The 115,343-nt window shown below is 38.7% G+C and carries 110 protein-coding genes, 3 tRNA genes, 1 pseudogene and 1 CRISPR repeat array (1 of these 115 running past the window's edge); of the genes and pseudogenes, 48 read left to right on the top strand and 66 right to left on the bottom strand.

Features of this window, described 5'->3' with window-relative positions:
- A protein-coding gene (gene metK / locus MMP72_RS09920; RefSeq protein ID WP_241316846.1) for a methionine adenosyltransferase crosses the window boundary here: on the top strand, positions 1-710 show its 3' portion. Its footprint begins 457 nt before the window's first position; the window shows 710 of its 1,167 coding nt (coding positions 458-1,167); its start codon lies beyond the left edge, outside the window; its stop codon occupies positions 708-710.
- Positions 711-786: 76 nt separating this feature from the next.
- Here metK and MMP72_RS09915 read toward each other — a convergent pair whose 3' ends face one another.
- Positions 787-1,041: a hypothetical protein gene (locus MMP72_RS09915; RefSeq protein ID WP_241316910.1), complete on the bottom strand. Its 255-nt coding sequence runs from the start codon at positions 1,039-1,041 to the stop codon at positions 787-789.
- A gap of 244 nt (positions 1,042-1,285) precedes the next feature.
- Here MMP72_RS09915 and MMP72_RS09910 point away from each other — a divergent pair, with 244 nt between their 5' ends.
- Positions 1,286-1,465, top strand: a complete 180-nt coding sequence (locus MMP72_RS09910; protein WP_241316844.1) for a hypothetical protein — start codon at positions 1,286-1,288, stop codon at positions 1,463-1,465.
- 47 nt (positions 1,466-1,512) lie between these two features.
- Here MMP72_RS09910 and MMP72_RS09905 read toward each other — a convergent pair whose 3' ends face one another.
- From MMP72_RS09905 to MMP72_RS09870, 8 genes and pseudogenes are all read right to left on the bottom strand, one after another.
- Positions 1,513-2,073, bottom strand: coding sequence for an FxsA family protein (locus MMP72_RS09905; RefSeq protein WP_241316842.1), 561 nt, complete (start codon positions 2,071-2,073; stop codon positions 1,513-1,515).
- Positions 2,074-2,276: 203 nt separating this feature from the next.
- Entirely contained in the window at positions 2,277-2,711 is a 435-nt protein-coding gene (locus MMP72_RS09900) for an I78 family peptidase inhibitor (RefSeq protein WP_241316840.1), read from the bottom strand.
- A 439-nt stretch (positions 2,712-3,150) separates the two neighbouring features.
- Positions 3,151-3,363, bottom strand: coding sequence for a cold-shock protein (locus tag MMP72_RS09895; RefSeq protein ID WP_241316838.1), 213 nt, complete (start codon positions 3,361-3,363; stop codon positions 3,151-3,153).
- A gap of 415 nt (positions 3,364-3,778) precedes the next feature.
- Positions 3,779-3,988: a cold-shock protein gene (locus tag MMP72_RS09890; protein WP_004670776.1), complete on the bottom strand. Its 210-nt coding sequence runs from the start codon at positions 3,986-3,988 to the stop codon at positions 3,779-3,781.
- Positions 3,989-4,103: 115 nt separating this feature from the next.
- A pseudogene (locus MMP72_RS09885) lies at positions 4,104-4,217 on the bottom strand (transposase); the annotation flags it as partial.
- A gap of 352 nt (positions 4,218-4,569) precedes the next feature.
- Positions 4,570-4,779, bottom strand: coding sequence for a cold-shock protein (locus MMP72_RS09880; RefSeq protein ID WP_241316836.1), 210 nt, complete (start codon positions 4,777-4,779; stop codon positions 4,570-4,572).
- A 107-nt stretch (positions 4,780-4,886) separates the two neighbouring features.
- Entirely contained in the window at positions 4,887-5,120 is a 234-nt protein-coding gene (locus MMP72_RS09875) for a transposase (protein ID WP_241316834.1), read from the bottom strand.
- A gap of 186 nt (positions 5,121-5,306) precedes the next feature.
- Positions 5,307-5,383: transfer RNA gene (locus MMP72_RS09870), tRNA-Met, on the bottom strand.
- Between the two features lie 468 nt (positions 5,384-5,851).
- On the opposite strand from MMP72_RS09870, the gene ruvC reads away from it, so the two are divergent.
- Positions 5,852-6,397: a crossover junction endodeoxyribonuclease RuvC gene (gene ruvC, locus MMP72_RS09865; protein ID WP_004670772.1), complete on the top strand. Its 546-nt coding sequence runs from the start codon at positions 5,852-5,854 to the stop codon at positions 6,395-6,397.
- Here the strand turns inward: ruvC and MMP72_RS09860 are convergent.
- A complete protein-coding gene (locus MMP72_RS09860; RefSeq protein ID WP_241316832.1) occupies positions 6,394-7,896 on the bottom strand; it encodes an NAD(P)H-hydrate dehydratase in 1,503 nt (500 codons plus the stop codon). The genes ruvC and MMP72_RS09860 overlap by 4 nt on opposite strands.
- A gap of 23 nt (positions 7,897-7,919) precedes the next feature.
- On the opposite strand from MMP72_RS09860, the gene queG reads away from it, so the two are divergent.
- Complete coding sequence (gene queG / locus MMP72_RS09855; RefSeq protein ID WP_241316830.1) at positions 7,920-9,047, top strand: tRNA epoxyqueuosine(34) reductase QueG; 1,128 nt, start codon at positions 7,920-7,922, stop codon at positions 9,045-9,047.
- A 79-nt stretch (positions 9,048-9,126) separates the two neighbouring features.
- Positions 9,127-10,116 carry a biotin synthase BioB gene (bioB, locus tag MMP72_RS09850; RefSeq protein WP_241316828.1) on the top strand — a complete coding sequence of 330 codons (990 nt, stop codon included), beginning with the start codon at positions 9,127-9,129 and terminating at the stop codon, positions 10,114-10,116.
- 56 nt (positions 10,117-10,172) lie between these two features.
- On the opposite strand, the gene MMP72_RS09845 is transcribed toward bioB, so the two are convergent.
- Both MMP72_RS09845 and MMP72_RS09840 read right to left on the bottom strand, forming a co-directional pair.
- Positions 10,173-10,385: a hypothetical protein gene (locus tag MMP72_RS09845; protein WP_241316826.1), complete on the bottom strand. Its 213-nt coding sequence runs from the start codon at positions 10,383-10,385 to the stop codon at positions 10,173-10,175.
- A 133-nt stretch (positions 10,386-10,518) separates the two neighbouring features.
- A complete protein-coding gene (locus MMP72_RS09840) occupies positions 10,519-10,866 on the bottom strand; it encodes a hypothetical protein (protein ID WP_241316825.1) in 348 nt (115 codons plus the stop codon).
- Between the two features lie 473 nt (positions 10,867-11,339).
- On the opposite strand from MMP72_RS09840, the gene MMP72_RS09835 reads away from it, so the two are divergent.
- The 6 genes from MMP72_RS09835 (at position 11,340) to MMP72_RS09810 (ending at position 18,053) form a co-directional block, all read left to right on the top strand.
- Positions 11,340-11,873 carry a fimbrial protein gene (locus MMP72_RS09835; protein ID WP_241316823.1) on the top strand — a complete coding sequence of 178 codons (534 nt, stop codon included), beginning with the start codon at positions 11,340-11,342 and terminating at the stop codon, positions 11,871-11,873.
- An 85-nt stretch (positions 11,874-11,958) separates the two neighbouring features.
- Positions 11,959-12,690, top strand: a complete 732-nt coding sequence (locus MMP72_RS09830; RefSeq protein ID WP_241316822.1) for a fimbria/pilus periplasmic chaperone — start codon at positions 11,959-11,961, stop codon at positions 12,688-12,690.
- A 61-nt stretch (positions 12,691-12,751) separates the two neighbouring features.
- Positions 12,752-15,304 carry a fimbria/pilus outer membrane usher protein gene (locus MMP72_RS09825; RefSeq protein ID WP_241316820.1) on the top strand — a complete coding sequence of 851 codons (2,553 nt, stop codon included), beginning with the start codon at positions 12,752-12,754 and terminating at the stop codon, positions 15,302-15,304.
- Complete coding sequence (locus MMP72_RS09820; protein ID WP_241316818.1) at positions 15,301-16,314, top strand: fimbrial protein; 1,014 nt, start codon at positions 15,301-15,303, stop codon at positions 16,312-16,314. The genes MMP72_RS09825 and MMP72_RS09820 overlap by 4 nt, the downstream gene beginning before the upstream one ends.
- A gap of 164 nt (positions 16,315-16,478) precedes the next feature.
- Complete coding sequence (locus MMP72_RS09815; protein ID WP_241316816.1) at positions 16,479-17,459, top strand: DUF4882 family protein; 981 nt, start codon at positions 16,479-16,481, stop codon at positions 17,457-17,459.
- Between the two features lie 300 nt (positions 17,460-17,759).
- On the top strand, positions 17,760-18,053 hold the full coding sequence (locus MMP72_RS09810; RefSeq protein WP_241316813.1) for a type 1 fimbrial protein: 294 nt from the start codon (positions 17,760-17,762) through the stop codon (positions 18,051-18,053).
- Between the two features lie 203 nt (positions 18,054-18,256).
- Here the strand turns inward: MMP72_RS09810 and MMP72_RS09805 are convergent, their stop codons facing one another.
- Positions 18,257-18,577, bottom strand: a complete 321-nt coding sequence (locus MMP72_RS09805; RefSeq protein WP_130161338.1) for a hypothetical protein — start codon at positions 18,575-18,577, stop codon at positions 18,257-18,259.
- 330 nt (positions 18,578-18,907) lie between these two features.
- Between MMP72_RS09805 and MMP72_RS09800 the strand changes: the two genes are divergently transcribed.
- From MMP72_RS09800 to MMP72_RS09790, 3 genes are all read left to right on the top strand, one after another.
- Positions 18,908-18,984: transfer RNA gene (locus MMP72_RS09800), tRNA-Ile, on the top strand.
- A gap of 155 nt (positions 18,985-19,139) precedes the next feature.
- Entirely contained in the window at positions 19,140-19,697 is a 558-nt protein-coding gene (locus MMP72_RS09795; protein ID WP_241316811.1) for a 1-acyl-sn-glycerol-3-phosphate acyltransferase, read from the top strand.
- 140 nt (positions 19,698-19,837) lie between these two features.
- Positions 19,838-20,587, top strand: a complete 750-nt coding sequence (locus MMP72_RS09790; protein ID WP_241316810.1) for a YebC/PmpR family DNA-binding transcriptional regulator — start codon at positions 19,838-19,840, stop codon at positions 20,585-20,587.
- Between the two features lie 43 nt (positions 20,588-20,630).
- Here MMP72_RS09790 and MMP72_RS09785 read toward each other — a convergent pair whose 3' ends face one another.
- The 3 genes from MMP72_RS09785 to pheA form a co-directional block, all read right to left on the bottom strand.
- Complete coding sequence (locus MMP72_RS09785; protein WP_130161335.1) at positions 20,631-21,101, bottom strand: Lrp/AsnC family transcriptional regulator; 471 nt, start codon at positions 21,099-21,101, stop codon at positions 20,631-20,633.
- A 343-nt stretch (positions 21,102-21,444) separates the two neighbouring features.
- A complete protein-coding gene (locus tag MMP72_RS09780) occupies positions 21,445-23,709 on the bottom strand; it encodes a bifunctional prephenate dehydrogenase/3-phosphoshikimate 1-carboxyvinyltransferase (RefSeq protein ID WP_241316807.1) in 2,265 nt (754 codons plus the stop codon).
- A 75-nt stretch (positions 23,710-23,784) separates the two neighbouring features.
- Positions 23,785-24,894, bottom strand: coding sequence for a prephenate dehydratase (pheA, locus tag MMP72_RS09775; protein ID WP_241316805.1), 1,110 nt, complete (start codon positions 24,892-24,894; stop codon positions 23,785-23,787).
- A gap of 192 nt (positions 24,895-25,086) precedes the next feature.
- Here pheA and MMP72_RS09770 point away from each other — a divergent pair, with 192 nt between their 5' ends.
- Complete coding sequence (locus tag MMP72_RS09770) at positions 25,087-26,025, top strand: alpha/beta hydrolase-fold protein (protein WP_241316804.1); 939 nt, start codon at positions 25,087-25,089, stop codon at positions 26,023-26,025.
- 62 nt (positions 26,026-26,087) lie between these two features.
- Here MMP72_RS09770 and MMP72_RS09765 read toward each other — a convergent pair whose 3' ends face one another.
- The gene (locus MMP72_RS09765) at positions 26,088-27,233 is read right to left on the bottom strand and encodes an acyl-CoA dehydrogenase family protein (RefSeq protein WP_241316802.1); all 1,146 of its coding nucleotides are present in this window, start codon (positions 27,231-27,233) and stop codon (positions 26,088-26,090) included.
- Positions 27,234-27,479: 246 nt separating this feature from the next.
- Here MMP72_RS09765 and MMP72_RS09760 point away from each other — a divergent pair, with 246 nt between their 5' ends.
- Positions 27,480-28,478 (top strand): glycosyl transferase family protein, encoded by a 999-nt coding sequence (locus MMP72_RS09760; protein ID WP_241316801.1) that lies wholly within the window; start codon positions 27,480-27,482, stop codon positions 28,476-28,478.
- A gap of 20 nt (positions 28,479-28,498) precedes the next feature.
- Here the strand turns inward: MMP72_RS09760 and MMP72_RS09755 are convergent, their stop codons facing one another.
- The 6 genes from MMP72_RS09755 to MMP72_RS09730 form a co-directional block, all read right to left on the bottom strand.
- On the bottom strand, positions 28,499-29,080 hold the full coding sequence (locus MMP72_RS09755) for a hypothetical protein (protein ID WP_241316799.1): 582 nt from the start codon (positions 29,078-29,080) through the stop codon (positions 28,499-28,501).
- Positions 29,081-29,168: 88 nt separating this feature from the next.
- Positions 29,169-30,116 (bottom strand): hypothetical protein, encoded by a 948-nt coding sequence (locus tag MMP72_RS09750; RefSeq protein ID WP_241316797.1) that lies wholly within the window; start codon positions 30,114-30,116, stop codon positions 29,169-29,171.
- Between the two features lie 35 nt (positions 30,117-30,151).
- Positions 30,152-31,669, bottom strand: coding sequence for a hypothetical protein (locus tag MMP72_RS09745; RefSeq protein WP_241316795.1), 1,518 nt, complete (start codon positions 31,667-31,669; stop codon positions 30,152-30,154).
- Positions 31,669-34,482, bottom strand: a complete 2,814-nt coding sequence (locus MMP72_RS09740) for a type VI secretion system Vgr family protein (RefSeq protein ID WP_241316793.1) — start codon at positions 34,480-34,482, stop codon at positions 31,669-31,671. Before MMP72_RS09740 ends, MMP72_RS09745 begins: the two co-directional genes overlap by 1 nt.
- A gap of 229 nt (positions 34,483-34,711) precedes the next feature.
- The gene (locus MMP72_RS09735; protein WP_241316791.1) at positions 34,712-34,984 is read right to left on the bottom strand and encodes a DUF1315 family protein; all 273 of its coding nucleotides are present in this window, start codon (positions 34,982-34,984) and stop codon (positions 34,712-34,714) included.
- Positions 34,981-35,889 carry an NAD(+) kinase gene (locus MMP72_RS09730; protein ID WP_241316788.1) on the bottom strand — a complete coding sequence of 303 codons (909 nt, stop codon included), beginning with the start codon at positions 35,887-35,889 and terminating at the stop codon, positions 34,981-34,983. Before MMP72_RS09730 ends, MMP72_RS09735 begins: the two co-directional genes overlap by 4 nt.
- Positions 35,890-36,121: 232 nt before the next feature.
- On the opposite strand from MMP72_RS09730, the gene mrcB reads away from it, so the two are divergent.
- Together mrcB and MMP72_RS09720 are read left to right on the top strand one after the other, a co-directional pair.
- Positions 36,122-38,521 carry a penicillin-binding protein 1B gene (gene mrcB / locus MMP72_RS09725; RefSeq protein ID WP_241316787.1) on the top strand — a complete coding sequence of 800 codons (2,400 nt, stop codon included), beginning with the start codon at positions 36,122-36,124 and terminating at the stop codon, positions 38,519-38,521.
- A 19-nt stretch (positions 38,522-38,540) separates the two neighbouring features.
- Positions 38,541-39,098 carry a tetratricopeptide repeat protein gene (locus MMP72_RS09720; RefSeq protein ID WP_241316786.1) on the top strand — a complete coding sequence of 186 codons (558 nt, stop codon included), beginning with the start codon at positions 38,541-38,543 and terminating at the stop codon, positions 39,096-39,098.
- Between the two features lie 4 nt (positions 39,099-39,102).
- Here the strand turns inward: MMP72_RS09720 and MMP72_RS09715 are convergent, their stop codons facing one another.
- A complete protein-coding gene (locus MMP72_RS09715; protein ID WP_241316785.1) occupies positions 39,103-40,014 on the bottom strand; it encodes a thiamine phosphate synthase in 912 nt (303 codons plus the stop codon).
- A 176-nt stretch (positions 40,015-40,190) separates the two neighbouring features.
- Between MMP72_RS09715 and MMP72_RS09710 the strand changes: the two genes are divergently transcribed.
- A complete protein-coding gene (locus MMP72_RS09710; RefSeq protein WP_241316784.1) occupies positions 40,191-40,361 on the top strand; it encodes a hemin uptake protein HemP in 171 nt (56 codons plus the stop codon).
- A gap of 85 nt (positions 40,362-40,446) precedes the next feature.
- Here MMP72_RS09710 and MMP72_RS09705 read toward each other — a convergent pair whose 3' ends face one another.
- From MMP72_RS09705 to tsaA, 5 genes are all read right to left on the bottom strand, one after another.
- Positions 40,447-41,778, bottom strand: coding sequence for a HAMP domain-containing sensor histidine kinase (locus MMP72_RS09705; protein WP_241316783.1), 1,332 nt, complete (start codon positions 41,776-41,778; stop codon positions 40,447-40,449).
- A gap of 4 nt (positions 41,779-41,782) precedes the next feature.
- A complete protein-coding gene (locus MMP72_RS09700) occupies positions 41,783-42,442 on the bottom strand; it encodes a response regulator transcription factor (protein WP_241316782.1) in 660 nt (219 codons plus the stop codon).
- Positions 42,443-42,541: 99 nt separating this feature from the next.
- Positions 42,542-42,907: a NirD/YgiW/YdeI family stress tolerance protein gene (locus tag MMP72_RS09695; protein WP_241316780.1), complete on the bottom strand. Its 366-nt coding sequence runs from the start codon at positions 42,905-42,907 to the stop codon at positions 42,542-42,544.
- An 87-nt stretch (positions 42,908-42,994) separates the two neighbouring features.
- Entirely contained in the window at positions 42,995-44,773 is a 1,779-nt protein-coding gene (locus tag MMP72_RS09690; RefSeq protein WP_241316778.1) for a GspE/PulE family protein, read from the bottom strand.
- 49 nt (positions 44,774-44,822) lie between these two features.
- Entirely contained in the window at positions 44,823-45,557 is a 735-nt protein-coding gene (gene tsaA / locus MMP72_RS09685) for a tRNA (N6-threonylcarbamoyladenosine(37)-N6)-methyltransferase TrmO (protein ID WP_241316776.1), read from the bottom strand.
- A 100-nt stretch (positions 45,558-45,657) separates the two neighbouring features.
- Here tsaA and MMP72_RS09680 point away from each other — a divergent pair, with 100 nt between their 5' ends.
- Positions 45,658-46,437 carry a ferredoxin--NADP reductase gene (locus tag MMP72_RS09680; RefSeq protein ID WP_241316774.1) on the top strand — a complete coding sequence of 260 codons (780 nt, stop codon included), beginning with the start codon at positions 45,658-45,660 and terminating at the stop codon, positions 46,435-46,437.
- 86 nt (positions 46,438-46,523) lie between these two features.
- On the opposite strand, the gene MMP72_RS09675 is transcribed toward MMP72_RS09680, so the two are convergent.
- Complete coding sequence (locus MMP72_RS09675; protein WP_241316772.1) at positions 46,524-47,084, bottom strand: TetR/AcrR family transcriptional regulator; 561 nt, start codon at positions 47,082-47,084, stop codon at positions 46,524-46,526.
- A gap of 451 nt (positions 47,085-47,535) precedes the next feature.
- Here MMP72_RS09675 and MMP72_RS09670 point away from each other — a divergent pair, with 451 nt between their 5' ends.
- On the top strand, positions 47,536-48,396 hold the full coding sequence (locus MMP72_RS09670; RefSeq protein WP_241316769.1) for an iron-containing redox enzyme family protein: 861 nt from the start codon (positions 47,536-47,538) through the stop codon (positions 48,394-48,396).
- Between the two features lie 62 nt (positions 48,397-48,458).
- Here the strand turns inward: MMP72_RS09670 and MMP72_RS09665 are convergent, their stop codons facing one another.
- Positions 48,459-49,337: an NAD(P)/FAD-dependent oxidoreductase gene (locus MMP72_RS09665; RefSeq protein WP_241316767.1), complete on the bottom strand. Its 879-nt coding sequence runs from the start codon at positions 49,335-49,337 to the stop codon at positions 48,459-48,461.
- A gap of 106 nt (positions 49,338-49,443) precedes the next feature.
- Here MMP72_RS09665 and MMP72_RS09660 point away from each other — a divergent pair, with 106 nt between their 5' ends.
- Together MMP72_RS09660 and MMP72_RS09655 are read left to right on the top strand one after the other, a co-directional pair.
- Positions 49,444-49,884, top strand: a complete 441-nt coding sequence (locus MMP72_RS09660; RefSeq protein WP_241316765.1) for an Rrf2 family transcriptional regulator — start codon at positions 49,444-49,446, stop codon at positions 49,882-49,884.
- Positions 49,885-50,000: 116 nt separating this feature from the next.
- Positions 50,001-50,456, top strand: a complete 456-nt coding sequence (locus tag MMP72_RS09655) for a DUF441 domain-containing protein (RefSeq protein WP_241316763.1) — start codon at positions 50,001-50,003, stop codon at positions 50,454-50,456.
- A 99-nt stretch (positions 50,457-50,555) separates the two neighbouring features.
- Here the strand turns inward: MMP72_RS09655 and MMP72_RS09650 are convergent, their stop codons facing one another.
- Positions 50,556-51,476 carry a LysR family transcriptional regulator gene (locus tag MMP72_RS09650; protein WP_241316760.1) on the bottom strand — a complete coding sequence of 307 codons (921 nt, stop codon included), beginning with the start codon at positions 51,474-51,476 and terminating at the stop codon, positions 50,556-50,558.
- 354 nt (positions 51,477-51,830) lie between these two features.
- On the opposite strand from MMP72_RS09650, the gene MMP72_RS09645 reads away from it, so the two are divergent.
- The gene (locus MMP72_RS09645) at positions 51,831-52,496 is read left to right on the top strand and encodes an epoxyqueuosine reductase QueH (RefSeq protein ID WP_241316758.1); all 666 of its coding nucleotides are present in this window, start codon (positions 51,831-51,833) and stop codon (positions 52,494-52,496) included.
- Between the two features lie 83 nt (positions 52,497-52,579).
- Here the strand turns inward: MMP72_RS09645 and MMP72_RS09640 are convergent, their stop codons facing one another.
- On the bottom strand, positions 52,580-53,371 hold the full coding sequence (locus MMP72_RS09640) for a DUF4198 domain-containing protein (protein WP_241316756.1): 792 nt from the start codon (positions 53,369-53,371) through the stop codon (positions 52,580-52,582).
- Positions 53,372-53,604: 233 nt separating this feature from the next.
- Here MMP72_RS09640 and MMP72_RS09635 point away from each other — a divergent pair, with 233 nt between their 5' ends.
- Complete coding sequence (locus MMP72_RS09635; RefSeq protein ID WP_241316755.1) at positions 53,605-54,825, top strand: MFS transporter; 1,221 nt, start codon at positions 53,605-53,607, stop codon at positions 54,823-54,825.
- Positions 54,826-54,929: 104 nt separating this feature from the next.
- On the opposite strand, the gene MMP72_RS09630 is transcribed toward MMP72_RS09635, so the two are convergent.
- The 6 genes from MMP72_RS09630 to MMP72_RS09605 form a co-directional block, all read right to left on the bottom strand.
- Positions 54,930-55,547, bottom strand: coding sequence for a LysE family translocator (locus tag MMP72_RS09630; protein ID WP_241316753.1), 618 nt, complete (start codon positions 55,545-55,547; stop codon positions 54,930-54,932).
- 205 nt (positions 55,548-55,752) lie between these two features.
- Positions 55,753-56,343 carry a hypothetical protein gene (locus MMP72_RS09625; RefSeq protein ID WP_241316751.1) on the bottom strand — a complete coding sequence of 197 codons (591 nt, stop codon included), beginning with the start codon at positions 56,341-56,343 and terminating at the stop codon, positions 55,753-55,755.
- A 55-nt stretch (positions 56,344-56,398) separates the two neighbouring features.
- Complete coding sequence (locus MMP72_RS09620) at positions 56,399-59,038, bottom strand: bifunctional aconitate hydratase 2/2-methylisocitrate dehydratase (protein WP_241316749.1); 2,640 nt, start codon at positions 59,036-59,038, stop codon at positions 56,399-56,401.
- 252 nt (positions 59,039-59,290) lie between these two features.
- Positions 59,291-59,650: a hypothetical protein gene (locus MMP72_RS09615; RefSeq protein ID WP_241316908.1), complete on the bottom strand. Its 360-nt coding sequence runs from the start codon at positions 59,648-59,650 to the stop codon at positions 59,291-59,293.
- Between the two features lie 250 nt (positions 59,651-59,900).
- Entirely contained in the window at positions 59,901-64,406 is a 4,506-nt protein-coding gene (locus MMP72_RS09610) for a translocation/assembly module TamB domain-containing protein (protein ID WP_241316747.1), read from the bottom strand.
- Positions 64,407-64,452: 46 nt separating this feature from the next.
- Positions 64,453-67,158 (bottom strand): BamA/TamA family outer membrane protein, encoded by a 2,706-nt coding sequence (locus tag MMP72_RS09605; protein ID WP_241316745.1) that lies wholly within the window; start codon positions 67,156-67,158, stop codon positions 64,453-64,455.
- 163 nt (positions 67,159-67,321) lie between these two features.
- Between MMP72_RS09605 and MMP72_RS09600 the strand changes: the two genes are divergently transcribed.
- Positions 67,322-68,644, top strand: coding sequence for an MFS transporter (locus tag MMP72_RS09600; protein WP_241316743.1), 1,323 nt, complete (start codon positions 67,322-67,324; stop codon positions 68,642-68,644).
- 3 nt (positions 68,645-68,647) lie between these two features.
- Positions 68,648-69,283, top strand: coding sequence for a 2-polyprenyl-3-methyl-6-methoxy-1,4-benzoquinone monooxygenase (gene coq7 / locus MMP72_RS09595; protein ID WP_241316741.1), 636 nt, complete (start codon positions 68,648-68,650; stop codon positions 69,281-69,283).
- Positions 69,284-69,325: 42 nt separating this feature from the next.
- Here the strand turns inward: coq7 and MMP72_RS09590 are convergent, their stop codons facing one another.
- The 9 genes from MMP72_RS09590 to MMP72_RS09550 all read right to left on the bottom strand — a co-directional run bounded on the left by MMP72_RS09590 (position 69,326) and on the right by MMP72_RS09550 (position 77,548).
- Positions 69,326-69,877 carry a DUF2799 domain-containing protein gene (locus tag MMP72_RS09590; protein ID WP_241316739.1) on the bottom strand — a complete coding sequence of 184 codons (552 nt, stop codon included), beginning with the start codon at positions 69,875-69,877 and terminating at the stop codon, positions 69,326-69,328.
- A 38-nt stretch (positions 69,878-69,915) separates the two neighbouring features.
- The gene (locus MMP72_RS09585; RefSeq protein ID WP_241316737.1) at positions 69,916-70,350 is read right to left on the bottom strand and encodes a 2-amino-4-hydroxy-6-hydroxymethyldihydropteridine diphosphokinase; all 435 of its coding nucleotides are present in this window, start codon (positions 70,348-70,350) and stop codon (positions 69,916-69,918) included.
- Entirely contained in the window at positions 70,307-70,687 is a 381-nt protein-coding gene (gene folB / locus MMP72_RS09580) for a dihydroneopterin aldolase (protein WP_241316735.1), read from the bottom strand. Before folB ends, MMP72_RS09585 begins: the two co-directional genes overlap by 44 nt.
- 102 nt (positions 70,688-70,789) lie before the next feature.
- The gene (locus MMP72_RS09575) at positions 70,790-72,088 is read right to left on the bottom strand and encodes an AarF/UbiB family protein (protein WP_241316733.1); all 1,299 of its coding nucleotides are present in this window, start codon (positions 72,086-72,088) and stop codon (positions 70,790-70,792) included.
- Between the two features lie 57 nt (positions 72,089-72,145).
- A complete protein-coding gene (locus tag MMP72_RS09570; protein ID WP_241316731.1) occupies positions 72,146-72,919 on the bottom strand; it encodes a HesA/MoeB/ThiF family protein in 774 nt (257 codons plus the stop codon).
- Between the two features lie 246 nt (positions 72,920-73,165).
- Positions 73,166-73,554: direct repeats of the CRISPR family, unit length 28 nt; unit sequence GTTCACTGCCGCATAGGCAGCTTAGAAA.
- A 71-nt stretch (positions 73,555-73,625) separates the two neighbouring features.
- Positions 73,626-74,321, bottom strand: a complete 696-nt coding sequence (locus tag MMP72_RS09565) for a hypothetical protein (RefSeq protein ID WP_241316729.1) — start codon at positions 74,319-74,321, stop codon at positions 73,626-73,628.
- Positions 74,318-75,184 carry a PAAR domain-containing protein gene (locus MMP72_RS09560; RefSeq protein ID WP_241316727.1) on the bottom strand — a complete coding sequence of 289 codons (867 nt, stop codon included), beginning with the start codon at positions 75,182-75,184 and terminating at the stop codon, positions 74,318-74,320. Before MMP72_RS09560 ends, MMP72_RS09565 begins: the two co-directional genes overlap by 4 nt.
- Before the next feature lie 227 nt (positions 75,185-75,411).
- Positions 75,412-76,446, bottom strand: coding sequence for a lipase secretion chaperone (locus MMP72_RS09555; RefSeq protein ID WP_241316725.1), 1,035 nt, complete (start codon positions 76,444-76,446; stop codon positions 75,412-75,414).
- Positions 76,447-76,528: 82 nt separating this feature from the next.
- Positions 76,529-77,548: a triacylglycerol lipase gene (locus MMP72_RS09550; protein WP_241316723.1), complete on the bottom strand. Its 1,020-nt coding sequence runs from the start codon at positions 77,546-77,548 to the stop codon at positions 76,529-76,531.
- 278 nt (positions 77,549-77,826) lie between these two features.
- Here MMP72_RS09550 and MMP72_RS09545 point away from each other — a divergent pair, with 278 nt between their 5' ends.
- Both MMP72_RS09545 and MMP72_RS09540 read left to right on the top strand, forming a co-directional pair.
- On the top strand, positions 77,827-78,846 hold the full coding sequence (locus MMP72_RS09545; protein WP_241316721.1) for an AraC family transcriptional regulator: 1,020 nt from the start codon (positions 77,827-77,829) through the stop codon (positions 78,844-78,846).
- 56 nt (positions 78,847-78,902) lie between these two features.
- On the top strand, positions 78,903-79,481 hold the full coding sequence (locus MMP72_RS09540; RefSeq protein WP_241316719.1) for a flavin reductase family protein: 579 nt from the start codon (positions 78,903-78,905) through the stop codon (positions 79,479-79,481).
- A gap of 111 nt (positions 79,482-79,592) precedes the next feature.
- Here the strand turns inward: MMP72_RS09540 and MMP72_RS09535 are convergent, their stop codons facing one another.
- Positions 79,593-80,276 carry a superoxide dismutase gene (locus MMP72_RS09535; RefSeq protein WP_277606364.1) on the bottom strand — a complete coding sequence of 228 codons (684 nt, stop codon included), beginning with the start codon at positions 80,274-80,276 and terminating at the stop codon, positions 79,593-79,595.
- A 146-nt stretch (positions 80,277-80,422) separates the two neighbouring features.
- Complete coding sequence (locus tag MMP72_RS09530; protein WP_241316715.1) at positions 80,423-81,193, bottom strand: 3-hydroxyacyl-CoA dehydrogenase; 771 nt, start codon at positions 81,191-81,193, stop codon at positions 80,423-80,425.
- A gap of 144 nt (positions 81,194-81,337) precedes the next feature.
- On the opposite strand from MMP72_RS09530, the gene MMP72_RS09525 reads away from it, so the two are divergent.
- Complete coding sequence (locus MMP72_RS09525) at positions 81,338-82,396, top strand: AraC family transcriptional regulator (protein ID WP_241316714.1); 1,059 nt, start codon at positions 81,338-81,340, stop codon at positions 82,394-82,396.
- Between the two features lie 16 nt (positions 82,397-82,412).
- Positions 82,413-83,045: an FMN-binding negative transcriptional regulator gene (locus MMP72_RS09520; RefSeq protein ID WP_241316713.1), complete on the top strand. Its 633-nt coding sequence runs from the start codon at positions 82,413-82,415 to the stop codon at positions 83,043-83,045.
- A gap of 64 nt (positions 83,046-83,109) precedes the next feature.
- Here MMP72_RS09520 and MMP72_RS09515 read toward each other — a convergent pair whose 3' ends face one another.
- Positions 83,110-83,745, bottom strand: coding sequence for a TetR/AcrR family transcriptional regulator C-terminal domain-containing protein (locus tag MMP72_RS09515; RefSeq protein ID WP_241316712.1), 636 nt, complete (start codon positions 83,743-83,745; stop codon positions 83,110-83,112).
- 57 nt (positions 83,746-83,802) lie between these two features.
- Between MMP72_RS09515 and MMP72_RS09510 the strand changes: the two genes are divergently transcribed.
- Positions 83,803-84,678 (top strand): alpha/beta hydrolase, encoded by an 876-nt coding sequence (locus MMP72_RS09510; protein WP_241316710.1) that lies wholly within the window; start codon positions 83,803-83,805, stop codon positions 84,676-84,678.
- Here the strand turns inward: MMP72_RS09510 and prmC are convergent.
- Positions 84,669-85,487, bottom strand: a complete 819-nt coding sequence (gene prmC, locus MMP72_RS09505; protein WP_241316708.1) for a peptide chain release factor N(5)-glutamine methyltransferase — start codon at positions 85,485-85,487, stop codon at positions 84,669-84,671. The two genes, MMP72_RS09510 and prmC, sit on opposite strands and share 10 nt — an antisense overlap.
- Positions 85,487-86,575, bottom strand: coding sequence for a peptide chain release factor 1 (gene prfA / locus MMP72_RS09500; protein ID WP_241316706.1), 1,089 nt, complete (start codon positions 86,573-86,575; stop codon positions 85,487-85,489). The genes prmC and prfA overlap by 1 nt, the downstream gene beginning before the upstream one ends.
- A 251-nt stretch (positions 86,576-86,826) precedes the next feature.
- Between prfA and yiaA the strand changes: the two genes are divergently transcribed.
- Both yiaA and MMP72_RS09490 read left to right on the top strand, forming a co-directional pair.
- The gene (gene yiaA / locus MMP72_RS09495; RefSeq protein ID WP_241316704.1) at positions 86,827-87,294 is read left to right on the top strand and encodes an inner membrane protein YiaA; all 468 of its coding nucleotides are present in this window, start codon (positions 86,827-86,829) and stop codon (positions 87,292-87,294) included.
- Positions 87,295-87,527: 233 nt separating this feature from the next.
- Complete coding sequence (locus MMP72_RS09490) at positions 87,528-87,959, top strand: hypothetical protein (RefSeq protein WP_241316702.1); 432 nt, start codon at positions 87,528-87,530, stop codon at positions 87,957-87,959.
- Positions 87,960-88,176: 217 nt separating this feature from the next.
- Here MMP72_RS09490 and glyA read toward each other — a convergent pair whose 3' ends face one another.
- Positions 88,177-89,430, bottom strand: a complete 1,254-nt coding sequence (gene glyA, locus MMP72_RS09485; RefSeq protein WP_241316700.1) for a serine hydroxymethyltransferase — start codon at positions 89,428-89,430, stop codon at positions 88,177-88,179.
- A gap of 397 nt (positions 89,431-89,827) precedes the next feature.
- Positions 89,828-91,057 (bottom strand): alpha/beta fold hydrolase, encoded by a 1,230-nt coding sequence (locus MMP72_RS09480; protein WP_241316698.1) that lies wholly within the window; start codon positions 91,055-91,057, stop codon positions 89,828-89,830.
- A 252-nt stretch (positions 91,058-91,309) separates the two neighbouring features.
- Here MMP72_RS09480 and MMP72_RS09475 point away from each other — a divergent pair, with 252 nt between their 5' ends.
- Both MMP72_RS09475 and MMP72_RS09470 read left to right on the top strand, forming a co-directional pair.
- Positions 91,310-92,002: a DUF3820 family protein gene (locus tag MMP72_RS09475; protein ID WP_241316696.1), complete on the top strand. Its 693-nt coding sequence runs from the start codon at positions 91,310-91,312 to the stop codon at positions 92,000-92,002.
- 96 nt (positions 92,003-92,098) lie between these two features.
- A complete protein-coding gene (locus MMP72_RS09470; RefSeq protein ID WP_241316694.1) occupies positions 92,099-92,680 on the top strand; it encodes a hypothetical protein in 582 nt (193 codons plus the stop codon).
- 69 nt (positions 92,681-92,749) lie between these two features.
- Here MMP72_RS09470 and MMP72_RS09465 read toward each other — a convergent pair.
- A tRNA-Arg gene (locus MMP72_RS09465) sits at positions 92,750-92,825 on the bottom strand.
- Between the two features lie 275 nt (positions 92,826-93,100).
- Here MMP72_RS09465 and MMP72_RS09460 point away from each other — a divergent pair.
- The 8 genes from MMP72_RS09460 to MMP72_RS09425 all read left to right on the top strand — a co-directional run bounded on the left by MMP72_RS09460 (position 93,101) and on the right by MMP72_RS09425 (position 100,178).
- On the top strand, positions 93,101-94,036 hold the full coding sequence (locus MMP72_RS09460) for an ABC transporter ATP-binding protein (protein WP_241316692.1): 936 nt from the start codon (positions 93,101-93,103) through the stop codon (positions 94,034-94,036).
- Complete coding sequence (locus tag MMP72_RS09455) at positions 94,033-94,806, top strand: ABC transporter permease (protein WP_241316690.1); 774 nt, start codon at positions 94,033-94,035, stop codon at positions 94,804-94,806. The genes MMP72_RS09460 and MMP72_RS09455 overlap by 4 nt, the downstream gene beginning before the upstream one ends.
- Complete coding sequence (gene queF, locus MMP72_RS09450; protein ID WP_241316688.1) at positions 94,803-95,618, top strand: NADPH-dependent 7-cyano-7-deazaguanine reductase QueF; 816 nt, start codon at positions 94,803-94,805, stop codon at positions 95,616-95,618. The genes MMP72_RS09455 and queF overlap by 4 nt, the downstream gene beginning before the upstream one ends.
- Before the next feature lie 33 nt (positions 95,619-95,651).
- On the top strand, positions 95,652-96,311 hold the full coding sequence (locus MMP72_RS09445) for a hypothetical protein (RefSeq protein ID WP_241316686.1): 660 nt from the start codon (positions 95,652-95,654) through the stop codon (positions 96,309-96,311).
- Positions 96,312-96,463: 152 nt separating this feature from the next.
- On the top strand, positions 96,464-97,606 hold the full coding sequence (gene rodA, locus MMP72_RS09440; protein ID WP_241316684.1) for a rod shape-determining protein RodA: 1,143 nt from the start codon (positions 96,464-96,466) through the stop codon (positions 97,604-97,606).
- Between the two features lie 19 nt (positions 97,607-97,625).
- The gene (mltB, locus tag MMP72_RS09435; protein WP_241316682.1) at positions 97,626-98,627 is read left to right on the top strand and encodes a lytic murein transglycosylase B; all 1,002 of its coding nucleotides are present in this window, start codon (positions 97,626-97,628) and stop codon (positions 98,625-98,627) included.
- A 331-nt stretch (positions 98,628-98,958) separates the two neighbouring features.
- Complete coding sequence (locus MMP72_RS09430) at positions 98,959-99,570, top strand: septal ring lytic transglycosylase RlpA family protein (protein WP_241316680.1); 612 nt, start codon at positions 98,959-98,961, stop codon at positions 99,568-99,570.
- Positions 99,571-99,725: 155 nt separating this feature from the next.
- Entirely contained in the window at positions 99,726-100,178 is a 453-nt protein-coding gene (locus tag MMP72_RS09425) for an Mpo1-like protein (protein WP_241316678.1), read from the top strand.
- Positions 100,179-100,218: 40 nt separating this feature from the next.
- On the opposite strand, the gene MMP72_RS09420 is transcribed toward MMP72_RS09425, so the two are convergent.
- Positions 100,219-100,689, bottom strand: a complete 471-nt coding sequence (locus MMP72_RS09420; protein ID WP_241316676.1) for a DUF3465 domain-containing protein — start codon at positions 100,687-100,689, stop codon at positions 100,219-100,221.
- Between the two features lie 81 nt (positions 100,690-100,770).
- A complete protein-coding gene (gene sthA, locus MMP72_RS09415) occupies positions 100,771-102,186 on the bottom strand; it encodes a Si-specific NAD(P)(+) transhydrogenase (RefSeq protein ID WP_241316674.1) in 1,416 nt (471 codons plus the stop codon).
- A gap of 187 nt (positions 102,187-102,373) precedes the next feature.
- Here sthA and lipA point away from each other — a divergent pair, with 187 nt between their 5' ends.
- Positions 102,374-103,387, top strand: coding sequence for a lipoyl synthase (gene lipA, locus MMP72_RS09410; RefSeq protein ID WP_241316672.1), 1,014 nt, complete (start codon positions 102,374-102,376; stop codon positions 103,385-103,387).
- A 43-nt stretch (positions 103,388-103,430) separates the two neighbouring features.
- Here the strand turns inward: lipA and MMP72_RS09405 are convergent, their stop codons facing one another.
- The 5 genes from MMP72_RS09405 to MMP72_RS09385 all read right to left on the bottom strand — a co-directional run bounded on the left by MMP72_RS09405 (position 103,431) and on the right by MMP72_RS09385 (position 110,433).
- Complete coding sequence (locus tag MMP72_RS09405; RefSeq protein ID WP_241316670.1) at positions 103,431-103,814, bottom strand: type II toxin-antitoxin system VapC family toxin; 384 nt, start codon at positions 103,812-103,814, stop codon at positions 103,431-103,433.
- Complete coding sequence (locus MMP72_RS09400) at positions 103,811-104,035, bottom strand: DUF2281 domain-containing protein (RefSeq protein ID WP_241316668.1); 225 nt, start codon at positions 104,033-104,035, stop codon at positions 103,811-103,813. Before MMP72_RS09400 ends, MMP72_RS09405 begins: the two co-directional genes overlap by 4 nt.
- 87 nt (positions 104,036-104,122) lie before the next feature.
- Complete coding sequence (locus MMP72_RS09395) at positions 104,123-105,229, bottom strand: beta-ketoacyl-ACP synthase III (protein WP_241316666.1); 1,107 nt, start codon at positions 105,227-105,229, stop codon at positions 104,123-104,125.
- A 46-nt stretch (positions 105,230-105,275) separates the two neighbouring features.
- A complete protein-coding gene (gene hrpA, locus MMP72_RS09390; RefSeq protein ID WP_241316664.1) occupies positions 105,276-109,160 on the bottom strand; it encodes an ATP-dependent RNA helicase HrpA in 3,885 nt (1,294 codons plus the stop codon).
- A gap of 112 nt (positions 109,161-109,272) precedes the next feature.
- On the bottom strand, positions 109,273-110,433 hold the full coding sequence (locus MMP72_RS09385) for a sterol desaturase family protein (protein ID WP_241316906.1): 1,161 nt from the start codon (positions 110,431-110,433) through the stop codon (positions 109,273-109,275).
- Positions 110,434-110,780: 347 nt separating this feature from the next.
- Here MMP72_RS09385 and ahpC point away from each other — a divergent pair, with 347 nt between their 5' ends.
- Positions 110,781-111,344, top strand: coding sequence for an alkyl hydroperoxide reductase subunit C (gene ahpC / locus MMP72_RS09380; RefSeq protein ID WP_004670665.1), 564 nt, complete (start codon positions 110,781-110,783; stop codon positions 111,342-111,344).
- Positions 111,345-111,595: 251 nt separating this feature from the next.
- The gene (locus MMP72_RS09375; RefSeq protein WP_241316662.1) at positions 111,596-111,811 is read left to right on the top strand and encodes a KTSC domain-containing protein; all 216 of its coding nucleotides are present in this window, start codon (positions 111,596-111,598) and stop codon (positions 111,809-111,811) included.
- 41 nt (positions 111,812-111,852) lie between these two features.
- Here MMP72_RS09375 and MMP72_RS09370 read toward each other — a convergent pair whose 3' ends face one another.
- A complete protein-coding gene (locus MMP72_RS09370) occupies positions 111,853-113,046 on the bottom strand; it encodes an alkane 1-monooxygenase (RefSeq protein WP_241316660.1) in 1,194 nt (397 codons plus the stop codon).
- Positions 113,047-113,168: 122 nt separating this feature from the next.
- On the opposite strand from MMP72_RS09370, the gene MMP72_RS09365 reads away from it, so the two are divergent.
- Positions 113,169-114,218: an AraC family transcriptional regulator gene (locus MMP72_RS09365; RefSeq protein ID WP_241316658.1), complete on the top strand. Its 1,050-nt coding sequence runs from the start codon at positions 113,169-113,171 to the stop codon at positions 114,216-114,218.
- Here MMP72_RS09365 and MMP72_RS09360 read toward each other — a convergent pair.
- The gene (locus tag MMP72_RS09360; protein ID WP_241316656.1) at positions 114,195-114,782 is read right to left on the bottom strand and encodes a class I SAM-dependent methyltransferase; all 588 of its coding nucleotides are present in this window, start codon (positions 114,780-114,782) and stop codon (positions 114,195-114,197) included. The two genes, MMP72_RS09365 and MMP72_RS09360, sit on opposite strands and share 24 nt — an antisense overlap.
- A gap of 43 nt (positions 114,783-114,825) precedes the next feature.
- Complete coding sequence (locus MMP72_RS09355; RefSeq protein ID WP_241316654.1) at positions 114,826-115,044, bottom strand: DUF1653 domain-containing protein; 219 nt, start codon at positions 115,042-115,044, stop codon at positions 114,826-114,828.
- Between the last annotated feature and the right edge of the window lie 299 nt (positions 115,045-115,343).

The following is a 115,343-nucleotide window of genomic DNA, read 5'->3' as shown; positions in this document are numbered from 1 at the left end:
TGCGTCGTTCAGGTGCTTTGCCTTGGTTACGTCCAGATGCGAAAAGCCAAGTTACCTTTGCTTATGAAAACGGTATGCCAGTTCGCCTAGATGCTGTGGTATTGTCGACCCAACATGATCCTGAAATATCTCAAATCCAGTTAAAAGAAGCGATCATTGAAGAAATCGTAAAACCGATCATCCCTGCTGAAATGTTCCATGCTGGCACTAAATTCCACATCAATCCAACTGGAATGTTTGTGATTGGTGGTCCAGTGGGTGATTGCGGTTTAACAGGTCGTAAGATTATTGTAGATACTTATGGCGGTATGGCTCGTCATGGTGGCGGTGCTTTCTCTGGTAAAGATCCATCTAAAGTTGACCGCTCTGCTGCTTATGCAGGTCGTTATGTTGCGAAAAATATCGTTGCTGCTGGCTTGGCGGATAAATGTGAAATCCAAGTGAGTTATGCCATCGGGGTTGCTGAACCGACTTCGATTTCGATCAATACATTTAATACGGCCAAAGTATCAGAAGAGTTGATTATTCAACTTGTTCGTGAGCACTTTGACTTACGCCCATATGGCATCACACGTATGTTGAACTTGATTCAACCAATGTATAAGCAAACTGCCGCTTACGGACATTTTGGTCGTGAAGGTTCGGATTCTGCATTTACTTGGGAAAAAACCGATAAGGTTGAAATCTTGAAGGATGCTGCTGGGTTATAATCCCCACGACAACTTCATAGTAAAAGCTCACAGCAACAAAACTGTGGGCTTTTTTTATTTCTACAACGACTTTCTATTATTTTTTAGGATTTATACTCTCATGCTTAAATATCTCAAATAATGAGTTTTTTTGCATCGCTTGATCCTCATGATGTTGCTGTAAATAAATATGCACACCCTTTACAATCACCACAACCACAAAACAGGCTGCAACACAGAGCATCCATAAACCATAAGGGCTACGGATATGTTGAGAGCCACAATAAGGACACGCCTTATCTGTTGATGCAACAACCTTGTCACAACATGCACAATGATATTGAGATAACATCATTTACTCCTCCCACTTATTATTTTTTATTTTCTTCTCACAACAACTTTGTCGTTACAGTTTTATCCTATGAGAAAAAAATCAAGAATACAATCTTGTTTTAGAACCGATACTTTAAAAGTAACACAATTATATGACAGCTAAATGCATTTCTTAGAACAGCTCAGTCACCCCAATAACATGACAATTTTGATCTTTTATAGAATTTGTTAGAATATGATTTTAAAACTACGGAAATATCATCATGACTCAATTGATCAACAAAGGTGGATTCCGTGAACGCGCCAACCGCAGTCGCAAATATAAACACTCAGAAAATGAGATAACAACACTCACTCCTAGTGAATACCAACCTCAAAACAAAGAAAAAGATAAACCGGCTCAAGTTGACCAAAAACATGACCACCCTAAACATGACGCATAAAAAAACACGCTTTTAAAAAGCGTGTTTCTTGATTCATTCTGTCGTGATTAATTTACATCTTTAAATTCAATTTTCTTCTGATCAGGCTTAACTTCACGTGCTTCGCCATCGATAATCGTAGAATCACGATATTGACCACCGCTCTGCTGATTTTGCATTTCCTGCATTTGACGCATCATATCTGCAAAAGGATTCTGCCCAGCAGCACCGCCGCCCATACCACCCATCATTTTTTCCATCATCGCTTGCTGACGTTTTGCCATGGTTTTCATCAAGGCATTACGAAACGCAGTTTGTACAGCGGGGATCAGCACTAAGATTGCAAGAACATCTGAGATCAAACCTGGAATCATCAATAGAAAACCAGACATTGCAAGCGCCAGCTTTTTAGTTACGGCTGGATCACCACCGAGCTGTCCAGTCATTTGCATCTGTTGCAACTGTGGCATGATACTGGATGTACTTGAACGAACTAGATTGAGACCAATAAAAAACGCGAAAATGAACCAAAAGAATACGTACCACATACTCCCTACAAGGTCACCCACGCCGATCCATACTAAAACTTCAGCAATTGTGCCAAATACCACGATAAGAAGTAGATTCATGTCAGAGCTTCGTCTATCTCAGAAAATTGAAAAAATGTGCAGCACAGAGTGTATAAAAGTAAAGCTGGCACAGCAAATAAAAAATCATCGTAAATAAAATGATGGGTGCTTTTTTTGAATTATCAAGGCTGACAGAGCAAGTTATATAAAAAAGCGTTCAATTAAATCCTGTTTAATTGAACGCTACAGCTTCTATTTAGTGATTAACCGCAAGTCGCATGGCTAATCTTTTTAGATTTTGGATCAATTGTTACCGTCACTCGATTTTCACGATAATCCATGGTTACAGGTTGATTCGGTCCAATACTACGAACGATTTCAGATTTCGTTTTTTGCTTGATTTCATCTTCACTCAGTCCAGATTGACCAATTAATTTCTGCGCTTCTTCAGCTAAACACTTAGGCTGGCTTGAGCGAAATAACTCCCATTCTTCGACAACTTGACCATTAGGCAACTTACAATATCCCACCTGACCATTTGCTTCATTTCGGATTTCTAATTGTCCACCCTGTTCAATACAGAATTTACTAGCAGGGTTTGCCATGCCAATTTTTGGTGGCGTAAGTTCTTGATTTGGCATTGATGAACATGCTGCGAGTGATGTCAGGATTAAACCTAAAAATAAAAAGTTTTTCATACGTTTATATTCTTGCAAAAGAATAAAGATAGCAAAAAAAGTGCAATCTTATGTCTATGATTTGAAACACAACTATATTTGTATTGCTGAAAATTTTCTTCAATAAAAAAGCATCCGAAGATGCTTTTCTTTTGCTTATAGACTCGTTGCGATCAAGACCACGAAGCTCACTAATAATGTACCTAAAGAACGTTTACAATTCACATGAACTTCTTTCTCAAACCCTTGAGTATACGGCTCTAAGTTTTCCATAACTTTAATGCTCACAAAATGTACTACGCTTATTAATTTGCCTGCAAAACTTATAAATTGAAATTAGCAAAAAGTCGTAGATCAATTTAGAGCAATATTTTGACCAAATAGTTAATTTATGACAAAAATGAGTACATCATAAAAAAAGCTCACTAACGTGAGCTTTTTTCAAATCATACGACTTGTATTAAGCAACGACAGTAATACCCGTCGCTTGAGGGCCTTTTTTACCGTCAGCAATGGTAAAAGACACGCGTTGACCTTCATGAAGAACTTTAAAACCATCACTTTGGATTTCGCTAAAATGAGCGAAAACGTCTTGTCCAGAATCAGCATGAATGAAACCAAAACCTTTAGTTTCGTTGAACCACTTAACCGTACCAGTCACAGTATTAGACATATCTTTAACCTATTTTTTCAGAAATATTTTAGATGCTTAATAGCAATTAACTTGAAATAATAAACGATGAAACTAAATCTGATAAAACGAAAGGTTTGATTAAACTACGAAATGAAAAGATTTGTTGAATCAACAGTGTTATTCTTCTAGTTGCCTTTAACTATACACCATTTTACTTTTTCTGTGCAACACATCCCCTCTAAACATATCAAAATTATAGATTTTTCAAACCCATATATTTTCCTAGTAAAAACCTATTTCTTTTCAAAAGCTTAAAAGTATTCACTTTAATCATACTTCTTTCAAATATCATCAGACCAAATTTTCATATATTTTTCTAGAATAATACTGTACCTATTTTTAAGACGTAAAAAAGCCCACTTGTGTGAGCTTCTTTTTTACCGAATGACTTCTGTTAGATAACGGTAATGTTTGTAGCTTGTGGTCCTTTTTTACCTTGACCAAGCTCAAACTTAACGCGTTGACCTTCGTGTAAAACTTTAAAACCGCTGCTTTGGATTTCGCTAAAATGAGCAAAAACGTCTTGCCCTGAGTCAGCTTGAATAAAACCAAAACCTTTAGTTTCGTTGAACCACTTTACAGTTCCGTTAACAGTTTCAGACATAAAACCTAAACCTTTAAAATCTTTTGTTAAAAAAAAAGTCAAATTAGAAACACAACTGCTTCTGATTTTAACTCTATCTATTTTGCATAAACAGATACTACAAGCATACCAAATTTTAGGTCAAGCGATATAGCTTATTAACCAAAGTATAGAAACTTTTTCCGTCTTGGTTAAATTCAATTTCTTGATCAGACTTCAAAAACATCTTTTTACCTGCTTTTAGCCATTTGTTGGATAACATTACCGCGTACTTTTATTAACATGATCTATCAGAAAGTACACATGCGCTTTTTTTAGAATGTTATTGGCTACAGCCACGCTTTTAAATTATTCAACATGGGATAATAAGTGAATTCGTGTAGCGAATTCTATAGGTCCAAGCAAACGTGCTATCCTCAGAACAACAGTGTATTCTGGACTTAGAGAAAGGAGTTAAACAACTCAGTGTAGAGTTCTCTTAACTGTTGTTTTCATTACACTCTCCAAATTCCAAGTTAGAAAGTGCCAATCTTATTTAGAATGGAACAAAGTCACAAAAAAAGCCCACGATCGCGGGCTTCTTTTTTAACTAAATATCTGAGTTAGATTACAGAGATACTAGTAGCTTGTGGTCCTTTTTTACCTTGACCAAGGACAAATGAAACGCGTTGGCCTTCGTGTAAAACTTTGAAACCACTGCTTTGGATTTCGCTAAAATGAGCAAAAACATCTTGCCCTGAGTCAGCTTGAATGAAACCAAAACCTTTAGTTTCGTTAAACCACTTCACTGTACCTGTAACTGTATCAGTCATACTTCTAAACCTTGTTCATGTTAATTTATGAGTTCAATCAAAATATTTATATTATGATTGAACTCAATCTATTTGTATTAAATAGATATTTCAAGTGCAAAAAACTACTATGTTAATCGATATAACTGATTAACATCGGTATAAAAGCTTTTACCATCTAAGTTAAAGTCAATTTCTTGACCAGACGGTAATAGTACTTTCTTACCTACTTCCACCCATTTAAAGCCATTCAACGTATTTTGTTGGCGTTTTAAAGGGATGATTTTCACACAAATCTCTTTGCCATTTATAGCTTTGGCTACACGCCATTCATTGATAATTTTTAACACAATATCACTCATTCCTGAGCTCAAATGATCGATTTTGTTTACTACAACGCTAGATAAATGAGAGAGGATAACTACATTTCTAGAATCTAATAATTTTTAGCTTTACTTAGGGTTATTTAAGCTAACTATATTGCTGTCTTTACTTATTCAACAGCAATTTTAAATACATCACAGAGCTAAATTCAATTAACTTTTAATTGGTAGCGGGAGCTGGATTTGAACCAACGACCTTTGGGTTATGAGCCCAACGAGCTACCAGACTGCTCCATCCCGCATCAACATTTGATCTACATATAAGATCAATGAAGTGCTTTATACGCGCTTATATTTCAATAAGCAAGTTAATTACCAATAAAGCTGGATAATACATATTTTATGTTCATTTATTGCACTAATTGTTCAAAACACACACTAATTAATAAAGACACATGAAAGCCATACACAACCGTCATTAATTGATTCAATAAATTCAATTTTTTCACGAACTAAGATTTTGGTTTTTGTATCTAGCCGCAATTTTCCTTTCCGCGATTTGATATTGATAACTATCCGAAGTTATGAATAGATTCATTGAAAGCTGCTGAACTTTTTTATTAAAGACGACAATATCTTAGTCAACGAAATATAAGCCTTGTTCAATAAAACAACTATATCCTTATAATTCAAAATACTACAAAATTATCATGCAGCTAAAAGCGCGTTATGTAACAATATCAATCATCTTTTATTTTTTATAGTGCTTCATGTCACTCATTATTGGTATTGACCCTGGTTCACGTTTAACAGGTTACGGAATTATCGAAAAAGATGGCAACAAGTTACGTTTTGTTGACGCAGGGACTATTCGTACTGAAACACAGGAAATGCCTGAACGCTTAAAACGCATTTTTGCAGGTGTTGAACGTATTGTTAAATTTCATGGACCAACAGAAGCTGCTGTAGAACAAGTCTTTATGGCGCAAAACCCAGACTCAGCTCTAAAGCTTGGTCAAGCGCGTGGTGCAGCGATTGCCGCACTGGTCAATTTAGATTTAAAAGTTGCAGAATATACCGCACGCCAAATTAAACAATCCGTTGTCGGCTATGGTGCTGCGGAAAAAGAACAAGTACAAATGATGGTCATGCGCCTACTCAATTTAAGTATTCAGCCTCAAGCTGATGCTGCTGATGCTCTTGCTGCTGCGATTTGTCATGCACACGCTTCAGGAAGTATGACTAAACTGGCAGTGTTAAATGCTTTAGGTGGTATGGCACGTGGACGGAGTCGTTCAAGCAGTAGACGGCGTTAACCATTCACCACTTTATAAATCATTTTCCCCATTTCATGTGCTTGTAAACCACGCATACCGCTTTCCGCTAAAAGATCACCTGCTTGCGCGTGTAGGCTGACGATTTCATGCAATTTAACATGCTGATGAAACTGTGCTTTTAAGCTGGCAATCATCCCTGCCAAGACATCGCCCATTCCGCCTGTACCCATGCCCGCATTACCTTGGGTACAGATAAATAAGTCATCTTCTAAAATCAAACTACCTGCACCTTTCAGCACCCATTGCCCTGCATATTTTTGTTGTAACTGCTGAATAGCCGCGATTCGATCTTGTTCAATTTCCGCAGCCGTACAGTCCAATAATGTTGCCGCTTCGCCTGAATGCGGTGTGGCATAAATATGAGCATTTAACTGTTGTGGGCACTTTGCCAAAAACCAAAGCCCATCGGCATCGAATACCACTTCTAATTGCGAATTTTGATTAAGTAGATCAAACCATTGCTCAAATATATGTTCGGCCCATTGATCTCGCCCTAAGCCCATACCAAAACAAACAGCATCGACTTGGTTTAATAAGTGCTGAATGGTCTTTTGATCCAGAACATTAATATCTCGAACCATAATATTCGGTGAACGCGACAAAATCGCTTGATGATGTCTGGCATGACACACCACACTGACTTTTCCCGCGCCCGCAGAAAAAGCAGCTTCGGCAGCCATAATAACGGCTCCGCCCATATCTGCATGACCGCCGACCACCAGCACATGCCCATAACTGCCTTTATGACCAAAAGCTTGGCGTTTCGGCAAATTAATTTTCTCAGGTGATAAATACGCGACTGGCTTTAGTTCTTCATCAGTTGGAATCAGACTGACTAACTGCAATTGCCCAACATATTCTTTACCCTGTCCTGTAAACAGTCCTGTCTTATATCCCAGTATGGTAAAAGTCTGATTGGCTTGAATCGCACAAGGTAAAGCCTGCCCTGTATTGGCATGTAGACCGCTAGGAATATCAATTGAGATTTTTACGCCTGTTTGTGCATTAAACAGTTGAATAGTATTTTGCCAGCTTTGATTTAACTCACGATTTAAGCCAATGCCAAATAAAGCATCAATATGGCAATCAAAAATTGGTAAATTTGAATTAACGTCATGTTCAGCTAATAAATAATGAATGGTTTCAATTTCCACCTGATGGGATTGAGCATATTCATAGGCGTATTTTAAATCAACAGATTCGCCTAGATCTGATGAAAACACGGTAACGCTAAAACCCTGTTGCTTTAGAAAAGCAGCAATATAATAACCATCACCTGCGTTGTTGCCTTGACCACACCAAATCGCAATTCTTTGAATGTGATTTTGTAGAAACTGTTTAAGAAGTTGTTGTGTTATTGCCCAAGCAGCTTGTTGCATAAGACCAAGTGAAGAATTTTGCTGAGCAAACCAACGTTGCTCCCATGCTTGAATACTTTGGCTATCATAAACTGGGCTATGGTAAACTGGGCGTTGCATGTTTATACCCCTATTATTGGTTTATGGCTTCTTCCACTGCATCGTCTCAAAAACTGTCTCATAAGATTGGGCTACAACAGTTTGATCCTCAAGAACTTAAAGCATGGATAAAAGCACAAGCTTTGGACTTGGGCTTTGCTGATTGTGTCATTGCTAAACCAGATGCTCAAGATCAAATGCCACGTTTCGAAGAATATTTAAAACGTGGCTATCATGCTGACATGCACTATTTAGAAGAAAACTTAGAAAAACGTGCGAATCCAACCTTACTTGTCCCTGGCACAAAAAGCATTATTTGTGTGCGAATGAACTATCTTGTGGCATCACCAAAGTCCCGTTATGTACCATTTGAACCAAATTCAGCCATCATTGCGCGTTATGCACGTGGACGTGATTACCATAAGATCATGCGTGGACGACTTAAAACCCTAGCAACTCGTATTAAAGAGAAAGTGGGCGATTTTGAGTCACGTCCTTTCGCAGACTCAGCTCCAATTTTTGAAAAATCTTTAGCTGAAAGTGCAGGCATGGGATGGACAGGGAAACATACATTACTAATCCACAAAAAATCAGGTTCTTTCTTTGTCTTAGGTGAGCTATTTACTTCACTTGATCTCCCCTTTGATCAACCTGCCACCGCGCATTGTGGTTCATGTACTGCCTGTATTGATATATGCCCAACGCAAGCCATTGTTGAGCCTTATATGCTCGATGCAAGAAAATGTATTGCTTATTTGACCATTGAATATAAAGGTATTATCCCCGAAGACTTGCGTCAAGGTATTGGTAATCGTATTTTTGGTTGTGATGATTGCCAACTGATTTGTCCGTGGAATAGTTTTGCCAAGATGGCTTCGATTCCAGACTTCGATCCTCGGCATGGTTTAGACAACATCAGCCTACTCGAAATATGGCAATGGGATGAAACAACATTTTTAGCCAATACAGAAGGCAGCCCAATCCGCCGTACGGGCTATCAATCCTTTAAGCGTAATATTGCAATCGGTTTAGGAAATGCGCCATACTCAGCTGAAATCGTAGCCAAATTGCATGAAGCAAAAATATGGCACGATGAGATTGTAAATGTACATATTGATTGGGCAATTCAACAACAATCGCGCCAAGCAATTGTGCATCAAATAGAAAAATGATGTTTTTTGCCCTTTGGCTTTGGCATGATTTCTGTATGATTAATCTCAACAAACGTAATCTATCATCATGGATATAACAATGACTGTACGTAATGACTGGACTCGTGATGAAATCCAAGCCCTATATGATCAACCATTTTTAGACTTAGTATTCGAAGCGCAAGGTGTTCATCGTCAACATTTCCAAGCCAATACGATTCAAGTCAGTACCCTGCTTTCTATTAAAACAGGCAAATGCCCAGAAGACTGTAAGTACTGCTCACAATCAGCTCGTTATGATTCTAAATTAGAAGCTGAAAAGCGTATCGCGGTCGATAAAGTCATTCGTGAAGCACTATCAGCAAAAGAGTCTGGTTCATCTCGTTTCTGTATGGGTGCAGCTTGGCGTAATCCGCATGAGCGTGATATGCCGTATGTATTGGAAATGGTACGTGAAGTCAAAGCACTTGGTTTAGAAACCTGTATGACATTAGGGATGCTCAATCAATCTCAAGCAGAACGCCTAAAAGATGCAGGTTTAGATTATTACAACCACAACCTTGATACATCACGCGAATATTATTCACATATTATTAGTACTCGTACTTTTGATGATCGCCTTGATACCCTTGATCATGTACGTCAAGCAGGCATGAAAGTATGCAGCGGTGGTATTGTTGGTTTAGGTGAAAGCCGCAATGACCGTATTGGTTTATTGCATGAACTTGCAACTATGCCTGTCCATCCTGAGTCCGTGCCAATTAACATGCTGGTACCAATCGAAGGCACACCACTTGCCGATGTTGAAAAACTGGATGTTACCGAATGGATACGCACAATCGCTGTTGCACGTATCATCATGCCACATAGTTATATTCGTTTATCTGCTGGTCGTGAGTCTTTAAGTGATTCTGATCAAGCACTGGCATTTATGGCTGGCGCGAATTCGTTATTCTCTGGTGAAAAGCTCTTAACCACACCAAACGCGGGTGAAGGTAAAGACCAAGTTTTATTTGCCAAACTCGGTTTAACCGCTGAAAAACCGAAGCCAACGGTTGTAGAACTCTCTGTCGATGCCATGAGCGCATAAACAAAAAAAGCCTTGTCACTCGACAAGGCTTTTTTCTAAACAAAATATAAATAGCGTTAAATTGATGTGACCAATATGCCGTATTTGGCATTTAAAAACATGCCTATTCGGATGATATCCACACCTGCTGCATGGGTAACAGACAACTCTTGCGTATGTACATCAAAATGAAATGAGTCAAAGATCTCTTGATGATGCATCAACCATAAAAGAGTATCGCCAATACTTTCATCTACGGTATAGGTTTCTGAGTTAAAGTCTTTATCCATAGCACATTCTGATCACTTGATTAGATGGATGTATAATAACCAATAACGGACTTTAAATCAGCTTGATAAAAACACTGAGTTAAATGATCCAGAACTCAGTGTATCAAAGATGAATTTACTCTTACCTATAAGATTAAGCCGCTTGTGGGCTGACAATAATTTGCCCCCCTTTCAAACTGGCAACAGCTTTTGGATTAAATTCTAGACTCAGTACGTGATTATCTAAATGCACATGGTAAGCACGAATCAATGCTTGCTGTCCTTCATCAGTTTCAAGTACATATTCATCTGCAATATTCAAAATACCTTCCAAATTTGTTGTACTGGAAGCTCGATCATGACCAAATAGATCATAAATCGTTTGTAAATTAAAACTGGTACGCTGCTCTGTAGAATGACTTTTTAGATAGCCTTCTAAAAACAGGACAAATTTATGAGCAAAGAAATAGTAATTTGGTTTATGGGTATAAAGCATGTTCATCGAAATCTCCTTATTGGTGTTTTTACCATCAGACCATGCTTAAAAACTAAGCTCCCAATCTTAAGAAATTCTTAAAACCAATTAAGCATTTTTGTTAATGCCGAACTTTTTTGACTCAAAATTCAAAAAACTGTCTCAACACTTAATATTTGTCATAAAAAATTCATATAAAAAAAGCTTAATTTTGAACAAAAAATAAACATTTACTCAATTTTTACTTAAAAAAATTAATGGTTTTTTGCATGATTTTTCACAAAACTAACAAATAAGATTAATTTTTCTAATAAAAAGATAAAAATAAACAGGGACTTACTTAGGAATTGTATAATATATGATTAATAAATTTATTTTTGTGACGGAGTTTGCATTTTTTTTAATAACTGGTATATTTCGCTCATTACTTGTTCGGCGCAAAAATAACCTGAAAAAGTAATCTAATTCAATTTTTTAGCTGATGTATTCGAGATATTATTATGAAAAAACTTGCTTTGATCGCTACACTTTCAGTTGTAGGTATTGCTAATGCACAAGCTGCTGATGGTACTATTACAATCAATGGTTTAGTTACTGACAAAACTTGTAACATCGTTACTCCAGCGGGTAAAGATTTTATCGTTACTCTTCCAACAGTTTCTAGACAGACTCTAGCAAATGCTGGCGATGTTGCAGGTCGTACTCCTTTCCAAATCAACTTAGAAGATTGTTCAGAAGGTAAAGTTGCTACTTACTTCGAGCCAGGCGCAACTGTTGATTTCAATACAGGTCGTTTAATCAACCAAGCTGCAGCTGGTGCACAAAACGTTGATATCCAATTATTAGGTAACAACAACCAAGTAATTCCAGTGCTCGCTGCTGGCGCTACAGGTGCTCAAACTAACTCTCAGTGGGTTGATGTTGTTGAAGGCGGTAGCGCTGATTTGAACTACTATGCTGAATACTACGCTACTGGCGCATCTACTGCTGGTGAAGTAACAACTTCAGTACAATACACAATTATTTATCAATAATTTTTGATATCAGGGTTTCTATGTTTTAGAGCATAGAAACTCTTTTCACTTTTAAATTCATCTGTCTTTTTTGAGAATGTTGCACATGTCATTTAGCGGTTGTAAATTTTTGTCTGGTTTAGCACTTTGTTCTGTGATGGCAACTGCCGCACACGCAGAAATGATCATTCATGGCACACGGGTTATTTACCCTTCTGATGCTCGTGAAGTAACCTTACAACTTAGCAATAATGGCGCTAAACCTGCACTTGTCCAAGCGTGGATTGATGAAGGTGATCCGAAAAGTACACCTGACCAATCAAAAGTACCTTTCATGATCACGCCTCCGATTTCGCGTGTGGAAGCATCGAAAAGCCAAACGCTTCGTATCACAGCGTTGCCTAGTGCTTCGCAGTTAAATCAACAACAAGAAACTGTACTTTGGTTAAATGTTTTAGATATCCCACCTAGTCCAACAGGTAAAGGGAATGAAGCTGTTCCAGATAATTTCTTGCAACTTGCAATTCGTTCACGAATTAAGTTTTTTTATCGACCAGCAAGTATTAAAGAAGATGCCAACTTAGCGGCTGATAAACTGCAATGGCAAAAATCTGGTCAAAGCCTTGTCATTAAAAATCCGACTCCCTTCCACATTACTATGACTTCAATTTTCCAAGTCAATGGTGATAAAAAAGTCGATTTATTACCTCAGGGTCTCATGTTAAAGCCTTTTTCTGAAGATCGCGTTCAACTGAAAAACACGAATACTGAGAAGATGAGTTTTATCAATGTAAATGATTATGGCGGACGTGTCGAAAGGCCAATCAAATTCCAATAATCATTCTTCACTTAAATAACCAATAATTTTAAGTACCTATACCATATAGGCGATTTTTATCATGTCTAAACAGCACGCACCACATAGATTATTAAAGCGTCATATTTGTTTTTACCTTGCATCTGGCATGGTCAGTATGACTGTGCCTGTTATGGTCTATGCAGACGAACCCGCACACAAAAATGCGATGGAAGCTGAGTTTAACTCTTCTTTTTTAATCGGTGATGCGCAAAAGATTGATATTTCGCGTTTTAAATATGGTAACCCCGTTTTAGCTGGTGAATATAACGTCGATGTATATATCAATGGCCAATGGTTCGGAAAACGCCGAATGGTGTTTAAAGCAGTTGATCCAAAACAAAATGCGATCACATGCTTTAACTCAGGTGCCCTACTTGAATACGGTGTAAAACAAGATATTCTTGCTCAGCAACAATCCGCTTTGTCACAAAATAGTTGTCTAAAAATAGATGAATGGATTGAGGATGCCTATTATGATTTTGATACTTCAAAATTACGTGTAGATATTTCTATTCCCCAAGTTGCATTACAAAAAAATGCGCAAGGATATGTCGATCCAAGTATTTGGGATCGTGGTATCAATGCCGGTTTCTTATCTTATAGCGGTACTGCTTATAAGACATTCAATCGTAGCAATGACAATAAAGAAACAACCAATGCATTCATGGCCTTGACTGCTGGAGCCAATATAGCAGGTTGGCAATTACGCCATAATGGTCAATGGCAATGGAAAGACCGACCAAATGAAGATGAAAAGAAATCAAATTATCAAACCACAAGTACCTATTTACAGCGAGCTTTCCCACAATATCGAAGCGTTTTAACACTGGGCGATAGTTTTACCAATGGTGAAATTTTTGATTCATTTGGGTATCGTGGTGTCGATTTTTCTAGTGATGACCGTATGTTACCAAATAGTATGTTGGGCTATGCACCACGTATTCGTGGTAATGCTAAAACCAATGCTAAGGTAGAGGTTCGTCAACAAGGTCAATTAATCTATCAAACCACTGTATCACCAGGAAGTTTTGAAATTAATGATCTTTATCCAACAGGCTTTGGTGGTGAACTCGAAGTTTCGGTCATTGAATCTAGCGGTGAAATACAAAGATTTGCAATTCCATATGCTTCAGTCGTACAAATGCTACGTCCAGGCATGAGCAGATATTCAGTCACTGCAGGTGAATTCCGTGATCGAGATATTGATTTAGACCCTTGGGTTGTACAAGGTAAATATCAACGCGGTATCAACAACTACCTAACGGGCTATACGGGTTTTCAAGCAACTGAAAAATACGCTTCAGCATTAGTCGGTACTGCTTTTGCAACACCGATTGGTGCGATTTCACTTGATGTAACGCATTCTGAAGCTGATTTTGAAAACAAAGAATCGCAATCAGGTCAAAGTTATCGTCTCAGTTATAGTAAGTTAATTGCACCAACAAGTACTAACCTAACCTTAGCAGCCTATCGCTACTCGACCGAAAATTACTATAAATTACGTGATGCGCTATTAATTCGCGATTTAGAACAAAAAGGTATGAACAGCTTCGCCGTTGGTAAACAACGTAGTGAATTCCAAATTACCTTGAATCAGGGGCTACCTGATGGTTGGGGTAACTTCTACATGGTCGGTTCATGGGTGGATTATTGGAATCGCAAGGAAAGTGGCGAGCAATATCAAATTGGTTATAGCAATAATTACCACGGTTTGACTTATGGTTTATCTGCAACCAATCGTCAAATTGACTATGGTTCAAATAATCAAACACGTGATACCGAATATTTGATGACACTTTCATTCCCATTGAGCTTTAAAAAGCATTCAATGAATGTCAATGCAAACGCATCACAAAACAACCGTACTGTTGGTGTCAGTGGCACAGTAGGAGATCGCTTTAGTTATGGTTCATCTATGTCCCACCAAGACTATAACAGCCCTACTCTAAACGTGAATGCACGATACCGTACCAATTATACAACCGTCGGTGGTTCATACAGTATTGCTGATGCATATCAACAAGCAATGGTTAGCCTCACAGGTAATATTGTCGCACATCGTGATGGTGTTTTATTTGGCCCTGAACAAGGTCAAACCATGGTACTTGTTTATGCGCCTGATGCTGCTGGTGCAAAAGTGAATAATACAACTGGTTTAACAGTAAATAAGGATGGCTATGCTGTTATTCCTTACGTTACTCCATATCGTTTAAATGATATCACTTTAGATCCGCAAGAAATGTCGACTCATGTTGAGTTAGAAGAAACCAGTCAGCGTATTGCTCCGTTTGCAGGTGCAATCACAAAAGTCGATTTTTCTACCAAAACAGGTTATGCCATTTATATCGCTGCAAAAACTGCAACAGGTGAAAGTCTTCCATTTGCGGCACAAGTGTTTGATCAAAACAATGAAGCAGTTGGTATCGTCGCTCAAGGCAGCATGGTTTATTTGCGTACACCTAAAGCACAAGATCACCTATATGTAAAATGGGGTGAAGATAGCGCTGAACAATGTGAAATTACCTATGATGTAACAGCACAACTTGCGCAAGATCAACAAAGTTTAATAATGACTGAGGCGGTTTGTAAATGAAAAAATTACTCTTAAACAGTGTTTTGCTTACCGCAGGTCTTGGTTTGTATGGTGAGGCAAATGCAGCTTGTTCAACGAGCCCAGGCTTTACCACTATTGATGTCTCTATGCAAGTTGGGCGTGTTGTTGTTCGACCAAGTGACCCCGTTGGAAAAGTCTTGGTTAAATCACTTTTCGAGATTCGCCCAAACGACAGAACGACATATACTTGCAGTCGTAGTGATATGATGGTTGCACGATTATTACAAAATTATGCAATTAGCCCACTTGGTAATAATATTTATTCTACTAATATCCCGGGGATCGGAATTCGCCTTTATCGAGAAGCTTTTAATGCAACGAACTTCTCGGGATATTATCCGTATACAGCCCCTGTACCAGGTACGAATATTAGACTTGCTGAAGGCTATTTTGTTGTTGAAATTGTTAAAACAGCAGAAAATACTGGGTCTGGAACATTAGTCCCTGGTGTTTATAGTACATACTACGCAGGAAATCGAAGTGATCGTCCTTTCTTAACAAGTACAGTTTATGGAAATGCAATCACCATTGCATCTTCTTCTTGCGAATGGCGGGGTAATATTAATAAAGCTGTCACACTGCCAACTGTAACAAAATCAGGCTTTACTGGTGTGGGATCAACACAAGGAGAACAAAGCTTCGATTTAAATATTCTTTGTAATGGTGGTGAAAATCAAACTGGTTACGAGGAAAAGAATTTAATCAGTTTAAGTTTTGATTATCAGCAAGAAGGTACTAACACAAAGGTTTTGAAAAACCTTGAGCCAAATGCAACCAAAGCAAATGGTGTGGGCGTTCAACTTGTATGGAATTATCAGAATAAAAATCAAGTTATTGGGCTTGGCGACAAACTAGAATTAGGAACAGTGAAATCTAATCAAACTATTGAATACAATGTTCCACTTACTGCTCGCTATTACCAAACAAATACCAATGTAACAGCTGGTAAAGTTCGTGCGATGGCAACAGTGACTATTGAATACGACTAATTTTTCAAGAGACCTCCTTTAAAACAGGAGGTCTTTTTTTATAAAAATTAAACTAAAGATCTTGAAATTTTCATTTTGTAAAAAATTCAAACTCATTAAGAAGTATGAACTTTTAAGTTTTATTTTAAAAAATTTTTAAACCACTTAACTTATAGGAACCATCAATGAAAAAAATTGGCATATTGACGCTTAGCTTAGCCCTGCTTGGCTGTGGTGAAAATCAAAATAACTCACAAAGCGACACGACTCCCCAATCTAGAGGTGCAACATCAACAAGCTTAAGTTTACGCAGTCTAAACCAGAGCCAGACATGTCAATATAACTTTGATGCCACACAAGAAGATTATGATAATTTATGGAACAATCAAAATTCAGATTATCTGATGGGTATATTTCCAAACATCAATGGGCAGAAGTTTAGCTTAACTGTTGCTCCTCCATATTTTTCAATTAATGACCCTGAGTATGGTACTTTTAATTATTTACAATACTTAGCTACCAGTAAAGCAAGGTTTTATTCGGCAATAAATTCTCCATATTTTCCATACTTGCAAGATGGTTTAGGTGATTTCAACTTACCAGCAACAGGGATTCTTGCACTGGAAATGCAGCTCGATATCCCTGGTGCTCCTCTTAATGGTGGTTACTATGGAAAGCCAGGTTCATCTTATTTCTCAGATATTAATTTTAATGGAATCACAGAGAATGGGTATGTTGTAAGGTCAGGATATAGCTTCATGGCAGGTAGCGCTGATCCTGATTTTGGAGAAAACCCACCATCTGTATTATTTATGCTGAGTTACCCAAATAGCGATGATACTGAGTATACTTCAGTTGCCTATTACTACAATAAAATGACCGACTATCAAAGCAAATATCATCGTTTAGGTATCTATATCAACCAAAATACTAAACAGGTCGGTTTTATTATCAATGGTGTTGATCAGGGGTATCAAGGAACACTCCCTGCTCCATTGAAAAATATAGGTTTTGATATTCGTAGCTCGGTTGGTTCTGATAAAGATGGTACATTCTCAGACAAACTTGCAGGGTTAGAGTTTTCATCCGAGCTGATCACTGACCGCAATGCCCTACAGTTCACTTACCCCCAAGGTACGACTGACATCTGTGGTAATAATATTTAAGTCATAAAAACTTAAACCCAATCTTAAGATTGGGTTTTTTACATTAATCTTAAGCGTTATATTTCATTATTTTTATAACTATCAATTAAAACCCCTTATAAAACCAAAAATTCACAATAAAAATAGAATTTGTGATGTAGTTATCACAACAAAAAAATAGACTAAACTATCAATAAAAAGATAAAACCAAAACCACATCACATTTAAAAAATTAATTTAATCAATATTTTATTTCGATATTGCCTTCATAATAATTTCCATGTTAATTAATAATATATACATAGATAAAAGGAAATAATCATGTATAAAAAATCATATAAACTATTATTAGTATTCTCATTGATATCAATTTCGACAATCAGCTTTGCAACGGGAACCATTCACATTAACGGCAATATTGTTGAAGATACATGTACAACCCATCACCACAACCCTGATTGTGAGCGAATTAACGAATTATTTAAGAAAATAAATAACCAATCAACATCTTTGGATGATTTAAATAATCAATCACAGAAAAACAGTATAACTGAAATCAAAGTAGAGCCCCTACCCGATGAAAGGAGTGCAGTGATTATCGCGAGTTATTACTAAAGCAGAGGTTTAAATCATTATTTAAAATTGACATGTGCTATTAAAAATAACATCTTAGCTTGATTTAATAGCACATCAATCAAATCATAAATATTTTCTGTTATTCATATAATCTTCAAAAGGCTAAAATTTAATAAAAAGCTTATGTGAATACTATAAGTCAGATGTTCAAACTCAAAATTTTGTTTAAAAATAAAATTTGATCAATCAAAATCGAAACCGACCAATTGAGATTTTTTCCAATGTTCATTCAGCCGTTCTAAAATTTTTACTTTTGATAAGCCCTCTTCTACATAAAACAGACGAGTCTCTTTATCTTTCTTTAACAGCATTAAATTGTAATTGATCAGGCTCTTCTTCATGGTCAAAGTGAAATCCCTGTTTGAGTGGTCAACCAAGTCCTGCTCTGCCTTTCTCACATCATCATGCTGAATCACCCAATTTAACTGCACAGGATCATTTAATTCGGCTGGCAGTACAAGAACCTCACCATCTTTAAACCCACCTAGATATGCTATTTTCATATTTTTCTCTTTTTGTTTTGTTGTTCATATATTTATTAAATCATAAAACCATTCAACAGCAAATCAAAGATAGATAAGCGATAAACATTGAACCGTCCTGACCGAATCGGATCAATGTCCCAAGATAAAATGAAATTTGGATGGCTTGAAAATGATCAAAACTGCACAATATTATCTTTACTCAACACATGAACATCAGATAGAATCAGCTCAGTTTTGATTTTACACACTATTTTTAGTGGTTTGATAAAATCATCTGCTTGTAATTTAAGTTAAATTTGACTAAGATCAGGCAACAATAAATCATAGAAAATATGATTTAATTTTATAGGGCCTATAGCTCAGTTGGTTAGAGCAGCGGACTCATAATCCGTTGGTCCCGTGTTCAAGTCACGGTGGGCCCACCAAATATTAAACCCTCTAAGCCATGCGTTTAGAGGGTTTTTCTATTTTATCTCCTGCCTATTATTGGATTTCATTAGCCAATTACATCAACAAATCCTAAATATTCGGATATATATTTTCTTCCAAACTCATATTACACTGCTGACACGAAACTGTAATGATGATAACCATGAGAAAAATTTTAGGAAAATCTATATTTAAAGCAACAGGTTGGGAATACAACGTTGATCCAACAATTTTAGAAAAGAAGCAAGTTATCATTGGCTTTGAACACTCCTCCAACCTAGACACTATCCTATCTCTTGCTTTATTTGAAATTTTAGAACTAAAAATCCATACTTTAATCAAAAAAGAACTCTTTAAAGGTCCTTTAAAACCAGTCTTGAAACGTCTCGGTGGGATTGCCGTCGATCGTAAAGCCAGCAAAGATATCGTGACGCAAATGGTTGATCTTTTTAACCAGAACGACAGCTTCAATCTTGTGATCGCACCAGAAGCCACGCGTGCTAAAAGCAGCCAAGAACGCAAACCCATTCGTACGGGCTTTTGGCACATTGCAAAAGCAGCCAATGTACCGATTATTTTGATGTATGCTAACCCTCGTACCAAGCAAGGTGGAATTTTAGGCAAAATTTATCCAACCGACCTACAACAAGATTTAGAACAGATTAAAGCACTTTATGCTGAATATGGAATAGACGTAAAAACTAGCTAAGTAAAAGCACTTATTTGATCAATCTTTGAAGGTTGAGCAAGATTTTCAATTTGAATATAGGGTCCGAGAGTTTTCAACAAAACCTTCGCTATGCTAATATTCCCCACACTTTTTGAGTTTTAATTTTTGGAGTTATTTCCATGGCAGGTCATTCTAAATGGGCGAACACAAAGCATCGTAAAGCAAAACAAGATGCCAGCCGTGCTAAAGTTTTTACTAAATATATTCGTGAAATTGTGACCGCAGCGAAACTGGGCGGTGGTGATGCAGCCAGTAACCCCCGTCTGCGTGCTGTAGTCGAAAAAGCACTTTCGGTGAATATGACACGCGATGCCATCAATCGTGCCGTTCAGCGCGGTGCAGGCGGTGAAGATAATGAAGACTTAAATGAAGTCACTTATGAAGGCTATGGTGTCGGTGGTGTTGCTGTTTTGGTTGAAACCATGACCGACAACCTAAACCGTACTGTACCAGACGTTCGTCATTGCTTCTCAAAAACAAATGGTAACTTGGGTACTTCTGGCTCAGTGGCGTATTTGTTTACTAAGCGTGGTGAAATTAGCTTTGAAGACCTTTCTTTAGAAGACAAGATCATGGATGTGGCTTTAGAGGCAGGTGCTGAAGACATCGAAGTATCTGAAGATGGCATTTTAGTCATCACAACACCTGAAAGTTTTGGTGATGTACAAGATGCCTTAAATGCTGCTGGTTTAAAATCAGACAATGCAGAAGTTGTAATGAGCCCATCAACCAAAGCTGAAATCACAGATATTGACCAAGCTAAGCTCATTATGAAAATGATTGATATGTTTGAAGATCTAGATGATGTTCAAAACGTTTATACCAATGTTGAATTCTCTGATGATGTATTAGCACAACTTGATGCTTAATCTTCTCAGATCTATAAAAAATGCATCTTCTTAGATGCATTTTTTATAATTTATTTAAAAGTTTATAGCAGTTAAATACGTTATATTCTTTGATCACAAAACTTGAATGTAGTGCAACCACACTATCAATCTTACCGATACGGCGTAACAAGATTTCACTATAGTCATCCATATTACGTGCAACAAGTTCCAAAATAAAATCTGCACTCTGCCCTGTGACCAAAAAGGCATTGGTTACTTCTGGAATATCCTCAATTTCGGCTAAGAACTTATCAAAGGTTTCACTATCATGCTTACTCAATGAAACTTGCAATAAAATATGCAAGCTAAAACCGAGCTTATTAAAGTTAATTTCTCGTTTAAGCTGTCCCATCACCTGTGATTCAATCAGATTTTTGATACGACGATGGACCGAACTAACTGATAAATTAATACGTTCTGACAATTCATTTAGATTTACATCCTCATGAGTCAAAACTTCAAGAATTTGTTTATCAAAACGATCTAGTTCCATTTCACACCCTTTTTATACTTTGAAACATAAGAAAATATAGCGCCTCTAATATTATTGCGCTCTTTTAATTTTTTAAAAAGAAGATTTGGTAAAAAATTCCAATCATTCCTATTTTAAATCAAGTTTTTGTTGCCAACTACTCATATCACCCAAAAATTTCTCACTTTTTGGCTGTTTCCATCAAGATTTTTTCACTTGATATCCTGTGTTTAAATACTCATATTTAAGTGTAGTTTTATGCAGTTCAATTTAAAGGCTAAACGATAAAAAGTGAAAAACCGAGCTAATCGCTTAACTCGGTTTTCGTTCAAGTGCTATCAATTTTAGCACTAGGCAAAATGTGTTATGGATTCACAACCTGTAAATCTAAACCTGCTGTATTTGCAAGTTCAGTAAATGTTGGGAAACTGGTCGCCACTGTTTCTGTACCCTGAATAGTGATTTCACCAGAGGTACGTAAACCAGCCATACTAAAGCTCATGGCAATACGATGATCATGGTGTGATTCAATTTCACCACCATTAAATATTGCTGACCAATCACCAGATTTACCTTTACCTTCGATGATGATGCCATCTTCAGTTGGTGTGCAATCAATCCCCATGATTTTTAAACCATCTGCCATCACCTGAATACGGTCTGATTCTTTAACGCGAAGTTCTGCTGCACCTGTAAGAACCGTTTGCCCCTCTGCACAAGCAGCGGCAATGAATAAAGCAGGAAATTCATCAATTGCTAAAGGCACTTGATCTTCAGGCATATGAATCCCTTTTAATGTTCTGGACCCTTTAATATGAATATCTGCAATTGGTTCACCGCCTGCAATACGTTCATTTTCTACGGTTAGATCAGCACCCATTTGCTTAAGAATTTCGATCACACCAGTCCGTGTTGGGTTAATTCCTACAGCCTCAAGAACAACATCTGCACCTTCAGTAATTGCAGCACCCACCATAAAGAATGCAGCAGATGAAATATCAGAAGGCACTTGAATATCTGTGCCGACGAGTTTACCACCACCAACAAGCGAGATTTTATTACCTTCGGTTTTAACGTCATAGCCAAAAGCACGTAACATACGTTCGGTATGATCGCGTGTTGGTTCTGGTTCAGTCACAGAGGTTTCACCTTCCGCCCATAAACCAGCCAATAAAATACCTGATTTCACTTGTGCAGAAGCCATTGGTAAATCGTATTGAATGCCTTTTAATGCTTGGCTACCTGTAATGCTGACAGGTGGTGTACCTCTTTCACCTGTGGTCTGGATTTGTGCCCCCATTTCACGAAGTGGCTTTGCAATACGTTCCATTGGACGTTTAGATAGCGATGCATCACCTGTCATTACAGAGTCAAATTTTTGCGCTGAAAGCATGCCAGATAACAAACGCATACTGGTACCTGAATTGCCCATATACAATGCGCTTGCAGGTGCTTTTAAGCCTTGCATACCCACACCATGAATGATGACTTCACCATTTTTTGGGCCTTCAATACTCACACCCATATCACGGAATGCTTGTAAAGTTGCTAAGGCATCTTCACCTTCCAAGAAGCCTGTCACGTGCGTTGTACCTTCAGCAATCGCACCAAACATAATGGAACGATGTGACACAGATTTGTCACCTGGTACAGTGAATTTACCTGCGAATGTTTTCTTTCCCGGTAAAATGGTAAATTGCTGTGTCACCTTGTTTTTCTCCATCAAAGGTTTGTTGGCTAACATATGGTTAAAATGTTGACGTGCGGCTTGTGCATGTCCAAGCAAGCCCATCAAGGCTTGAGAATCTTCCTGTTCAATCAACTTTTTCAAAACTGACAATTGCTGTTCAAAGCCATCAACTGCTTTCAAAATTGCAGTTTTATTGGCAAAGAAAATGTCATGCCACATCTGTGGATCACTGGCAGCAATACGCGAGAAATCTCTAAAACCTCCAGCAGCATAACGGAAAATATCTAAATTATCCTCACGATTTGCAAGTTGCTCAACCAAATTAAACGCCATCAAATGCGGTAGATGGCTGGTATGTGCTAACACCTCATCGTGCTTAGTCACATCCATACAAATCACTTCTGCTTTTGCCGCAGACCAAAGCTGAATCAACTTTTCAACCGCCCACTCCGCACTGGTCGGAAGCGGGGTTAAAATCACTTTATGATTGACAAATAAATCAACTTTTCCTGCATGAACGCCCGTATGTTCTGCACCTGCAATCGGGTGTCCGGGGACAAAGCCAGCAGGTAAGTTTTCACCAAAGACTGCTTTAGCTGCATCGACTACATTGCCTTTGGTACTCCCCACATCGGTGATGATGACATTCTCAGCAAGATAAGGCTTGATCTGCTCAAGAACCTTCTGCGTGGCGCGAACAGGGAGTGCTAAAACAATTAAATCTGCATCTTGAACAGCGTCTTCAGGATTTGCATAACCCTGTTGAATCAAACCCAATGCTTGTGCATCTGCCAATGTTTTCTTTGAGCGAGTTGAAGCTACAATTTCAGACGCAAGCTGCTCTGCCACAATCACACGCGCAAGACTCGAACCAATCAGCCCAAGCCCAATAAATGCAACTTTTTTAAACAATACTTTAGAAACAGGTGGTTGAGACATAAAAGATGTTTGCCTAATGAAACGACTTAAATCTGGATAGATGTCTCATCCATCTATCCATACGATGACACAAAGTTATAAAACAGCAATTGGATAAGAGCCAAGCACACGCAGCTCTTTCACCATTGGGCGGATTTCATCCAATGCCGCAGCAACATTTGCTTGATCAATATGCCCTTCCAAGTCGATAAAGAATACATAAGCCCATTTCTCAGGCAATGCTGGACGGGTTTCAATACTGGTCAAACTGATTTGATGTTTTGCAAATGGTGCAAGGATTTCTAATAAAGCCCCTGCACGATCATGTGCAGAAATTAATAATGACGTTTTATCATTACCACTTTGAGGAATTTTCTCACGACCAATCACAAGGAAGCGTGTTGTATTTTCTGGGTTATCTTCAATATTGCTATGTAAAATTTCAAGATTGTACATGCTTGCTGCAATATCAGAAGCGATCGCAGCCGAGTGCCATTCGTTACGGATACGACGCGCTGCTTCTGCATTTGAGTTTAAAGCAACACGCTCTACACCTGGATAATGTGCATCTAACCATTTACGGCATTGCGCCAAGGTTTGTTGATGTGCATAAATCTGCTTAATACTGTCTTTACGGGTATTTTCAGAAACAAGGAATTGATGATGAATACGCAGTTCTACTTCGCCGATCACATTTAAGTTGGATGCTTTAAAACAATCCAGCGTATGGTTCACAATTCCTTCCGATGAGTTCTCTACAGGAACAACACCATAATGCGCACTACCTGCTTCTACTTCACGGAACACTTCATCAATGGTCGGTAAAGGACGTACAATCGCATCTTGACCAAAGTGTTTGAGAACTGCCGACTGAGTAAATGTCCCTTCAGGCCCTAAAAAAGCAATACTTTGTGGTGCTTCAAGTGCCAAACATGCAGACATGATTTCACGAAATAAGCGCGCCATGGTTGCATCAGATAATGGACCTTGATTACGCTGCATCACTTTTCTTAATACCTGAGCTTCACGTTCTGGACGATAAAACAAAGGATTATCTTCGGCTGCGAACTTCGCTTTAGCGACTGTTTCTGCCAGCGTAGCGCGACGATTGAGTAATTCTTGGATTTGTTGATCAACACTATCAATATCGTTACGAATTTGTTCTAAATTAAGTGAAGTCGATGTGTTCTGTCCATCGTTTACCATTGAATGCAGCCTCAGCAAAATCATCTATAAGAATGGATTACAATTCATCTGTGAATTGATTATCTAAGCTAGTATAACAAGACTTTAATGCATTAAACACGCTGAGTCTTAACTCTTTTTATGATTCAACTTTATCGATAATGATTTTCATTATATATTACCAAGCAAACGTTCAACGCTAGTGAATAAGTTATGTTTAAGCATCTTGGTATTTTGGCTTTTTCTTTACTGATCAGCACTCAAATCAGCTTTGCTCAATCAGCGCCAACCAATAACAATAACGCTCTGGTAAAGACAACTAGCCAAACTCAACAAGATTTTATCTTGAAGTCAAAATATACATCACATGAATATTTGATTCAGATTTCTGTTCCAAATAGTGAACTTCCAACGGAAGGTTTCCCTGTACTGTATGTACTGGATGGTAATGCAGCTTTTGACAGTGCAGCCAACATTGCCAAAGCAATCGGTGCTGGAGCAAATAGGTTGGGATTAAGTCCTGTCGCCATCGTTGCGATTGGCTATCCCAATCAAAATACCTTCGATGTACAGAAACGGGCTTTAGACTACACCCCAAAAGCTTCTGCTGAATTTCAGAAACAGGCCAAGTACAGCTATGGTGGTGCAGACCAATTTATTCAATTTATCGAGAAAGAACTCAAACCTGCAATCAATTCGCGTATCAAAATCAATCCGCAACAACAAAGTTTGTTTGGACATTCATTTGGTGGTTTATTGGTATTACATACCTTCTTCTCCCAACCACAAAGCTTCCAACGTTATATCGCAGCCAGTCCTTCGTTATGGTTTGACAACTATGCGCTACTTAATCGACAAGCGGATTGGCTAAGTAAAAAACAGTATAAAAACCAAAATCTCATGTTGATGACAACAGTGGGTACTCACGAACACGGTAAAAGCCCAACCCCTGATCTTGAGTCATTGCAAAAGCAGAATCGCTTTTATCAGAACTTTAGCAAACAACGTTCGGATCAATTTTTATATTGGGACTATAAACATCCCGCAGAACAGCATCTCACCAATATGTATGCAAGTTTACCCAAAGCGATTATGTTAGCGGGCTGTCAGCCGCAAAGTTGCTCAGCTTTATTTGACGAGCCGACCAAATAATCATTTGAAAAAAATCAGCCTGCATATAGCAGGCTGAACGATATTTTCAAAAATACTTTTCTTTAAGCTTTACCAATCAATCCACGCGCAACAATTTCTTTCATGATCTCGTTCGTACCACCATAAATACGCTGGATACGAGCATCTGTGAAGAAACGTGAGATTGGATATTCAGTCATATAACCATAACCACCAAACAACTGAAGTAGGTTATCAGCAACTTTCATCTGCATGTCTGTACTAAAACTCTTAAGCGCTGCCGCAGTTTCAACATCCAACTTACCTTCATTATATAAAGCCACATTCTGGTTGTAGAAAGCAGCCGTTGCTAACTCATCAATTTTCGCTTGAGCCAGTACAAAACGGGTATTTTGGAACTGGGCAATTGCCTGACCAAATGCTTGGCGTTCTTTCACATAGGCTGTTGCCAAATCAATCGCACCACGAATTGCACCAAGAGCTGTCGATGCAATCGCTGTACGTTCACGTGGTAACTCTTGCATTAAGTAAGCAAAGCCTGAACCAGCATTACCGAGTAATTGATCTTTCGGAACTTTTACATTATCAAAGAATAACTCTGAGGTATCTTGAGAATGTAGACCAATTTTGTCTAGGTTAGTGCCTTTCTTAAAACCATCCAAATGCGTATCGACCAGCATTAAAGATACGCCTTTGGCGCGTGCTTGAGGATCAGTTTTAACCGCCAAAACCACGACATCAGCATGCTGACCATTTGAAATAAATGTTTTAGAACCATTGAGTAGATAATGATCATCTTGCAAAATTGCACTGGTACGCATTGCTTGTAAATCAGAACCAGCACCCGGCTCAGTCATACCAATTGCACCAACAGCCTCACCTGACACCATTTTTGGTAGCCAATATTTTTTCTGCTCTTCTGAACCAATATGTTGAACATAAGGTGCTGCAATCTCAGAATGACACGAAATACCAGTCGATAATGCGCAATAGCCTGCACGAGCAGATTCTTCAACCAACATCAATGAATAATGTGTTGGAACACCATAACCACCATATTCTTCTGGCACATCTACACACAAGAAGCCATTTTCACCCAATAATGTCCAAACAGAACGCGGCATAAGACCTTCACGTTCCCATTGCTCATAATGAGGCGCAATATGCTCACTCATAAAACGTTTAAAATTATCGCGGAAGAGTTCCAAATCTGCATCGTAAGCTAACATCATTATTTCCTTTCGATTTCATTTTTCTTAAAAAAATACTTCGCAGCCATGCTAATGATTTTTACGCCTACTGTCATGTCCCTTTTACATCAAATCACTAGACTGATTCGGTCAATATTTTTTTCGTAAATGCCAATATCAAACAACAATTGTCTAATCATTAAACAGCTCTATTCATTTTTTACGCTCAACCAGCCACTTTTATGTCATATTAATTTCATTCTTAGCGACGACTTCAATACGACCATGAATACGAAACGAAATATCTATCAAACAGCAGAACATCCATTCGCTCAGTATGTTCGTATTTTAGGTAAAGGAAAAACAGGCTCTCGCTCGCTAAGCTATGAAGAAGCCTATCAAGCCTTTAGCATGATTTTAAAAGGTGAAGTTCTTGACGTTCAACTCGGGGCTTTTCTCATGCTATTACGCGTCAAAGAAGAATCTGTGGATGAACTGGCAGGTTTTGTACAAGCCACGCGTGATCAACTGAATTTTCAACCGCTTGATATAGACTTAGATTGGTCATCTTATGCAGGTAAGCGTAAGCATTATCCGTGGTTTTTATTAGCAGCACTCACCCTAGCTCATCATGGTTATAAAATTGTGATGCATGGTGCTTCAGGTCATACCATTAACCGTGTTTATACCGAACAAGTTTTACAATACTTAGGCTATTCAATTTGCCAAAATGAGCAAGATGTTAAAGTACAACTCGAAAAACATAATTTTTCATTTTTACCGCTGGAAGTGATCTCACCTATTTTAAGTGAACTGATTTCACTACGAAATGTAATGGGTTTACGTTCTCCGATTCATACACTTGCACGCCTGATTAATCCGTTTAATGCCAAAGCGACCTTACAAGCCATTTTCCATCCAGCTTATCGGACGTCACATCAACAAACCGCTTTCCGTTTAGGCTATCAAAATAGCGCTGTGATTAAAGGTGAAGGTGGGGAGTTTGAGCGTAATCCTGATGCCAAAACTTTAATTTGCGGCATTAAAAATGGTGAACTTTACGAACATGAACTACCAAAGTTAACGCCTGATCGTAGTCCTACTGAGGAGGAACTTGACCTTGCTGTATTTAAAGCTGTGTGGTTAGGTGAACAAACGCATGAATATGGGGAAATGGCAATCATAGAGACGATGGGCATCGCCTTATATACCATGGGTGCAGTCAATAATTATGATGAAGCAATGGCAAAAGCGAAAGAGCTTTGGAATAGCCGTTTAAAATAGAAATGAATGGGGGCGATTTCTCAGTGATTAGTGAAATTGCCTTCAATCACTGAAATGTTGGTACAGATCTCATTTTTGGTCATCACTTCTATCTTGAGCTTCTCGGTATACCAAACATGATAACTTATGCCAAAGTCAAAACTCCCAAACTGATTACAGATTCCAGCATTATGTTGTTTTTCAATTTCATTTATAGAAGTCCCAATAAGCCGCTCTGGATGACTAAAAAATGCTTCAACCTGCTGTTCATTTTGGATTCTTTTAAACTTTTCATCCTCAAAAAAAACAATAGGATTCAGCGAGTAATTCTTTTTAAATAATTCTTCATAAATAATAGTTAGAATAACAGCAATAATTGGTAGCAGCAGAAACAGATGATAATTTTTACTTATCCAGAAATAAATACTTAGCCGTAAAAGCAATCCTATTACTAGACCTCCATAGATATAAGAGAAACAAGCCTGAATTTTTCTGAATTTAAAATTATGGCAAAACCGATATAAAATTAATGCAATAAAAATAAAAGATAATAATATTAGTGAGTTAAAACAAAGGAAACTAAACACTCCCAATAAGAAGCACATAAAACTAATTATGGGCACAACTTAATCTCCTTCATATCCCCAATATCCCTCAAAAGTCTATAATGCAATTCAATAGATTTTTGAGGACAGATTTCAAATTGAGGTATTATTTTTTATTCGTCACTTCCAAATACCAAATTGTTTCTCCCCAACTATTATTTTTAATCTCAGGAAAGACTTCTCCTTGTTCAAAATAACGGGATTGTAATTGATTTGCGGGACTCCACCAATTACCTGATTGTTGGCAAACTTGCCCTGCGAAGCCTTTTAAATTTTCGACTTGGATGGTCTCCGCTGAACCACCTTCATCTGCAATCCGCTCAACTAAGGTCCAAGTACAATCACCATAAAAGGTCTCAAATGTATCAGGATCCATACCAGTAGCTATAACACTACCTACTCCTCTATCCTCTTCCTCACTTGCTGCCATAAACTCAATTCTTTTTCTGTCTTCTTCACAAATATAAATACCTGTTTTTCCAACTTTCTCATTAGATTTAACTATTATTTCTGGATTTACCCTATAAATTGGATAAGAATCAGGTAAAACTAAATTTATTTCATGAAATATATCAGCTTCAGGATAATCAATAATAAGCTCATCCATATCCCAATAGGTTGGATAAGTATTTTCAATAACCGAAGCATACCGTCTGACAATGGAGTAATAATCCCAACATTGTTTTACTTTATCTGTAGGTAAATCATCCATCCAATGTGGAGAAAATTCACTTAAACCTTTATCATTAGAGCGTATTTCCCCAGTACAACGCAAATAAGTTAAATCACCTGATTTTATTTTTGCGTATGCATAATCTATACGATCCATAGTACTTCTTAAATTGGGAAAAACTGTCCCACCCCATTGAATATCTACTTGCTCAGGATAGGGTAAACTTCGTAAATTATACGGTAAATTATGCATATAGATTTCAAATAGTTCTTCTAAACTATCTAGAAAAAGACGGTAGTTATTTCGCATAGTTTCAAAAAATGCTAACGAGCTAAATTGTTCTAACAAATATGCAGCTTTGGGATTTACTTCGTAATTCATGACTTTCTCTATCTTGTTTATCTCGGTTTATGTTCTTATTTGCTAGCTAAACTATAATCCCCTATTTTAGTTTGCAAGGTTGGAACCCCCACCATTGAAAAATCACCAATTTCTGTGTCCGTACCATAGCCCCAACCTGTCAATTTACGCTTGCTTAATCCAGAAGCAACCAAGTCATTGGGATCTAGTACGATCTGGATTCCACCACCTTTTAAATAAAACTCACCAAGCTCTTGTGAGGCAGCAGGCCCCTCCCAAGCATATAACTTTTTACCTTTAGGAACTGTATATTCGAGATATTCACCATTAGCATTCCAGCTCGCCCAAACCGCAAATTTATCACGCCACTCTTCACGGCTTTTTAGCTTTTCAAACTCCGACTTTCGCATCCAGCAAATACTATTATCAAAACTGCCAGGGGCTAAAACACGAATAAGAACCTCACCTTCTCCAAACACTTCAGCTTTAATCATACCTTGAGCAAAAGTATCATATTTTCCTTTTAAAGGATGTTTTAGTTTAGGATTCTTCAATGCAGATTGCACATTCCCTAAACTAGGATGTAATGGTGTACTTGCTGTTTTTGGGTCTTTTTTTGCTTGAGGAAAAGGTAATCGCCTATTTTCTGGAATTTTACGCACCCAATCTGGTTTTTGTTTACGAAATGCTTCCAGCTCTTCACCATCATCCAATCTTCTAAATTGAGTCACATTTCTAACATTAGTCGTCGCTTTAAAAGCTTGATCACTTTCTTTTTCGATTCTAACAGCAAGTTTTTCCAAGAAATCTTGTACAGGTTTTAAAAACTCACCAAGTTTCTGATTTGCTAAATTACGAACGTCAACGACCGACTGTAACATTTGCTTAGCCTTCGTCCCAACCGCCTTACTCGCATATTTCTCGATAAACTTGACGGTGTCTCTTAGATGACCAACCAACTGATCAAATACTTTGAGTAAAGATTGTTTTGAAACTAAAGCTTTTACTTCCCTTATTTTATTGGCTATAGCTTTATAGATATTTGTAATTTTTGCTTTTTTAATTGCATTCTTTACAGCAGGACGTGCAAGAAACTTATTGAGTTCAGTAATACCTGTTTCTATCGCAGGTTCTGCTAACTTATATATATTACCACCTGTAAATTTCAAACCTTTAGTTGCAGGCTTAAGCATGAAACGACGGATTGGCGCCAAAATCACCTTAAAGATACCTTTAAATAATGATCCCAAGACAGGAAATAAACCAATTAATGTTAAAATTAAACCGACCCAAGCCCAAGGGTTATTACTATCTTCTTTAATCTTAACTGAGTTTGCACATAAATCTCGAACATCACAAATTTGATCTACAAAAGGAATCATAGAGATTACTGTCCCAGTCACAATTTGTGCTGTAGATTGGTCTTCTGCGAAATCCCCCTGTAACACTACCCAGAGCCATTCTGCAATATCAGCAGCAGTTTCCTTACCTTTTTTAATTGCATCATTTACTGGGGCTGTAAACCATGCCAGAGCATTTGTCAGTTCTTGCTTAGATGGTAAAAAGTCTGACATTAAAATGCCCCTTTATTTTTATCAATTTTGTTAAGCTCATCCATTACCGTATCAAATTGATCCCATGGTGAATCCTCCTCCATAGGTGGCTGCTCATACTCAACTCTTAGCGCTTTATCTGGAACATTTTCATGATGAGCCTTACCATGCTCATCTAATCTTCCTTCAATCACCTGATTATTTTCAAAAAATATTTTATAACCTAAATTGGCTAATGGCGTATGCTCCACATCTAAATGCTCTAAAGCTATCCAATTCTTTTTCTCAAATCTTGGTAAAGCTGGGACACTCATATTGGCATTCGCACCACCCTTTAACAAATGCTGCCCAGCCTTCACCTCGAACTTCCCACCTGTGGTTGGGAATATCCCCGATCCATTGACTTTAAGTTCAGAAGTATCCGCTTTAAATACAATTTCTTTCGGGCTAGTTAAGTAAATCGTATCTTCTGTCGAGATAATCTGAATACCAGCCTTCGCCAATATCTCTAAACCATCCGACTGTGCTTGTATCTCAAACTTACCTTTTGCCGCAACTTGTTTAATCCCAGCTTGTGCTGCAAATAGGCTGATCTTTTGGCTGGCTTGGGCAATCAAGTTCTTCTGTGTGGTCAGGTTGATGCTATCCCCTGCAAGTTGATTCAGTTGCCCATCTGCGGAAAGATGAATATCTTCTGAAGTGCTGAGGCCAATCCCGTTTGGTGAGCTAAGTAATAAGATGGCTTCATTAAATTTAGCGATCTTGTCTTGAATTTTTTCGGCAAATGCCTGTAATTGTTCTAAGGCTTCCAGCTCATCAGTCTGTTGATTCTTAGCCACTTCACTCAAGGCTTTGGCATTATTTTGGTTGCCTTCTAGTTGTTGCTTGGCAGTTTGCGCTTCGAGATGATCGCCTTCGGCTTGTTCTTGAGCATGGGTGGTGATCAGTAAGCCTTCTCCTGCTCGGACTGCTCCCCATTGGTCGGTACGCAGTTCAAAGCCTTCTCCTCGGTCTTCACTTTCCGCTTGGGCTTTGGGATGACTGAGTTTACCAAGATTGAGTTGGCTCGCTGCATGGCTGCTTTGTAGTTGTGCACTGATCTGTCCAGTAGTGTCATCAAAGCGCAGTTGGTTATAGCCTGTGCCTTGATATTCTTTACTTTTAATACCTGCTAGTTTTTTGGTGTCAGGCAATTGTCCTGCATTGTCGAATTTGGTTGGGCTGCGTTGTGCTTCGTGCAATCGTCCTGTGACAAAGGGACGATCAATGTTGCCGTCAAAGAAGTCGATCACGACAATTTCACCGATTCTCGGTAGAAAGCGTGCGCCATAGCCTTCGCCTGCCCACGGGGTCAGTACATCCACCCATGCTGAATCGGTGTCATTGTCATTACTGCCTGCACCACCATCGTGGCTATGGTCATCGTTTCGGGTAAACAGGAATCGAACTTTGATTCTGCCCCATTCATCGACATGGATTTCTTCGCCTGCTGGCCCGACCACTTTGGCACGTTGTGGGTGGGCTGCTGGGCAGTGTTGTAATGGGTGGTATTCAGGTACGGTTTTGATGGTGCGACGTTGTAGGGTTAGCTGATTCGCTTGGCGTTCTTCGCTATTGTTTGAATATTGCCAATTGCTTTGGTTGATCAAGCTTTGGATTTGTTGGTTTAAATCTTTGGGTAGGTTGTTCTGATTAAACCAATCTTTTTTGATGATCAGGAATTCTTGATCTGATCCACTATGCTGATCAATTTCAGGATGTTCGTTGAGTTTAAACCAATAGCCGACTTGCGTATCTCGTACTGTGCTATGTGCAATAAAGTGTTTGGCTTGGGCATCATGGTAGTGACTGAGGTTTTGATTGAGTTTTTCAATTTGGCTATTCCCGGATGCTGTTGCGCCATCTTCGCCATTGAGGTCGTGCATCCATGCTGGGGTGAAGTGCCATGCATCTTCGAGTCCTAGACTGGCATTGTCATGTTGTTGACTATGCTGATGTTTGCTTTGCACACTACCTGCGCCATCTTCTTGTTCTAAAGTATCGGCTTGCCAGCGTTGGATATGTACGGCTGTCGATTGTAGACTGCGTTCGGCAATCAAGCTGGTCATGCTGTCGTATTGTTCGGTGGCACTGCTGCGGTGATAGCGAATTGTTCTTCGATTTAAAGCTTGGTATTGGTTGTTATCGTCAATCAAACGCAGTTTTTGTGCTTGGATTGGAGTATTACTGTTTGCAACGGTGAGTTGAGCTTCGTCAATCAGCCAGTTAATCCCCTCACTTCTCAGCAGTCGGGTAATAAAGTCATAATCGCTTTCATTTGCTTGCATCACAAATGGACGGATATCGTAATCTTGAGTCACGCTGCTTAAATCAAGGCTGAGACTGGATGCAAATAGTGGACTACGTTGTTGCCATTCTTTAAAAATTGTTTGAACAATATCCAGCACGGTTTTATTCATAAACACGCGGCTGTTTCTACGTTTGTGCCACAGTGCAGTCGGGTCTTGGAGTTTGAGCTTATATAGGGTCAATGAGCCGTCACTTTGCCCTTGTACAGCTTCGGTAATAATCCCTGTGGTTCGAAATAATGTGCCTGTGTCAGTGACGGAATCGACAGCAACTTGGCAACCAATGAATTGTTTTAATTGAATAGTCGCGTTCGTTGACAGACATATAAGCTCGGCAGTAACGCCTTCATTGAGGCGATGTGTACCTTCAATACGTTGCAGAAATACCTGATTGGCTAAAGCAGAATTAGAAAATTGAATATGAATGGCACGTTTTTGTGCAGTTAAGCCAAGCTGTTCTAAAGCAAAATGAATGGTATTGAGCATAAGTTTTTATTGAGTTCTTTTAAACTTGTGGGCATTTTACAGAAAAAAATCATTTTATGCTCAGACAGTTTCGTCTATTTGTGACAAATTTTGTCTCATTTTATTGCAACTTTATGCTTTAGCAATCATCCATAGATACAAACTATAAAAATCAATGTTTAGCTCTTATTTACCCTTAAATTAAAAAAAGCTCCTACATATTTAGGAGCTTTGAATTAAACAATAGCTTTTACACAAATCGAATCGGTTTAAATTCAGGTTCATGTTTGTGTTGATCATCATCACATTCCTCACCTTCTTCTTTTGTACCACGATCAATATAGCCCGAACGTTGATCTTCAGGTAAATGTTGTACTTCCCAAGCAATCACAGCCTGCATACAGGTTTCACGTTGCTCTTTCGTTAAAGCAATACCATTCGGCCATTTGCCAATTTCAACAGCAGTTCTAAGACGCTCAACAATTTCAGGATTTAAAATAGCGAGCATTTGTTCAATATTCATGAGTCGTCCTGCTGAAAAGATTCAAAGTCTTGGTTCCATCCCAATTTGGTACGACATGCCATATAAAAGTCATAACCAGGTGGATGTAATAAGCTTAGTTTAAACGGATGTTTGCGAATATGCACACTATCCCCGACATTTAGTGCCACGCTATGTTGACCATCCGCACTCACCATTGGCAAAACACGATTTTCTCGAATAACAATTTTGATCTCACTTTGTCCACCGACAACGATTGGACGAGAAGACAATGTATGTGGATGCATTGGTACTAAAGCAATTGCATCCATACTTGGATGCACAATTGGACCACCGCCTGAAAGCGAATATGCGGTTGAACCCGTTGGTGTCGCAACAATTAAACCATCACTGTGCTGACGATACACATATTGTCCATCGATATTCAGCTCAAAATCAATCATGTGAACCGATTTACCCGAATGCAGAACCACATCATTGAGGGCAATCGCATCGTAAATCGTTTCGCCATTGGTGCGAACTTCCATTTCCAATAAAAAACGGCGATCTAATTGGAAATGACCTTGTAGAACTTGATCGAGTTTAAAAATGGCTTCAGCAGGTTTAATGTCGGTTAAAAAGCCTAATCGACCACGGTTAATTCCAATTACAGGGGTATTGTGTCGTACCAGTGCACGTGCAGCATGAAGTAGCGATCCATCGCCACCCACCACGATCACTAAATCAACGACTTCACCAAGGAGGTTACGACTGACAGTCTGCCCATGGCTATAAGGTACAAGTTTAGATGTTTCCTGATCAAAAACAGGATTTAAACCCAAAGTGATCAAATGATCATGGATTAAACATAAGGTTTCTACAACAGAATATTTATCTGGTCGCCCAATTAGACCAATATTTCGGAAGGATTTATGTGAAATTTGCACGAAAAATTTGGCTCCGCTGCGATTCCCGCCTATCATATCATTAACAATCATGGTTGCGTTGATGATTGATTAAAAAGTATAAAAATGTCTATTCATTATTTTTATACGATGAATATCAATACTTTCTGAAATTTTTTATTGCATGTTGCTATTTATTCACAGTTTTATGATTGCAAATTACTTATAAGCTATCGCATCATTACCCACATTGTTTTGGTTTTAACTCAAATCTATGAAGTGTGAACGTGGTATCGGTTTTATAACGCTAATTTTTTCAATTTTAGTGATTGGTATTTTTGTTGCCTTTAGTATCTATCTGATTCGTTTAGATAGTATTATCCGTAATAAGTTTGAAGGTCAGCGCTGGGATATCCCCGCTAAGGTTTTTGCTCGTCCTTTAGAAATTTATGCGAATGCGCCTATTACTCAAGATAATTTCATTCAGGAATTGAAATTATTGGGGTATACGAACACCTCGAACTATGACAAGTCAGGTAGTTATGTCACGCAAGGCAATAAGTTATATGTCCACACTCGTGGTTTTGACTATGGTGATAGTACTGAACCAGAACAGGTACTGGAAGTTGGCTTCTCAAGTGACCGTGTTGGCGAGATTCGCTCAACCAAACCGTCTAATACAGGGATCGCACGTTTAGAACCCCTCTTGATCGGTGGTATTTATCCCCAACACAATGAAGATCGCGTACTGATTAAACTAGATAAAGTACCCAAAACGCTGATCGAAGCATTAATTTCAACAGAAGATCGTAACTTTTATCATCATCATGGTGTTTCCGTCAGAGGAACAGCACGTGCTTTGGTGAGTAATGCGACAGGAGGTCGACGCCAAGGTGGTTCGACTTTAACGCAGCAATTGGTGAAGAACTTTTATCTTTCCCCTGAAAAAACCCTTAAACGTAAAGTAAATGAAGCCCTCATGGCTTTATTAATTGAGTTTCATTACAGCAAAGATGAAATTCTTGAAACCTATCTCAATGAAGTAAATTTAGGTCAAAATGGCAATTATTCAATTAATGGCTATGGTCTCGCGTCACAATTCTATTTCGGCCTGCCATTGCGTGAACTGAATATTTCCCAACAAGCGTTCTTGGTAGGCTTGGTTCAGGGTCCATCGTTATATAATCCTTGGCGCAATCCTGAGAATGCAAAAAAACGTCGTGATGTTGTGTTAAATAACATGATGGTGATGGGATATTTAACAGAAGCAGAATATCAAGATGAGATTGCACGCCCTTTAAATGTCATCAGCAAACCGACATTAGGACCTGCAAAATTCCCTGATTTCCTTGATATTGTACGTCGTCAATTACGCACAGAATATCAAGAAAGTGATATCACCAATCAAGGTTTAAGAATTTTCACCACCTTAGATCCAATTGCACAAACCAAAGTTCAAACTGTGTTTAAAAACTCTGTTGAACGGTTAGCACAAAGAAATCCAGCGCGTTTGAAAAGTTTACAGGGTGCAGTTTTAGTGGCGCATCCTGAGAATGGTGAGCTTATTGCCGCTGTAGGTTCAACCCAAGACTTTACAGGTTTTAACCGAACACTTGACGCAAAACGTCAAGTTGGTTCCCTCTTGAAACCTGTCATTTATCTCAATGCCATTGAATCTGGTCGCTATACTTGGGCAAGCCCGATCGAAGATACTGCGGTAAATATTCCAATTGATGGTGGTAAAGGTTGGTCGCCAAAGAACTATAGTGGTAACGAAAATGGAATCGTGCCGATGCAACAAGCATTGGCAAATTCTTATAACCTTTCAACTGTGCGCCTAGCGAATGAATTTGGACTTTCTTCATTTAGCAATAAGTTAAAACAATTTGGTGTCAGCTCAGATATCCCTGCATATCCATCCATTTATCTAGGTGCAGTCAATATGTCACCGATGGAAGTGCTTGGGATTTATGGGAATTTTGCAACAGGTGGTTTCAAATATCCGCCACGCTCGATTCGTACTGTGGTCGATGCTCAAGGACGTTTACTTGATCGTTATGGTTTAAATGTCCAACAAACGATTGATCCTGCCGCCGCTTATATTTTAAATTATGGTTTACAACAAGTGATGCGCACTGGTACTGGTCGATCTGCATATAACAGCTTACCTGAATCATTAAATCTTGCAGGAAAATCAGGCACCACCAATGATACTCGAGACTCTTGGTTTGCAGGTTATTCAGGCAATCATGTTGCAGTTGTATGGTTAGGTCTAGATGATAACAAAGTGACTGGTTTAACTGGTTCTTCTGGTGCACTGCCTGTTTGGACCAATGTCATGAAACAACTTCGTCAAGAACCTGTCAATCTACGTCAAACAGACAATGTACAATGGCAATGGATTGATCGTAGCAGCGGTGATCTTTCCGCTCAAGGCTGTGAGGGTGCGATGTATATTCCACTGCTCCGTCAAACAGTTCCACGCCGTGCAACGCTCTGTGGCCAATCACATTACGAGGTTGAACCTACCTACATGCCTCAAACGGATGGAACACTTGGTGATGACAGCATCAGTAATTATATTCGTGAAACTGAAAACCAAATGGATACAGATTTATCCAATCACACCTCTACACGCGTTATTTCTAGCGGTAGCTATAACGGTGAGAACTAATCTAAAAGGATGATTGGACATGATTAAAAAAGTAACTTTCGCTCTTGGCATACTGATACTTACGGGTTGTAGTACAACACCAGAGCGCTCAGCCCCCCCAACAACACCGCCTAAGGCAACGGATAGCCAGAAGAAAGTTACACCACCTTCTTCTGGTGTCAAAATCATTCCTTATGAGCAAAAAGAGATTAAACGTCAAACTGTACCTGTCATTGTACCTGAGCAGAAAGTTCAGCAGAGGTTTAGCAATGATGGCTCTCAGTTACCTGCTTTTAGAACGCTTATGCAAAAAACCCAAATGGCTTATAAGCAGAAGCAATTCATAGAAGCAGAACGTTTTGCGCTTCAAGCTCAACGCATCGCGCCACAGGCTGCTGAAACCTATTTATATTTAGGATTGATCGCAGATCAACGGAAGCAATATGCCAATGCGGAAGCACTGGCTCGACGTGGTTTAACTTATGCTCAGAGCAATACCATGAAGAAACAACTCTGGTTCATTGTGCTCCGCGCCAGCGAAGCACGCAACCACCCAGTTAAAGCACAAGAAGCAAAAAGAGCAATTCAAGCGCTCTAAACGCCTATTTGATTGATTCAAACTGGCGAATTCCAGCAAGCCCATAAGCGTGATGTTTTTGGGCTTGTTCTAAATCTTCAGGAGCAACACCACCCAAAGCGAACACAGGAAGATGACTGTCCTTTGCTAACTGACTAAAACCATCCCAACCTAATGCATTTGCATCAGGATGCGTTTCCGTCGCATTCACAGGGCTTAATAGCACAGCATCACAACCGATCACATGTGCATGCTGCAAAGACACTGCATCATGACATGCTGCAATCAAACGCTTTCCGACAGGTAGATCACCTTTTCTTAAACTCAATAATTGTGATTGTTTTAGATGAATCGTTTGTATTTTCTTTTGAAGTACGGCATCCAACTGCTGCCAAATATCAAAATTAAGGATTAATTTTTGAAGTTGCTCATCAGATAAAGTCAATAACTGTGCTTCAATTTGATCGACCGCATGAGGTGGCTTACGCCAATACAACAAACAATCACTTTGTGGCATCGCCGTGAGTTGCTCACTTACTTTAATAAAGTGTGACCATATTAACCTTTGGACAATCGCAGTATTCGCTTTAGGAAAGTTGAGATGTGCTAATTGATCTCGACGATACCAAGCCCATGGTTGTTGGATCAGATCTAGTTGCTGATCTGGCACGTCAGCTTGAAATAAATGCAATTGAACAATCACATCATCATATTCATGTCGTATCACATCAAAAACATGCCAATTTTTAATGCCTATACCGACTTCTTCGTATATTTCGCGACGACAAGCCTGTTCAGGCGTTTCCCCCTGCTCAACTTTACCGCCAGGAAACTCATGTTTATTGCCTTGATGTTGGCTTGCCTGTCGCCATCCAACCAATACTTTTGATTTATGTAATAAAATTGCGATCGCAACATTGACTGTATTCTTTGACATCAGCGTCTAAAATCTCTCATCTTTGTCTGGCGATTTTAAGTAATTTGTTAAGACTTTCACACGTCTAAAACAAAAATAATAAATCATTTTGTAAATCGACAAAATTTCCGTTGACAGGTGTATTCGATAATGATTATCATTTAAAACATTAAAAGACACACCACGGAGCATAACAAATGAACGCACCATTCAACCTATTTACTCGCAGCACAGATTCAAACCAATCATTACCAATGCTGCATTCAAACAACCTTTTTGCCTTAGGACGTGAAATCCGAATTATGCATGCTGGAGAAGAGTATCGCTTACGCTTGACGCGGAACAATCGTTTAATTTTAACCAAATAATATAATAAAAACCGGAGAATAATAAACGTGGGAATAGCAGTATGTCAGCGCGTACTGCTTTTTTTAATTAATCAATATCCTTATGTTACATCAACTGGATCGTCACTTTTAGACCACCATACTGCGATTGAGCAAAATCAATTTTGCCATGATGTAGTTCAATAATTTTTCTACAAATCGATAAACCTAGCCCAGAACCCTGTGTTCTCGTTCCTAACACCCGATAAAAACGTTCTCCTAATCGCGCTAATACCGCTGTGGCAATCACTTCCTGTCCTTCATTTTCAACAATCAACTCAAATGACTGTCTTTGCTGCTCAAGCCGAATATATACATTTCCATGTTCTGGCGTATACCGAATCGCATTGTCTAAGATATTTCGAATACAGGTAAAAATTAACTGCTGATTCGCAAATACAGTACGATCTATACCCTCTCCACGCTGTAAATGTAATTGAATTGATTTTTCATTGGCAAATAATGCTTGTGTCTGAATCACTTCATTCATCACGACATCTAATGGGAAATGTGTTCTGGGAAGATTCTCAGCATGTTCAGGATCTAAACGTGCCAATAACAGCAAGTTCTCTAAAGTCTGAATTCCTCGACTCACATCTTGCTGCATCTGAACAAAATCTGTCGCACGTTCAGGATATTTTCGTTGCAATAATTGCAGGCGCATTTGAATCGCGGATAATGGTGATCTTAACTCATGTGATGCATCCGCGGTAAAACGCTGTTCAGCTTGTAAAGATTGATCTAAACGTTGCAACAAATGATTTAACTGCTTCAGCATCGGTTGCAATTCCTTAAGTTCAATGTCACCCGATTCAATTGGGCGAAGATCATCCGCATTCTTTTCTGAAATTTGAGTAGATAGTTGATGGATCATTTTAAATTGACGCTTGATCAAGAAATGTAAAATAATCCATTGCATCATCCAGACCATGATCAGAATCAATGAATAACCGACAAAACTGTGCCAAAGTGCCTCAAAACGTTCTTCTAAAGGCTGTATCACCAACACCTGCATTTTTGACTGTGCATCTTCAGCAGTATATCTCCGCCATAACTGATGATTCTGCCAAATAAAACCATAGTCCTTACGAGCTATTGCAAACTGATAATAGGGTTGCTCCAGTTGGAAATCTTCTGATTGCGTCAATACATAGTGCTGATTACTCAAGCGATACTGAATATCAAACTGATCACTGAGTTCATCAATTTGCTGTCCTGATGTAGTCGTCAAATCTGAAATCAACAACATGTCTGAAATTTCATCCATGATTTCATCTTGCACTTGCATGGTTTGATAAATGGAAATAAAGACAAATAAAAGTAATGCCACACAACCAACAACGATCGAACTCATCATTGATGTTTTGATTAATTTTGTTTGCAAAGACACCACTTTCATTGTTTTATTCCTGATGCATGCGATAACCCAAACCACGGACAGTTTTTATATATTGCCCGCCAATTTTTTTTCGAATCTGGTAAATAAACACCTCAATTGCATTGCTTTCAATTTCCTCTCCCCAAGCATATAAAGATTCTTCTAATTGTTCCCGCGTCAAAATATGATCAGGCTTTTGCATTAATTTATACAAAATTTGAAATTCTTTGGCCGTTAAATTGACTGCTTGACCCGCCTGCGTCAGTGTTTTTGCTTGTGGATCAAGTTTAAGATCCGCGAAATTGAGATATTGACCAGCTTCAGCCTGATGCTGGCGGAGTTGAGAGCGAACCCTTGCCGATAACTCCTCTAAGTTGAAAGGCTTAACTAGATAGTCATTGGCACCAAGATCTAAACCTTCAACTCGATCATGGATGTGATCTTTAGCCGTGATAAAAATGACAGGCGTTTTTAAATTTTGTCGGCGAATGGTTTTGAGAATGTCATCACCAGATGCTTGCGGTAAACCTCGATCCAGTAAGACACAGTCATACTGATGTTGTTCTATTGCTAAAATGGCGTAATCGCCGCGCTCAACCCAATCAACACTATAGCCATCCATTTCTAGCCAGTCTTTTATACTTTCAGCCTGAGAGACATCATCTTCAGCCAATAAAATTCGCATACAACAATACCCTCTTTTCATCTTTAAGATTCATCTTAAAATAAACCATAAACAAAAAAACCACATGAATGATTCATGTGGTTTTTTGCTAGTTAATGTTTAGAACTGGACCTGATCGACATCAACTTCAACACGTTTCTTAGGTTTGTAATCAATATCAATTTCACCAATGATAGTCACTGGTGTTTTAGCTGAGATTGGCTTACCTTGCCATAACTCATCATCAATATCGACTGTGATGCTGCCTGTTTGGTCACTGAACTGGTATTTTTCATCACCAATTGCTTTGACCACATACCCTTTAAGTTTTACAGGTGTGTCATCCTTGAAGGTTAACGCTTGCTGCACCGTGCTCATCTGTGTAGGAGGCAAAGCTTGTTGATTTACTGCACCAGTATTTGCTGCAACCATTGTCGTTGCACCGACCAAACTCGCCATTACCGCAACTTTTGAAAATACGTTCATATTCATGTCCTCATTTTTGATTTCATCATTTCGATGTTATTATTTAAACAAACCAAGATGAGGTGAATCTGAAGATCGCAAATTTAACTAGTTTAACGGAACAACTCTCAAAACTTCCTCTAAAGTCGTTACACCGTCTATGACTTTACGTGCCCCCGCAATTCTTAAAGGTTCAACCCCTTCTTTTTTCGCTTGCGCTTTCAGATCATTTAAGGTGCCATTTGCACTAATCTGTGTTTTCAACTCCAAACTTACAGGCATAAATTCATAAATACCCACTCGCCCTTTGTATCCCGTCTGGCGGCATACTTCACAACCAACAGCTTTATACATGGTCGTTGGCATATCCATGATGTAGTCAAATGTTAAGTGTTCCCATTCCTGCTCATTGATCGCAGTTTGTTGCTTACAGTGCGGGCACAGTTGGCGCACTAAACGCTGTGCAAGTACACCGAGTATCGTCGCTGCGGTTAAAAATGGCTGTACACCTAAATCATGTAAACGAGTCAAGCTGGATGGTGCATCATTGGTATGGAGCGTGGATAACACCAAATGCCCAGTGAGTGCAGCTTGAATGGCCATATTAGCCGTATCATGGTCACGAATCTCACCAACCATAATAATATCTGGATCTTGTCGCATTAAGGCGCGTACACCATCTGCAAAGCCCAGTTCAATATTAGGATTTACCTGCATTTGGTTAAAACTCGGCTCCAACATCTCAATTGGGTCTTCAATGGTGCACACGTTGACTTGTTCGGTTGCCAGTTGTTTTAACGAAGAATATAAGGTTGTGGTTTTGCCCGAACCTGTCGGTCCTGTCACCAAGATAATGCCATGACTATGCTGTGTTAATTGCTGCCAGCTTTGTAATAAGTGCCCCTCAAAACCAAGCTGCTGAAAACTACGAACCAAGACTTCTGGATCGAAAATACGCATCACCAACTTTTCGCCAAATGCGGTGGGCAGAGTCGAAAGACGCAACTCAGTTTCTTGCCCTTTGGGCGTGCGTGTTTTTAAACGTCCATCTTGTGGTTTACGTTTTTCCGCAACATTCATTCGACCTAAGATTTTGATACGTGAAATCACTGCGGTCAGTGTATTGGCTGGCATGTTATAGATGGTATGTAACACACCATCTATACGGAAACGTACCTTACCCTTATCTTTTCGCGGCTCTAGGTGAATATCACTCGCACCCTGCTCAAATGCAAACTGTAAGACCCAATCTACCAGCTTCACAATATGTTGATCATTCGCATCAGGGTTCTGTGTATCGCCTAACTGTAATAAGGCTTCCACGCCTTTATTATCACGATCAAAAGCACTGGTATTCTGTGACGAGTTTACAGCACGACTGACTTGATAATATTCATGTAAATATCGCTGCAACTGTTCAGGGTTCAATAAAACCCGCTCAATCCTTTTGGGCGCCAAGCTACGCTGTAAGTTATTTTCCCATTCCGAGCTAAAAGGCTGATCCGTACCAATCAAAATCCGATCAGCATGTACTTCTACAGCTAAAATATGATTTCTAACAGCGAACTCTTGCGACATCACACTGGTTAAAGCAGCGACATCCGCTTTTAAGGGATCAATCACAAATAAGGGCAAAGTGGCTTTTTCCGCCAACCATTGACACAAACGATGTAATGTTAATGTTGCAGCAAGATTCAACTGATCTTTTAAGTTAAAATTGGCAATCCACTGTAATGGATGCCATTTTAATTGTTCTTTTTGACGATGTGTGGTTTGAATTAACAACTTATCTCGTTCAGTAATACGACCATCTTTTTGTAGTTGCTCTAAGCACCAAGTCACATCAATCGTAAAAGAAAAGTTCGCAAATTTTGCCTGAGCTTGCATGACCGTAATTTCCCCAAATACATGAATCATTTATATTTTTTAAATTAAATTATGTAGACTGTTCCACACTCACAACTGTGACATTGTTTTCATCGACTGTAAAACAAATATTCAAGTGAGCAAAACACATTCCATATACCCGTTCAGTATCTTCTTGATACGCTGGACGAGGATCTAAAGATAACACTTGTTCAAGTTCATCGAATATCTTTTTATGCAGAATTGTTTGATTTAACAAGTGTTGCTGCTGTAGTTGTGCAGTTTGCGTCCAGATCACGTCCTTACGACTTGGCTCATCTTGAGCATAACCACTGATAGACGTCTCAATTGCATCTGAATAATGAATATAAGGTTTAATATCAAGAATCGGTGTGCCATGTAATAAATCACTGCCCGTCACATACAAACGAATCGTTTTGCCACGCTTCTCGACACGAAGAAAACGAACCACAGATAAACCGATTGGCGATGGACGATACATACTTCTTGTGGCAAAAACACCTATTTTTTGGTTGCCACCGAGACGTGGTGGTCGGACTTGTGCACGAAATTTAGCCGTTTGAGTGAGATCCCTATCATTCTGTTTATTCTCATGAAACTGCCACAGCAACCACAAATGGCTAAAGCCATCTATTCCCTCAAACGCCAAAATATCATTATAAGGTTCAGTCATCTCTATGTATGACTCGATTTGTACCAAATTCGGCTGCCTTGGAATACCAAATTTCTCCCGATAGGGAGAGTGCATATAACCGATAATCGGCATCATTACAGAATTACTCATCACTTTTTCTGATAAACACAATTAAATATATTCAGTTTATCGAGAATGATTTTAGATTAGAATAGCAATCTGTTTCTTTTATCTGTGATCGAGACCTTTAATGGCTGCTTTTAACGTTGAACGCATTACTCATGTTCACCACTGGAATGACACTCTTTTCAGTTTTAAAACAACACGCGATACGAGCCTACGTTTTAAAAATGGTCAGTTCGTGATGATCGGACTTGAAGTGAACGGTAAGCCTTTGATGCGTGCTTATTCGATCGCAAGTGCGAATTATGAAGAAGAGTTAGAATTCTTCTCAATTAAAGTCCAAGACGGTCCACTGACCTCTATCTTACAAAAAGTACAAGTGGGCGACGAAATCCTGATTTCTAAAAAACCGACAGGTACTTTAGTACACGATGATTTGTTACCAGGTAAAAACTTATATCTTTTATCTTCTGGTACAGGGCTTGCACCATTCCTTTCTCTACTTCGTGACCCAGAAACTTACGAAAAGTTTGAGAAAGTTATCATGGTGCATGGCACACGTTATATTTCAGAACTTGCTTACCAAGACCTTATCCTTAATGAGCTTCCAAATCATGAGTTCTTTGAAGAATTAGGCATCAAAGATAAACTGATTTACTACCCAACTGTAACGCGTGAACCTTTCCATACTCAAGGGCGTGTAACAACAGCGATTGAAACAGGTCAACTCTTTGAAAAAATTGGTTTACCTCGTTTTAATCGTGAAACTGACCGTGCAATGTTATGTGGTAGCCCAGCGTTCCTAAAAGATGTTGCTGCGCTACTTGATCAGCATGGCTTAGTAGAATCACCTCGTATGGGTGTAATGGGCGATTATGTGATCGAACGTGCTTTCGTTGAGAAGTAACTTTTAAATGAAATATAAAAGAAACCGAGTCAATTGACTCGGTTTTTTTTCTTCGGCATATAAAAATCCAGTTTAAAACTTTTGATTCAAGCCGCATCCAACGTAATTAATCGTTCAATATAGTACCAACACTCTTCAATTTCGGTGTGATCTTTGGTGACTTTTGCATACGCAGTCATACCATCTAAAATATTAACATACATCGATGTCAGCACATGAGGTTGATAAACCTTGGCTTTTTCAAACAAGTCCTCAAGCAATCCCATTAACCACTCTCTATACGCCACAATTGGGCCAAGAATCGATGGGTACTGTTGTAAAATTTCCAATGATGCCTTTTGAAACATGCATCCATGAAAATCATCTGAATTGAACCACCCCAAATGCCAAAAATAGACTGCTTTAATTTTACCCAAGTAATCATCTTCATTGAGTAAATTAATTTCTTTCTCTATAGCCTCTTGAATACTTTTATTTCTTCGAGATAAACATTCTTCGATCAGATTTTCTTTGGAAGGAAAGTATTTATAGAACGTCATTTTTGCAACGTTTGACTCCGCAATAATTCGATCTACACCTACTGAACTAAAACTATGACGATTAAACAGGGTGAGCGCCGTTGCAATAATATCTTCTTTTTTTGACATTTTATTATCCTTTTTAGAATTCTTTAAAAAAAATTAATGTATTATTTAGGCACAGTTTATATGCTGGACAATTCTGGCAACCATGCTTTTTCATATTATTTTAAGATCATTACAGAAAATATAAATTTTTCCTTATTACCTCTCTTATAAATTAAGCAAAAATGAGGCTATAAACAAGCTGATTTGTAAAAATATTTTTCTACTTTACAAAAAAAATTAAATATTTTGTGCAGCAATTCACCTTTTAGTACAGTTTTGATTAATTATTAATCTAAATCACTATTATTTAGCGTATTGAATAAATTGATTTCACAAAAAATTCATCTTATATTTAAATTATCCAATAAAAATATCTTTGGTTGGGTCAATAGCTATATTCATAATCAACCAAAAAAATCGAACTATACCATTGGAAAAGCAATAATATTTATTAATTCATTGAGTAAAAACTATGCCAAAAAAATTTGAAAACTTTGACAACCCTAGACAGAAAGCTATAGACGGAATGAGAAATAGTATTTCTGCCGATGCATGGAACAACAATGTGAATTTTCTGAAGACATTAAGAGCAGAAATTTCAAATCACCCTGTATCGAAACACCCAGCCATCCAACTTTTAAATGACGGTTTAATTGATAAGGAGACCTTAAAACATATTCATTTAGAATATCGCCATGCAATTGTGCAAGTATTTACTGATGCTTTGCTAATGGCACAATTCCAAACTAAACAATTAGAACCTCGCCTATTATCAGGCTCTAAAATGTATCCTCGTTTTTTATTAAATCTTAATATTTTAGATGAGTTTGGTTTCCGTCCTGCACTGGATAAAGACGAATATTACTCTGGTAATCCAGAATATGCACATTATCCATTATTTGAAGATGTGCTTGATGATTTTGAATTAACACAAGAGGAACGTAATAACTATTTACCTTCTATCATCGCGCAAAAAGTTCGGTCATATCTAGAAAACTCTTTTCATTCTTATCGTGCAGTTACAGCATTATTAGCTGTTGCAGAAGAAGAAGTCATTTTATTTAGCCCCGCACTGCGTCAAGCAACTCATTCTGTTGGTTTTGATGTAAGTAGCGGATATTACCATGTGCATGGGGTATCAGATGATACATCATCTGAAGGCGCAGACGATGACCATGAAGACGATTTATGGTTTGTCCTCGCTCAAGCCTGTACTGGAGATGATTATGCAGCTATTCGGAAAATTTGTTTTGAGTACTGTGATCTGTGGCAGCAATTTTGGGATGAACAAATCGCAAGCTATCAATATGAAGCGAACAGAAAGTTAGCTTAAATTTAAAACCAATCAAAGGTCATCTCCATATGATTCAATGGAACATGACCTTTAAATTTTAGTTAAAATATAAGCGATCGATGAGCTGCAACACCAGCCATTGTTCCATCCCCCACAGCGAGTGACACCGAACCACCCAATCGCGCCACATCTCCGCAGGCGAAAATACCAGCGACAGATGTTTCTTTTAGAGCATTGGTTTTAATCATTTCGCCCATTACATTTTGCTCTATTTCACAACCTAAATTCAGTATCCAATCTTGGGAAATTAAACATTGGCTTGTGACAAAGATTCCATCAAGTTTGATACGTTCATTATCTGAAAGTAAAACCGTACTCTTTTCATTAATTTCTGTGATCGACCTTTGCTCAATCACAACACCCCGTTCAATGAGTTGTGTTTGTATCTCTGTTTCAAGAGAATGACCATTTAAAAAGAAAGTAACACTGCCCCATTCAGGTAACATCATCGCCATATGTGCAGAGTGCTCTGAGCTTGCAATAATGCCAATATTTCCTTGGTTTAGTTCATAACCATGACAATATGGACAATGAAAAATACGTTTGCCCCACCGCTCTGCAAGCCCCTTAATTTCAGGTAGTTGATCTTTCACCCCTGTTGCTATAATGATCCTTTTAGCACTGACTGCATGTGTGCCATCAATACAAAGATGAAAGTTATCATCCTTTCTTTCAATTCGTTTGACAGATCCATCCATCCAATCAACCGTTTTATACTGTAGTAATTGTTGCTTCCCGATCTGGGCAATTTCACTTGCTGGCGTTCCATCTTGTGTAAGAAAGCCATGTGAATAATCTGCAAAACGATTTCTACGCTGTCCTGCATCAATGACGACAACCTTTCTTCGAGCACGACCTAAGGGCAAACCAGCTGCCAAACCTGCATAACTTCCACCAATAATTGCAACATCGTAATTCATTTTTACACCAATAAGTAACTTTTAAAGTTACATTAATACTTTCTATTTATATTTGCAACTTTTAATGTTACATTAATAATCCATTTTAACATTTGATCTTTATCCTATGCGTACTGACAGTAAACTTTCTCGTATGCTCCATGTGCTACTTCATATGGCTCGACAGAATAAAATTTTTACGTCGGAAGAAATCGCACACATGCTTTCAACCAATGCCGTAGTGGTTAGACGTACGATGGCTGGATTAAAATCTGCTGGTTTTATCCAATCAGAAAAAGGACCGAAAGGTGGCTGGCATCTTATCGTCGACTTAGAAAAAATCACCTTACTGGATATTTATAACGCAGTTGGTGAACCAACGATTTTTGCTATTGGTAATGAAAGAGAAAATCCTGATTGTGGTGTAGAACGTGTCGTAAATGCAGCTTTAGAAGATGCGATGCAACAAGCACAAACAATCCTCCTTACGCGGTTAAAATCGACCACACTCGCGGATCTTGCATTCCAATTTGATCAAATCTGTAAAAATAGAATAGATAAAGCTTGATACTTCACTATGTGACATTAAGCTCATTACAGCAAAACTTGTTTACCTAACCGAAAAACTAAAAAAACGGCTGTAAGATACGCTACAATTCAACTTTATTTTCAAATGAACACGATATGTTTTCGCAACTAGATATCAATCTATTGGTTCTGCTCATCTTATTAGGTGTCGGTGTTTTTAGTCATAATACAGCGGTGACGATCGCAACTGCGGTATTGATTCTAGTAAAACTTACTCCGTTAGATCAATTTTTTCCTTATATCCAACAACATGGCTTAAATATTGGCGTTATTATTCTCACCATCGGTGTGCTCGCACCTATTGCAAGTGGTCAACTGAGTGGAGAAAGTATTTTAAAATCTTTTATTAGCTTTAAATCATTATTGGCGATTGCCATTGGGCTATTGGTTGCTTGGTTAGGTGGCCGAGGTGTCAAACTCATGAGTAACCAACCTGATGTCGTCGCTGGGTTATTGATTGGGACTGTAGCAGGCGTTGCGTTACTTCGTGGTGTTCCTGTTGGCCCGCTGATCGCCGCAGGGATTTTATCTGTCTTTATTGGAAAATCTTAATATTCGGAACACATCCGTTTTGATAGAAATCCGTCTAACAGGTAGTTCAGAAACAAAATCTATCTCATTCACTACCCGCTCAACAGATGATTGTTTTAACTATCTTTCATAATAAACAGTACGTTTCTGCGAGAATTTTTCTAACTGTTTTAAAAAGCCTTCAAAATAATTCTTTTCTTTATCCTCAGATCGATAGCCAGCATACAGAGTACGTCTTAATCCTTGAGGTGAAACACAATTCAAACGACGACTGACCACCCAACCTTTCTGCTCATATTCATTCACCACCCAGTCAGGTAGTGCAGCGATACCTCGCCCACTTGCAACGAGCTGAATCAACATCTGTGTCAAATCGGTGGTTCGTATATGTTTAGGCTGAATATTTGCAGGGATAAACAAATGCGCCATGATATCCAAACGATGCTTATCAACGGGATATGTAATTAAGGTTTCTTCTGCCAAATCTTCTACAGAAACATGTTCTGCACGAACAAAAGGATGAGTATTCGATAATACTAAACGTGACTCATATTCAAAGATTGGGAAATATTCAATCCCCTTGAGTGCAATTGGATCAGCGGTAATCAACAAATCGAATTCCGCATTTTGCAGTAACTCATGTGGGTTTGATTCGAAACCTGCTGCAAAATCCAAATCAACATCAGGATATTGATGGCGATATTGGTTTAATAAAGGCATTAACCAATCAAAACAACTATGGCATTCAGATGAGAAAATAATCCGCCCTGTTTGTCCATGTACGATACGCGCAATGTCAGTTTGAGTAATTTGCACTTGAGGCAATACATCATCCGCAAGTTTCAGTAGGCGTTCTCCAACATTAGAAAAAGTCACAGGACGACTACGGCGGTTCACCACTTCTATACCATACCAATGATCAAGCTCTTTGAGCTGATGGGAAATTGCTGAAGGGGTAAGACAAAGGTCAGCAGCAGCAGCAACCAATGAACCATGCTCTCTTAAAGCAATCAGCGTTTTTAAATGACGAAGTTCTAACATGTGTGACGACCAGAAAAGCAATGCTTTGCCCAAATGCAAGACTTACAACGATGCTGTAAAATCACAAAAGAACATAAGTAGTTTAATGAATTTAATTCATCTTAGCATAAAATTCATTAGCCTACCTCAACTTGAATTTTATTTGATTATTGCTGCATCAAATGAAAGTTATTAATCTTACAAGTTGAGCGTATATTATGTCGATTCAAATGCATATTCTTGATTCCCTTCATGTCGAGGCATTTCTTATTAGAAAAATTCAGTTTAACCTGAGAATATTTCATCTAATTCAAACTTAATATCATCATAAAACTTTTACAATATTCGACTATTCACTTATTTATTTTGTTTGCCATGACCCTTGAACGCAAAAAACTCACACTACCTGAAGGTCACGATAAATTATTACTACATTCATGTTGTGCGCCCTGCTCAGGTGAAGTCATGGAAACCTTAATAGAGTCAGGTATCAATTTTTCGATCTTTTTTTATAATCCAAACATCCATCCCGTTAAGGAATATCTGATTCGTAAAGAAGAAAATATTCGTTTCGCGGAGAAACATAATATCCCTTTCATTGACTGTGATTATGATACCGACAATTGGTTTGAACGTGCCAAAGGTATGGAGAATGAACCAGAGAAAGGTATTCGCTGTACCATGTGTTTTGATATGCGTTTTGAAAGAACTGCACTCTATGCTCATGAACACGGCTTTAGCTTAATTAGTAGTGCTTTAGGTATTTCGCGTTGGAAGAATATGCAGCAAATCAATGACTGTGGTATTCGAGCTGCATCTCATTATCCAGAAATGCAATATTGGGACTATAACTGGCGTAAAAACGGTGGTGCTGTACGGATGCTGGAAGTCAGTAAACGTGAAGAATTTTATCAGCAAGAATATTGTGGCTGTGTCTATTCATTAAGAGATACCAATCGCTGGCGTATGGGCAATGGACGTGATCGAATTAAGCTTGGTGTAAAGTTTTATAGTAATGCGATGGATAATGAACAAAATTAATCGGGCTAATAGATAGAATTAGAAGCAAAAAATTGATCGAAAATAAAAGGCTAATCCATTCTAAGGATTAGCCTTTATGCTTCTTAGTTTACCGACAAACTAATGATGCTATAAAATTGATTCGTTGGTTTTTTCTTAGCGTCAACGACTTCACTCACTTCTACAAGATATTCACCTGTACTTGGGAAAACGAGATCCACTGTTCCATCAGTATTGGCTTTTAAAGTTTTAGCCTGTTCTTCAGTTGCACCTTTGGCACGGACAACCACCTCAGCATTTGATAAAGGCTGATTGGCTTTAGAAACTTTAACTTTAGCAGCTTGATTGGCTTTTAATTCATTTGGATGTGTTAAGAATTCCACCTGAATCGGTGCAGAAGTTGATTGTACAGGCGAACTTTTCTCTTTTGTGATGTAAGTGAATAATGCCCATTCACGTGTCACTTCCACTGGCGCAATTTTCTTCCCTTTTAAATCAGCAGAAATGACATAGTCACGTTCTGACTTTGCTGGTGCTTTATCTTCCGCTAGATCAAAAAATAATTTCCATTCTTTTTGATCTTGTACATATTTTAATGGATAGCTTGCTTTAGTTTGCACACTATAAGTACCCGACTCAGGTAATTTCAAATCAAATACCGTTGTAGAACCAAGTTTAGAATCAGGTTCAACGGTTGTCTTACTTTGATTTGGAGCAGTGATTTCGAATTTTGCATCTTTTAAAGCATATTCACTGTTCAATGCTTCTTCAGCATAACCTGCGACAATTGCGACTTGTGTATTTGTAGTTTGATATGCAACAGGTGCAACATAAGGCTCATGTGCAAAGCTATACCCTGAAATCATAACAAATGACGCGATTAGTAATTTTTTCACGATTCGTTCCTACCCTTTATCTCACCAATAATGCATTCATTGGATTAAGCTGTTTTAGCAATAAGTTGATGCCTTGCATTATACATAAATGAAAATAATTATCATAAAGATTTGCGTTTTATGCTTCAAAAGACGTCTTCCTTGATCTGCATGAATGTAAAAATTATGTTCTTTTTCACCTTTATTCAATCCGCTCGATATAATACGCAGGTTTTAATATTTTCTGAGATGTCATGTCTTCGCCAAGCACTCCTATATCCCCACATATACCCAAAAACTATTCTTTATTCCTTGTGATTTTTTCTTTGGCTATTGGTAGTTTCTGTATTGGCACCACTGAATTTGTTGCCATGGGATTGATCCAAGAAATAGCCGCAGATTTAAATGTGAGTGTCCCGCATGCAGGCTATTTCATCAGTGCTTATGCGCTCGGCGTGATGGTTGGTGCTCCAATTATTGCAATCTTGGGTGCGAAAGTTCCGCGTAAAACTTTATTGCTTAGTTTAATGCTGTTTTACGGTTTGGCAAATGCAGCCACAGCATTCGCAACCACATCAGAAACTATGCTGATTTCACGTTTTATCGCGGGCTTCCCACATGGCGCTTACTTTGGTGTTGCCGCTTTAGTTGCCGCGGAATTGGCAGGTAAACAACGTCGAGCAATTGCGATTGCACAAGTGATGATGGGATTAACTGTTGCAAATGTAATTGGTGTGCCTATCGCAACATGGCTCGGTCAACAATTCGGTTGGAAAACAGGTTTTGAATTTTCTGCCGTGATTGCGTTTATTACTCTGATTGGCGTGGGCTTGTTTGTACCGAATATCCCGCTTCAAAAGACTGCAAGCATTCGGGCAGAATTGGCTGGTTTAAAAAATATCAATATGTGGCTTACGCTTGCGGTCGGGGCAATCGGCTTTGGCGGTATGTTTTCGGTATATAGCTACATTTCACCCATTCTCACTGAATATACGCATGCGGATATTTCCATTGTGCCAATTGCATTGGCCATTTGGGGTGTGGGTATGGTGATTGGTGGTTTGGTCGCAGGCTGGCTAGCAGATCGACACTTATTTAAAACCATGATTGGAATTCTAATCAGTTCTGCCCTCACCTTTGTGTTGGCAAGCTTTATGATGTCAAATCTCTATACCGCTATCGCTGCCTTGTTTTTAATTGGCTTTACTGTGATTGGTTTAGGCAGTGCATTACAGACACATTTAATGGATATTGCAGGCGATGCACAAACTTTGGCAGCATCCCTCAATCATTCGGCCTTCAACTTAGCCAATGCATTAGGTGCTTTTCTCGGTGGCTGGGTACTCAGTCATAATATGGGTTGGTTAGCACCGATTTGGGTGGGTTTCGTACTTAGTTTAGGTGGTTTGGTGATTTTATTAATCGCGCTTGCTTATGCAAAATATTCACAAAAAAATGAATCTGTCGTTTCTTAACGACAGATTCTGAGTTTTTCTGTTATTTATCGTCTAGTCACTGATTGCTTGAATAGACTCATATTCAAGAGAACCCACTAGAAGCTGCGGAATGACAAAAGAACCTAATACAAGAAGAACTTGACTGAGTCGATAATCGGTTTGATGACAGACATCACCAAAAGCAAAGCCATACACATATTAAATATTTGAACTTTTTTCTGATCATTGACTAGCGATTTTAAGCGTTCCCCCATATAGGCCCAAATGCCCACACTTGGAATACTCACCAAACCAAAGACTATACCAATAAAAATAAACTCAGCAAGATGGCTATCGACCGAACTATAAGTCGCAATTGCGCCCATTGCCATAATCCACGCTTTAGGATTGACCCACTGAAATAAAGCAGCGCCAATAAAGTTCAATGGCTTTTCTGGGCTTGCATCGCCTTGAACACTGCCAGCATTATATATTTTATAAGCAAGGTACAATAAATAAGTGATACCAACAATCTTAAGAATTTCATACATAAGCGGCGACTGACCTAAAGTCGCGCCTATCCCAAAACCAACGAGTGCAACCATCACCCCAAAGCCAAAACCAATTCCTAAAATATGTGGAATACTCTTTTTGAAACCAAAGTTCAAACCAGATGCCGCAAGCATAATATTATTAGGCCCAGGCGTAATTGAGGTCACAGTCGAATAAACAATAAAAGAGAAAAAAGTAAGCAAACTCATAGAGAAAAATAATTCATTTGTTTAAATATTCCACCACTATATCAGTTAATCAAAATTATTTTTTATTGATTATTACAATAAGTTTTAGATTTAATCAGAGGTTTTCCAACACCATATTTACCGTATTCTATATATGACAGGCATCTCGCCTGTGTGGTGTTTCGTTCAGGCTCACCACTTTAGGTGAATGCTGGAAAGTACCACATCAGTCATCTTTAGCTAAATAAATATTCTCTCGATGGATTAAAGCCTTCCATTCATCATAGCTATAGATTCTAAGGTTATTCAGCTGAGTACCGACTAATAAGAAACGCTCATCCCATGTCAGCACTTCTCTACAGTCTTCTGGCTTTCTTTCTGAAAACTTTGGAAATAAGATAGCATCAAAATGCATTATTCCTATTTCAAGTAAATGTTGAACCTCTTTAGGATTCTCAGGAATAGAATGAAATACAGGCATACTTTCTATTAATTGACTGGCAATTTCACAGCGATCAGAATATAAATCGTCTAAATACCACTTTTGATCATCACATTTCCATATATATGCAGCAAAACTATTTTGTTCAATCAGCAAAGTCTCTGTAATTGCATTTGGATCTTGGTACCAAACAGAAAATTCTAAACTCTTTGTTGGAATGGTAGAAAAAGAAGGTAATTTTAAATAAGGATAATTTTTTAATATCTCATAAAATAATTGTTCAATTGCATTTTTTAATGTTTCAAGTTTTTCTTCCTTATGAATTATGCTTGCCAATTCAGTAATATAATCTTCAACATTTGAATTTTTTTTCATTATCCAAAAAATAAGGGCTGATTAATCAGCCCTTATTTTTAGCTAAATCAACAGATTATGTCAACTGAGCAGCTTGGATTTTCTTAGTATCAACTTGATCAGCTTCTTTAGTGTATTCGCTCATCTTGTCGAAGTTTAAGTATTTGTAGATGTCAGCAGATGCGCTGTCGATTTGCGACGCGTACTGTTGATATTCTTCTGGACTTGGTAATTTACCAAGAACCGCAGCGACAGATGCAAGTTCAGCAGACGCTAAGTAAACGTTTGCACCTTGACCTAGACGGTTCGGGAAGTTACGAGTAGAAGTCGATACACATGTGGTGTTCGGTGCTACACGTGCTTGGTTACCCATACACAATGAACAACCAGGCATCTCAGTACGCGCACCAGCACGACCATAGATGTTATACATGCCTTCTTCCATCAACTGATGTTCGTCCATACGTGTTGGTGGAGCCAACCATAAACGAGTCGTTAATGAACCACTTGGTACTTTATCTAACAATTGACCCGCTGCACGGAAGTGACCGATGTTGGTCATACAAGAACCGATGAATACTTCATCAATTTTGTCGCCTTGAACGTCAGAAAGAAGTTTTGCATCATCTGGATCGTTAGGGCAGCAAAGAATTGGTTCTTTGATGTCAGCAAGATCGATTTCATACACTTTAGTGTATTCAGCATCAGCATCTGCTTTTAACAAGCTTGGGTTGTCTAACCACTTCTGCATGTTTTCTACACGGCGTGCCATAGTACGCGCATCGCCATAACCTTCAGCGATCATCCACTTTAACATGGTCATGTTTGAACGTAAGTATTCAGCAACTTTCGCTTCAGAAAGAGTGATTGAACAGCCCGCAGCAGAACGCTCAGCAGAAGCATCAGAAAGTTCGAATGCTTGCTCAACAGTCAAGTCATTTTCCATTTCTGACAAATCGATCTCAAGGATACGACCAGAGAAGATGTTTTTCTTACCTTTCTTCTCTACAGTTAAGTCACCCGCTTGAATCGCATAGTAAGGGATCGCATGTACAAGGTCACGTAAAGTGATACCAGGCTGCATTTTACCTTTAAACTTAACAAGGATAGATTCAGGCATATCAAGTGGCATAACACCAGTCGCAGCTGCGAAAGCAACTAGACCAGAACCCGCTGGGAATGAAATACCGATTGGGAAACGTGTATGTGAGTCACCACCAGTACCAACGGTATCTGGAAGTAACATACGGTTTAACCAAGAGTGGATAATACCGTCACCTGGACGTAAAGATACACCACCACGGTTCATGATGAAGTCTGGTAATGTGTGATGTGTTGTTACGTCAACTGGTTTTGGATATGCAGCAGTGTGGCAGAAAGATTGCATTACTAAGTCAGCTGAGAAGCCCAAGCAAGCTAAGTCTTTTAACTCGTCACGCGTCATTGGTCCCGTTGTATCTTGAGAACCAACAGTGGTCATTCTCGGTTCACAGTAAGTACCTGGACGGATACCTTGACCTTCAGCTAGACCACATGCACGACCAACCATTTTCTGAGCTTGAGTGAAACCCTTGCCAGTGTCAGCAGGCTGTACTGGTGTACGGAACAATGTAGAAGGCTCTAAACCTAATTCTTCACGCGCTTTAGCAGTCAAACCACGACCAATGATCAAGTTAATACGACCACCAGCACGTACTTCGTCTAAAAGTACAGGCGTTTTAAGTTCTGCTTCTGAAATTTGTGCACCATCTTTGAATGCAGTGACTTTTGCAGCAGCATGATCAATTTTCAATACAACTTCGTCGCCCATGTTCATGTTAGCAACGTCGATTTCTACAGGTAATGCACCTGCATCTTCCATTGTATTGAAGAAAATTGGAGCGATTTTAGAACCTAAGCACACACCACCATCTTTTTTGTTTGGAATGTGTGGAAGTTCATCACCAAAGAACCAAAGCACAGAGTTAGTTGCAGATTTACGAGATGAACCCGTACCAACAACGTCACCCACGTAAGCAACTTGGTTGCCTTTCGCGATCAATTCTTTAATTTGGTTGAGTGGACCAACTTCACCTGGTTTTTCAGGGTTGATACCATCACGTTCGTTTTTCAACATTGCATTCGCATGCAATGGAATATCTGGACGACTCCACGCATCTTGTGCAGGAGACAAGTCATCAGTATTGGTTTCACCTGTTACTTTGAACACAGTGATTTTAATTTCTTCTGGAACGTCAGCACGGCTGGTGAACCATTCCGCATCAGCCCAAGATTGTAAAACAGCTTTTGCATTTACATTGCCAGCTTTTGCTTTTTCAGCAACATCATGGAACGCATCAAATACAAGAAGCGTCTTTTTCAATGCTTCAGCAGCTAAGCCTGCAAGTTCAGCATTGTCAAGAAGTTCAACAAGCGGTGCTACGTTATAACCACCAAGCATCGTACCAAGTAAATAAACAGCACGTTCTTTAGTAATCAATGGAGAAGTCGCTTCGCCTTTTGCAACCGCCGCTAAGAAAGCAGCTTTTACATAAGCAGCTTGGTCAACACCTGCTGGAACACGATTTTCAAGCAAATCGACTAGATATGCCTCTTCACCTGCAGGTGGATTTTTTAATAATGCGACAAGTTCAGCAGTTTGAGCATCATCAAGTGGCTTCGGTGGGACTCCGAGTGCGGCACGTTCTGCAACGTGTTGGCGGTAAGCTTCTAGCACAGTGTTATTCCTCTTCTTAAAAAAATTACTTGTAAGTTCCAGCTTTGTACAAGCTTTACAAGCAATATGGACAGCAAAATTTTACTAGACTTCGCGTTAAAAGTTAATGCAACTGCCGTATATCTACGTGATGACCATTATTTTATAGCGAAATGTTCATACCTTTTAAATACCGCTTTGGTCTTAATCAAAATCTAATAAAACATTACAAACATAAAAAAAGACAACAGCGTTGTCTTTTCAATTCACACATTAAAATGATTTATAACTCGGTAGTTTATCATGTGGAGTAGCTACGCATTGCTCAGTATATTTCTGCTTCAACTGGTCGCGTATAGCCTCTGGGTCCGCTTTTATTTGATCCACTGGAAGCGCATATACATGTTCAATAATTTCAAAGATAAATTTACGTGTCGTTTCATCTTCAATTTTGCCTGCGTGTTCTATTGCTTGCTTTTGCTCAATTCCATTTTGACGATCCAACGTAATAGAACGTGCTGCATTGCCTACACTGACACAATAGCCATGCCATTGTTCTTCAGGCGTTAATGGCTTTTTCTCAGCACAGCCAACCAAAACTAAACCTATTGCAATCAACAAAACTTTTTTCATCATCATACTACGGCTAATTTGATGCGCACATCATACTAAAACTTACTTATTTTGCAAAAGGGTGCATTTCAAACCGACCCTCTCGCAATAAAAACCTATAAATCCGTCACTACTATACATGGTATTGCCCATCTTTTGGCATTTAACGCCATCTACCGAGATAAATCACTCCTCTACCTCCAAACATAAGGGCTATTACTGGAAATAAAAAAACCTGCTTTATTTACATAAAGCAGGTCTGCGCTAAAATCTAGAATCGCCAGTTATAGAATACATCTATGGCGCGTTCTAAAGACTGACTTGCCTCAAGATACAAACGGCGATTCATTTGATAACGTAAGGTCAATTTATTGACAGGGGTAAATACACCGACGCCATAACGAATAAATAGATCTGGTGTGATATACCCTGTCAGACTCACTTGGGTATCATCGCCCGTACCTTGTGCATCCAATGCTAAACCACTTAAACCAAAAGTCCGTCCAATTTGGTTGGTGAGTGCGCGTGTACCACCCAAGCCCATGCTAATACCTGCCGCTGCAATGGTATTGTTTACATCTGACTTAAAGCCTTCTGTGTTACTTAGACCGCTGTTGCCCTCATTAATACGTCCAGTCAATAATGCATTCAATGCTTCTTGCTCAGATAGTCCTGCATCGTTGTAGACTTGAATATTTGGAACCGTCGCTGTTCCTGTCACGCGTATCCCAACCATACTGCCTTGAACAGGCTTGTTGGTATCAATATCAAGTGTTGGATTGGCAAGTGGACCATTAAAACGTGCAATCGCACGGTTCAAGTCTAAGCTTTGACCGTAGGCTTCAATTTTTACTTTTTGACTGACACCAATCGCACCATTGGCACGCATCGCTGTTTCCAAACCGCGTTGTGATAAATGTAGCTGGCCAACCAATGGAATATTACTTTCAAAGCCTTGGAAAATAACCTGATTGCCCAAAGTGACCGTCATATCCGCACGAATATCCCAAGGTTTTGCTGCTTTTAAAGTTGCAAGTAAATCTTGTCCTTCATGAACCACACGTACATCTGGTGAAAGCGTCACAACGCTTGCTGTTGTTTCAGGCATAGAAATTCGAGCACGAGGCACATCAATTGTACCTTTCAAACTTAATCGCTGATCAAATGGGTAAACATCTAGACTCAAGTCAGGTTTAACAATCGCCGTAATCATTGGCGCTTGGCGAATCAGGAGATTGTCACCTTTTAAAGTCAGTGCCAAATGCGGTTTATCTTTCCAATCAAAGCTTCCTTTTAGACGTCCAACCCCCTGACCACTGTTAAATGCACCGTCAATACTTGCAGAGTCTTGGCGAATAGATGAGTACAACTGCATATTGGTTAAATTTACAGGAAGTGAAATCATACTGATTGCACCATTTTTCAAACGCATTTCACCCGTAAACTGCGGCTGCGTCAGCGTCCCGTTAATTTTACCTGCAAGCGCGAGTGTACCTGCCATAGAACGGACATCTTTAATAAATGGTTTAAAGATTTTCAGTTGAACATCATCAAAAGCAATCTCACCCCGCATCGGCATACCGTTTTGAAATGGATTGACCACAACATTGGCATAACCTGTGCCAATATCAGGCGTTTTCATATCAACACGGAACAATAATCCATCGCTCACACTTTTTGCGATCAAGCTTAACTCGTCGTAAGTCACAGTCGTTGCGATATCTTGTGGATCTTCAGCAGCTAAACCGATTTCACCTTTACGCGTCACCAAACTCGCATCTAGTTTTGGACGACTGCCTTGTGCCCATGAGGCACGGGCATAACCATTCAATTGTCCTGTCACAGCCAAACCATCGGGCATGAATGCTGCAAAGTCTTTTAAGTCTAAATCTTTGGTAATAAATGAAAAACTGCCTTTTTCTTTACTGATACGAGCAGGTTGATCTAAACATAATTGACTTTCCGCACTTTGCCAGCAATGTTGACCAACATATAACTCTGATCGTGCATTTGTATAGATGACAGGAGTATTTTGGTTTTGTACTAAATTAATACGACGAGAGTTAAGTTTTCCTTTTTGAATTTGCCCTAACCAATCGTTGTTTTGGTTAAAACCACCAGCAAGCTGCACATAAAAATTGGTCTGAGCATTTTTACTTTCTAGTTTTAACAGATGCGCTTTTCGTGTTCCCGATAAATTAACTGTCGCCTTTTCAATTTCACGTTTACCACTGCGTAGGTGATCCAATGTTGCAGTCAATTGCGTTGGCGTTGTTTCTGAAGTTGGTAACTCACCTTGTATACGTAAGGATTTGACACTTGCTAAATCACTAAAAGCAAAGTCATCGACTGCGATATTTGCAGTTGCTCGTAGACGTGGTTGCGACTGCACATTTAAACTGCCGTAAGCCCGCCCACGTAGGCTAGGATATAACTCATATAATGCAGGCGCATTCACTTTAAATTGTAAACTTTGTGCATTTCCAGTTGCTTGAAGCTGGTTTTGTCCATAAGCAAAAAATAAATTATTTGCTTCAAACTGCTGCGGTAAGAAACCAGTCTGGTTTGAATCCAATAATACGGAAAGATTTCCACGTCCACGTATTGTTTTATTATTGAGCGTACCAGCTGCATTGAGCTGACGAATATCAATACGCTTGATCTGCTCTGACCAAACCCCTTGTGTTTTTACATGACCTGAAACTTCACCTTTAAGACTAGAAACAAAGTACTGTGGCTTAAAGCGAACTAAAGACATTTCCATGTTCCAGCCGAGCTTATCTTGAAGATCAACCGTACCTGTTGCAAACATTTTTCCAGCCACACCATCATGCTTCAACTCATTAATTTGAATCTTGCTCGGTGTTCCTGCGACATTAATTTTTAATAATCCCTTGCCTTGATTTAAAGCATTTAATGAACCGTCATAATCTACAGAAAAACTTTTGAATCCACCGCCAGCTTGAACATCATCAAATATAAGTGTTGCTGTGCTTTTCCCCTGCAACTCAATCGTTTCTTTTTGATTGGCCTGTGCCAGTTGCCCTTTTAAATTAATCTGTTCGAGTTGGATGATCTGCTGATTCGGTTTTGCAAACCCAGACGCTTTGATCTCACCATTCAATAAGTTTACAGGGGCTGTAGCAACGACCGTTTGAGGATTAAAGTCTTGTGCTTTGAGTTGCGCTTGCCATGACAATTGCTGCTTTTCATGCGGTAATTTAACCTTCGCTTGTCCAGTTAGACTGCCTTTATCCGCTTGATAAAGAAAATTCTCAACATTTAAAATATTCGATTTCAAATCAACTTGTGCATCATATTTCCCTGCTGGCAATAAACCTTGCTCATGGGGACTCACAGTAGTTGTAAGATGAATGTCTTGCTGATTTTCCTGTAAGGTCACATTGGTTTGACCATCTGCACTACTTAACCAGCCAATATAAGGCATCGCTCGATCAATACCTTGCCAAGCAATATCTAACACCATTGGTTGAGGCTTATTATTCTTTTCTTCAGGCTGATTTAATTTGACCTGCCAAGATTCATATTTATCAAAGGCCAACTGAGCATTCAATGCTAACCCATTTTTTAATGAACCCGAAGTACTTATGTTTGCATCTAAGCTTGGAGGTAAAAAATCTTGAGCAACTTGCGGTAGTGTTTTGTCTTTTGGGTTTAAGCGATCTAATCGCCCTTTGATATCCCATGACACCTGTTCATTCCAGTTTACAAATCCTTTTAACCCAACCGAACCATCCATTAACTGACCGTTAAAATCCTGAATATTCAGTTGATTTTTAAGATCGGTTTCCATAAGCGCATTATACTTTCCTTCAGGAAGTTGCTCACCTTTCAGGTCTGTATCCAAGCTTAGAGTCAACTTTTCAATATCACCACTAAATCTAGCAATACCGTCTTTCGCAAAAAGTTTTTGCTCTTTCATGATAGGAAGATGGTAATTTTTGAATAACAATGCACCCTTCATTGGCACCTGATCACGTACAGGATGAACCACAGCCCAACCTGTCAGCAAATCTGGAGTTTGAGTCGCCACACCTGCTCTCAAGGTATCTAATGTGCCTGTCGCCACAACCTTGATCGTATGAACATCAATACTTTTTAGAGCTGGAATAATCAGATCTGCTTTTAGATCTAAAGGATATTTCCCATTAAAATCCATCTGACCTGTCGCATTTTTAACGGCCAAATAACCCATATCCATACGAGAATCTTCAAACTCTAATTTCGTATCGGACCAAAGTGCATCTTTTAAATAAATATCATTAAAATCAATTTTTGAGGTTGTTGTTTTTATTTCCAAATGATCTACAGTCGCTTTATCAATACGAAGTACAAATGGAAGTTTAATTGGCGCGAACTCGAACGGTTTACCTGAGGGCGGCTTTTTATTGATAATGCTTAGATTGGAAATATCGGCATGACTCAAATGTAATTCTTTGTTTAATATTGCTCTCCACCCTAAAGAAACATCTGCACGATCCAAAGAAACATCAACTGCCTCTAATTTCACCAGAATGTTTTTTAGAATAATACCTCTTAATAAATTCCCGCTTCCATATTCGTATTGAATTATTTTTTGGCCTTGTAGGACACGATCTAGTAAAAAACGACTGCCCTTATCTGTTGACATCATCACAAATAACGAGCTGACCAAAAATAAAAGAATGAACAGCACCACCAGCACGATACTCCGAAGAATACGCCGTTCCTGTCTTGGTGCAGTTGGAGGTTTGAGTTGCTGTTCTGCTTCCGTCATAATGAACCTAAAATTGTTTCCCTTTTAAAGGGTTATAAAAAAGTCTTTAAAGTTGTGAACCAATAAAGAAGTGCAATCGAATCGGACGGTTTTCATTAGAAATACCCGATGCCACATCCAAACGAATTGGACCAATCGGAGATCTCCAGCGAATACCAACACCTACACTATATTCGGTTGGATTACTAAATTCTTTATCAAAAGCATTACCAAAGTCAGAAAAAACCGCAGCACGCCAACCATCTTTAAATTGATAGTTATATTCTAAAGATCCAACCCCTAAGGCCTGTCCACCAATCTTATATCCATCTATTTCTGGGGATAGACTTTTATAATCGAATCCGCGTAAGGACTGATCGCCCCCCGTAAAGAAACGCAAATTATAAGGAACTTTGTTAAAATCATCGGTAAAAATATAACTGGCATCACCACGTCCTACAAATTGATGATTTTCATTTTCTCCTAGCGAGTAAATAAATCTCCAACCTGCGCCCAAAATCGCCATATTGGCATCTGAAAGGAGTGATTCCGATCCTAATTCAAGCTTATAAATCTGTTTAAAACCTTTGGTTGGGTTTAATCGTGTATTGGTATTTGTTTTCGAAATTTCATAACCTAACAGTAATGATTGTTGCTCAGAGTTTATACCTGCTGCTCTAAAAGCATCTGGTAATTCTGAAATATCAACATTACCTCTTTCTGTTAGGCGGTCCAAACGATAACGTAAGCCAAAAGTATGCTGCCAATTACCAAGTGGGTTTTTAATGACACGCTCACCACCGAGAACAGCCGACTCAACCAATAAACCAATATTCGGACCAATATCATCTCGATCTTCGCGCTCATACCCCCCCACAAGGTTGAAGTAATCATTTAATGGATGCTTATAAGGAATGCTATAGCGCCCATCTATTGATTGGCGAATTTCTGAAACCTCAACGTTGGCATCAAAAGCATGTCCATATTTATTGACAATTGCACGACGATACTGCGTACGGATACGCGCACCTGTATCAGTACCATAACCAACACCTGTCTCTATACTATTTAAGCGATCAGCATTTAAGGTGACCACAACAGGAATTTTTCTTTCTAAGCGTGCTTGTTCTTCAAGCCCTTTACGATCAACTTCATCGTCGTGAGTATCAGGCATCGCTCGTGCCAAAGAATAAGCTTGCGCTGGTTCACTCCCAGAGAACTGGGATTCATCCACAACGTCTTGTGTGACTTCTTCGGCAGAGGTCGCTTTCTGTCGCGCTAGATCAGCTTTTTGTTGCGTATTTAAAAGCTGGGATTGCTCGACACGTTGTTGATCGACCAGTGCTTGCAAATCAGGTGGCAAGTCTAAAGGCGGTTGGATTTGATCAGGTTTGATGGTATCAACCAAGGTGTAATTAAAATAACGAGTATTGGTTAAATTATTCGCTAAAAGATTGACACGCCAAAAAGCATAATCATCACTCTCTTTCCAAGGAACAAGGCTATCAAGCACTTTCTGTGTTAGTGGTAAGGGCTTGCTCGGATCACTCATCTTATATTCGACTTGTTTGAGTTTGTAACGGTCGCCTGTTTCATATTTTAAATTAATTTCTGCTGTTTTCTCAGGCTGGCTAATTTTAACATCATGCAATCGCCAAAATGCATCAAAGAAACCATTGTCTGAAGCCGTTGTTGCAATTTTATTTTTTGTCGCCTCATATATGCCATGATTGAAAATATCACCCTCATCCTGTTCAGGAATCAAACGAATCACTTGGAATTGAGGAACATTTTCACCTGCACCCGTATATTCAATATTTTGTTCTTTTATTTTAACCGGTTCATTTGGCACAACGTTCACTTTGACTTTGCTGTCACTCAGCTTTTCAAAGGTATAGGTCGCATCATAATAACCGACGGCTTGCGCTGCTTGATTGGTCAGTACCCGTAACTGAGGCAAAGCCACATTAAACTCTTCGAAAGCTTCCTGAGTAAAACTCGATAGCTTAGCTTTAATATTTGCTGCAAGTATCGGAGGTGCACCTGTCACATCCGCACTAATACGAGGAATTTTATCTGCACCAAGCAAATTCTCTGGACGTAATCTATTCCAAATCCGTTTAAAAAAACCAACTTTTTCTTGCGCTTGATCTGTTGGAACCTGAAATTCAGATAATGTCTTCCCTGATTCATTTGCTTCAACGATGATCTGACTATCGGTTTGGATATCTTGCATCAACTGATTAATATTAATAGGCGCTTGACTGATCTCGGTCAATTCGGTCTGTGATGCCTCATTGACTAAAATATCTGTGTTTTTAGCAGTATCTTCTCGATGGGCCTGTGCTTGATTTTTTGCATCTTCTGCCACCTGAAAAATTTCATTTGCCATATTTTGATCAACAGTGATCACAGGCAAATTGTCTAAACGCTCATCCAACTCGATCGGTTTCAGTACATCAATTTGATGTGCTGCCTGTTCCTGTTGTTGCAGTGCAGCCATACTGTCTTGTGCTGGATTGTAACTTTGTTGATCTATTTGAAATGCTTGAATTGGGATTTCTGGAGCAGGAATAGCCTTCACCTGATCTTTCATCCGCTCAATTGTTTGATTTTCAGTCACCTCAGCAGCTTGATCATCTGCATAAGCATTTGATATAAAACAACTAATCAAAAAACCGCTACAAATAAGTTTAGGAAAGCTCTGCATTTTAAAAATTAAATGCATAGAATGAACTAATGTTGACTGTTTAAACTTAGATTTAGATAGCATGTAGTACTCTAAACTTACTTTTTTAATTTATCGTTTTTGATGGCTGAAAACTTGTTCAAATCTTTGATTTTTCATCCAATCAAACATGAAAGTATCATACATGTATTTTCTAGTATGTTTACAGTACGTCACAATTTTTTATAAATCACAATGAAGTGAACACATGATGAAACAAGATGAGCGCTTAATGACATCACGTCGGTTCGCCCCGATGTTTTTCACTCAATTTTTCGGTGCGCTGAATGATAATGTCTATAAGCAAGCCCTTCTTTTAGTCATTACTTATGGTTGGATTCAACAACAAACCGCTGCTGTCAGTACACTCAATAATTTAGCCGCTTTGCTGTTTATTTTGCCTTACTTTTTCTTTTCCGCAACTGCTGGTCAAGTTGCTGATAAATATGAAAGATCACAATTGGTTCGTTTGCTTAAACTCGTTGAAATTGTGATTATGCTGATCGGTACCGTAGGTTTCTTACTCGGTAATTTGTGGTTACTGTTATTGGCACTTTTTTTAATGGGCACACATTCAACCTGTTTTGGTCCGATAAAATACGCCATTCTTCCTGAAATATTAAAACCCAATGAGTTGATGTCTGGAAATGCACTGTTCCAGTCTGGTACATCTATCGCTATTTTATTCGGGATGATCTTAGGTGGCGCTGTAATCGCCATTTCAGCAGGCAATTTATTGTGGATTAGTATTACGGTTGTCGCGATTGCTTGCTTAGGCTATTTTAGTAGTCGATTTATTCTCCCCCAGAAAGTTGCTGCACCAGATTTAAAAATAGACTGGAACTTTTTTCGTACCAGTTTTCAAACAGTTAAATACGTAAAAGGTATTCCTGTTATTTTTATGATTTTGCTCGGCAACTCTTGGTATTGGTTTTATGGAGCAACCTATTTAACTCAGATTCCACAGTTGACCCAACAAAATCTTCATGCTTCTGAAAATGTCGTCAGTTTACTACTGACCTTTTTCTCTGTCGGTATCGGTGTTGGCTCTTTACTATGTCGACGAATTGGTGGGACTGAAATCAATATCAAAATGGTCCCTTACGGTGCGATTGGTTTAACGGTTTTCGCGTTTTATCTGGCTGCTAGCTTGGCTTTTGTCCCTGAACGTACGGGTGAATTACTGACATTAAAAGATATCTTCACCGAAGGCGCTGTGTATTATCATGTGATGATTGCAGTCACTTTGCTAGGCATCAGTGGTGGATTCTATATCGTTCCCCTATATGCAATGATGCAAGCCTATTCACCACGCTCTCACCGTGCTCGCGTTGTTGCCGCAAATAACATTCTAAATGCTATATTTATGGTCTCTTCAGCAATTTTCTCAATTTTAATCTTAAGCATTTTGCAAATTGATATTAAAATCTTATTTACGATTACTGCTGTTTTAAGCGCAATTTATACATTTTGGTTATTAAAACGCCTAAAACCTTTATTGGACAGTGCTCCCAATACTTTAGAGGATTAATCTATGCGTCAGTACACAGGTCTCGATCAACTCATTCACTCCTTCGACCAAGCATTACGCAGTTTAGTTCCAGGTGCAACGACTTCACAACGTAGTAACCCTGCACATGATGAATCTGCACAATTGTGCGTCAGTGATGCGCGCCATGTCGCTGGTTTAATGCGTGTCAACCACAGTGGTGAAGTATGTGCTCAAGCGCTTTATCATGGTCAGGCATTGACCGCAAAGCTTCCCCATGTTCGTCAGGAAATGCAGCAAGCCGCGATTGAAGAACAGGATCACTTGGCTTGGTGCGAGGAACGCTTAAAAGAGTTGGATAGCCATACCAGCGCCTTAAATCCACTATGGTACGGTTTATCTTATGGAATGGGTGCAATTGCAGGCATTGCAGGTGATAAATATAGTTTAGGTTTTGTGGCTGAAACTGAACGTCAAGTCAGCCAGCATTTACAAGATCACCTTCAACAGCTACCTGAGCAAGATGAGCGTTCTCGTAAAATTTTAGAACAAATGAATCAAGATGAATTGCATCATCGGGATACGGCATTACAAGCTGGTGGCGTAGAATTACCCACGCCTGTACGGATCACCATGACCGCCATTTCAAAACTCATGACCAAAACCAGTTATTACATCTAAAAAATCGGGCGTTATATCATGATATAACGCCCTGTTGCTCAATTAAGGTAAACCATGTTCAGCTTTAAAACGCTCTAAGTTTCGAACTGCATCATGGTAACGTGATTGCACACTACGACTATTCAAATGTACATTATTTAAACGCTTCTTATAATCTTCTCTTTGTTTAGACGTTAAATCTTTACGCTCTAACTCTTTCAAATAATGACTTAAATCATTTTGTGAACGATCAAATTCAGCGTTTGCCTGATAATAATCATTTGCAACCTGATAATAGCGATGCAGCGACGCTCGTTTGTCTAAAGGACACACCCGAAAATCACCGCGTCCATCCAATGCTTCGTTAAAGATCGTCTCAGGTCGACAATAATAACCTAAGCCTTTTTGGTAGCCTTTTTCATATAAACTTTGGTTTGGAACAACGTTGGCTTTTTGACAAGAGGAATAATATTTATCGAGACGTGATTCATGCCCAGCAGAACCATCTTTCTCACCGACATTGAACCAGTTTGCTGTTTTGCATTGCTCGACACTCATTGCGGCACAGCCAGAAAGTAAAACCGTTAGCATAGATAAAAATAAAATTTTCTTCATAAAATGCTGCCTATTATTCACGTGTTATTTATAAAAAATTATATTGTAATGACAGGATACTGTATATTTTGATCATAACTTAGTTCAGCTTGCTGCCATAAATCGTATAAAGGAATTTTTACATCTAATGCTAAAGGTAACTTTTTTGGATTAAATTGCATATTGTCTAAAGTCTTGCCCCACGCAATCACATCAATATCTAAACTAATATGGTGAGATGGGCGCATACGTCCAGATTGCTCTTCAAGTTTTTTGAGTATCTCCATCACTTCATCAACAGCGAAGTGACTTCTTAATAAGCATGCTGAATTCCAATAATCAGCACCAATCCCATCTCGGCATGGAATGCTATAAATTGGAGAAAACTCCACCATACCTAAGTTTTCAATTTGGGCATAAGCAAAAATAAAGTTTTGTTGCTGTTGAACATTACTCGCCAGTGCGAGCGCAAAAATCGTTTCTGTTGCGTTCAAGACGAATTCCTACTGCTTGAGCTTGTGCAATGATTGCAGGTTTGCGAATCGTGATAATGATCGATTCGACTGAAGGGAAAGTAGAAAATAAACAATCAAGCACTAACTGAGCTGCATGCTCAATCAGTTTAGGTTGAGCTTGTTGAATCACTTGGGCTGCAAGTTCACAAATTTGAGCATAGTTGAGTGTATCGTCTAACTCGTCAGAGTGTGCAGCCTGACTAAGATCATTATGAATGGTAAGATCTAACATTAAAGGTTGAATAATTTGGCGTTCCCAATTGAAACAACCAATCACGGTATCAACCTTTAATCCTTCAATAATAATGGCATCCATAATTTAACATCTCATTGATTTAAACCATTCCTCATTTTCAGTAAATGAAGTCCCCCTAAAATGCGACTAAAGCATCGTAAGAAAGAGGGATTTAGGGAATTCTTAATGCTTTAAAAACGAAGCAGGTTCGATATTGTGAACCATTTTCAAACGTTGGTCAGCATAAATATCGGTATATGGTGCAAGAATACGCATGAAACGATCAAAATATAACATTTGCTTGAATAGTAAAGCGAAATCACGTGGGAATTTGATTCCATGACGCTCACCTACGCCGATCATATCCATCATGATGTCATTCAAATCTGCTGGATTTGAACTCAGAATTTCTTGAGGATCAGCCAATAACACTCCGCTAAATAAACGCTCTAGATCATCAGCCAAGACTTGTGTATCAATCTTTTTGTTGGTCATACCCATTTTGAGCATGTTTTCAGCCATTGCCGTATAGTTGGTATGCTGTAAAGCATCCATAAATGCCATACACGCTGTCCACACTTCAGGATTAAGTTGTCCAACAATTCCAAAATCAATAAAGCCAATACGTCCATCTTCAAGCAACATCAGATTGCCTGCATGCAAATCAGCATGGAAACTCTTACACAGCATTAAGCTACCGAACCAAGTATTCATTGCTGTAATCAACACTTGTGTTGGATCTTTAGCATACTGTTTGACAACGTCAAAGTCAGTTAACGATACACCGTACAAACGCTGCATAGTCAGCACACGACGTGTCGAAAATTGATGATAAACCTTGGGTGCAGTTGCAGCCGTATTGCCTGAAACATTGAGATATTGAACAAAGTCATCGAGATTCTGTGCTTCTTCAATAAAATCAACTTCACGTACCATACGTGTTTTGATCTCATCTACGATTTCTGACAAAGATGCAAACTTAATCTTTGGAACCGCCTTTTCTAATAATTTGGTCGCCCAATGCACAACATTCAAATCAGTATATAAGATGGTTTCAACACCCGGCTTTTGCACTTTTAATACAACATCTTCGCCTGTAACTAATTTGGCAGCATGTACTTGTGCAATTGATGCTGAAGCAAGCGGCTTTTCATCAATAAAACTAAAAATTTCATTGAGGTTTTTCCCCTCAAACTCTTCAGCCAAAACGCGTTGAATATAACTAAATGGCAAGGTTGGTGTTTGATCTAAACAGCCTTGGAATTCTTGGACATATTCACGAGGAAATAAAGATGGTGTGCTCGCAATAAACTGCCCGAGCTTAATATAAGTTGAGCCCAATGATTCAAAAGTTTCACGCATAAGTTTTGCGTTACTCGGTTTTTCAGTTGCATATTTCACACCTGCTTGTGCTGCAACCATAACTGTTTCACCAATACGTGCAACAGAGCGTAGTCCATCAAATAAAATATTTCTTTTCATAATCTTTCATTGCCTCGAAGATGGCATTATTGTAGCAAAGTTTGCTGATATTACCGATCAAGTTGCCTGACAAACTGGACAATTTGCATCTTTCTCAAATTGTAGAATGCGCTGTGAAAGGTTAAAACCATTCCAAAGTAACAGTTTTTGCTTCAGTGGTGTTAAACCCAAGCCTAAATAAAGCAAAGTGTGATGTGCTTGTAATGACGCTATCATTACAGGTGTAGTTGCCAATACACCAGATTCAGCACAACGTAAGCCTTCATCGACATGCTGTTCTTTAGGAAATAGACATTCATAACAAGCTGAATCCGTATCTACCATAAATAACTGCCCTTCAAAACCAATTGCAGAGGCGCTAATCAGAGCTACTTGTAGTCTTCTACAGGTCGTATTGACTAAATATCGGGTGGTAAAATTATCACAGCCATCTAAAACTACATCCTGATGCTGTACTAAATCATCAGCATTCGTTTCATCAAAACGACTATTTTGATAGTTCACTTGTATATGTGGATTAATCGCTTGTAGGTGCTTTGCCAGTACTTCTGCTTTGTATTGGCCTAAATCACGTGGGATAAATGCAATTTGTCGTTGTAGATTACTCATTTCAATCGTATCTGCATCAACTATAGTAATTTTACCCACACCGGCTCGGGCAAGAAGCTCTGCGCTAGTACAACCAATTCCACCTGCTCCAACAATCAAAACATTGGCAAGTTTCAACCTTTCTTGTGCTTCTATATCCCAACCATCCAGTAGAATCTGACGACTATATAGATGCATCTCATCGTCACTCAGTTCAAATGCATTTTCTTGATGGTCAGACACGTTAGTTCTTCTCTAGTGAATCATTCATTTTAATTTTAAGTGCGCAAAACGATTTAGCAAAGGAATAAGTGTTATATCTATGATGATTTTACTTTGACAAATTCACGTTTTTACCCCAATATTTTCATCACTCTTTAACAGCCTAATAAAATCAATAAGTTACAACATGGTGTAAAAACTTTGGGTATTTGCATAAATTAGTGTTCAACTTTATGTTTTTGCTTAATTTATTTATGCTATTTTATAGTTCACTGCCGCATAGGCAGCTTAGAAATGCTCAGTAAGGAAGTACCGATGCTCAGTATGGTTCACTGCCGCATAGGCAGCTTAGAAATTTTAAAAGAAAGCCTTTATCAGTCTGAATTAGTTCACTGCCGCATAGGCAGCTTAGAAAGATTGCTCGCCAAATATAGTCTTAAATGTCTCTGTTCACTGCCGCATAGGCAGCTTAGAAAGAGCGAAAGCTGTTCGGGATTAACAATCCCCAGTTCACTGCCGCATAGGCAGCTTAGAAATCCACCACCCGAACCTAATTAGGAAAAAATATGTTCACTGCCGCATAGGCAGCTTAGAAATCTTGAATTAAAGATATATAGCGATCAATACCGTTCACTGCCGCATAGGCAGCTTCAAAATGAGGCTACTTCAATGTCTAGGATACTGGGAGCAGTCCACATTTTGAAGCTGCCCCCATAGGATGGTTCTTTTATTGTGTTTTGAAGGACTCAGGCACATAGTTTACTGAATCGGTACCATAAAACGACTCAATTTCAGCATCATACAAAGATTTATATCTATCTTTAGCTACTACATCTTTCGTCCCGTTAATAAATGATTGTATTTTAGCTTTATAGTCAGTATGTCCAGCCTTGTACATTTCAGTTAAATAAACAAATTCTGCATCTTTATATTGTGGATCATCTTTGCTGGATGATTTGGCTAACTCAGTTTGTATAAGCTGTGCAGACGCTTCATGACACTGTTGGATTTTTATTTTGGCTTCGTTTAGTTTCCCTAACAACGTACATCTAAATATTATTCGTTGAGGTAATGGTTTTTCTTTGATCTGTTGCTCGTTTAACTCATAAGCATCCTTGTACATGCCTGACAGCATATAGATATTCATCAATGCCATTTCCCTTTGTTTTTTAGCTGTGACCTGCTTAATTTCAGGTATCAAAGGGACTAATGTTTGTTTTATCTTTTCATCTTCACCAAAGATCATAACTTCATTTGTGATGGATTCATATTTATCTAAAATCGCTTTATCACTTGTGGAGAGTTCAGTTTTTACGCCTTGAGAGTAGTTTTTTACAACGTCTTGTTCGTTTGACGCTTTACTACAGGCAGTAATACTGCACGCAGAAATGAGGACAATAACACCAATTAATTTTCTACTCATGATTTACGTCTTGCTGCTGAGGTTAGGGTGAAAGAAAAGCGCGTGTGGGGTGGGTTTGGTCGGGCAGTACCGCCATCGAATTTTGCCGTGTAACCCATAGTTAGAATTGCTGTTACGATTGATAGATCAGGTTTAGGTAGTGTTATCTTACATTGACCTACAGGTTCCATACCCTTTTCGGTTGACCAAACACCTTGGCCCTTTTCCAAGCGTATTTTGCCGAGGCTCTGGTTTTTGTGTTCAAGTTCAAGAGTTGCATACGGTAAAATTGTAGCATCACCGCTTAATGTCGGGGGGAGTATAGAGACTGACACAAAAAGTTCTTGTTCTTTTAAGGTGTAAGTGATGATGAAAGTACATACACCTGAAACAGCTTGGCTAAGTACCCCGAAAAGGCTTCGCTTATCCTCATCATAAGGCAAGATGACGTTTTGGAACTTTACGTACTTTGTTGAGTTTTGCTCGATGTAGTAATTTTCGTACTCGTCCTTAACAAAACCATTATTTACTGTATTTTGTTGTTTAAGAGTATTAGATACTGTATTAATTACAGCAGACACAGCATTGGATTTTGATGGTTTTGAACTTGTAGATGCTCCATTATCTTGAACAACAAGATTCTGCATCGGTAATAGCTTACAACCACATGACAATGAATCATTAACTCTAGCAGCCATTTTCCCCATTACTTGCATGTGAGGATCACCAGTGATAATCGTTGCAACTATTTGATGTTTAGGACAAGTCGCTGTATCACCAACGCAGGCGATAGGAATACCCTCAATTAGAAAAAAGCTACTTCCTGTAATGACTTTACCACCACCAGTCGTGGGGCAGCCAACCACAATATATGCTGTCGCCAAAATTAAACCCTTTCTTTTATTTTGGCAACATGGTAGCAAAGTGCTTAAAGCATGTACTGACTTTTATGTATTTAAATTGCAAAATATATAAAGCCCTCAAAGAAAGTTCACTAAATTTTATGACTGCTTATATTTTTAATGGGCTTCTTCACAATAAGTTTATAAAGAACAGCCACCTATGTAGTGTGTAGCAGCAATATTGTTGTCTCATAAGCAGCTTCAAACCACTATTTTTTCTGATCACGCATAATTTCATAAGATTGCGCTCTTAATAATTCCTCTTTTGTACCAAAGGATTGATTGCGTAGCTGATTAATCGACTGTTGTTTACTTGCATCATCCGCATCACTCTTCAAAATCTGCTCACGTTCAGATAAATAGCTGTTGACTTGCTTTTGCCACACAGCTTCCTCATGATCAACCTTCTCTAAACGATCAGCAGCTTCAGGCCCTAATAAACTCTCACGCATATTTCGAAGTTCTTTCGCTGAACCACCTTTGGATTGAATTTCTTGTGTTAATTGCTGTAATTCAGCAAATTGCATTGAAACTCTCACACCATCTGCCATCGTTGAAGGTAAATAATCAATCAACTTCGCTAACTCTGTCGCTTTTTGCTGTGGTGTTAAACTCTTATTTGCATGAATTCGCATTTGATCAATACTAAACTGATTCAGACTTCTTTCATTTCCAAAAAATGCTTGGATTTCAGCTTCATTAAAAAACTGTTGTTGTAACTTCGCCATTTGATCAATGATATTTTGGAATTTATCAATTTCATCGCTTTTAAAATAAGTGCTGGTTCTAAGGTTTTTCAAAGTATGCGTATAGGCTACATATTGATCAAGCAAGTAACTTGCATAATCTACTGCCGTTTCAGGCAACGTTGCGGTTAAGTATTGTCGAATATCTAAAATAAGCTCAGATTCAGTTTTTTCACCTAAGCTAGAAAAGAAATAGTCAAAACAACTGCGAATACCCACAGTTAAAATCAACTTTCCATTCGCATCAACTTGAATGGGACAATCAATTTCAGTGCCCTGCAAAGACGGCGCAAGTATTGGCATTTTCCCTTTGTTACTTTCATGCTCACCATTTGGCAAAGTATTATTTTTCATTAAGTTTTGTGCATGCAAATCATTTTGACTACTTTGATTTTGATTTGTTGGCTTAAAAGCCCAATAAATTAGAGCCAATAAAATAAATAAACACGTGACACTTACTAAAATTATTGTCTTATTATTTAAAAACTTGGCACTCATATTCCATTACTCTATTTTTTAATTAGTTGTTGAATCTATTTTAAATCAAGGGAGTAAATCCATTACTCCCTTGATCATATTTTTAAAGGTTCTGATTTTTCAAGCGATTTGCATGTAGACGAAATGGTGTCACTGGATTTTGTAGAAAGCCTACCAATCCTAAGACCTGATTGACTTCATCTAAGTGATTAAATGCATAGTTATCACGAATAACAGTACCCAAATGACTCGAACAACGAGGAACGAGACCATCACTTTCACCAGAAATTAATAATGATGTTGCCGTTAATGCATAATCCATCGGATCTAATGCATTGGTAAACGGACTTGTTCCACTCCATGAGTAGTAACGAACGCCATTACTCGCCAGCTCAGTACCTGATCCACAGGCTGTGATTGGCACACCTGCTGGGAAACGTTGATTAAAATCAGCAGATCCTGCTGTCGTGAGTGAATTAAGCCCAGCTAAAGCATTTTGGTCATAATAATTTCCAGAACCAATTCCAATCAAAGCGCCAAATGCATTGACTGCCGCTGCAATCAGAGGCGTAGCCGCAGGACCAACTGGTGATTGGGTAAAGGCATATACAACATCTGCAACATCTGAACCTTTAACAGGCCCACCAACAGCAGTGACCGATGCAACTTTATCTGGCATTAAGCCCGCGACATAGCGAATCGAATGTGTACCATGACTATGTCCGATCAGATTCACTTTTGAAGCACCAGTAATCGCCAAAACCTGTTTGGTTTGTAGTAATAACTGCTCACCACGAACTTCTGACGAATTAAAGGATGCCTGTTGTGCAACAAAGACTTTTGCACCATTGCCAACTAAGTCTTCTGTAATACCATGCCAGTATTGCATTGGACCAACAGCCGAAAAACCTGCCATCCCATGTGCTAACAAAATTGGATATTTGGTTTTTGCATAGTCGGATGTCACCCTTGCGCTGCCACCAACCGAGCATGAGTTCACATTACAATTTTGCCATGATGCTTTGGGTGATAGAAAATCGAAGAGACCAGCATGCACAACAGATCCGCTACTGACCAACATGCCAGCCATTAAAGTCATAGCGTTTAAATATTTTTTTTTCACGTTTTTGCTCCAAGCATTTTTCATTTTTATGACAACAATATCGTCTTTAAACTTGTAGTAGGAATCATTCCAAATCTACAAAAGACCTGCAAAAGTATACTCGCAAGAAATATTGTGTGATTTTTAGAGTAAAACAAACTGCGCCAAAATCATAACATCGCACGCCAATTTTTTTATTAAGTTACAAAAATCCGATGAATGTACATTTTTAAATCACGTGTGCTACATTATTTTCAAATGAAATAGAATTAGCTTTCAAAAGGAATTTGAGTAGCATTATGAGTATTCCTCGCCATCTTCATCAGCATTTTATTATTAGTTCTTACGCCCACCTGATCAGTGAAGTTGTATCACAGTGGAATATTACGGTTGAAGAATTATTTTGGGGTACAGGTGTTGAAATAGAAAGACTCAACGATCTAAATTATAAAATTAGTCTTTCCTCATTCAAAAAAGTGATTGCGCGTTCGATTGAACTCACCAAAGAACAAGGCATTGGCTTCTTCGCAGGTCGCCAATTAAAAATTAGCTCGCATGGATTACTGGGTTTTACCGTCGCGATCTCAAAAAATGCACTCGATGCCATTAAAACCATTAACCAGTTTGTAAGCTTGCAATGCTCCTTTGTTGAATTAAGTTTTACGATTGAGCAGGAACGCGCCTATTACCATGTAGTTTATGATAGTGCTGCGATTAACTTAAATGATCGTGCTGACTTACAAGCCTATGAATTTAGTTGTGTTTTCTTTCTGACTGGCTTTGTATATTTGGTCAGATTTTTCATTCCAAACTTCAAACCGAGTATAGATTTACAGTGTAAATATCCACCTTATTTTTCTCGTTTTGAGGAAATATTAAGCTCCACCTTTGAGAAAATTCGTTTCGAACAACCTCGTACTTGTTTAATTACATCCACTCAGCTTTTAGAAATGCCCTTAAGCATGTCTGATCCCCTCACGTCTGAAAAGTTTAAACTACTTTGTCAAAAGGAATTGGATGATCTAGCAACAACACAAGATATTCTATATCGGGTCAAACAATTGATTGATGATGAAGTCGATGGTTTGTTAAGCATTGATCAAGTTGCAAAAAAGTTAAATCTGACGAAACGAACCCTACAACGTATGTTGCAAGAAAAAAATATAAGCTTTCAAATTCTTTATGATGATGTTCGTAAGTCAAAGGCACAGAAATTACTTCTGAACCCTTTGATCACCAAAGATGATATCGCAAAAAAACTGGGTTACGCCTCTACATCCAGTTTTAACCGTGCCTTCAAACGTTGGGATCTTGAATAAAGTATTCGGCAAGTCTATGTAACAATAAGACAAATAATCAACCGATTGGACATGATATGAGTGCTCAAGAAATTACTTCAGTTGAATTAGCCAAAGCCTATCGTCTTCTGAATCATGGCCCTACTGTTTTGGTCTCAGCTCAACATGAACAAGATACAGATGTTATGGCTGCCGCTTGGGCTTGCGCCTTAGAATTAACACCCGCCAAAGTAACCATCGTACTAGATAAAAGCACTAAAACTCGTCAACTGGTTGAGCAAAGTGGTTACTTTGCTTTGCAAGTGCCCTGCTATAGTCAAATCGACATGGTTCATCAACTCGGAACCATCAGTAAATTTGATAATCCCAATAAACTGACAGATTGTAAGACCCAACTTTTCTATAAAGAAGGCTTTGACATACCTTTAGTCGATGGCAGCATCGCGTGGCTCATCTGTAAAGTGATCCCTGAACCACATATTCAACAAAATCATGATTTATTTATAGGTTCTGTTGTTGCTGCATGGGCAGATTCACGTGTTTTCCGTGATGGACATTGGCATTTTACCGATGCTGACAGAAACTTGCGCAGCCTACATTATATTGCTGGTGGTACATTTTATTTAATCGGTGACGAAGTAAAAGTAAATCTTTAAAACTAAAAATAAGACAAAAAAGCGATGAAAATACTCATCGCTTTTTTAAGAAGTAAATGCATAACGAGATAATCAAATCACTGATTTAACTGAAATGATTTGATTTAAAAATTATTTTACAGCTTGTGCATAACGCTCATTAACTTTATTCCAATTCACTACACTCCAAAAAGCATCGGTATAGTCCGCTCTACGATTTTGATATTTTAGATAATATGCATGTTCCCAAACATCTAAGCCAAGCAAAGGTTGACCTTTCTTCTCAGCAATATCCATCAGTGGATTGTCTTGATTTGGTGTCGAAGTAATCTCTAATTTACCTTGTGGATTTACAATTAACCATGCCCAACCTGAACCAAAACGACTGGTCGCTGCTTGATTGAATTGCTCTTGGAAAGCTTTAAATGAACCGAAATCTTGATTGATCTGTTTTAATAACTTGGCATTTGCCTTCCCTGTTTTATTGGTTGGCGCTAGGCTCTCCCAAAAGAAAGCATGGTTGAAATGTCCACCACCATTATTACGAACCGCGGCATTGTATTTAGAAATCTGTTGTTGGATCTGCTCTACACTTAATTTATCCAGTTCAGGATAAGTCTTGATCTGAGCATTTAAATTATCGACATAGGCTTTATGGTGTTTACCATAGTGAATTTCCATCGTTTGCTGATCAATAGCAGGCTCTAAAGCATCACTTTTGTAAGGTAAAGGCGCTTGTGTGAAGTTTGCAAGAGCAGACATACTCAAGCTCGAACACACAGCTAATGTCAATAAACCTTTGTTCAGATATCGCATTATTTCAATCCAATGTTGATAATAGTTTTCATTATCAATATATAAGCAAATCCATCATGCGTCAAAATAGGCTACAAACTGATACATTAAAACGATGAAAAACTTGAAAAGTACAGTACCTCACCGTACTTTTCAAATCGATCAAATTACTTCGCCGCCATACGAATCGCGCCATCTAAACGGATCACTTCACCATTCAGATATGAATTTTCAGCAATATGAACCACCAAGCGAGCAAATTCTTCAGGACGACCTAAACGTGAAGGATAAGGCACCATTTGCCCTAAAGCATCTTGGACGTTTTGCGGCAAACCTTTAAGCATTGGCGTTTCCATAATGCCTGGCGCAACGGTCATCACACGAATCGCATGACGCGCCAATTCACGCGCAAGTGGTAAAGTCATCGCCACCACTGCCCCCTTAGATGCTGAATAAGCCGCTTGACCAATTTGGCCATCAAAAGCCGCAACTGAAGCTGTATTGACGATCACGCCACGATCTTCATCACCGTCCTCAATGGTATTTTTACTCATCGCGTCTGCTGCAAAACGCAGCATATTAAATGTACCAGTAACATTGATATGCAAAACTTTAGAGAACATGGCTAGATCATGTACACCCTCTTTTCCAACCACCTTTGCAGATGGTCCAATCCCTGCGCAGTTGACTAAACCATGTAAGCTGCCATGCTTTGCAATAACATCTTTAAAAAACTGCTCTGCGGCTTGTTCGTCAGTGACATCAAGTTTTACAAACTCCGCTTTTTCACCCAAGGTCAATGCTTGTTGTTCTCCGACCTCAGTATTCATATCCACCAAGCTAACAGAAGCACCCTTTTCAATGAGATATTCTGCTGTTGCTGCACCTAGACCAGAACCACCACCTGTAATAACAAAGTGCTTTCCTTGAATTTTCATTTACTTTTCCTGTCAAATTAAAGTGATATATTTTTATAACAGAGAGTAAAGGCAAGTTTTTTCCGATACAATTCCAAAAAGTAGCAAATGTGATGCAACTTTTGAGCATTCCACCTATTTCCTCTCCTATTGTTTCATCCGCATATGAGCCAAAACCCAAACCTTGATCTTGATTCTGCTAAAGATACCATTTCAAACGCACTGATTCGTGAAGCAGTAAGCGTAGCTGCAAGCCGTGGCTTAAATATTGTACATATAGCCAATCGTGCTGGTATTTCGGCTGAGTTATTAACGTCAGCTAAAGCCCGTATTCCTGTCACGCAATGTGCTCAGCTATGGGTCGAACTTGCAGAAAGCATGAATGATGAATTCTTGGGAATGGATACTCATCCGATGCGTCGAGGAAGTTATAAGCTATTGGCTAAACTAGCATTTAATACCGAAACATTAGAACAAGCGATTAGGGAAATTCTTAACTTTTTAGCGCTAATACTCGATGATATTCAAGCAGAACTTGTTCAACAAGGTGATAAAGCGTATTTAATCTTGCATGATCGTGAACAGCCAAAACGCATGTTTACCTATGCGACTTTTTTAATGCTTGTGCATAGTTTAATGTGTTGGTTAAGTGATCAGCGTATTAACTTTCACAAAATGACCTTCAAATGTCACCAACCTGTAGAAATACAAGACTATCGTGTTCGTTTCTGTGAAAATATTCAATTCAATACTGCACAAAACAGCATTGAATTTGATGCGCATTATCTCAAACATAAAATTAAAAAAGATAAAAATGCCTTAAAGGACTTTTTAAAACATACACCTTATAATCTTATCGTACGATTTAAGAATGAAAATTCGTTAAGCTTGCAAATCCGTCGCCAGCTACTTCTACAAGCCCCTGCACAATGGGCCGAGCTGAAAGATATTGCACAACAACTGAATATGTCCACGGCAACGATTCAACGCCGCCTAAAACAAGAAGGTTTTAGTTATCAACAGCTCAAAAATGATATCCGCTGTGATATTGCGATTGAGCGGCTCAGTAAAACCAATGATTCAATCCAAAGCATCAGTGATGATCTTAATTTCCATGACCCAAGTGCCTTTCACCGCGCATTTAAAAAATGGAGTGGTGTCAGTCCAGGTTCTTATAGAAAATCTTCACCCAACAAACAAAATCGTCTCAGTCATTTAAGGTAGTGAATGGAGTTTAGCCATGTATTTGCCAGAAATATTTGAAGAAACAGATCTTGAAAAACTATACCAACTCATTCAAGACTACCCTTTTGCCACATTGATTAGTCATAGTGATGAGGGTTTAGAAGCCAATCATTTGCCGTTTAAATTACTGCGTGATGAAGAAAGCCAAACGGCAACACTGGTCGCTCACATTGCCAAAAATAATCCCTTACATACACAAATAGAAAATGGTGCGGAAATTCTCATTATTTTTCAGGGCGAACAAGGTTATATCTCGCCCAACTGGTATCCGACAAAACAGCAACATCATCAACATGTGCCGACGTGGAATTATCAAGTTGTCCATGTAAAGGGGAAAATTAACTTCTTACACGATGAAAAATCTTTGCGTGGAATCCTTGCAAAACTCACGCGTACACATGAAGCAAAGCAACCAATTCCTTGGAAAATGTCTGATGCACCCAAAGAATATATTGCACAGGAAATCGCTGATATTGTCGGCATCGAAATTCAAATGACACGAATAACAGGAAAATTTAAATTAAGTCAGAATCGAGAAAAGATAGATGCTATAGGTGTTGTTGAAGGTTTGGAAAAACAAGGAGACATTGGTCTCGCCAAGGTTATACAACAATATATCGAGGAATAGTTAACGTTTGATCAAAACTCAACCTATTTCCTCAATGAACTTTAGCTTAATTGGGAAACAATATTCATACCATTTTAGCTAGAAGCATTTCCAACCCTAACTCAAAAATTTCATCGTAGTGTGAATCTGCCCAATACGGCATGGCTTGTACTAATAATGAATAATGATTAGGGTTACTATCTAATTTGATCGGATTAACTGCGGAACTACCAGAACGATAACCTTTTGTTTCGTCAACTCCTGCACCGATTAAATAATAATTCAATATTCTTAAAAAATAGCTTGCTTGTTGTATGGATAAGTTTTCTTTTTTAAAAATCATCAGAATCTGATTCATAAACTGACTACCAACATTGGTATTGAGCTGGTGAGTAGCCAAAATAGGAAAGAAATTTGGATAAGTTTTAGCTAAAAATCGCCATTGTCGTGCAACAGAAATAAGTTGCTGCTTCATAGCTAAAGTATCACTTTCAAATTGAATACTTGAAATTAACAAATCAACAATTTCATCAAAAATCTGATCTTTATTTTTGACATGATAATAAATACTCATTGCCTCACAATTTAATTTCTCAGCTAACTTACGCAAACTAAATTTATCAATCCCAATTTCTTCAATCATTTCAATTGCAGTACGCACAATACGTTCTTTGGACAAACTTTCTTTTGTTTTTAATTTCTGATGAATGGTATTTGACATAAGTTTTATTGCCTTGTAAATTCACCTTACAGTGTAAGTCTTATAAAAGAGATTAAAATGTACCACACACTTGAGAGTTGGAAGAAGACTGGAAAATATTTTACATTTAAAAATTTTAATATTTTCTATCAATACTCCTCACGACCAGCCGTAAATACTATTTTTCTTATTCATGGGTATCCTACAAGCTCATTTGATTGGACTAGAGTCTGGGAACAACTCTCAGAAGAATATCAGCTCGTAGCTATTGATTTATTGGGTTTAGGATTTTCTGACAAACCAGTTGGGCATCAATATTCTGTACAAGATCATGCTGATCAATGTATTGCTTTAATTCAATATTTAAAGCTAGATAATGTACATTTAGTAGGACATGATTTGGGCGTAGGTGTAATACAGGAGTTATTAGATAGACAACTAAAAAAACAGTTACCCCACTCAATTCAATCTGTAGTATTTATGAATGGTAGCTTATTTTCAGAAGCCTATCGTCCACGTATAATACAAAAATTAATGGCATCTTTTTTAGGTCACTTAATCGTTCCATTAATTTCATTCTCTGTATTTTCAAAATCCATGCTCCAAATGTTTGATCAACATCATCAACCTACATCTTCAGAACTAGAGCAATGGTATAAGCTATTAAATTATAATTATGGTAAGAAAAGTTTAGTCAGTTTAAATCGATCTATCTTTACAAGATTTAAGTATCGGGACCGCCTTGTAAACGCCTTAATCCATAACAAAGTTCCAATGCTATTAATTAATGGCAAAAACGACCCTAATTCAGGTGAACATATGGCTGTTCGGTATAGAGAACTTATCCCAAATCCGCAAGTAATCGAAATTGATGAGTGTGGTCATTGGACACCATGGGAACAACCCAAGATCGTAGCAAAAGAAATCATGTGCTTTTTGGCTAACTATTCGTAAAGCTGTGCAAGTGAAACTCGATCATTACCACCATAATCTTTGATCGTTTCGATTTCGCTAAAACCGAACTGTTCAAAGATTTCACGTACTGCTTGTCCTTGATCATAACCATGTTCAAGGACAATCCATCCTTTAGCCTTGAGCCAACTTTTCCCTTGAGAAATGATGGTTTCAATATCTGCAAGCCCATGACGATCTGCAACTAATGCACGTTCAGGTTCTGACTTGAGATTTTTCATATGCACATCATCAGGATCGATATAAGGCGGATTTGATACAATTAAATCAAACGTTTGCGTGTCTAGAGCATCGAACCAAGCCCCACAAGCAAATTTAACTTGAGTTAAGCCATGTCGAAGCGCATTTTCTTTAGCAACATATAATGTCGGCTGGTAAATATCGGTTGCTGTCACTGACCATTGTGGCCGTTCACTCGCAAGTGCTAAAGCAATTGCCCCTGTTCCTGTGCCCAAATCCACCATGTTGATATCCTGAGCAAGCGCTAAGTTCAACACAGTTTCAACGAGTATTTCAGTATCTGGACGAGGAACTAAAGTGTCATGTGTCACTTTTAAATCTAAAGTCCAAAATGGTTGTGAACCGATGACATACGCGAGTGGTTCACCCTGCGAAATTCGAGCAAGCCCCGCGAGGTAAGCTTGCTGTTGCAGTTCAGTCAACTCTTGCTCAAGTCTTAGTTTGAGTTCTAAGGCATTCACACCGAGAAGATGTTCAAGTAACCATGCCGCCTCTTGACGTTCATAGCTATCAGTCTCGCCCTTAATCACTAATGCTTGAGCAATATTCATTAGCCGCCATTTTCCTGTGCTAGCATTGCCAACTGATCGGCTTGATATTCACGATGTAAACTGTCCAATAATTCCGTCAAATCACCTTCCATAATCGCATCCAACTTATATAGTGTCAGATTGATACGGTGATCTGTCATCCGACCTTGTGAATAGTTATAGGTACGGATACGTTCTGAACGATCCCCTGAACCCACCAAATCACGGCGCATCTCAGAAGTTGCCGTTTCCTGCGCTTGGCGTTTTGCATTTTCCAAACGAGATACCAGTAAAGCCATGGCTTTGGCTTTGTTTTTATGCTGCGAACGTTCTTCCTGACATTCAACCACCACACCTGATGGAATATGGGTAATACGCACAGCAGAGTCAGTTTTGTTAATGTGCTGACCACCTGCACCTGATGCACGATAAGTATCAATACGTAAATCAGAAGCATTGATTTCAACGGTAGTATCGACATCAACTTCTGGCAGAATTGCAACAGTACATGCCGAAGTATGGACACGACCTTGAGACTCAGTTGCAGGCACACGTTGTACACGATGCGCACCACTTTCAAACTTCAAGCGACCATAAACGCCATCACCATCAATACGGCAAATTACTTCTTTATAACCACCATGTTCCCCTTCATTTTCTGAAAGGACTTCAATACGCCAGCCTTGTGTTTCGGCATATTTACTATACATACGGAATAAATCACCCGAGAAGATCGCGGCTTCATCCCCACCTGTACCTGCACGAACCTCTAGGTATGCAGAATTAGCATCATTTGGATCTTTCGGAATCATCAAAACATTAAGTTGTTCTTCTAATTCAGACAAAAGCGTTTTATTGGCTTTAATCTCTTCTTCAGCCATATCTTTGAAATCTGGGTCAGACTTCATCATTTCTGCTGTTTCAATATCTTCTTCAGCTTGACGATATTTACCCCAAACTTCGGTAATTTCAGATAAATCACTATGTTCACGAGACAGTTTACGAAAACGTTTATTGTCCGAAATCACTTCTACATCAGCAAGTAATGCAGTCAGCTCTTCATGACGATCACAAAGTTGATCTAGTCTTAAACGGAGTGATGCTTTCATGGGCGAAATATCTCAAAATCTAAAGGTTCAATGCCTATCAAATGAATGAAGCATGAGCAAAATCAAAAAATTGCGCATAGTTTACAGATTCTACCGCTTAAAAGACATAGACAAACCATGTTACTTACGATTCCATCATGATTTCATCACAAATTGTTCTGCTTTGGTTTTCATGACTTGTTCTCATGAATGATCTGAGATATAAAAAGTTTAAAACAGTAAATACAAAGATAAAACAATAGGATAAATCTATGAATAATTTTATTAACCGCCCTACCTCTGCATTTATTGCGGCAAGCTGGGTTGCATTATTGACAGGAGCCGTTGGCTTTATCATTGGGTTATGGAATGCCCACATGCCACTGCATGAGAAAGGTTATTACTTTGTGATTTTACTCTATGGCTTATTTTCTGCTGCGTCATTGCAAAAAACTGTTCGAGACCAATTAGAAGGTATTCCTGTTACTGCGATTTACTATGCTCTGTGTTGGGCATCAATGGCAGTATGTATTGTGCTTTTACTGATCAGTTTATGGAATGCCGACATTACCATGAGCGAAAAAGGTTTTTACATCATGTCATTTTTACTGAGCTTGTTTGGCGTAGTGGCAACGCAAAAGAATATTCGTGATTTAAATTATCTACGTTTACAAACAGGAATTGATACTCGTCCATCTCTGCAAGAAGAATCCCCACCTAAACAAAATGATCAAGACTAAAAATGAATATAAAGAAGTTTCTAATTATAAAACTTCTTTCACTATCAAATATCCCACCCTATTGTTTTATCTTATTTTTTTAGGGAAACACTCAGGGCTTGAAACAAAACATTACAATCTGGACACTTAACCGCAATACTTCCGACTGACCTCTCCACAATTTCTCACTTAACTCTTGTTACATTTGCAGCCATTAGAAATGATGTCCAATATACTCAGGACATGGAGTCAAAATGAAATTAAATGCTTGGTTATGTAGTGCTATTTTCGCAGCATCTTCTTTGGTCACTGTTGCTCATGCTGATAATGCCACTCGTGTTGCTGCAACATCAGCGCTCGGTAGTGTGGTCGGTACAGCTATTGGTAAAGAGGTTGGCGGTCATAATGGCGCATTGATTGGCTCTGCAGTCGGTGGTGCTGGTGGCGCTGCTGCTGCAAGTAGCAAACGTACACGAACAGAAGCTGCGATTGGTGGCGGTTTAGGTGGCGTTGGCGGTTATGCTGTTGGTAAAAATGTTGGTGGTACAACTGGTGGTTATATCGGTGCTGCTGCGGGTGCCGCAGGTGGTGCGGCATTGGGTCGCCAAGTCGGTCAAGACCGTGATTACGATAAACGCCAAAGCCAAAAGAAAAAATGGAAAAAGAAAAAGCATCATCGTCATTGATTCAAATAAAGCACCTTCGGGTGCTTTTTTGTTGACCCAATTTTTAATGTAAAGACTGCTATCAAAAATCAGACGCGAGAGAATTCCTCCGCAAGATAAGGCATGAAACATAGACAAAGGCGATCCTTTGTCAAATTTCAAAACGAAGTCTGAGTCAGCTCTTAGCTATAACTAGACAATAAAAAAGCGCCTTACGGCGCTTTTTTAACTTTACAAATTAGTTTACGTATACTGGGAATTTTGCACAGACTGTTTCAACTTTAGCTTTAACATCAGCGATGACTTTCTCATCACCTTTGCTATCAATAATGTCAGCGATCCAACCAGCAAGTTCACGCACTTCTGCTTCACCGAAACCACGAGTTGTAACCGCAGGTGTACCAATACGAATACCCGAAGTCACGAATGGAGAACGTGGATCATTTGGTACAGCATTTTTGTTTACTGTAACATGAGCAGCGCCTAACCAAGCATCAGCTTCTTTACCTGTTACATCTTGCTTGATGAGTGACAACAAGAATAAATGGTTTTCCGTACCGCCAGAAACCACATCGTAACCACGTGAAATGAATACTTCAGCCATCGCTTGAGCATTCTTAACAACTTGTTGTTGGTAAGTCTTAAACTCTTCTGACATCGCTTCTTTGAAACAGATTGCTTTAGCAGCAATCGCATGCATCAAAGGACCACCTTGGTTGCCTGGGAAAACAGCAGATTGAAGTTTTTTCTCAATTTCTTCATTTGCTTTCGCAAGGATTAAACCCGAACGCGGGCCACGAAGTGTTTTATGCGTCGTCGTTGTTGTTACGTCAGCAATTTGCACTGGGTTTGGATAAACACCCGCTGCAACTAAACCAGCAACATGCGCCATATCAACAAAAAGGTATGCACCTACTTTGTCAGCGATGTCACGGAAACGCTGCCAATCAACGATTTGGCTATAAGCAGAGAAACCCGCCACGATCATACGCGGTTTGTGTTCTAAAGCTAAACGCTCAACTTCTTCATAGTCGATTTCGCCAGTTTCAGTATTTAAACCATACTGAATCGCATTATAGGTTTTACCAGAGAAGCTAACTTTAGCACCGTGAGTCAAGTGACCACCATGAGCCAAGCTCATCCCTAATACTGTATCGCCTGGATTAAGAAGCGCTAAATAAACAGCAGAGTTTGCTTGAGAACCAGCATGTGGTTGAACGTTTGCGTAATCCGCACCGAACAATTCTTTTGCACGATCAATTGCAAGTTGTTCGATGACATCCACATATTCACAACCGCCATAATAGCGTTTGCCAGGATAGCCTTCTGCATATTTGTTAGTAAGTTTTGATCCCTGTGCTTCCATTACAGCTGGAGAGCAATAGTTTTCAGATGCGATCAACTCAATATGAGCTTCTTGGCGTACGCCTTCAGAAGTAATCGCTTGAGCTATTTCTGGATCAAATTCAGCAATAGAAATATTGGCAAACATTAGCGGAGGGTCCTATAAATTAGGGCTTTTAAGCCGTGCTAAAGATTGGTGCGAATTATAGCATGAAGTTTATGATTAAGCAGAATGAAGTTTACTCACTTCCCAATAAAAATTGCTCATTTTTATGAAAATTCACTCTTTAATTAATTAAGAGTTTTTTTATCCTGATCATCACCATAGTCATCATGCTTTATAAATAACGATTGAGATAAAATGATTAGAGTCAAAGGTAAAATTCAACATCTAAAAATATATGATTCTTATTATGTTAGAAATGGCCAATATTCAAATCAAATAGAACAAGAGAAAGCTTTATTGGCACAAATACGCATATGCTGTTATCTCTTATGTAAAATTTCAGGAATAACTTACTAGTAAATTATTCCTGCTACTTGAATTACTTAGAAAGCATAGTCTCTACATCATTGACTATATTTTCAATGTTCAGTACATATGCTGTCCCATGATCCCATTTTACTAGGCTACTATCATCAGTAATATACTGGATAGGTGTACCTTTTTGCTGCGCGGAGTTTACCAAAATATTAGTTGCAAAACGTGGAACTGTTGTGTCATTGGTTCCCTGATAAATCGTGATTGGTGTACTGATTTTAACTGTTAAAGGTTGGCTATCTTTATTGGTAAAGTTTTTAACGACAGAGAGGTCCAAGAAGTTATCTTGTGTACGACCATAACCATTTAAACTTCCAGTAGTCTGATCATATTGAGTCATACTATAACCAAAGGCATTCCCAATATCACCAGAACATTCTGTTTCAGCATATTGCTGCGCAATTTGTGCAGTCGGATTTTTAAAAATTTGATTATATTGTAGACTCGGGTTTGGATTTCGCAGTCCTGCTGTAATAAGTGCAGTGAACGTATCCAGACTTGCATAAACTGGGATCTGTATTGATGCAGGTTGACCTTCAACGGATTTCTCTCCCAACGTCAAAATTAAATCTAGATTGGAGGCAGGTGCAATAGCAACTGTACCCTTGTAATTTAATTTTGCTCGAGATTGGTATTGTGCAGCGCCTAATGCAGCCTGACCACCCTGTGAGTGACCAACAGTAACCCATTTGGTATTAACTTTATTTTTTAAATAATCTCGCGCTGCAACCACCGCATCAGTAATTGAATAGGCTTCACTTTTAAGATTCAGAAACGGGTGCAATTCTTTTCCACTAGGTTCACCGAGTCCTTCATAATCAGGCGCCACAACAACATAGCCTGCGGCAAGTAATTGGCTGATCATACCTTTTATATAATCATTCGTTGCATTACGACTAGGTGCACACTTGTCTGCAACTCCAGTGGTTCCATGTGCCCAAACAACGATTGGCCAACCTCCTACTGGAGGTGTATCTTTAGGTGTAAAAACTAAAGAGGTTGCATGAACTTCTTTATTATTAATCCCTAACATCTTATAAGTCATTATTAGACTTTCACCCGCAATCGCACTCATATCAGTTGCATTGTATGTATCTATATGAACTACAGGATCTTTGATATTATTTTCAGGTATATCTGGTTTGGATGTATAAGTTGTATCATCATCACTACCACAGGCTGTCAAAAATAAAGTTGAACCTAGTATTGCAACCGTTAATAACTTCATATGCATCTTGTTTTTCCTTAACTATTTTATTTATGATTTTATCCTTAGTTACTCTAAGGCTATTACAACAACAAGAAATACGCTTATTACAAAATTGTTTCAAGTACTTTTTGACCATTAATTCTATTTTTGATTTTTATTTATGCAATACCCACTCAAATTTCTAAAAAATCAAAGCGTACAATCGATCATTCACCCCGCTTTTATCGAATTTCTTGTAAGATAATAAAATTATAAATTCATCTTAGGTTTAACATTATGCAGGCCATTATCTTAGATACTGAAACACATACACTAAATGGCTTGCCAATTGAAATCGCCTATGCCCCCATCGAAATAGAAAATGGAAAATTAAGCTTAGATAAAAAGAAAATCTTCGATCAACTCTATCAAGTTGGTCAGCCCATTTCTTTTGCCGCAATGGCTGTGCATCATATTTTAGAATCAGATTTGATTGATCAACCCTTTTACAATGAGTTCCAACTGCCAGAACACACCACTTATATCATTGGTCATAACGTTGATTACGATATTACAGCCATCGCAAAATGTGGCGTAGATACCTCAAAGTTAAAACCTATTTGCACCTTAGCGCTCGCGCGTCGAGTATGGGAAGATGCTGAAGCGCACAATATTTCGGCTTTAATTTACTTAATTTCTAAAGGCAGTGATAAAGCTCGAGAAATGTTAAAAGGTGCACATCGTGCTGATGCAGATATCATCTTAACCGCCAATATTTTGATGCACATTATTCACCAACTCAATATTCAAGATATTGAGCAACTTTATATTGCTTCAGAAGAAGCACGTATTCCTAAAACCATTACTTTTGGCAAACATAAAGGTACAGCGATTCAAGACTTGCCTGCTGACTATATTCAATGGTTACTACGCCAAGATGATTTAGATATTTATTTACGCAAGGCGTTAGAGACGAAACTCATCAAATAAAATATCAACTTAATGATATTTAATAATTTATTAACATAACTGTCATTATTCAAACGTATCTTACCCCCTATCAAAATTTTGATTTTGGGGGGAAAGATGTCACATTTTTTTAAAACAGAACTCGGGCAACATGCCTTACAACAACGCAATATAACTTTGAATGCACGTCAACGCCGTTTATTACTTTTAATTGATCATGAAGATTTCCAAACACTTGATCATGACTACAAAGAAAGAATTGCGCCTAGCGAACTAGTTCAACAATTAATTGATATGGGCTTATTGGCTCAGCAAGTAACACCAACAGTAAAAACGACAATTAAAGAAGATTTAACCAGACAAAATAGTGAAGTGACTCATTTAGCTCAGTCAATTCCAACACAGGAAACACAACAACAAGTCGTGGTAACGCCAACTCAGAATATCGAAACTGAAGAAATTATTAGTTTAGAAAAACTGCCTTTCGTTGAAATTCAACAAATCATGATTCACACGCTTACAACTTATTGCGGCTTAATGGCGAAACCGTTAATCCAAAAGATTCAGTCAACAAAAACACCACAGCAGCTCAAAACATGCCAAATGCAATGGATTACATCGTTACAAGAGTCGCGTATTTCACCCAACCAACTCAATCAAACCTTGAAACTGATCAATTATTCGGTGCAACATTTATAGTTTTAACCAAGAAATTTTAAAATTAAGTTGCTTTATATGAAAGAGAGAAACCAAGAGAATAAATAGAATTGGTGCGCTCAGCGGGACTCGAACCCACGCCACAGGCTTCGGAGACCTGTACTCTATCCAGTTGAGCTATGAGCGCATGCGAGGCACATCATAGGCAAAAAAAACATATAGGTAAATATATACCTTCAAACAAAAACACTTTTTGTCTATTAAAACAACGATTATTCGCTTTGGGAAAGCAATCTCGTTATTTTTGAAACAATTAAATCCTAAAGCTTAACGTTATGATGAATTCAAATGAGTTGAATACTCAACGTTCCATTTTTAACACGCCATAAACCTATTTTTCCACTTGGTTTATTGAGTCATATCGCTCAGAATACTCATTCTATTTAACAACGTGAGACATTCATGACTGATGCTTTGGTGCTGAGCGATTTGTCCAAAACTTATCGTAATGGTTTTCAGGCGTTAAAAGGTATTAATTTAACCGTGCCCGAAGGTGAATTTTATGCATTATTAGGACCTAATGGTGCAGGTAAATCGACGACGATTAGTATCATTAGCTCTTTAACCAAAAAAACATCGGGTTCAGTTGAAATTTTTGGGCATAATTTAGATACCCACCCTTCACATGCAAAGCAATGTCTTGGTGTTGTTCCTCAAGAATTCAATTTTGGTCAATTTGAAAAAACCTTTGATATTTTAGTGACCCAAGCAGGTTATTACGGCATTCCTAAAAAACTGGCTGAACAACGTGCTGAATTGTATTTAGAAAAACTGGGCTTATGGGACAAACGTAATATTCAATCTCGTATGCTCTCTGGTGGTATGAAACGCCGCCTAATGATTGCACGTGCCATGATGCACGAACCGAAGTTGCTGATTCTGGATGAGCCGACTGCGGGTGTCGATATTGAGTTACGTCGCTCAATGTGGGACTTCCTGACGGAGATGAATGAGAATGGGACCTCCATCATTCTGACCACTCACTATCTTGAAGAGGCTGAAGTGTTATGCCGTCGTATTGCAATCATTGATCGTGGCGTCATTAAAGAAGACACTTCAATGAAAGGTTTCCTTAATCAGATGAATGAAGAATCATTCATTTTTGATTTAGCTGAGCCGATCCATTCAATTAATTTTAATATTATCGGTTTCAACTTTAATTTAATTGATTCTGTGACCTTAGAAGTGACGATGGATAAAGCACATAATATGAATGATTTATTCTTATTGTTACAGTCACAAAATATCCACGTCAGTAGTATGCGTAATAAATCGAACCGCTTAGAAGAACTATTCGTGAAAATGGTTGAGAAGAATCTTACAGGAGCGGATCAATGAACTTTAGTCAATTAAAAACCGCTCTCTGGACTTTAGTTGTTAAAGAAATTCGCCGTTTTATGCGGATCTGGCCACAAACCCTCTTACCGCCTGCAATCACCATGAGCTTGTACTTTGTGATTTTTGGTAACTTAGTTGGCTCACGCATTGGTGAAATGGGTGGCTTTAGCTACATGCAGTTTATTATCCCCGGTTTAATTATGATGGCGGTCATCACCAACAGTTATGCCAATGTATCCTCAAGTTTCTTTAGCGCAAAATTCCAAAAAAGCATCGAAGAACTGATTATGAGCCCTGTACCTTTACACCTCATCCTATGGGGTTATGTAATCGGTGGCGTATCTCGTGGGGTATTGGTTGGCTTGATTGTAACCATCATGAGCTTGTTCTTTACCCATCTAGAAATTCATAATTTCTTTGTGACTATTTATACGGTCATTATTACTTCATTATTATTTTCACTTGGTGGTTTCATCAACGCTGTTTATGCAAAGTCATTTGATGATATTTCCATTATCCCGACTTTTGTACTGACACCCCTAACCTATTTAGGCGGTGTATTCTATGCCATTAGTGCATTAAGCCCATTTTGGCAAAATTTATCTTTAATTAACCCAATTGTATATATGGTCAATGCCTTCCGTTTTGGTATTTTGGGGCATAGTGATGTCAATGTTTCGCTTTCATTAGCCATTGTGACCTTATGCTGTGTTGTCCTCTATGCAATTGCATACCATCTATTAGCTCGTGGTTCAGGAATGCGTGAATGAGTGTAGAACATTCTTTGTTGGGTCAAGAAACCCAATATCCGACTCAATATCAGCCAGAAGTTTTATTTCCAATCGCTCGGGCTGAGTCTCGTCAACAATACGCAAATGTTGTAGGGATTACTCAAGGTAAAGATTGGTGGCATGTTTTTGAAGTTTCTTGGTTAAACCCTCACGGATTACCCCAAGTCGCGATTGGTCGCATCACTTTGCCAGCAAGCTCTCCAAATCTAATTGAATCAAAATCACTCAAGCTTTATTTCAATAGTTTGAACTTCACTCAATTTGATTCAAAAACAGCATTTATTGAAACTGTTGAACGAGATTTATCAAAAGCCGCTGGTGCAAATGTTGAGCTTCAACTCTTTCAGGTGGATGATCTAAAGATTACTCAACCTACGGGTATTTGTATTGATGAACTTATTCCTGAGCGTTTATCTGAGCATCCCGATTCAACTTTGTTGCAACTCGATACTGCGATGCCAGACGATGTAGAAATTGAGCTTTACTCACATCTGCTCAGAAGTAATTGTCCTGTGACTGGACAGCCAGATTGGGGCACTGTTTTTATTCGTTTTCAAGGTAAAAGACCTTGTTATCGCAGCATATTAGCTTATATTATCTCGTACCGTCAGCATAATGGTTTTCATGAGCAATGTGTCGAGCAAATATTTGCGGATATTTGGCAACTGCTTAAGCCAGAAAAGTTGATGGTCTATGCAACTTATACTCGTCGTGGAGGATTGGATATTAATCCATGTCGAGTTTCAGATTTGTCATGGATGCCCGAGCCAATTCGCTTGGCACGACAATAAAACGAATAAATTTGATATAGAGGACGTTTTTCAATGACCAGTTATTTCGGTATTCTTCCTTCAGCAAGCTTGAGTCAGGATATTCAACTTGCACAAGCCAATCGAGACAGTAAAGAGCCACAATACCCTTTACGTGACAAAATTTCTCTACAGCTTACTGATGAGTTAATTGACACCATGTTGGTTCATTTGGTTCAACAATTTCCACCAAGTGACAAACGAGATACCACTGAAGAACTTGCTCAAAAAATTCGCAGCATTGTTTCGACCTTAATGAAACAACTGTTAGGTAAAACATCAAATGATCAAGTGCTAGAATCATTAGCATTCATGGAAAAAAGTCTGTTTATCGACAATGAAGGTAAACAACGTATTGGTACTGTACTACCCGATAGTCTGGTCGCTGATATGAAAAAAAGTTTTGCAGAAGTTGAAGCTGGTAATGGTAAAGAACAACGTAATGCGCTAACACAGCAGTTCAAAACGTTTGCCGATGCATTGATTCACCATTTTATGACTGAGTACAATAAAACACTTGGTTTGGGTATGGTAAAACGTGGTGTTGCAAGTGTTGCAACCAGCGGTGTAGAGACAGCCGTTCACATTGTAATTAAGAAATTAATTCCAAGTCTAAGCCAAGCTGAGCTTGCAGTGTTTACTAAACATTTTGACCAATTGTTAATACAGAAATAAGCCGCTATTGCTGAAAAAGCGGCTATTACAAAATAGCCGCTTTTTTATACCGAATAAAAACGTATAAGTGTCACAATTTCTAAATTTTCATTGTCTAAATCAGCGTTTATGTTAGCATTCTCAAAGCCTTGATTTACTTGATCTAGAATCGCATGTCCCCAAGCTCACAATACAAATTTTTGCGTCAAGCGCCTCGTGATGGTTTAAGCACTGCCACGCAGCTTTCTCGTTGGCAACAATTACACATTGATCCATGGCTTTGCCTGTTTTTAATCTTAAATGCCGCACTTGGATTGACTATTTTATATAGTGCTTCCGCTCAAAATGTTGGCTTAGTGACTCGGCAAGCGATAAGTTTTGGCATCGGTTTTGGAGTTATGTTGAGCTTGGCTCAAATTCCGCCAAAAGTGTATCAAGCATTCTCCCCCTACTTTTATGCTTTCGGCGTGCTGTCACTGCTTGCCGTCATGATTTTTGGTGAAGTGCGTATGGGAGCACAACGCTGGATTGATATTCCAGGTTTCGGTAGTGTACAACCCAGCGAGTTTATGAAAATCGGTATGCCCATGATGATTGCGTGGTTCTTGTCCCGCAAAGCACTGCCTCCTAGCTTTTCTCAAGTCATGCTGTCATTAGTCCTGATTATCATTCCTTTTTTACTCATCGCAGAGCAACCAGATTTAGGCACGTCATTACTTGTTCTCGCAAGCGGTATCTTTGTACTCTTTTTAAGTGGTTTATCTTGGAAACTGATCGCTGCGGCCGCTGGTGCTGTTGCTGTTATTATCCCGATTGCATGGACATTTTTACTGCATGGTTACCAACGTCAACGCGTACTGACACTTTTAAATCCAGAAGCAGATGCCTTAGGTACAGGTTGGAATATTATTCAATCCAAAACCGCGATTGGTTCAGGTGGACTCTCTGGAAAAGGCTTTTTAGAAGGTACGCAATCCCACCTGCATTTTCTTCCTGAAGGTCATACCGACTTTATTATTGCTGCATATTCTGAAGAATTTGGTCTCATCGGTGTCACACTGCTGATTCTTCTCTATTTGGCTATTATTTTTAGAACCTTCCAAATCGGGTTACAAAGCTTCCATAACTATGGACGTTTGATCGCGGGTGCATTTGGTTTGTCATTTTTTGTTTATGTATTTGTAAATGCAGGTATGGTCAGTGGTATTTTACCCGTAGTAGGTGTGCCTTTGCCGTTCATGAGTTATGGCGGAACTGCGATTATAACGCTGATGTCTACTTTTGGACTGGTTATGTCCATTCATACACATCGATAACGAGGAATTTTATAAACATATGTTGCATAAAACTTTAAATAAAACAGTTAAATTTCTTAGCTTAAGTGCCAGTTTATTTTTAAGCTGTAATTGGGCACACGCAAATGAATTTTACACCCATCCAAATTATTTGGCTTTTAAACAAAAAGCGATGACAACATATAGTTTGAGCAGTGAACAAATTGATGCTGCGATGAGTGGCGCGCGTAATTTACCCAACATTTTAAACATTATGACACGCCCCGGTGAAAGTAAGCCGTGGTACGACTATCGCTCCATGTTCTTAGTCGAAGGAACGATCCAGCGTGGAATTCGTTTTAAGAATCAGTACGAAGACGCACTTAATCGTGCAGAACAACAATTTGGCGTACCTAAAGCCGTCATTTTGGGTGTTTTAGGTGTAGAAACTGGATACGGCGCAAATAAAGGCTCCTTTATTACTCGTGATGCTTTAGCAACACTTGCATTTGGTTATCCTCGTCGTGCAGATTACTTTAGTGATGAATTGGCAGCACTGATCGCATGGACCTATAAAGAAGGCTATCCAACCAATAGTATTGTTGGTTCTTATGCGGGGGCAATTGGCTATCCTCAATTCATGCCAAGTAATATTCAGAAACTAGGTGTAGATTACGATGGTAATGGTCATATTGACCTTAGAAATTCCGCTGTGGATGCTATTGGATCTATTGCTAACTATTTAGCTAAGCATGGTTGGGAGCGAGACAGGCCAATTGGCTTCCCTGCACGCTATTTAGGAAATGATCCAGAAAGTGTGATTGCAAAAGATTTGACCTTACCTCGACCTTACGGTGAATTAAAACGTTTGGGCATTTCTCCCGTTAACCCATTGGTAAAAATTGATGATTTAGACCTTGTCAATGTCATTCAACTACAAGACCGATCGGGTCCTATCTATTATATTACTTATCCAAATTTCCAAGTAATTACCACTTACAATAGAAGCCGTATGTATGCAACTGCTGTATGGTTATTAGGCACTGAAGTAGCTAGTCGATAGACTAGCTTTTTTAAACTTAAATAAAGTCAATAATTTTTTTATTAAAAAAGTATAATTTTTAAGCTAAATTCATAATTAGTTACAATATTGTTCATTTTTTAATCAAAAACTGTGTGTTTTTGTTCTTTTTGTTGTTATTTGTCTTTAATGACTAGACACACTTCATAGGCGATGAATATTATCCACTCCAAGTGTACGGGCTGTTCAAACTCTTTAAGTGGTTACAACCGCCCCCAAATTGCAAATTGCAAAAGTGAATAATTAGACATGTGCACTATATTTCAGACTGTTTGATTGAAATAGAAAAGCATGTTCTCTAGGAGTTTATACAATGCAGTTTTCGCTAAAATATATTCTAGCGCTGACAGCCGGCTTAAGTTTAAGCCCGTTACATGCAGAAATGGTACAATCTTCATCATTGAATAATGATGTGGATGGATCTAACTTAGCCGCTCGCGTTCTAAGCAAAGATTCGCAAAATTTTAATTCACGTCTTTCTAACGTCAATAGTCTTTCAATCACTGAGCGTTCGGGTGACCAAGTACGTCGCCAAACGATTGCAGCAAAAATTGACATCCCTGAAGAAGAGCCTTCAGTGATTGAAAAGCTTAATACCGTTGCTTCGAACACTGTTCGTAAATTTAGCCAAACTGGCGTTGCATCTTGGTATGGTCGTCAATTCCATGGCCGTAAAACAGCAAGCGGCGAAACATTCGATATGAATGCAATGACTGCTGCTCACCGTAGCCTACCGCTAAACTGTTATATCCGTGTAACCAATCGAGATAACGGTAAAAGTGTTGTGGTTAAAGTAAACGATCGTGGTCCTTTCCACGGCAATCGCGTGCTTGATTTATCTTATGGTGCAGCGAAACAAATCGGACTTACAAATGCAGGTCTTGGTAAAGTCAGCATCGAACGTGTAGACGGCCCTAACTCTTAAGTTATAGTCAGTCATATAATAAAAGCCGCCTTGTGTGGCTTTTATTATTTCCTATACACATAAAACACCTTCGAATTAAATCAATTTTGACCCACTCAACTTTCTTCGGTATATTGAGATGATTAAAAAATAACGATGATCGCAAGGAGAGCGCTGTGAAATCAATAGACGAATGGTTCGATGAATATAGTGAAAGTCATCAAAATCAAACCAATAAAAAAATCCATTGGGTATGTGTTCCAGCTATTCTTTTTTCGATTATTGGTATTGTTGCGCACTTTAGCGCCTTATTAACAGCTCTATTGCTTGTTTTGACTCTGGTCTTCTATGCACGCCTAGATATCGTGCTGGCGGTCGCAATGGCTGCATTATTAGCCGTAATGGCATGGCTGATTATTATCTTACCAGTAGGCATTGGTTTCTATATCGGCATATTCGTCATCGCTTGGATTGGTCAATTTTACGGACATAAAGTGGAAGGTAAAAAACCTTCTTTCTTTAAAGACTTACAGTTCCTCCTGATTGGCCCTGTATGGTGCATGGATGCCTATCTTGCTAAAGTACTACCTAAATGGAAGTCTCGCCAGAAATTGGCGCTTACAAGCTGATTTAACGCATTCCTTTGCAACAACCGATAAAGGAAGAAGGTTACTGATACATTCTTCCTTTATATTTCAACCACCCATCAATATGTTTTCTTCTTGGGTCATGGTGTGTCCAATGGATCACCCCACCTTTATTGTTATATTCATACACGCCATAAAACTCCACCATCTCACCTTTTTGTAGCCCCTCTATGCGTGGCGCTAAATCAATATTATGAGCGATTAACACAGTTAGGCCATTGTCCAACTGTAGAATCATCCTTTGGTGTCTGGAACCATCATTGTCGTCGGGCAAGATTACTTTTACCACACCCTGTGACTGCACTTGAAGTTTGCTGCGTTGTTGTTGATAGGCCTGCATGATCTTGGCTTGATCATCAACAGTACGCTGCTCAATAGATGAAGATGTCTCGCCGAGCTGTGTACCCTTTTCCTTAAGATCCAAACCGACATAAGCAAAGATCAACAATGCAATAACGATCAAGAAGAGCACATTATTTTTCTGAGTTTTCATAACAACCCTTTTATCAAATACAAAATAGCAAAATGCCAATCAATTTGATTGGCATTTTGATCTCACGAATGTCTATCGAACTTAGAATAAACGATTCATGCCATTTAATGCAGCAACACGATACGCTTCTGCCATTGTTGGGTAGTTAAAAGTTGTTTCTACAAAATACTTTAAGGTATTGTTCGGGCTATGCATTACCACCTGACCAATGTGAATAATCTCAGCGGCATTGTTACCGAAACAGTGAATACCCAACACTTCTAAAGTATCACGATGGAACAAAATTTTTAACTCACCAACCGTATCACCTGTGATTTGCGCACGCGCCAAATGACGGAAAGATGCTTGCCCGACTTCGTATGGAATTTTTTCTTCCGTCAGCTCTTGCTCGGTTTTGCCAATCGAAGAAATTTCCGGGATGGTATAAATTCCAGTAGGTACATCCTTAATTGGTTTAACATTTTTTTCGCCAACCATATTTGCACCTGCACAACGCCCTTGGTCATATGCAGCCGATGCCAGTGATGGCCAACCAATGACATCACCCGCAGCAAAAATATTTTCAACTTCGGTTTGATATTGATCATTGACCATTAACTGACCGCGGCTATTTGGTACCAAACCAACATTTTCCAAGCCTAAGCCATCAGTATTGCCCGAACGACCATTACACCACAAGATTGCATCCGCTTTAATTTTCTTACCGCTGAGCAAATGCAATACCACGTGGTCATCATAGGTTTCTAAACGATCAATTTGTTCATTATGACGAATCAAGACCCCTTGTTCACGTAAGTGATAAGACAGTGCATCAGCAATTTCATCATCCAAATAACTCAATAACTTTTGCTGGGTATTGATTAAGTCAACTTTATGGTCTAATCCAATGAAAATAGATGCATATTCACATCCAATAACACCTGCACCATAAATAATAATTTTTTGAATCGTATAATCTAAATCTAAAATCTTATCTGAATCAAATACACGTGGATGTTTAAAATCCAAACCCTGGGGTTGATAAGGACGACTACCCGTAGCAATCACGATTTGTTTACAAATAATCGTATCTTTAATACCATCATGGCTAAAAATTAAAACTGTATTTTTATCGTGGATATAGGCACGACCATGAAAAGTTTCAATTTTATTGCGATCATAAAAACGTGTATGTGTATCGACTTGTTGTTGAATCACTTTGTGCGCATTACGTAACACCTGTTTCATAGTGAATTGCTTCCATTCACCTACTTTTTGAAACATTGGATCACGTTGATAACGAATAATACTTGAAACTGTTTGACGTAACGCCTTACTTGGAATAGTCCCTACATGCGCACAGTTACCACCGAGTTGATCACGAACATCAACAATTGCAACACGTTTACCTGCTTTTGCCAGCTTCATTGCCGCGCCTTCACCAGCTGGGCCAGAACCGAGAATGACTGCATCATATTTCACAATATTCCCACCAACGACCTCTTTCTTACGTGGCATTCAAAGCTCCTTGACTGTTAACCGTTATCTCTCTATACATGATAACCAATATGCGTTGAATTGATGTATTTCTCAACCATATATTTTATATATACACATTTTTAAAATGAATACCTATTTCGTCCTATACACTCGTAAATTTGACTATAATGTCGAGATATCTCAAGTTAAAGGTTGTAGAAAAGATATGTCTGAACACCGTAAAGCTGAACAGGGCTTAAAACTTCGTGGCGCCGAAAAAGTCGCAAGAATTCCTGTAAAAGTGATTCCTACGGTTGAAGTACCTCGTAAGCCAGATTGGATTCGCGTCAAGATGGCTGCACCAGAAGAGGTTCAACGTATCAAAACAACCTTGCGCTCGCAAAAACTCCATACCGTATGCGAAGAAGCAGCCTGCCCGAACCTTCCAGAATGTTTTGGTGGTGGTACCGCAACCTTTATGATCATGGGTGATATTTGTACACGTCGCTGTCCTTTCTGTGACGTTGCTCATGGTCGTCCGAATGCATTAGATCCAGATGAACCGCGCCACATGGCAGAGACCATTTCGAATCTTGGCTTAAAGTACGCTGTGATCACTTCAGTTGACCGTGATGATTTACTCGATGGCGGTGCTCAACATTTTGTTGATTGTATCAAAGAAGCACGTACGCTTAGTCCAAATACGTTATTGGAAATCTTAGTTCCTGACTTCCGTGGACGACTGGATATTGCTTTACGCATTATGACCGAATGTCCACCTGATGTGTTTAACCACAACATTGAAACTGTGCCACGCTTATATAAAGCGATGCGTCCAGGTTCTGACTACCAGCACTCTTTAAATCTATTGAAAATGTTTAAAGAATATTGCCCAGATATTCCAACAAAATGTGGTTTGATGGTAGGTATTGGTGAAACTGAAGAAGAAGTGATTGCCCTATTGGATGATCTCAGAGCGCATGATGTAGACTACATCACGATTGGTCAGTATTTACAGCCATCTAAACAACATGCACCGATTGACCGCTTTGTCACACCAGAAGAGTTTGAACGTTATGCTGAGCATGGACGTAAACTAGGCTTTAGAAATATTTGGTCTGCACCGATGGTTCGTTCTAGCTACTTTGCTGATCGTCAATATCGTGGTGAGCCTGTTCCTGCTGTTCGCCGTAAAGCCGATCCTGCTAAAAAAATTGCGGTACAGGTAGTCGAGGCTTAATCAAAATCATGATAAATGTCTAGTTTAAGGCATTTATCATTACCTATACCTGAATAAAAGGAAATGGCTTATACAATGTAAATAGTTGATCTGCGGATAATATCGGAATCTGTTCAATACTTGCTTGTGCAATCAACATACGGTCAAATGGGTCACGATGATGCAAAGGTAATTTTGCTGCATAATCTGCGTGTTGGGCAGAGATATTTAAGATCGTAAATCCTAGTTTAGCAATATCCTCTAATAAATGATCACTGACATATAATTTACCTAATGATTGTTTAATTCCGATCTCCCAAATCGTTGCAACACTGATAAAAATAGTATTTTGTTTATTTTCAATTAATTGGCATATTGATTGTGGTAATTTTTCAGCTTCATTGATCCACCAAATCAAAATTTGACTATCTAATAAATAACGATTCATTTATAAAAGTCATCCTCAATATCAGCACTTGGTTTATGCCACTCTTGATCTATGATCTTAACTTGACCTTTAAGCAAATTCGGCTGTCGCTTTCCCATTACGGTTATTGTATTTTCTTGTTGAGATCGTTCTGCTAAAAAACGAGCAAAATCCAAGACCTCCTTTGCTTTATCTTCAGGTAAATTTTGTACTTGTAAAAAAACCGCTTCTGCAATACCCATATTCTTATCCTCTTATTTATCTTTTAGCCTAACATAAAAAAGGAGCAAATCAATGCTCCTCAAATTCACCACAATAGCACTTACAAATTAAACAATATGCTTCTGCACCACAATCGAACCCACTGAATAACCAGCACCAAATGAAGAGATCACGGCGTATTCACCATCATTGACCTGTTCACCAGTACGATGCATCGCAATGATCACACCCGCAGAAGAGGTATTGGCGAACTCATCTAAAATAATTGGCGCACGTTCAAGATCAGCATCTTTGCCCACAACCAGTTTTAAAATCAGTTCATTCATATTGGCATTGGCTTGGTGCAACCAGAAACGCTTAATCTGCTCAGTGCTTAGATTTAATTTTTCCAATTGCGCAGTAATCATTTTTGCAACCAATGGGCAAACATCTTTAAAGACTTTGCGACCATCTTGGCGGAATAATTTGTCATCCACCACTGCATCTTCACTACGGTTTAAGAAACCGAAGTTATTACGAATATTGTTTGAGAACTGGGTAAACAAATGTATATCTAAAATTTCGTAGCCTGATTTTGTTTCAGTCTCTTCAATGATTGATGCTGTTGCAACATCGCCAAAAATAAAGTGTGCATCACGAGTACGATAGTCTAAATGACCCGATGTAATCTCAACATTGAGAAGTAAAACACGACGAGCGCCACACTTCACAGCATCATAGGCTTGCTTCAAACCGAATGTTGCCGCAGAACACGCCACATTCATGTCATAAGCATAACCTTGAATGCCCAATGCTGACTGAATTTCAATCGCGACCGCTGGGTAGGCACGTTGCATATTTGAACACGCCAAAATCACCACATCAATATCTGCTGCGGTGACACCTGCATTTTCCATCGCTTGTTTTGCTGCAATCACGCCCCACTCGGCTTGAAGTGAAAGCTCATCATTGCTACGTTCTTGCAAACGAGGGCGCAAGCGTTTTGGATCAAGAATACCTGATTTTTCGACCACATAACGACGTTGAATACCAGATGCCTTTTCAATAAATTCAGGGCTTGAGCCTCGTAAAGCTTCAAGTTCGCCTGCTGCAATTTTATCAGCATGTTCTTGGTTATATTGTTCTACATAAGCATTTAAACTTTCAACCAATTCTGCATTGGAAATAGATTCGGTCGGGTGAAATAACCCTGTACCTGTTATACGAATGCCCATGTAAAACTCCTGTAAAGAATGGTTCTAGCTTTCATTGTTGCTCAGTTTAACCGATTGATAATCGATCCCATAGTTTTTGTAATCTATTTGGTGAAATTGGCAGCTTTGTTTTCATCGGTTGAGAAAACAAGGAAATTCGCAACTCCTCCATCATCAAATACAATTCTTTGATTTTAGGATCATTTTTAAATTTAAATAGCTTATCCATCCAAGGATCGACGTCATTAATTGCCGCAAGGTCTCTTTGTAGATTATTGGGCAAACGATCTAAACGCAATAGCAAAGCTTTTAAATAACGCGGGTATTCCTGCCAAAGCTCAGCAGGACGACTATAAACAAAGTCTGCAAGAGACATAAGATCAAGCTGATCTTCAATATCATCCACACTTCGAGTAAAGATTATTTGATCGAGCACTAACAATTCACGGCGAACTTGCTGCCATTGAGTGAATATTTCAGTAAGGTCACTTAATGTCTGTTGACCCTGAGATAAAAAATGCTTTTTGGTATTCGCCAATAAACTTTCAAACTCTATGGCATCAATAGGAAGCGTTTGAATCGAAACTTGCAAGGTTGCATAAACCAACATTTGCTCTAACTTTGCTTTGTCACCCAGTGGTGAATAAGCCAATGCCAATGGTTTAGAAATTTGCTTCTTCAACTGACGAATCAAATCACCCAGTTGCATGTGAACGAGGCGAATCACCCCTTCTCTATGCTGTTTAATAGCTTCATCTTGATCGTTAAAAGTTTGAATTACCACGCCCGATTCATCTTTTGCATCTAAATCAGCAAATGCTTTGCTTGGTACAAGTGCTTGATATTGTTTCACCAATACACCTGTCACTTTTTGTGAAGCTTCAAAAACAAAATGCTCAGGAAAAGTTTTGAACTCACCTTCATGCTGCTTAACAGCTCGATGCGTCTCTACACGACAACGCGCTTTTAACTCATCTAAATCACGACCTTGAGCAATCAATTTACCTTTTTCATCGAGCACTTTAATAAAAGGAATCAGATATTGATCAATTCTTTCAAAAGAAAAATCTTTTTCGGTGATTTGCTCACCGCGTAAAGCAAAGGCCAAATAACTAAAGAGATGCGCTCGCAAATGAACGGCATCTACGCCCTGTATCAACTTTCTCGTCGTATCAGGAATCGGTACAAGGTTACGACGTTTATCTTTAGGCAATGCTTTTAACAACGCCTCAATTAAATTTTGTCGCCAACCTGGAATTCCCCATGACCATTGATTTTCATCAACTTGTGCTAAGGCTTGCACAGGAATTTTCACTGTCGCGCCATCTTCATCATGACTTGGGTCAAACCGATAGCTGGCCGCTAAGCGCAATTGTCCATTATGTAAATAGTCAGGAAACTGCTGCGTGGTTGGACGATCATTCATCCACAACGCATCATCATCGACAAATAAATAGCGTGGAGTCTCAGGTTCTACCGTTGCTCGCCAATCTTCAAAACTACGACGGCTGGCAATTTCAGTCGGAACTTTATTGGCATAAAACTGATAAATCGTTTCTTCATCGACCACCAAATCACGACGACGTAATTTGTCCTCAACACGTTCAACTTCTTCGAGTTTTAATAAGTTGTGTTTTAGAAATGGTGGTGTAATACCCAAATGACCTGTCGTTAATGCATCACGTAAAAAGATTTCATGTGCAGCAGCTTGATCCACTTTTTCAAAATTGATGAGCCGCTTAGGTTCAACAATCAAACCAAACAATGAAATCTGATCATAAACATTGACGATACCCGCTTTTTTCGACCAGTGCGGTTCAAAATAGTGGTGTTTCAACAAATCACCAGCAGCCAATAAAATCCATTCCGGATCAATTTTAGCCAAAGTCCGTAAATAGACTTGCGAGGTTTCCACCATCTCAAACGCCATCACCCAAGCGGTATTGGTCTTATGTAAAGTGCTGGCTGGAAAGACTTTAGCTTTCTGCTGACGCACTGCCATAAAGGTATTTCGCTCATCGGTTTTATTGGCGATGAATGAGAGTAAACCGGTTAATAAAGCCCGATGTAGATTTTCATAATTGGCGGCTTTTTCATTAAAACTCAGTTTTAAACTTTCAGCCAATTCAACCAATTGCTGATAGGTTTGTTTCCATTCGCGTAAACGCAACCAACTTAAAAAATGGTTTCGCGCAAATTGACGACGTTTACTCTCTGATTGTGTCTCAGGACTGGTTTGTAAGGTATCCCATAACTTTAAATAGAATAAAAAGTCAGAATCAGCTTCTTTAAATAAGGCATGCTTTTGATCCGCCTGCATTTGCTTATCAGCAGGACGTTCGCGCGGGTCTTGAACAGCCAAAGCACTCACAATCACCAACACTTCTTTCAGCACACCAAAATGTGCACCACCAATAATCATCCGTGCCAAACGAGGATCAATCGGCATCCGCGCCATCATTTGACCGATTTTGGTTAATCCCCCCTTATGACCTTTCTTATTGAGGGTAGATTGAGAATGTTCACTATAAGCCCCCAATTCAATCAATAACTTACGCCCATCATTAACCAATCGAAAATCAGGTGGTTCGATGAAATCGAAATCCTCTAAATCCCCCAATCCTAAACTTTGCATTTGTAAAATGACAGAGGCGAGATTGGTTCGTTTAATTTCTGGTTCAGTGAATTCTGGGCGGCTGAGGAAATCCTCTTCACTATAGAGACGAATACACACACCCGCAGCGATACGTCCACAACGCCCTTTGCGCTGATTGGCCGCAGCCTGTGAAATGGCTTCAATCGGTAAACGTTGTACCCGCGAACGATAGTTATAGCGCGAAAGACGCGCAAAACCACTGTCTATCACATAACGTATATTCGGCACAGTAAGTGCCGTCTCTGCAACGTTGGTGGCAATAATAATCCGTCGTCCTTTTCCACTCGGACTAAAAATCTTTTGTTGTTCTGCAATCGCCAAACGTGCATATAAAGGAAGCACTTCGGTATGCCGAGGACCAAATTTTTGCAAAGTTTCTTGCAGTTCTCGAATCTCTTGCTCAGTACTGGCAAAAATTAAAATATCAGCATGTTCTGGATGACCTTTGCTATCAGCATCAGCAAAACATTCCTCTACCGCTTGTACCACCGCACGCGGTAGATTTTCTTCAAAATCATCAAACTCATCGTCATCACTGCCGACAATATTCAGTTCGGAAATAGGACGATAACGAAGCTCAACAGGAAAGCTACGCCCTTCAACTTCAAAAATGGGAGCATTGTAAAAATATTGACTAAAACGATTTACATCGAGTGTTGCAGAGGTCACGATCACTTTTAAATCTGGGCGTTTCGGCAAAAGCTGCTTTAAATAGCCCATGATAAAATCAATATTGAGCGAACGCTCATGCGCTTCATCAATAATAATAGTGTCATATTTTGATAAAAAACGATCATGCGTCAGTTCAGCCAGCAAAATACCGTCTGTCATCAATCGAACGATGGAGTCTTGTGATCCCTGCTCAGTAAAACGGATTTTAAAGCCGATTGATTCCCCTAACTTTTCGCCTACTTCTTCCGCGATACGCTGCGATACACTACGTGCCGCCAAACGACGCGGTTGAGTATGTCCAATCATACCGGTTAAACCACGACCTGCCAGCATTGCAATCTGAGGAAGCTGTGTGGTTTTTCCTGAGCCTGTTTCCCCAGCCACGATGATCACTTGATGCTTTTGAATCGCTTCAATCAACCGATCCGCATATTGCGTAACAGGTAAGTCTTGGTTGAGCTTGATCTTTGGAAGTCGTGCCAATCGTTGCTTAACTTTATGATTTGATTGTGCAAATAGCTTTTCAATTTCCGCTGTTTCAGTTTTTTTATCTTTACGCAGTCGATTTAAACGGTGACGGTCACGTGCCATAACCCATTGATCTACATTTAAATGACTCTGCACTGAACAGCTTTCCTGAAAATAAAATAATCGGCTATTTTACGCTTTAAAGTGTTGCTATGCAAAGTAACTGCACCAATCCTGCTGGGAAATTGATGCAGATTGATCAATCTCTTTAAGATTTAGATGACGAATCAAAGCGCTTGAGAAAACGTTTTACGTATTTTTTAAAGGGCCAAGTAAACTGTTTCACAAAACTATTTGGAATCTTATAGCCTACCGTACCATATACACTTGCGAGATGATTTGGCATATACACGCTTTTAAAAATGACATCATAGGCAGGGATAAATGCTGCATAATTTTTATCAATTGCAGGCTTCTCTGAAGAATGATGCCAGTGATGAAACTCAGGTGTCGCAATAACCCAGCGTAAATAAGGAAAACGAAAACGCACATTGGAATGAATAAATATGGCGTGAAAGGAAATAAAGATCAGATAGGCAAATACGGCTGAGGTGTGAAAACCCAAAAGAAAAATAGGTAAAGTTGCTAAAAACCGTGTCATCAACACTTCAACAGCATGTAAACGCGAAGATGCCAGCCAATCCATATATTCGGTAGAGTGATGAATGGCATGAAAACGCCACAGGAAATCCACTTCATGCATCGCTCGATGCAGCCAATACACCACAAAATCGACAACAATTAGTAATTCTATAAACTGCAGCCAAATCGGTTGTGCCTGCACATAGGGAACAATTGGATTGTTGGGTAGATGAGTAATCCAATATTGGATCGGCATGACGGTTAAAAAAGTGAATAACTGAATACCAATGTGACTAAACATGAAATATTTCATATCCGTCACCCACCCCACGCGTAGAATTTTTTGATCAGGATTTTTAGCAAAAAAACCTTCAAGTGGAATAAAAATCAGTGCCAAGATCACAAGCGTCAATACGAAATAATCAATTCCAGCATAAAAAGGAAGACTTGGAAGCATCGGTGCCTTGATCAAACCACAACCGAGAACCGCAGCAACTAAAGCAAAGCATAGACCATAAAATCCATAACGATTTTGGCGAACAATAGAACTAAATACGCCAAATCCCACACTGATGACGATTCCGAACATTAAGCTAAAATAGAAAATATCATAATGCTGCGTATAAAACGGGCGAAGTTCTGGTGTCGTGAATACGGTAGGAAATAGAAAACACAAAGCACCGAATATACTGAGCAAACCCAAGGACATTGAGATAAAAGCACTAATTTTCCCCAAACCCATATTCAGTTCTAAGTTTTCGAATTTTGTTCTTAATTGATCAGTCATTGTTGGTGTTAATTCGCTATCTACTCGAGCAAAAAAGCTCACAAATTAAATTATAGTCTAGAAATTAAACATTTTTTATAAATTTTTCAATTCTACCCTTGAATTTTGACGATATAGACTGCATGTTGTCTAACGCATTAATTTTAAAATGTCCTGTCATCTTGACGTCATGAACTTGAAGTCAAATCAGGATAGATTGGGTGAAAATATAGATTTAAATCGATCAATTCATTTTTCCGATTACAGTCATGTAAAAATACTATTTCCCCAATAATGAAAAATTATCTATTCTATATCTCGTAAACACATTCCTAGTTTAAAGATATACCTCAATCATGGAGACAATGATGAGCTTAATTAATACTGAAGTTAAACCATTTAAAGCTGATGCATTCCGTAACGGTGAATTCATTCAAGTAACTGAAGCAGATCTTAAAGGTAAATGGTCTGTTCTTATTTTTATGCCAGCTGCATTTACATTCAACTGTCCAACAGAAGTTGAAGATGCTGCTGACAACTATGAAGAATTCAAAAAAGCTGGTGCGGAAGTTTATATCGTAACGACTGATACTCATTTCTCTCACAAAGTATGGCATGAAACTTCTCCAGCTGTTGGTAAAGCTCAATTCCCATTAATTGGTGATCCTACTCATCAATTAACACGCGCTTTTGATGTTCATATTGAAGAAGCTGGTCTAGCACTTCGTGGTACGTTCATCATTAACCCTGAAGGCGTAATCAAAACTGCTGAAATTCATGACAACTCAATTGCTCGTGATGTATCAGAAACTTTACGTAAACTTAAAGCTGCTCAATTCGTAGCAAGCCACCCAGGTGAAGTTTGCCCAGCGAAATGGAAAGAAGGCGAAGCAACACTTGCTCCATCTATCGACTTAGTTGGTAAAATCTAATTTATTAGATTCAACAAATGAGTCCGAAACCACCCTTTTTTGGGTGGTTTCTTTTTAACTAAAATATGTATAAATTCCCTGTTATCTACGCTTCGATTTGATAGCAAATTTTTTACAATTCTTATACTTATAAATTTATAGCAAAGTTCATTTATCAATTGTCAGCCTGTCTAAGTTGGAGTACTGTCAAATTATGGAATAAAGCGTTTTTTATATGGACATGGGTCTACTGTTGATATGGGGGCAAATGTATGGAAAAAACTGTTATTGTCACTTCTTGGAAATATGACGTTTCTTCACGTTATTTAAAAATATTTTATAACAATGGTTCAGGTGAACTTTATCATCCGGTACCAAAATTTATTTACGATAATTTACTCCGCTCTACTGACAAAGCCGCATTTGTACAAAAGTATCTTGAGTTTGATCTACATTTTAAACGGCTCTCTATTTCTGCATCACCATAAAAAATCAGCCCTATTGGGCTGATTTGTATCACGAATACTCATCACGCAACATCAATTTGCTCAGCATATTTCTCAAACATTTCTTCTTTAGCGCTCGGATGCATGTTGATTTTAGTTAGATCGCCATTGTAGTGCTCCACCACTCGATCATCCATAATTTTCGACCACCATATCGGAACAAATGCTGGTAGGATCATTGCACCATAACCTGCGGGCAACTGAGGCGCATCTTCAAAATGACGTAAGGTTTGAAAGCTACGAGCTGGATTTGCATGATGGTCCGAATGTCGTTGTAATTGGTACAAGAACAAGTTGGTCACTACATTATTATTGTTCCAGCTATGCTCTGGCAAAGTACGTTCATATTGGCCATTTTCTTTCTTTGCGCGCTTTAAACCATAATGCTCAATATAATTCACTGATTCAAATAAAGTAATCGCATAAGTGGCTTGAGTCACTTGGAATGGGATGGAACGCACACCAAATTTCGCAAACATGGCTGCATGGTATACAGCAGACATCGCCCAACCATGAATCAATTCATTTTCCTTGCAGAAAAAAGGCAGTTTCTTACGTTCTAAGCGGTTTTTTTCAATTTCAATCGCGGACTTAAAACTCCCAACCACTGTACGAGGTAAGAACTTCCAAAAAGTCTCACCAAATTGTGAAGATGCTGGGTCTTCAGGTGTCGCAACACGACGGTGATGTCCATAAGGGTGTTCGATACGGAAATGGTTATATCCTGATGGTACGAGTGCCAAATGTGATAAATAATGTTCTAGCTTGCCACTTTTATGGCTAAGTTCATGTGCAGTATTAATGGCAATCCCATTGACCATTCCTACCAAAGTTCCCAGTAAGACTTGATCTGCGACTGGCGTGTCTTTACGACTGGCTAAATAGGCCCCATAAACATTGGTCGCGTATTGCAAAGGAATAAAAAGTTTAACAATACGAGCGTAATACGGATCAGCTTCTAAATCTGCAATTGCATCTAGTGGCGGGTTTTCCGTGTCTTCACCAATCAATTTATCCAATGTTGGAATAACGCCATGAATAAATAATGGCCCAAATGAAGCGAAGAACTTTTTAGTTTTTTTAGGGCCAAATTGATAGCCTGCCAAACCACCCATTGCAATGGTCGGTACAGCTAAACCCAATAGCCATAAATGACGTTTTTTATCCTTAAATGTTGTTGTCGCTTGCTCGACATCCAGTTGAGTATGCATATTCATTAGAAACTCCTCAATCAAACACAAAATGTTTTGCTTGAATTGATTGTGTTCCTTCATCGCCCCTCTATATTATCATTTTAAGACTTGGTATTATCATTTTAAGACTTTACTGAGTTTTTCTTGTGCAAAAGCAACAGATCCCTGTTATTCCATCACGTTATTATTTACGACTGATTGAAATTTTAATCAGCACGCATCAATACGATAATGATTTGTTGATGGCATTGCAGCAAGAACTGGCAAAAACAGAATTATTATCGATTCAACAAATTGAGCAATTCATTGAAATTGGTTTAAGTCTGCCCAATACCCAAGACCTGGCCTTTGAACTCGGTAAAAATATAAAACTCAGCTCACATAGCTTAGTTGGCTATGCGCTAATGACCAGTCCTAACTTGGAACATGCACTTAGGCTGATTGCACAATATTTTAGACTGATTATGCCGAGTTTTAAGTTGAGTATTCAATTTCCGATCAATCAGCAAAAGGTTGAACTCTTATTTGAACCGATTTTGCAGATGAATAAGCAATGTTTGGCATTTCATATTGAAGCGATTGCCGTGGCGTTTTATTACAGCCTGTTAGAATTGGCAGGTCAGCAATTACAACGCTACCAAGTGTATTTGAGTATTTCAGAACCAAGCTATCAAGAACGTTACTTATCCTTGGTGAAAGCCAACTTCCACTTTAACTATACGTGGCTTTCAGGTATACGCGTGGTGATTGATCAGCAACAATTGGCACTGCCCTTACCTTTAGCTGATGCGCATAGTTTAAAAGTGGTGGAGCAACGTTGTCAGGAGCAAATCCAGAAGATCTATCATCAAGGTGAAATCGTTGAATGGGTCAGTATGATGTTACGTCAAGCCAATCAGATCCCAACATTAAAGGAATGTGCCAAAGTCTTAAATATCTCAACCAAAACGCTGCAACGTTATCTACAAAAGTACGGTGTTGAATTTCATCAATTAAAACAAAAAATTAGTACCGAACGTGCAGTCGATCTATTAGAGAATTCCAATTTTACCATTACACATATTGCCTATGAGTTGGGCTATTCAAACCCTGCTAACTTCACCCGTGCTTTTAATAAAATACAAGGTTGTAGCCCACAAACCTATCGGTTAGAGCATCAGAACAGAAATCAGTTATTTGACAACAACCATACATAAACCAGCACCGATAGGCAAAATCGTACTCATATAGTCTTCATCTTGTTTAATCAAATCAAGTATGGGTTTAACTTCAGCGGGATGTGAAATGACATTATCAATAATTAAAGTACTGCTAGAAGATTGTAATAATCGTTTTAAGTCTTCCCAATAACTCACATAACTACCACGTTCCGCATCCAATAGGATTAGATCAAAAGCTTCCGTTGCTTGTTGCAAATAGTCAGCGGCATCACCTACCCAAAAATCAATAAAACCTTCCAACTCAAAATCTTCTGCATATTTTTTGGCTTGCGCACTACGAAATGCATTGATTTCTAAAGTGAATACCGTCCCCTGAACAGTTTTGGCTGCTTCAGCCAACCACAATGTTGAATATCCTGTGGAAGTTCCAATTTCGAGAATACGTTTTGATTGCTGAGTACGCACCAGCATCGCCAGCAATTTTGCTGATTCTGCCTCGATATTACGATAACGCCTTAAACGATCAGACTGTCGAGCATCATGTTGTTTAAACTCATCATATAAATCAGCAATACGTTGTAAAAAAACAGTGTCGGTCATATTTCTGATACTCCATGATGCTCAAACTAGAAAAATATCGAGTTTAGGTCGCTTGTACCAACTTAAATCGTGGAATAATCCGTCCATCATCAAGTTGAACCGTTTCAGTAAACATGGCAAATGGACGTACCCACATTGAGTAATCACCATATAAGCATTGATAAACCACCAATTCTTCTTCTGTTTCACTATGTCGAGCAACATTAAACACTTGATAAAGCTGCCCTTTATAATGTTGATAGATACCACGCTGTAATGCCATGTCGCTTACCTTTTTAGTTATGCCATGAAATGATTGCAGTTATATAACAAGATCGATTGTACTCAAACTTTTAAGCATATAGATGATTAAAAATTCTACACAATCACCATTAATTCAATTATCCGATCAAACCAATAAAAACATACTGTTTTACCTATTTAGTGCTTTTGCGTACTATAGCCTCAGTGAATGAATTTAGCCGACTTGAATTGTTGAGAATTTGGAGACATAGATGTTAGATCAAAATATTAAAACGCAATTAAAAGCTTACTTAGAACGTTTAGAAAGTCCGATTGAGT

The organism is Acinetobacter sp. NIPH 2699 (assembly GCF_022549355.1).
Taxonomy (GTDB): Bacteria; Pseudomonadota; Gammaproteobacteria; order Pseudomonadales; family Moraxellaceae; genus Acinetobacter.
This window is presented reverse-complemented; position numbering and strand designations above follow the sequence as displayed.

Bases quoted from the DNA above. Each gene is read 5' to 3' on its own strand.
- MMP72_RS09915 (WP_241316910.1), bottom strand. From the start codon at position 1,041: ATGTTATCTCAATATCATTGTGCATGTTGTGACAAGGTTGTTGCATCA.
- MMP72_RS09910 (WP_241316844.1), top strand. From the start codon at position 1,286: ATGACTCAATTGATCAACAAAGGTGGATTCCGTGAACGCGCCAACCGC.
- MMP72_RS09905 (WP_241316842.1), bottom strand. From the start codon at position 2,073: ATGAATCTACTTCTTATCGTGGTATTTGGCACAATTGCTGAAGTTTTA.
- MMP72_RS09900 (WP_241316840.1), bottom strand. From the start codon at position 2,711: ATGAAAAACTTTTTATTTTTAGGTTTAATCCTGACATCACTCGCAGCA.
- MMP72_RS09895 (WP_241316838.1), bottom strand. From the start codon at position 3,363: ATGTCTAATACTGTGACTGGTACGGTTAAGTGGTTCAACGAAACTAAA.
- MMP72_RS09890 (WP_004670776.1), bottom strand. From the start codon at position 3,988: ATGTCTGAAACTGTTAACGGAACTGTAAAGTGGTTCAACGAAACTAAA.
- MMP72_RS09880 (WP_241316836.1), bottom strand. From the start codon at position 4,779: ATGACTGATACAGTTACAGGTACAGTGAAGTGGTTTAACGAAACTAAA.
- MMP72_RS09875 (WP_241316834.1), bottom strand. From the start codon at position 5,120: ATGAGTGATATTGTGTTAAAAATTATCAATGAATGGCGTGTAGCCAAA.
- ruvC (WP_004670772.1), top strand. From the start codon at position 5,852: ATGTCACTCATTATTGGTATTGACCCTGGTTCACGTTTAACAGGTTAC.
- MMP72_RS09860 (WP_241316832.1), bottom strand. From the start codon at position 7,896: ATGCAACGCCCAGTTTACCATAGCCCAGTTTATGATAGCCAAAGTATT.
- queG (WP_241316830.1), top strand. From the start codon at position 7,920: ATGGCTTCTTCCACTGCATCGTCTCAAAAACTGTCTCATAAGATTGGG.
- bioB (WP_241316828.1), top strand. From the start codon at position 9,127: ATGACTGTACGTAATGACTGGACTCGTGATGAAATCCAAGCCCTATAT.
- MMP72_RS09845 (WP_241316826.1), bottom strand. From the start codon at position 10,385: ATGGATAAAGACTTTAACTCAGAAACCTATACCGTAGATGAAAGTATT.
- MMP72_RS09840 (WP_241316825.1), bottom strand. From the start codon at position 10,866: ATGAACATGCTTTATACCCATAAACCAAATTACTATTTCTTTGCTCAT.
- MMP72_RS09835 (WP_241316823.1), top strand. From the start codon at position 11,340: ATGAAAAAACTTGCTTTGATCGCTACACTTTCAGTTGTAGGTATTGCT.
- MMP72_RS09830 (WP_241316822.1), top strand. From the start codon at position 11,959: ATGTCATTTAGCGGTTGTAAATTTTTGTCTGGTTTAGCACTTTGTTCT.
- MMP72_RS09825 (WP_241316820.1), top strand. From the start codon at position 12,752: ATGTCTAAACAGCACGCACCACATAGATTATTAAAGCGTCATATTTGT.
- MMP72_RS09820 (WP_241316818.1), top strand. From the start codon at position 15,301: ATGAAAAAATTACTCTTAAACAGTGTTTTGCTTACCGCAGGTCTTGGT.
- MMP72_RS09815 (WP_241316816.1), top strand. From the start codon at position 16,479: ATGAAAAAAATTGGCATATTGACGCTTAGCTTAGCCCTGCTTGGCTGT.
- MMP72_RS09810 (WP_241316813.1), top strand. From the start codon at position 17,760: ATGTATAAAAAATCATATAAACTATTATTAGTATTCTCATTGATATCA.
- MMP72_RS09805 (WP_130161338.1), bottom strand. From the start codon at position 18,577: ATGAAAATAGCATATCTAGGTGGGTTTAAAGATGGTGAGGTTCTTGTA.
- MMP72_RS09795 (WP_241316811.1), top strand. From the start codon at position 19,140: ATGATGATAACCATGAGAAAAATTTTAGGAAAATCTATATTTAAAGCA.
- MMP72_RS09790 (WP_241316810.1), top strand. From the start codon at position 19,838: ATGGCAGGTCATTCTAAATGGGCGAACACAAAGCATCGTAAAGCAAAA.
- MMP72_RS09785 (WP_130161335.1), bottom strand. From the start codon at position 21,101: ATGGAACTAGATCGTTTTGATAAACAAATTCTTGAAGTTTTGACTCAT.
- MMP72_RS09780 (WP_241316807.1), bottom strand. From the start codon at position 23,709: ATGTCTCAACCACCTGTTTCTAAAGTATTGTTTAAAAAAGTTGCATTT.
- pheA (WP_241316805.1), bottom strand. From the start codon at position 24,894: ATGGTAAACGATGGACAGAACACATCGACTTCACTTAATTTAGAACAA.
- MMP72_RS09770 (WP_241316804.1), top strand. From the start codon at position 25,087: ATGTTTAAGCATCTTGGTATTTTGGCTTTTTCTTTACTGATCAGCACT.
- MMP72_RS09765 (WP_241316802.1), bottom strand. From the start codon at position 27,233: ATGTTAGCTTACGATGCAGATTTGGAACTCTTCCGCGATAATTTTAAA.
- MMP72_RS09760 (WP_241316801.1), top strand. From the start codon at position 27,480: ATGAATACGAAACGAAATATCTATCAAACAGCAGAACATCCATTCGCT.
- MMP72_RS09750 (WP_241316797.1), bottom strand. From the start codon at position 30,116: ATGAATTACGAAGTAAATCCCAAAGCTGCATATTTGTTAGAACAATTT.
- MMP72_RS09745 (WP_241316795.1), bottom strand. From the start codon at position 31,669: ATGTCAGACTTTTTACCATCTAAGCAAGAACTGACAAATGCTCTGGCA.
- MMP72_RS09740 (WP_241316793.1), bottom strand. From the start codon at position 34,482: ATGCTCAATACCATTCATTTTGCTTTAGAACAGCTTGGCTTAACTGCA.
- MMP72_RS09735 (WP_241316791.1), bottom strand. From the start codon at position 34,984: ATGAATATTGAACAAATGCTCGCTATTTTAAATCCTGAAATTGTTGAG.
- mrcB (WP_241316787.1), top strand. From the start codon at position 36,122: ATGAAGTGTGAACGTGGTATCGGTTTTATAACGCTAATTTTTTCAATT.
- MMP72_RS09720 (WP_241316786.1), top strand. From the start codon at position 38,541: ATGATTAAAAAAGTAACTTTCGCTCTTGGCATACTGATACTTACGGGT.
- MMP72_RS09715 (WP_241316785.1), bottom strand. From the start codon at position 40,014: ATGTCAAAGAATACAGTCAATGTTGCGATCGCAATTTTATTACATAAA.
- MMP72_RS09710 (WP_241316784.1), top strand. From the start codon at position 40,191: ATGAACGCACCATTCAACCTATTTACTCGCAGCACAGATTCAAACCAA.
- MMP72_RS09705 (WP_241316783.1), bottom strand. From the start codon at position 41,778: ATGAAAGTGGTGTCTTTGCAAACAAAATTAATCAAAACATCAATGATG.
- MMP72_RS09700 (WP_241316782.1), bottom strand. From the start codon at position 42,442: ATGCGAATTTTATTGGCTGAAGATGATGTCTCTCAGGCTGAAAGTATA.
- MMP72_RS09695 (WP_241316780.1), bottom strand. From the start codon at position 42,907: ATGAACGTATTTTCAAAAGTTGCGGTAATGGCGAGTTTGGTCGGTGCA.
- MMP72_RS09690 (WP_241316778.1), bottom strand. From the start codon at position 44,773: ATGCAAGCTCAGGCAAAATTTGCGAACTTTTCTTTTACGATTGATGTG.
- tsaA (WP_241316776.1), bottom strand. From the start codon at position 45,557: ATGAGTAATTCTGTAATGATGCCGATTATCGGTTATATGCACTCTCCC.
- MMP72_RS09680 (WP_241316774.1), top strand. From the start codon at position 45,658: ATGGCTGCTTTTAACGTTGAACGCATTACTCATGTTCACCACTGGAAT.
- MMP72_RS09675 (WP_241316772.1), bottom strand. From the start codon at position 47,084: ATGTCAAAAAAAGAAGATATTATTGCAACGGCGCTCACCCTGTTTAAT.
- MMP72_RS09670 (WP_241316769.1), top strand. From the start codon at position 47,536: ATGCCAAAAAAATTTGAAAACTTTGACAACCCTAGACAGAAAGCTATA.
- MMP72_RS09665 (WP_241316767.1), bottom strand. From the start codon at position 49,337: ATGAATTACGATGTTGCAATTATTGGTGGAAGTTATGCAGGTTTGGCA.
- MMP72_RS09660 (WP_241316765.1), top strand. From the start codon at position 49,444: ATGCGTACTGACAGTAAACTTTCTCGTATGCTCCATGTGCTACTTCAT.
- MMP72_RS09655 (WP_241316763.1), top strand. From the start codon at position 50,001: ATGTTTTCGCAACTAGATATCAATCTATTGGTTCTGCTCATCTTATTA.
- MMP72_RS09650 (WP_241316760.1), bottom strand. From the start codon at position 51,476: ATGTTAGAACTTCGTCATTTAAAAACGCTGATTGCTTTAAGAGAGCAT.
- MMP72_RS09645 (WP_241316758.1), top strand. From the start codon at position 51,831: ATGACCCTTGAACGCAAAAAACTCACACTACCTGAAGGTCACGATAAA.
- MMP72_RS09635 (WP_241316755.1), top strand. From the start codon at position 53,605: ATGTCTTCGCCAAGCACTCCTATATCCCCACATATACCCAAAAACTAT.
- MMP72_RS09630 (WP_241316753.1), bottom strand. From the start codon at position 55,547: ATGAGTTTGCTTACTTTTTTCTCTTTTATTGTTTATTCGACTGTGACC.
- MMP72_RS09625 (WP_241316751.1), bottom strand. From the start codon at position 56,343: ATGAAAAAAAATTCAAATGTTGAAGATTATATTACTGAATTGGCAAGC.
- MMP72_RS09615 (WP_241316908.1), bottom strand. From the start codon at position 59,650: ATGAAAAAAGTTTTGTTGATTGCAATAGGTTTAGTTTTGGTTGGCTGT.
- MMP72_RS09610 (WP_241316747.1), bottom strand. From the start codon at position 64,406: ATGACGGAAGCAGAACAGCAACTCAAACCTCCAACTGCACCAAGACAG.
- MMP72_RS09605 (WP_241316745.1), bottom strand. From the start codon at position 67,158: ATGCTATCTAAATCTAAGTTTAAACAGTCAACATTAGTTCATTCTATG.
- MMP72_RS09600 (WP_241316743.1), top strand. From the start codon at position 67,322: ATGATGAAACAAGATGAGCGCTTAATGACATCACGTCGGTTCGCCCCG.
- coq7 (WP_241316741.1), top strand. From the start codon at position 68,648: ATGCGTCAGTACACAGGTCTCGATCAACTCATTCACTCCTTCGACCAA.
- MMP72_RS09590 (WP_241316739.1), bottom strand. From the start codon at position 69,877: ATGAAGAAAATTTTATTTTTATCTATGCTAACGGTTTTACTTTCTGGC.
- folB (WP_241316735.1), bottom strand. From the start codon at position 70,687: ATGGATGCCATTATTATTGAAGGATTAAAGGTTGATACCGTGATTGGT.
- MMP72_RS09575 (WP_241316733.1), bottom strand. From the start codon at position 72,088: ATGAAAAGAAATATTTTATTTGATGGACTACGCTCTGTTGCACGTATT.
- MMP72_RS09565 (WP_241316729.1), bottom strand. From the start codon at position 74,321: ATGAGTAGAAAATTAATTGGTGTTATTGTCCTCATTTCTGCGTGCAGT.
- MMP72_RS09555 (WP_241316725.1), bottom strand. From the start codon at position 76,446: ATGAGTGCCAAGTTTTTAAATAATAAGACAATAATTTTAGTAAGTGTC.
- MMP72_RS09545 (WP_241316721.1), top strand. From the start codon at position 77,827: ATGAGTATTCCTCGCCATCTTCATCAGCATTTTATTATTAGTTCTTAC.
- MMP72_RS09540 (WP_241316719.1), top strand. From the start codon at position 78,903: ATGAGTGCTCAAGAAATTACTTCAGTTGAATTAGCCAAAGCCTATCGT.
- MMP72_RS09535 (WP_277606364.1), bottom strand. From the start codon at position 80,276: ATGCGATATCTGAACAAAGGTTTATTGACATTAGCTGTGTGTTCGAGC.
- MMP72_RS09530 (WP_241316715.1), bottom strand. From the start codon at position 81,193: ATGAAAATTCAAGGAAAGCACTTTGTTATTACAGGTGGTGGTTCTGGT.
- MMP72_RS09525 (WP_241316714.1), top strand. From the start codon at position 81,338: ATGAGCCAAAACCCAAACCTTGATCTTGATTCTGCTAAAGATACCATT.
- MMP72_RS09520 (WP_241316713.1), top strand. From the start codon at position 82,413: ATGTATTTGCCAGAAATATTTGAAGAAACAGATCTTGAAAAACTATAC.
- MMP72_RS09515 (WP_241316712.1), bottom strand. From the start codon at position 83,745: ATGTCAAATACCATTCATCAGAAATTAAAAACAAAAGAAAGTTTGTCC.
- MMP72_RS09510 (WP_241316710.1), top strand. From the start codon at position 83,803: ATGTACCACACACTTGAGAGTTGGAAGAAGACTGGAAAATATTTTACA.
- prmC (WP_241316708.1), bottom strand. From the start codon at position 85,487: ATGAATATTGCTCAAGCATTAGTGATTAAGGGCGAGACTGATAGCTAT.
- prfA (WP_241316706.1), bottom strand. From the start codon at position 86,575: ATGAAAGCATCACTCCGTTTAAGACTAGATCAACTTTGTGATCGTCAT.
- yiaA (WP_241316704.1), top strand. From the start codon at position 86,827: ATGAATAATTTTATTAACCGCCCTACCTCTGCATTTATTGCGGCAAGC.
- MMP72_RS09490 (WP_241316702.1), top strand. From the start codon at position 87,528: ATGAAATTAAATGCTTGGTTATGTAGTGCTATTTTCGCAGCATCTTCT.
- glyA (WP_241316700.1), bottom strand. From the start codon at position 89,430: ATGTTTGCCAATATTTCTATTGCTGAATTTGATCCAGAAATAGCTCAA.
- MMP72_RS09480 (WP_241316698.1), bottom strand. From the start codon at position 91,057: ATGCATATGAAGTTATTAACGGTTGCAATACTAGGTTCAACTTTATTT.
- MMP72_RS09475 (WP_241316696.1), top strand. From the start codon at position 91,310: ATGCAGGCCATTATCTTAGATACTGAAACACATACACTAAATGGCTTG.
- MMP72_RS09470 (WP_241316694.1), top strand. From the start codon at position 92,099: ATGTCACATTTTTTTAAAACAGAACTCGGGCAACATGCCTTACAACAA.
- MMP72_RS09460 (WP_241316692.1), top strand. From the start codon at position 93,101: ATGACTGATGCTTTGGTGCTGAGCGATTTGTCCAAAACTTATCGTAAT.
- MMP72_RS09455 (WP_241316690.1), top strand. From the start codon at position 94,033: ATGAACTTTAGTCAATTAAAAACCGCTCTCTGGACTTTAGTTGTTAAA.
- queF (WP_241316688.1), top strand. From the start codon at position 94,803: ATGAGTGTAGAACATTCTTTGTTGGGTCAAGAAACCCAATATCCGACT.
- MMP72_RS09445 (WP_241316686.1), top strand. From the start codon at position 95,652: ATGACCAGTTATTTCGGTATTCTTCCTTCAGCAAGCTTGAGTCAGGAT.
- rodA (WP_241316684.1), top strand. From the start codon at position 96,464: ATGTCCCCAAGCTCACAATACAAATTTTTGCGTCAAGCGCCTCGTGAT.
- mltB (WP_241316682.1), top strand. From the start codon at position 97,626: ATGTTGCATAAAACTTTAAATAAAACAGTTAAATTTCTTAGCTTAAGT.
- MMP72_RS09430 (WP_241316680.1), top strand. From the start codon at position 98,959: ATGCAGTTTTCGCTAAAATATATTCTAGCGCTGACAGCCGGCTTAAGT.
- MMP72_RS09420 (WP_241316676.1), bottom strand. From the start codon at position 100,689: ATGAAAACTCAGAAAAATAATGTGCTCTTCTTGATCGTTATTGCATTG.
- sthA (WP_241316674.1), bottom strand. From the start codon at position 102,186: ATGCCACGTAAGAAAGAGGTCGTTGGTGGGAATATTGTGAAATATGAT.
- lipA (WP_241316672.1), top strand. From the start codon at position 102,374: ATGTCTGAACACCGTAAAGCTGAACAGGGCTTAAAACTTCGTGGCGCC.
- MMP72_RS09405 (WP_241316670.1), bottom strand. From the start codon at position 103,814: ATGAATCGTTATTTATTAGATAGTCAAATTTTGATTTGGTGGATCAAT.
- MMP72_RS09400 (WP_241316668.1), bottom strand. From the start codon at position 104,035: ATGGGTATTGCAGAAGCGGTTTTTTTACAAGTACAAAATTTACCTGAA.
- MMP72_RS09395 (WP_241316666.1), bottom strand. From the start codon at position 105,229: ATGGGCATTCGTATAACAGGTACAGGGTTATTTCACCCGACCGAATCT.
- MMP72_RS09385 (WP_241316906.1), bottom strand. From the start codon at position 110,433: ATGACTGATCAATTAAGAACAAAATTCGAAAACTTAGAACTGAATATG.
- ahpC (WP_004670665.1), top strand. From the start codon at position 110,781: ATGAGCTTAATTAATACTGAAGTTAAACCATTTAAAGCTGATGCATTC.
- MMP72_RS09375 (WP_241316662.1), top strand. From the start codon at position 111,596: ATGGAAAAAACTGTTATTGTCACTTCTTGGAAATATGACGTTTCTTCA.
- MMP72_RS09370 (WP_241316660.1), bottom strand. From the start codon at position 113,046: ATGAATATGCATACTCAACTGGATGTCGAGCAAGCGACAACAACATTT.
- MMP72_RS09360 (WP_241316656.1), bottom strand. From the start codon at position 114,782: ATGACCGACACTGTTTTTTTACAACGTATTGCTGATTTATATGATGAG.
- MMP72_RS09355 (WP_241316654.1), bottom strand. From the start codon at position 115,044: ATGGCATTACAGCGTGGTATCTATCAACATTATAAAGGGCAGCTTTAT.